Origin of the sequence: Streptomyces sp. NPDC005931, assembly GCF_042871235.1 — a bacterium.
Classification (GTDB): Bacteria; Actinomycetota; Actinomycetes; order Streptomycetales; family Streptomycetaceae; genus Streptomyces.
In genome coordinates this window covers 54,890-164,651 of record NZ_JBIAIG010000008.1, presented here as the reverse complement: position 1 = coordinate 164,651, position 109,762 = coordinate 54,890, and the positions used below count along the sequence as shown (strand labels likewise).

Genomic DNA, 109,762 nt, shown 5'->3' with positions numbered 1-109,762 from the left:
ACTTGCTCCAGACGTACCCCTGGGGTCCGCCGGACGAGGGCCCCGAGTAGGTGCCGGACTCGAAGAGCGTGGCGTCGGCGTTCTTCACGTCCTTGGGATCCAGGTGCATCGACATCAGCCCGCTGAGCTTCTGCCCGCCGCCGAGATGCTGCACGGGGCAGCGGAAACTCTCCTGCACGGTGTCCTTCAACTCCCGCTCGGCGCCCGCCTCGTCCCGGTGCACGGTGACCGTCACCGACCCCTGGACGCGGCCCTTGCCGTCCTCGGCCGGCAGGTCGATGCGGCGGGTGTAGCTGTCCAGCACCCCCTCGGGCAGCTTCGCCCTGGTCCAGACACAGGTATCGGGAAGCACCGGCCAGGTCCCGGCCGTCTCGTACGGGTGGTGCCGGACCATGCCGGGCGTCCAGTCGGCGGGCGCGAGCGAGGCGTTGCGCGTGAGGGTGCGGGCCTGGGCCGCCGTTCGGGGTATCCGCTTCGGATCGGGCGTGAAGTCGTAGGCGTCGGGCAGGGCCCCGACGGTGCTGGGGGCCGAGGGCTCGGCGGAGGCGCTCGGTCTGCCGGAGGGGGCGGGTTCGGCCGAGGCGGTCGGCGAGGACGGTGGGCCGCCCTTCTTGGTTCCGGCCCGTTCCCCCTCGCCGCCGCAGCCGGTGAGCGCCGTGACCGCGACGGCCACGGCGGTGACCGTCGTGCGCGACGGTCGGAAGACAGTGGACATGATCCCCCCGTTGGTCATCCGCGTCCGTTGTCCGAGCACGGTCGATCGTCCGGTGATCGCCCGGCTCACATCCCGAGACGACCATAGAGGGGGGCGGCGGTTCCCTGCGCGCGGGGGCTTGCGCGCGGCGGCGACCCGCTTCCTCCGGGGAGTTGTGGGAGACAGGCTGCGTGTTCCTCGAAGGGGAGTTCAGCCCCCGGACGCGTACGGGACGAAGCGGGCCCAGGTGTACGGGGTGAAGGTGAGCCGGGGTCCGGCGGTGTTCTTGGAGTCGCGGACGTGGACGGTGCCGGGGGTGAGGGCGAGTTCTACACACGACTCACCGTTGTTGCCGCTGCTGTAGCTGCTTTTGAACCACGCCAGCTCGGAGGCGTCCCCGGCAGTGGTCTTGCGGATCATGTTTCTCCCAGCAGTTGCTCGATGAAGGCCAGCGACTCCCGAGGCGAGAGCGCCTGAGCTCGGATCGTCCCATACTGCAGTTCAAGGATGCGCAGCTGTTTGGGGTCCGAAGTCGGCCGTCCGTTGAACTCGCCATCGGCCCGGCCAACCGCCGTCCCGTCCGCGAACTTCAGCAGCTCGATCGTGCCGTCCGTCCCGGAGTGGGTCTCACAGTTCATCGGCATCACCTGAAGCACGACGTTGTGCAACCGCCCCACCTCCAAGAGGCGTTCGAGCTGCTGACGCCACACCATTGTGCCTCCGATAGGCCGACGCATAACCCCTTCCTCCAGGACGAAGCTGAGCGCCGGAGCAGGATCACGCTCGAAAACGGTTCGCCGGGCGATGCGTGCAGCCACCATGCGCTCCACGTCGTCCGGAGAGTAGGGCGGCTGAGCCGCCCCGATCACAGCTCGCGCATGTTCCGGCGTCTGCAACAAGCCATTGATGCTGTTGGACTGGTACACAGCGATCTCGACCGCTTTCGCTTCCAACTTCCCAAGCTCACGGACCTTCTTCGGGTACCGAACCTTCTTCACGTCCTCCCAGGCCGCGGCGATGAGCCCGCCCGCGTTCAGGATCTCGTCCGCCTTGTCCAGGAACTCCTGGCGAGGGATCCGCTTGCCACCCTCGATCTTGTAGATCATGTCCTCGCCGTACCCGACGACCCGGCCGAACTCGGCAGCCCGCATCCCCGCCGCCTCGCGACGCAGCTTCAACTGCCGCCCGACGGTCGTGATGACCGCGACGCCCCACTCGTCGTCCGGGTCCACCTCCCAACCCGGTTCGTCCGCCTCTTCCTTGAGCCGACCCGCCTCCGCCTCGACCGCCGTCATGCCGCACCTCTCCCTCGGAATCGTCCGTGACGCACCCGGCGCCCTACCCGTACCAACCGTCGGCACAGCCACGACAGCACCGGACAACCTCCGGACAGTGACCGTACGTACGCGCCAAGTGACCTCTCACGGTAAGCAGATCCGGCCACGCTGAGTGATGTGAATCAGCAAATCGCCGAACCCGACGCCCCCCTCAAGAACTTCAGCGTGCAGCTCTCCTCCACGCCGCGCGGCGCCCGCCTCGCGCGTCTGCTCGCCGTGGAGCAACTGCGCTCATGGGGGCTGCCGTTGGACCCGGCCCGGCAGATCATCGCGGAGCTGGCCGTCAACGCGGCCACGCACGGTCGCGTACCGGGCCGCGACTTCCGGCTGACGCTCTACGTCGTCGGCGGCACCCTCCGCATCGAGGTGACCGACACCCGGGGCGAACGACCGCCCGAGCGGCGAGCACCCTCCCCGGACGCGGAGTCGGGCAGGGGCCTGCTCCTGGTCGACGCGCTCGCGGACCGCTGGGGTGTGACGGACGGCCGCTTCCCGCGCAAGACGGTCTGGGCCGAACTGCGGCTCACCGCACCGAAACCCGAGATCTGAAGCTCCGGTGCCGACGGCGCCTTACCAAGCAAGAACCCGGGGGAGAGAACCCCACCAAGCCCACCCCTCCCGCCCGAGACCTGCCGTCACTCGGGCGGGTGAACATCACCTGCTCAGCTGGATTTTCGAGCGGCCGACACCTCTACGCTCAGCGCACACAACCGAAAAAGACTTCGGCCCCCGCCGGGATTGCCGTCCCAGTGCGAGGGCCTGACCACCAAGGAAGACAAGCCCCTTCCCGATGGATACCGAAAACCCTAGCGCGCCCCCGCGCGCCCAGTCAGCCGCGCGCCGCAATCCGACCCGTTCGCGTCATGCCGGCGGCGTGATCCATGAGAACACCCGCCACACCACCCGCTTCACGGTGATCGGCAACCACCTCACCCAGCACCGGGAGCTGTCCCTCCTGGCGATCGGACTGGCCTGCCACATCCAGTCCCTCCCCGGGGGCACCCCGGCCGACATCAAGTCCCTCGCCGCCCGCTTCCCCGAGGGGCCGACCCGTATCGCCGCCGCCCTGCGCGAACTGGAGGCCCACGGCTACCTGCGCCGCGAACGCCACCGCACCCCCGCCGGCCGCATCGTCACCCGCACGGTCTCCTGCAACCAGCCGCAGGCGCGCAGGACCGCCCACCACCCCGAGCCGGTACCCGCCACGGCCCCGGCGCCCGATCCGGCCCCGTCCCGGAGTCCGAAGCCCCCGGCGCCCCGCAAGAAGCACCCCCTGCCACCCGTGCCGCGCCCCGCCCATCCCGCCCCCGCCCTCCTCCGGCAGGCCACCGAGCTGCTCGCCGGTCTGCACCGGCACGAACCCCGCCTGCTGCTCAGCGCGTGCGACACGGCCCACCTCGCTCCCGGCGTCGCCGCCTGGCTCGAACGCGAGGCCGCCCCGGCCGCCGTACGCCATGCCCTGACCGCCGACCTCCCGCCCGAGGGCGTACGCCGCCCCGCAGCGCTCCTGGCACACCGCATCACGGCGCACCTCCTGCCCCCGCCTCCGTTCCGCGCCCCGGCCGCGCCTCCCCCTGCCCGATACGAGCTGCGCAACTGCGACGGCTGCGACCGGGCCTTCCGCTCACCCGAGCCCGGAGCCCGCTGCCGCGACTGCCGCACGGCGGCAAGCGGGGCATTACCTGACCGCGTCCTCTCATCCACCCTCTGAACAGGAGAAACGTACGGCGATGTTCGCGCCCCGGTACCCCAACCGTCCCGGACCACTACGCTGGCCAGTGCACTCCCGGGAGGACTCCATGAGCACGCAGGCCGACCACGGACACGAGCTGATTCCCCTCCCCGAGCAGACCCCCGACGCCCTGCGGGCCGCCCTCGCCGTCGTCGACCCGGGGCGTCCTACGAGGAAGCGACGGACCGCGCGTGAGGCGTGCCCCCGTCCGTGGCGTGGCAGTTCCTCAGTCGCCGTCACCGGTCCGTAGCCGGGTCCTCGCCCGGTCCCGGCAGGGTCCGGATCGTCCGGCGCTCCGATCGCGTCCGTCCGCGCGAGCGGCACGGCCGCCGCTGTGACCCTAGGAGTGCCCCAGATCCGCCGACGACGCGTCCTCCGCCGCCGGGACCGAGCCGGAGTCCGCGGACGGGCGCAGGGGGAAGGGGTCGACGCGGGTCTCGTCGATGACCGGCGGGGCGGGCTGCGGCGGCTTGGGCATGACCGCGGCCTCCGAGTGGCCACCGCAGCCGTACGCCAGGGACACCACGCGCCCGTCGGCCGGGGAGAACTCGTTCGCGCACACGCCGAAGGCCTGGCCGAGGGAGCCGCCGATGGGGACGAGGAAGCCACAGCTGACGCAGGAGGCGGGCGCCGCCTGGGCCATGGGCGTCTTCGCGCCGTACGCCTCCTCCCAGCGGTCGGCCGCGGTGTGCAGGCCGTAGCGGGACAGGACGCGGGCGCGGCGCATGCCCAGTTCCTCGGCGACGGCCGCGATGGAGCCGCGCGAGGGGGCGACGGCGAGGTGCGCCGGGGTGCCCTCGGTGACCTCCGCGTCCTCGGCCTCCACCAGCTCGGCCATCTCCCCGGAGACCGCCGAGTTCGGCGGCGGCTGCTCCTCACCGGAGTAACCGGGCTCCAGGCGCAGGTCCTCTGCGTCGGTGGGCAGCAGGTCCCCGGGGCCCATGTCGCCGGGGCGCAGTCGCTCGCTCCACGGCACCCACTCGGGGGCCAGCACGGCGTCGGGGCCGGGCAGCAGCACCGCCTCGTCCACGGTGACGATCTTGGCGCGGGAGGCGCGGGCGACGGTGACGGCCCAGCGCCAGCCGCGGTACCCGAGCTCCTTGCACTCGAAGAAGTGCGTGACGACGCGGTCGCCCTCGGCGACCAGTCCCGCGTGCTCCCCGACGACCCCGGGCGCGGCGGCCTCCTCGGCTGCGGCGCGGGCGAGGTCGACGGCCTCGGCGCACAGGCGGTCGGGGGTGCGGCTTCGCGTTGTCGCTGCGCTCACAGGTATCGCTTCTCTCCTACGCCGTCTCACGAGTGCGCCACTCCCAGCGCGGGGGCGGACGGAGCGGACCGGGGGACCGCGTCGACGTCCGCGCCGAAACGTGCTCGGGCGCGCCTCCATCCATTCTGCGGGATGGCTGAGATACGCACGCTACCTTCTCGCGTGCGCTGGGCCTACACCGACGGTTGTTCTCACCGCCGCGCGCCGGTCCCCGGGCCGGATGCGGGGCTCCCGACAGGAGGCCCGCGGGGCGTGTTCCCGCCGCCGCCGGGCGGGCGTCCCGGCGCGGCGGCCGGCGCACCCCGCCGTTCGGCCGGACAGCCGCACCCCTGGCCCCGTCCACGCCGTTACGGCACTACGCACCGCCAACTCGGGGCACTATGACGTCGTGGCTACCGCGAGGACACCCCAGGGCGCCACCGGGACCGGTGGGTCGAAAGGGGTCAAGGGGAGCGGCCGACGCTTCGGGACGGGCCGGGCGGGCGGCCGTCTCCGCGCGTTCGGCCGGGCACTGCACTTCCCGGTGACCGGGACCGCCCGCGGCATCCGCAGAGCGACGCACGCGCACGGCGCCGGGGAGTCGGGGCTGGGCAAGCTGATCGAGCTGCACGGGGTGAACGGCGCCGGCGACGTCATGATCACCGTCGCGCTCGCCTCCACCGTCTTCTTCTCCGTGCCGACCGACGAGGCCCGGGGCCGGGTCGCGCTGTACCTGGCGATCACCATGGCGCCGTTCACCGTCCTCGCCCCGGTGGTCGGCCCGCTGCTCGACCGCCTCCCGCACGGCCGCCGCGCCGCGATGGCCGGCGCGATGCTCGCCCGCGCGTTGCTCGCCCTGGTCCTGTCCGGCGCCGTGATCACCGGCGGCATCGAGCTGTACCCGGCCGCGCTCGGCGTGCTGGTCGCCTCCAAGGCGTACGGCGTGGTCAGAAGCGCGGTCGTGCCCCGGCTGCTGCCACCCGCCTTCTCCCTGGTGAAGGCCAACTCACGGGTCACCCTCGGCGGGCTGCTGGCCACCGGGATCGCGGCGCCGATCGGCGCGGGGCTCCAGCAGATCGGACCACGCTGGCCGTTGTACGGGGCATTTGTGATCTTCATCGCGGGCACGGTGCTGTCCTTCACGCTGCCGCCGAAGGTGGACTCCGCCAAGGGCGAGGACACCGCCCTGCTCGCGGCGGACGAACGGCACCTGCACGGCCCGCACCTCAAGCCGGTCAAGCGCCCCGGGCTGCGCACGGTCGGCCCGGCCGTCACCCACGCGCTCGGGGCCAACGCCGCGATCCGCTGCCTGACCGGCTTCCTGATCTTCTTCCTGGCGTTCCTGCTGCGCGAGCACCCGATGACCGGCCAGAGCGCCGCGGTGTCCCTGGGCATAGTGGGCGTGGCGGCGGGCGCGGGCAACGCGCTCGGCACCGCGGTCGGGGCCTGGCTCCGGTCCCGGGCCCCGGAGATCATCATCGTGACGGTGGTGGCGTGCGTCCTGGGTGCGGCGATCACGGCCGCGGTGTTCTTCGGCGCCCTCCTGGTGGCCTGCCTGGCCGCCGTCGCCGGCTTCGCGCAGGCGCTGGCCAAGCTGTCCCTGGACGCGCTGATCCAGCGGGACGTGCCGGAACTGGTCCGGACCTCGGCGTTCGCCCGGTCCGAGACGCTGCTGCAGGTGTCGTGGGTGCTGGGCGGCGCGATCGGCATCGCCATGCCGCTGATCGGCACGCTGGGCCTGGCCGTGGGCGCCGGGATCGTCGGCACGGGCTGGCTGCTCACGGTGCGCGGCCTCCTCGGCTCGGCCCGCCGCGGCAGCGCGCGGGCCCGAGTGGCGTAACGCCGCCGGGGGTCCGCGGCACCGTGCAGTCCCGGGCCGCGTCGCCCCGGCGCGGCGGGCCCACGGCCACCCGTGGCGTAACGCTCCGGCCACGCCGCACCCCCACGTGGGAGGAGCTCCGGGCGTGCCCGATAGCCTTCGGTCATGACCACGTTGCAATCCGCTGTGCGACGCCGCCGCGCCGTCGCCGCCGCCGGCGCCGTATCCGCCGGACTGCTCGTCCTGTCTGCCTGCGACAAGCCGACGGCGATGTCCACGATCACCGTGGGCAGCTCCTCGGTGAGCTCCGAGGCCACCTGCGGCGGCGAGGGCGAGGCCCTGAAGTCCGCCGACGTGAACAAGTGCCTGAAGGACAAGGGCATCGACGAGATCACGGTCGACCCGGACGAGACCGTGCGCTTCGGGGTGGACCCCGAGATCGCGGACGAGGGCTGGACGATCCTGATGAACGGCCAGCCGCTCACCGACTCCAGCACGAAGACCTACCGCACCATCCCGGGCAGCGTGTTCTTCAACGCCCAGTACGGCGCCCAGGGCGACTCCACCCTGGTGTCGATCAAGGAGGGCGAGAAGGACGCCACGGGCCTGTGGTCCTTCCGGCTGAAGAAGGACTCCTGATCACGTCGTCCCTCCGCGTGCTCGTGGCCACCGCCGTCCCCGTCGAACGGGACGCGGTGGCCGGGGCGTTCCCGGGGCCCCTGCGTGAGGTGCCCCTGCCCGGGGCGACCCTGCACGAGGTCCCCGGCGGGCCCGATCTGCTGGCCGCCGGGGTCGGACCGGCGCGCGCCGCCGCCTCCACGGCCACCGCGCTCACCGCCGCCGCGCTGGCCGGCCGCCCCTACGGCCTCGTCGTCTGTGCCGGGATCGCCGGCGGCTTCCCGCCGGACGCCCCCGTCGCCTCCCTCGTCGTCGCCGACGAGATCACCGCGGCCGACCTGGGCGCCGAGACGGACGGCGGGTTCCTGCCGGTCACCGAGCTCGGCTTCGGCACCGTCACCCACCGGCCGCCCGCCGGACTGGTCCGGGAGGCGGCCGCCGCGACCGGCGCGCGGGCCGGCACCGTGCTCACCGTGTCGACGGTGACCGGGACCGCCGCCGGCGCCGCACGGCTCCGCTCCCGCCACCCCCGCGCCCTCGCCGAGGCCATGGAGGGCTTCGGGGTCGCCGAGGCCGCCGCCACGCACGGGGTGCCCGCGCTGGAGCTGCGGGCGGTGTCGAACCCCGTCGGCCCGCGCGACCGGGCCGCCTGGCGCATCGGCGACGCCCTGACGGCCCTCACCGAGGGCTTCGGGAAGCTCTCACCCGTCCTGCAGAGTTGGAACCCGGCATGACAGTCGAACCGCTGCGTATCGCCTACTCCCCCTGCCCGAACGACACCTTCGTCTTCGACGCCCTGGCCCACGGCCGCGTCCCCGGCGCCCCCGCGCTCGACGTGACCTTCGCCGACATCGACGTCACCAACGGCATGGCCGAGCGCGGCGAGCACGACGTGCTGAAGGTGTCGTACGCGGTGCTGCCGTACGTCCTCGACGACTACGCCCTGCTGCCCTGCGGGGGCGCGCTGGGGCGGGGCTGCGGGCCGCTGGTGCTGACGCGGGAGGAGGGCGTCGACCTGACGGGGCGCACGGTGGCGGTGCCGAGCGAGCGGTCGACGGCGTATCTGCTGTTCCGGCTGTGGGCGGCGGACGTGGTGCCCGGCGGCGTCGGGGAGATCGTCGTCCTGCCGTTCCACGAGATCATGCCGGCCGTGCGGGACGGGAAGGTCGACGCGGGCCTGGTGATCCACGAGGCGCGCTTCACGTACCGGAACTATGGGCTGCACCGTCTCGCCGACATGGGCGAGCACTGGGAGAGCACCACCGGGCTGCCGATCCCGCTGGGCGCGATCATCGCGAAGCGGTCACTGGGCGCACAGACACTGACGCTGCTGGCCGAGTCGATCCGCACGTCCGTACGGGCCGCCTGGGACGACCCCCGGGTGAGCCGCCCGTACGTCCTGGAGCACGCCCAGGAGATGGACCCGGCCGTCGCCGACCAGCACATCGGGCTGTACGTCAACGAGTTCACCGCGGACCTCGGCGAGGACGGCTACGCGGCGGTGCGGGGCCTGCTGACGCGCGCGGCGGCCGAGGGGCTGGTGCCGCCCCTCGGCCCGGACGCGCTGCGGTTCCCCTGAGCCGGACGGCCCGAGCACCAGCCCGCCTGTCACCAACGTCCCGGGACAGCACACCTAGACGTCGAGCTGGTCGGCGACCGCCCGCAGCAGGCCGGCGATCTTCTTGCCGGAGGCGCGGTCGGGGTAGCGGCCCTTCTCCAGCGACGGCGTGATGTTCTCCAGCAGGGTCGTCAGGTCCTGCACGATGGAGGCGAGTTCGTCCGGCTTCTTGCGCTGGGCCGCGGCCACCGACGGGGTCGGGTCCAGGAGGGTCAGGGAGAGCGCCTGGTCACCGCGCTGCCCGGCGACCACGCCGAACTCCACGCGCTGGCCCGGCTTGAGCGTCTCGACTCCGGCGGGGAGGACCGAGGAATGGACGAAGACGTCACCGCCGTCGTCGCGGGAGAGAAAGCCGAAGCCCTTCTCACTGTTGAACCACTTGACCTTGCCGGTGGGCACCGTCTGTCCTCGTCCTCGTACTCGTCGGAAAACTGCTTCTGAAACGGCTCTTGATAGCACTCGGGCGGGCCGTCGTGACCCGCCGGTACCAAGGCTAATGGTCTTCAGGCCGGTGACAAGACGTCACCCGGTTGTTCCTTTCGCGCCAGGAACTACCCTGGTCCGGTGCGTGACAAAACCCAAGCGAATTCCGCCGCGCCCGGTGACCGTCTGGTCCGTACCGGCGCCGTCGTCTTCTTCATCGGTGCCGTGGCCACACTGGTCACGGTGGCCCCGCTGTTCCTCGGAACGACGCCCTTTCCCACGTACATGTTCGGATTGAGCATGCTCATGGCGGTCGGATTCCTGATGGCCGGTGCGGGAGTGCTGCGGTCGGTCGCCGCCGGACGCCGTCAGGCGCGGGCCGGGCGGTAGCCCGAAAACCACGCCGGGAATTCCGTGATACCGGCGAGGACGACATCCGCACCGGCCGCACTCAGTTCCCCGGCGTCGCACGGCCCGGTGGCCACGGCGACCGAGAGCGCGCCGGCGGCCCGCGCGCCGCGCACGTCGCCCACGTGGTCGCCGACGTACACGTCCGCGCCGTGCTCGCGCAGCGCGAGCGCCTTCCGCTCGGCCCACAGGTCGCCGATCACGGCGTCCGGTTCGATGCCGAGGTGGGCGAGGTGCAGCTTGGCGTTGGGCTCGTACTTGGCCGTGACGACGACGGCCCGCCCGCCGGCCTCCCGCACGGCCGCGATCGCCTCGCGGGCGCCGGGCAGCGCGGGCGTGGCGGTGATCGCGAAGGCCGGGTACATCGCCCGGTACAGGTCCGCCACCTCCTCGACCCGCTCGGCCGGGAACCAGTGGCCCAGCTCGTCCACCAGCGGCGGCCCGAGCCGGGTGACCGCGAGATCGGCGTCCACGAACGTCCCGGTCCGCTCGGCCAGCGCCAGGTAGCAGGCCCGGATACCGGGCCGGGAGTCGATCAGCGTCATGTCGAGATCGAATCCGACGGTCGGTGCGGTACGGGTCGTGGAGGCCATGGTCGCCATTGTGCCGGGGGCGGCCGGGACGCCCGTGGGGCGGCCGGGCGGGGCCGCCGGCCCCGATGTGCCGTGTGCTCCGTCGGTTCGACGGACCGTCGGCGTCGGGGCTAGGCGTGGGGGCGGCGGGCCCGCCAGGTCAGGTACAGGGCGGAGGCCAGCGCAGCGGTGCGCAGGACCCAGGGCCAGGTTTCGGCGACCGCGTCGTTCATGTGGCCCTCGGTGATCGGGTCGCCCCAGCGGCCCTCGGTACGGCCCCACAGCCAGACGACACCGGCCGTGGCGGCCAGTCCCGGGAGGCCCAGGACCGCCCACTTGGCCTGGGCCGGGGTGAGGCGGCGGGACAGGTGGGCGAGGAGCCAGCCGAGGGCCAGCGGCAGCAGGGTGCCGAGCACCGCACCCGCGACCAGCAGGGCGGCGGCGATCAGCAGCAGGGGGTTGCTCCAGCCGCCCGCGGGCCACAGGCGCCGGCGGGCGGGGGCGGCGGCCGGCGCCGGATCGGCCGCGGCGGCGGCCGGCCCGCCCCCCGTGCCGCGCGTCCAGGGCAGGCTCCTGCGGAAGCCCCTACGGGGGCCCGCAACGGCCCCTTCGGCGCCGCCCCCCGCCGCGTCCCGCCCGGTGTCCTTCCCGGTGTCCTTGCCCTCGCCACCGGGCTCCTGCTTCGGCGGCGGCTTCAGCAGTTCCGGGATCTCCACGCCGCCCACGAAGCCGGGCACCTCGTCGCCGACGCCGAAGGGGCTGCTGTCCACCCGCCACCAGTCGGGCTGGCTCGCGCTGTCGCCGAGTTCGTCGGTGCCGGCGCGGTGCGGCGGGGACGGGACGTCGGCGGGCGCGGCGCCCGGCTCCCCGGCGGGGCGGGCCGGGCGGGGGCGGGGCACCACGCGGCGCAGGACGCCCTTCGGGCGCTCCCCGGACGCGTCGTCACCCCGCTGCGGCTCGCGGTCGCGCTGGACGGGGACGGCGGCGGCCGGCGCCGGCCGGGTGGCGCCCGCCTGGGGGTGCTCGTCCGTGGCCGCGTCGACGACCTCGTACGGGGTGCCGAGGCGGGAGATGATGCGGCGCACCGCGGCGGGCGAGTCCACGACCGCCTTCGCGCGGCGCCGGTCGATCTCGTCCCGCAGCTGAGCGACCAGACGCATGCGGGCGGCCGACGGGAGCTGCCGCTGCTGGGCCACGTCCCCGACGCGGCTCAGATACTCGTAGACGACCCGGTCACTCTCGATACCCACGAAGTCCCCTCCGGGGCGGATGCGTTGGGACACCCCGACGCACGACGGTACCGCGAGTCCCGGCGGCCGGCCCAACCGCGGACCACCCCACCGGCGTAGCCACCCGCTAACGTGAGGCGGATGAGCACCGAGGAGAAGCCCGCGGCACCCCGATCCCTCGCTGAGGCGCTCCGGGCCCGGGACGACGTCTCCCTGGCCGTGCTGCTGCGCAGCCGGCCCGATCTCATCACGCCCGTGCCCACCGATCTCACCCAGCTCGCCACCCGGGCCGGGACCCGTGCCTCGGTGGTCCGGGCGCTGGAGCGGCTGGACCGCTTCACCCTGCAGACGGCTCAGGCGCTGGCGGTGGCGGGCGACCCGGCGACGTTCGGGGAACTGCTCGGGCTGCTGGCCGGCGACGCGGGCGACCCGGCGGTCGGCGCAGCGCTTCCGCACGCGCTCGGCACCCTGCGCGAGCAGGCGCTGGTGTGGGGCGACGACGACCGGCTGCGGCTGGTCCGCACGGCCCGCGAGCTCCTCTCGCCGTCCCCGCAGCACCCGTCGCCGACCGGTCTCGGGCCGACCGTGCGGGAGGCCACGGCCGGGATGTCGCCGGGCCGGATCCAGGAGATCGTGACGGCCGCGGGGCTGCCGTCCACGCACGACCCGGTCTCCGCCGTGACGTCCCTGACCGCCCTGTTCACCGACCGGAAGCGGATGGCCGCGCTGCTCGCGCAGGCCCCCGAGGAGTCCCGGGAGGTGCTGGAGCGGCTGGTGTGGGGGCCGCCCTACGGCCAGGTCACCGCCGACCCGGCGCCCCGGCTGCGCTGGCTGCTGGACCGGGGGCTGCTGCTGCCTACCGCGCCGGGCACGGTCGTCCTGCCGCGCGAGGTCGCCCTGCATCTGCGGGGCGGGCGGGCGCACCGTACGCCGGAGCCGCTGCCGCCGCCCGTGGAGGTCGCCGCCGCGCACCGTCCGCAGGTGGTGGACGCGACGGCGGCCGGGCAGGCGTTCACGGCGCTGGCGACCGTCGAGGAACTGCTGAAGGACTGGCACGAGGGCGGTCCGCAGGTGCTGCGGGCCGGCGGGCTGAGCGTGCGGGACCTGAAGCGGACGGCCGTCGCCCTGGACGTGCCCGAGCCCGTCGCCGCGTTCTGGGTCGAACTGGCCTACGCCGCCGGGCTGCTGGCCTCCGACGGCGAGGCCGACGAGCGGTACGCGGCGACCCCGGCCTACGACGAGTGGCGGGAGCGGCCCGCCGCCGAGCGCTGGGCGTCGCTGGTCACGGCGTGGCTCGTGGTGACCCGGACGCCGGGGCTGGTCGGCGGGCGGGACGCGAAGGACCGCGTCCTGTCGGCGCTGGGTCCGGGCCTGGACCGCTCGGCCGCGCCCGAGGTGCGGCACCGGGTGCTGGCCCTGCTGGCGGGTCTGCCGGAGGGCGCCGCGCCGGTCGCGGAGTCGGTGCCGGCCCGGTTGCGGTGGGAGCGGCCGTTGCGCGCGGGGCGGGGTGCCGCGGCGGACGCTGCCCGGGGCGGCAGCCCGGGCGAGGGCGACGGCGACGACCTGCGCTCGCGCCTCGCCCGGTGGACGCTCACCGAGGCGGAGATGCTGGGCGTCACCGGACGCGGTGCCCTGTCCACGCACGGGCGCGCCCTGATCGGGGCGCCGGCGCCGAAGGTCCCGGAGGCGGTTCCGGAGGGACCCGGCGACAAGCTCCCCGTGCACCACCGCCGTGTGCCGCCCCCGGCCCCCCTCTCCCCCGCCGAGCAGGCCACGGCCGCCGGCGTCGCCGCGCGGCTGCTCGCCCCGCTGCTGCCCGAGCCGGTGGACCACGTGCTGCTCCAGGCCGACCTGACGGCGGTGGCGCCGGGGCCCCTGCGACGCCCGCTCGCCGACACGCTGGACGTGCTGGCCGACGTGGAGTCCAAGGGCGGGGCGACCGTGTACCGGTTCACGCCGGGCTCCGTACGCCGTGCCCTGGACGCCGGGCGGACCGCCGCCGACCTGCACGCCTTCCTCGCCGCGCACTCCCGCACGCCGGTACCGCAGCCGCTGGCGTACCTGATCGACGACGTGGCCCGCAGGCACGGGCACCTGCGGGTGGGCGGCGCCTCGGCGTACGTGCGCTGCGACGACGAGGCGGTGCTGGGCGAGATCCTCGCCGACCGGCGGGCGGGCGGTCTCGGGCTGCGCCGGCTCGCGCCGACCGTGCTGGCGGCGCAGGTCGCACCGGCCGCCCTGCTGGAGGGGCTGCGGGCGATGGGCTTCGCACCGGCCGCCGAGTCCGCCGAGGGCGACGTCGTGATCGCCCGTGCCGACGCCCACCGGACTCCGCCGCGCACCGCGCCCGAGCCGGTTCCGGAGGGGCCGCCGGTGCCCGACGACACCCTGCTCACGGCGGCGATCCGCGCCATCCGGGCCGGCGACCTCGCCTCCACCGCCCCGCGCAAGCCGGCCGCCGGCGAACGGTCCGGGCCCGGGGAGCTGCCGCGCACGTCGGCCGCCGAGACCCTCGCCACCGTGCAGGCCGCCGTCCTGACCGGCGAGGCCCTGTGGATCGGCTACGTCAACGCGGAGGGCGCCGCCAGCCAGCGGCTGATCGCACCGATCCGCGTCGAGGGCGGCTTCGTCACGGCGTACGACCACACCGCGGACGAGGTCCGCACGTATCCGCTGCACCGGATCACGGGGGCGGCGGAGCTGGCGGACGGGGACGCCTGAGGGGGCGGCGCCGGGCACGGGGGCAGCGGACGCGGGGGTGCGCGTTCGGGGAGACGGGCCCTGGGTGCGGGCACGGAGGCGCGGGCTCGCCGACGCGGGCCGCCGCGGCGCCGGTGAAGAAGCTCACGCCCTTCCCGCCCGAGCAGCCGGGCCCGCTCCGGTCACCACACGCGGTGGATCAGGCAAACTGGACGTTTGGCCGTGCAGTGCCCGTGCCGAGCCCGTCGCAGAAAGGCAGCCGCGCGTGAATGGTCCGCTCATCGTCCAGTCCGACAAGACCCTGCTCCTCGAGGTCGACCACGAGCAGGCCGACGACTGCCGTCGTGCCATCGCGCCGTTCGCCGAGCTGGAGCGGGCCCCCGAGCACATCCACACCTACCGGGTGACCCCGCTGGGGCTGTGGAACGCGCGGGCGGCGGGACACGACGCCGAGCAGGTCGTGGACGCGCTGGTGCAGTACAGCCGCTATCCGGTGCCGCACGCGCTGCTCGTGGACATCGCCGACACGATGGACCGCTACGGGCGGCTCAGCCTGCTCAAGCACCCGGCGCACGGCCTCGTGCTCGCCAGCACGGACCGGCCCGTGCTGGAGGAGGTGCTGCGGTCCAAGCGGATCGCGCCGCTGGTCGGTGCGCGCATCGACCCGGACACCGTCGCCGTGCACCCCTCGGAGCGCGGGCAGATCAAGCAGGTGCTGCTGAAGCTGGGCTGGCCCGCCGAGGACCTCGCCGGATACGTGGACGGCGAGGCCCACCCCATCGAGCTGCGCGAGAACGGCTGGGCGCTGCGGCCGTACCAGAAGCAGGCCGTGGAGAACTTCTGGCACGGCGGGTCGGGCGTGGTCGTGCTGCCCTGCGGCGCCGGGAAGACGCTGGTCGGCGCCGGGTCGATGGCGCAGGCGAAGTCCACCACGCTGATCCTGGTCACCAACACCGTCTCGGCCCGGCAGTGGAAGCACGAGCTGGTGAGGCGGACGTCGCTGACCGAGGACGAGATCGGCGAGTACAGCGGCACCAGGAAGGAGATCCGCCCCGTCACCATCGCCACCTACCAGGTGCTGACGACCAGGCGGAAGGGCGTCTATCCGCACCTGGAGCTGTTCGACTCCCGGGACTGGGGCCTGATCCTCTACGACGAGGTGCACCTGCTGCCCGCTCCCGTCTTCAAGTTCACCGCCGACCTCCAGGCCCGGCGGCGGCTGGGGCTGACGGCCACGCTGGTGCGCGAGGACGGCCGGGAGTCGGACGTGTTCTCGCTGATCGGGCCGAAGCGGTTCGACGCGCCGTGGAAGGAGATCGAGGCGCAGGGCTACATCGCGCCCGCCGACTGCGTGGAGGTGCGGGTCAATCTGACCGACTCGGAGCGGCTGGCGTACGCCACGGCCGAGACGGAGGAGAAGTACCGCTTCTGCGCGACGACCGCGACCAAGCGGAAGGTCACGGAGGCGATCGTCCGGAAGTTCGCCGGTCAGCAGATCCTCGTCATCGGGCAGTACATCGACCAGCTCGACGAGCTGGGCGAGCACCTGAACGCCCCGGTGATCAAGGGCGAGACGTCCAACGCGCAGCGGGAGAAGCTGTTCGACGCGTTCCGGGAGGGGGAGATCAGCGTCCTGGTCGTGTCCAAGGTCGCCAACTTCTCGATCGACCTGCCGGAGGCGACGGTCGCCATCCAGGTCTCGGGCACCTTCGGGTCACGCCAGGAGGAGGCGCAGCGGCTCGGCAGGGTGCTGCGGCCCAAGGCGGACGGGCACCAGGCGCACTTCTACTCGGTGGTCGCCCGGGACACCATCGACCAGGACTTCGCGGCGCACCGCCAGCGGTTCCTGGCGGAGCAGGGGTACGCGTACCGGATCGTGGACGCGGACGAGCTGCTCGCGGAGAGCTGAGCCGCACGGGGCGTGCGCTCCCCGGTGCGCGGGGCGAGCGGCGGCGGGGCCGTTGGTTGCGGCGTGCGGTCAAGTGCGGGCGGTCGGCTGGACGGGCGATCGCCGGGCCGGGCGGTCGCCTGCTCGGGCGATCGCTTGGACGAGCGGTCCCTCGCACGGGTGCTCACTCGCTCGGGCGTGACTTGCTCGGGCGGTCACTTGCGGCGGACGCCGGCTTCCTCGCCGTACTCGCCGAGGACGATCACGTCGAAGGCGGCGCCGAGGAACACCCTCACGGCGCGCAGGGCGTCGCCGACCGGGTGCCGGTGGTGGCCTTGGAGGGGGGTCGCGCCGGCCGGCCGGACCGGTGGCGGGGCTGGGTGGATGGTCGCTGCACTCATGTGTCCATGGTGACGCTCCGGCCGCGTTGCGGGCATCGGTCCCAGGGCCCGGTTCGCCCGGGCCGTTGGTCCTCCCCAGGGCCTACCGGCACCCCCCACCAGGAGGCCCCCGTCCCCTGGGGGACGGCCCGACGGGAGGCCGGGAAGCGGGGCGGCGGGCCCCGGGGAACGCGCGGCGGGACCCGGGGAACGGGGCGACGGCAAGCCCGGAAGCAGGCGGCACGGAAAATGCGTTGGCCCCCGCACGGCCCCGCGTCCTAGAATCTCCGCTCTTGCCCGCCTCCGCTCTCCCGGAGTGCCGCCGTCCGGACGGAAACCGGACGGCATCCCGCAGCCACCAGCAGCAGGCCCCCCGGAGGCACCCCCTTGTCCGCGTCCACGCCCGTGCGCGAGCCCCTGAACGGCCCCGCAGACGATCCTCTGTCCCGCGAGCGCGCCCATCTCGCCGCGTCCCGTGCCGCCCTGCGCGCCATGCGCGAGGACGTCGAGTCCCTCGACATCAGCGACGTCACCGCGAACTGGGTCAACGCCGCCGTGCTGGAACGCCAGATCGAGGAGCGCGTCAAGGCGCTGGCCGACCTCAGCGGGACCCCGCTGTTCTTCGGCCGGCTCGACTATCTGCACGCCCCCGGCGCCGACCGGGCCGAGGGCGCGCGGGGGGAGAGCTTCTACATCGGACGGCGGCACGTCCACGACGCGCACGGCGATCCGATGGTGATCGACTGGCGTGCGCCGGTCTCGCAACCGTTCTACCGGGCGTCCAGGAAGGACCCGATGGACGTCGCGCTGCGCCGCCGCTTCGGCTACACCGGCGGCGACCTCACCGCGTACGAGGACGAGCACCTCTCCGACCCGGGCGCGGCGGCCACCACCAGCAAGCTGCTCCAGCGGGAGATCGAGCGGCCGCGCGTCGGCCCGATGCGGGACATCGTCGCCACGATCCAGCCCGAGCAGGACGAGATCGTGCGGTCCGGGCTGTCGGGCAGCGTGTGCGTGCAGGGAGGGCCGGGGACCGGGAAGACGGCCGTCGGCCTGCACCGGGTCGCCTATCTGCTCTACGCCCACCGGGAGCGCCTCGCCCGCACCGGCACCCTGGTCGTGGGCCCGAACCGGTCCTTCCTGCACTACATCGAGCAGGTGCTGCCCGCGCTGGGCGAGTTGACGGTCGCCCAGGCCACGGTGGACGACCTGGTCGCGCACGTCGAGGTGCGCGGCACGGACGACGCCGCGGCGGCGGTCGTCAAGGGCGACGCCCGGATGGCCGAGGTGCTGCGCCGGGCCCTCTTCTCGCACGTGACGCCACCCACCGAGCCGGTCGTGGTCGTGCGCGGTTCGCGCCGCTGGCGGGTCCCGGCGTACGAACTGGAGGAGATCGTCCGCCAGTTGCTCGACCGGGACATCCGCTACGGTGCCGCCCGTGAGGCCCTGCCGCAGCGCGTCGCGCACGCCGTGCTGGTGCAGATGGAGCGGGCCGGTGAGGCGCCGGACGACCGGGTGCAGGACGCGGTGGCGCGCAGCGGCGCGGTGAAGGCGGCCGTGAAGGAGATCTGGCCGGCTGTCGACCCGGCGAAGCTGGTGCTGCGGCTGCTGAGCGACGCCGAGTTCCTGGCCGAGCACGCGCGGGGCCTGCTCGACGAGCAGGAGCGGAAGGCGATCCTCTGGAGCAGGCCCGCCCGGTCGGTGAGGTCGGCGAAGTGGTCGGCGGCGGACGCGGTGCTGATCGACGAGGCCGCCGACCTGATCCGGCGCACGCCCTCCCTCGGGCACGTCGTGCTCGACGAGGCGCAGGACCTCTCCCCCATGCAGTACCGGGCGGTGGGCCGGCGCTGCACGACCGGCAGCGCAACCGTCCTCGGCGACCTGGCGCAGGGCACGACGCCGTGGGCGACGCGGAGCTGGGAGGAGGCGCTGGGCCACCTGGGCAAGGAGGACGCGGTGGTCGAGGAGCTGACGGCCGGTTTCCGCGTGCCGACGGACGTCATCGCGTACGCCTCCCGGCTGCTCCCGCACATCGCGCCGGGTCTGACGCCGGTGGTGTCGATCCGCGAGAACCCGGGCTTCTTCGCGGTGCGCCGGGTCGACGCGGCGGTGGACGTGGTGGCCGCCTGCCGCGAGCTGCTGGGACACGAGGGGTCGGTCGGCCTGATCGCGGCGGACGCGCGGGTCCCCGAGCTGGCCGGGGAGCTCGGCAGGGCCGGGCTCGGCTTCGTCGGCCCGGGCGAGGAGACCACGCACGACACCCGCCTCACCCTGGTCCCGGCCTCGCTCGCCAAGGGGCTGGAGTACGACTACGTGGTGCTGGACGAACCCCGGGCGGTGGTCGACGCCGAGCCGGACGAGCGCACGGGCCTGCGGCGCCTGTACGTGGCGCTGACCCGCGCGGTCTCGGGCCTGATCGTGACGCACACGGCCCCGCTGCCGGAGCAGCTGGGCTGAGGGGAGCGGCCGGCCGGGGCGTCAGCCCCCGTCGACCGCCCTGCGCCACTCGGCGACCGCCGACGCCGAGACCGGGCCGGTCCAGCCGGCGGGGCGGGCCGCGCCGCCGATGTGGAAGGCGTCGAGTCCGCAGGCCAGGAGCGTGGGGATGTGGTCCAGGCGCAGGCCGCCGCCGACCAGCACCTGCTGCTCGTAGCCGGGCTCCCCGCGCCGGCCGGCCTCGTCGCGCAGGGTGGCGAGGCCGTCGTCGACGCCGGCCGCCGACCCGGCGGTGAGGAAGGTGTCGAGGCCGGGCAGCCCGTCGAGCTGCGTGCGCAGGGCGTCCCGGTCGGCGGCGCGGTCGATCGCGCGGTGGAAGGTCCAGCGGCAGCCGTCCAGCTCGCCGACGACCCGCTCGACCGCGGCCAGGTCCACGCCGCCGTCCCGGTCCAGGAAGCCGAGCACGAACTCCTCGGCCCCGGCGTCCCGCATCGCGCGTGCCGCGTCCACCAGCCGGTCCACGTCGCCCGCCGCGAAGCCGTCCGCCAGCCGCAGCATCACCCGCAGCGGAATGCCGACGGCTTCGCGGATCCCGGCGACGGTCCCGGCCGACGGGGTGAGACCGTCGGCCGCCATGTCGGTGACCAGCTCGAGGCGGTCCGCGCCTCCCGCCTCGGCGGCGAGCGCGTCCTCGACGTCGAGGGCGATCACCTCCAGGACTGCACGCTTGCTCATGGGACCCCATTCGTCGGCTTCGGAGGACGGGCAGTGGATCTCTACAGGTCTAGTCCAATTTAACCCACGTCCGCCGTCCGAGGTCCCCGGCCCACCCCCGCGGCCGCCGTCCGGTCCCGCGGCTCACTCGTCGAAGATGTTCAGCTCCCCCGCCTCGACCCCCGCCAGCTCGTAGACCGCCCCGTCCAGCGGGCGTCCCGCGTAGAGCCGTACGAGGGTCGCCCCGCTGCCGATGTAGCGGGCCGGCGGGCGTTCGCCCGTGGGGTCGCCCAGGCGCAGGGGCTCGTCGGCGTCGTCGAGGTCGGCGTGCAGGGGGAGGTGGCCGCGCTCGCGGGTGACGTGGGCGAGCAGGGTGAGCGCGTACGGCAGGCCCTCGCCCGTGTAGGCGCCCCGTTCCCCGAGGGCCTCGCGCACGTCGCCGCCGTGCACCCACTCGCCCAGCGCGAGGACGTCCAGCACCCCGCCCGCCCTCGCGATGACCGGCCCGGCACCGGTCATGCCGCGCTCCAGCTCGTCGACGACGCGCTGGTTCTCCCACCCGGCCCGGTCGGCGATGTCCCGGTCGTTGGACTCGGGGGAGAACACCCCCCGCTCGAAACGGTTCTCCAGGACCCGTGTGAACGCGGCCGAGCAGTGGGCCAGCACGTCGCGCACCGTCCAGCCCGGACAGGCGGCGACCGGCAGCGTGAAGTCGGCGTCGTTCCGTGCCCGCAGCAGCGGGATCAGCGCGTCCCGCTCGACGGTCAGCAGACGCCCGGGCAGCTCGGGGTCTCGTACGTGGTGCACATCCGCAGGAGTCGTCATGGACGCCACGCTAGTGCGGCGGGGGGCCCGCCGACGGCCTCTCGGCGTCGGCGGGCCCCCCTCATCACCTGGAGCGCTGTGGCAGCACCCCGTCAGAAGGTCAGGCTCCAGGAGTCGATGTAACCGGTGTCGCCCGAGTAGACGTCGGTCACCCGCAGCTGCCAGGTGCCGGACGCCTGCGAGGAGGAGGCGTTGACCGTGTACGTGGTCAGGACGTTGTCGGCGCTGTCGGAGGCGCTGGCGCTCTTCAGCAGGCGGACGGTGCCGTTCGGCGCGACCAGCTCGATCTTCAGGTCACCGCGGTAGGTGTGCTTGATGTCCACCGAGACCTTGAGGTCGGAGGGGGCGTAGCCGCTGATCCCGGTCACATTGATGTTCGAGTAGACGTAGCGGCCGTCGCCGTCCGGGATGGACCAGTTGTCGGAGTTGGTGAAGACCTGCCCGGTGGGGTCCGGGTCCGGCGTGGTGCCGCCGCCCATCGCGCTCAGGGTGCGCGCGGCGTCCGCGAGGCCGTAGCCGCAGCCGCCGCTGCAGGTGCCGGGCAGGGTGCGGGCGTTGTTCTTGATCAGGGACTCGACCTGGGCCGGGGTGACGGCCGCGTTCTTCTCGTACATCAGCGCGGCGAGGCCGGCGATGTGCGGCGTGGCCATGCTGGTGCCCTGGTAGGCCCGGTAGGTCTCGGAACCGGGCGTGGTGGTGCTGCTGTTCAGGGTGGAGAGGATGCCGTTGGCCGCGCTGACCGCGGTCTCGCCGCCGGGGGCGGTGATGTCGACGATCGAGCCGTAGTTGGAGTAGCTCGCGCGGTTGCCCTCGCGGTCGCTCGCGGCGACGGTGACGACGTTGCCGCAGTTGGCCGGGGTGAAGCCGGAGGTGTTGGTGTTGGAGTTGCCGGCGGCGACGACGACGGTCGTGCCGCGGCCCACGGCGCCGTTGATGGCGTTCTGCGTGACGGTCTGGCAGGTACCGGAGCCGCCGAGGCTGAGGTTGATGACGTCGGCCGGCGTGGGGTTGGCGGGCACGCCGGGGACGGAGCCGCCGGACGCCCACACGATGGCGTCGGCGATGTCGGCGGTGCTGCCGCCGCAGCGGCCGAGGACGCGCACCGGCTGCACCTTCGCGTTGTACGCGACACCGGCGACGCCCTTGCCGTTGTTCGTGACGGCGGAGACGGTGCCGGCGACGTGCGTGCCGTGCCAGGAGGAGTTGCTCGCCCGGGAACCGGAGTAGCACTCGTTCTCGAGCGTCCAGTCGCCCTCGTCCCGGGGGTTGCTGTCCCGGCCGCCGCCGTCCCGTGCGGCCCACGCGTCGGATATGAAGTCGTACCCGGCGACGACGTTGGCGTCGAGGTCGGAGTGGTAGACGTAACCGGTGTCGATGACGGCGACGTTGACGCCCCGTCCGGTGGCGCCGCCCGTCCAGGCGTTCTCCACGTTCATGCCCGCGGTCGCCTCGAACAGGTCCCACTGGCTGGAGTAGGACGTGTCGTTGGGGCCGGCCATCGCGTACATGCGGGTGTCCCGGTCGACGTACGCGACGTCCGGGTCGGCCTCGAAGGCGTCGATGACGTCCTGGAGGGAGCCGCCCTTCAGCTCGTCGCCGAGGTCGACGAGCGCGGCGCCGGTGCCCAGCCGGCGTTCGAAGGAGAGGGTCTCGCCGGCCTTCCTGCCCTTGGCCCTGGCGTCCTCCTTGGCCTCGGCGTCGGACTTCGCCTCGGCGGCCTTCTTCTCGTATCCGACGATGAGGCGCTCGACGGGCGCCTCGGCGGCGGCCTTCGATCCGGCCCCGTCGGCGGCCGGCGCGGGCCGGTCACCCGGCGCCGCGACGACCGGCGTCATTCCCGCGCCGAGGAGCGCGGCCGTCGTCACGGCCAGCAGGGATGTGCGTAGGCGTCTGGAACTCACAGTGGGGTTTGCCTTTCGCGGGCCGGCACCGATCGCACGGTGCCGACAGTTCGTTCTGCTCATGACAATGCGGGTCGTCCGCGTCAGGCCGCACGGAATGCGGAGCAAGGGGAGGTGACGGCCTGGTGGGGGGCGCGGACGGCACGACCGGGTTGCCGAGCGCGGCCCCGGTGGATCCCCGTGGCAAGCGCTCGTCGCGTCGGTGGCAGGAACTTACGGGCGCCCCCCGAGCGCAACCATCCGGGGACCGCCGGCTACGGATACGCAAATAATTCCGGAAGTTGCTCCCCCGACCGGAGCGCGCAGGCGCGAGCGGCCCCAAACACCTGATCGACGCCCTGGAGGCCGCCCTCCGCGCGCTCCGTTCCCTCGCGACGCGGGACTCGCTGCCCGAGAAGCTCCCTCCGCGCCCCGGAACGGGCACGTACCCGGAACAATGGCCGCATGGCCGACACCGAAGCCCTGCGTGCCCGTTTCGCCCGTGCCCTGGAGGGCGCCCGGGGCCCCGGGGGCGGTCCCGACCCCGGGGCGTACGCCGACAACCTGCTCGCCCGCTGGCAGGAGCCGCAGCGGCGGTACCACACGCTCACGCACCTCACCGCCGTCCTCGACCACGTCGACGAGCTGGCCCGGTACGCCGCCGACCCGGACGTCGTCCGGCTCGCCGCCTGGTTCCACGACGCCGTGTACCTGCCCGACCGGTCCGAGAACGAGGAGCGGTCGGCGCGGCTCGCGGAGCGGGCGCTGCACGAGGCCGGCGTCCCGCAGGGCAAGGTCGCGGAGGTGGCGCGGCTGGTGCGGCTGACCGTCGGCCACGACCCCGCCGACGACGACCCCGACGGCCAGGTGCTGTGCGACGCGGACCTGGCGATCCTCGGCTCGCCCCCGTCGACGTACGCCGCGTACGCCGCCGCCGTCCGCGAGGAGTACCACTTCGTGCCCGGCGACGCCTTCCGCGACGGCCGCGCCGCGGTCCTGCACCGGCTCCTCTCCCTGCCCCGCCTGTTCCGGACCCCCTACGGGCAGGAGCACTGGGAGGCCACCGCCCGCTACAACATCCGCGGCGAACTGGAAATGCTGTCGACCCCGGCGGTGCCGCCCTCCTAGCCTTCCCCCATGCATGCCTTGGGAGCGGAACAGGTGGAGGAAGCCGTCGCGGACTGCGTGGGGGTGCTGGGGGCGGTCACCGACCGGGACTGGGCGGGGGTGCGGGCCGGGCGGCTGGAGTGGAGCTGCCGGGAGACGGCCCTGCACATCGCCGAGGCCCTCATCGGGTACGCGGGGCAACTGGCCGGGCGGGAGGCCGACGGCTACGCGCCCTTCGAGATCGCCCTGGAGGAGGGCACCGACAACGCGGGCGCGCTGCGCGTGATCGGCACGACCGCCGCCCTGCTCGCCGCCGCGGTCCGCACCACCCCGCGCGCGGTCCGCGCCTTCCACCCGTACCCCTTCCGGCACGCGAACCGCGAGGGCTTCGCCGCGATGGGCGTGGCCGAGGTGCTGCTGCACACCCACGACATCGCCGAGGGCCTGGGCATCCCCCACGAACCGCCCGCCGAGCTCTGCTCCTTCGTCCTGACCCGGATCTTCCCGCACGTCCGGCCCGGCCCCAGCCCGTGGCGCACGCTGCTGTGGGCCACCGGCCGCGGGGACCTGCCGGACCGCGAGCCGGTCACCGCCTGGCGCTGGAGCAACAACCCGGTGCTCCGCTCCGAACGGCTCAGCCTGGAGGGGGTCACCCCCGCCGTCGCCGCCGATCTGTCGCTGGGCGGGGGCGGCGGGTTCGAGTGGGTCGGGGGCGAACCGGCCGAGGGCACGCGCGAGGGCGCCGGGATCATGCACAAGCAGTACGAGGAGGGCGCCTTCCAACCGGAGTGGACCATGTACGTGCTGGTGCGCGACGAGGACGACCGCGCCGTCGGCGCGATGGGCTTCCACGGCGCCCCGGACGCCGACGGCCGGGTGGAGATCGGCTACGACCTCGTCGAGGGAGCCCGCGGCCTCGGCTACGCCACCGAGGCGCTGCGCACCCTGTCGGCCTGGGCACTGGCGCGGGACGGCGTGAAGACCGTCGCCGCCGTCGTGGCGCGGGAGAACACGCCCTCCCAGCGCGTCGTCACCCGCGCCGGGTTCACGCGGATCCCCTGGGACGGGGACGAGTTCGCCTACGAACTGCGCGGCTGAGCCGACCGCTTGCGCCGCCGCAGCCCCGCCCCGTGCAGCAGCCGCACCACCTCGCGGCTGCTGACCTCCACCGCCCCGGCGCGCACCGCGTCCGCGTACCGCCGGGCGGGGATGTCGTAGTGGTCGCGTTCGAAGGCGCGGCGGGGCACGCCCAAGCGGTCGGCGAAGGCGTGGAGTTCGTCGTAGGACACGTCGCTGACGAGGTGGGACCACAACCGGCCGTGTCCGGGCCAGGTGGGCGGGTCGATGTACACGGTCACGAGGTGGCCGCCCCGCCCGTCGCCCTGCCCAGCGCCCCGACGGCGGCGACCTTCACGCCCGCCTTGTGGCACACCCAGTGCGGATCGGGGCCGAGTTCCGGCTCGACGTCCAGCGCATGCGGGTCACCGGACCCGCACACGGGGCACAGCGGCCAGCGGCCGTACCGGTCGAGGAGGGCGTCCTGGACGTCCTGGGCGATCAGACCGGCCAGGAACTCCGCGCCGTCCGGCCACTGGTGGACCCACCAGCGCCGCTGGGCGACGGACTCCTCGACCAGCGACACCACGTCGGCCTCCGCGACGTCGCGCGCGACCAGATCGGCGAGCACGAGGGCGCGGGCCGCGTGCAGGGCCAGTTCCAGCGGACCGACGGGGGCGGGGGACGAGTGGTGGGGGTCCATGTCCCCATTGTGCGCACTCTTGACCGCACCACCGATCCGAAAATATCTTTCACGAGTGACCCAGGACGTGAAGGAAATTTTCGCGAGCCAGCGCGGCCCCGGCGCCCCGGCCACCGCGCCCGCTCCCGCCGCCCTCGCGGCCAAGGTGCGCACCCTGGCCCCGTCGATGACCCGTTCCATGCAGCGGGTCGCCGAGGCGGTCGCGGCCGACCCGGCCGGCTGCGCGGCCCTCACGGTCACCGGTCTCGCCGAACTCACCGGCACCAGCGAGGCCACCGTCGTACGCACCGCCCGCCTGCTCGGCTACCCCGGCTACCGCGATCTGCGGCTGGCCCTGGCCGGTCTCGCCGCCCAGCAGCAGTCCGGCCGGGCACCCGCCATCACGACCGACATCGCGGTCGACGACCCGATGGCCGACGTGGTGGCGAAGCTGGCCCACGACGAGCAGCAGACCCTCGCCGACACCGCGGCCGGCCTGGACACCGTGCAGCTCGGGGCGGCCGTCGCCGCCCTGGCCGCCGCCCGCCGGACCGACGTCTACGGGGTCGGCGCGTCGGGGCTGGTCGCCCAGGACCTCACCCAGAAGCTGCTGCGCATCGGGCTCGTGGCCCACGCCCACAGCGACCCGCACCTCGCGGTGACCAACGCGGTGCAGCTGCGCGCGGGCGACGTGGCGATCGCCATCACCCACTCCGGATCGACCGGGGACGTCATCGAGCCGCTGCGGGTGGCCTTCGAGCACGGGGCCACCACCGTGGCGGTCACCGGCCGCCCGGACGGCCCCGTCACCCAGTACGCCGACCACGTGCTGACCACGTCCACGGCCCGCGAGAGCGAGCTGCGCCCGGCCGCGATGTCGTCCCGCACCAGCCAACTGCTGGTGGTGGACTGCCTGTTCGTGGGGGTCGCCCAGCGGACCTACGAGTCGGCGGCGCCTGCGCTCGCGGCGTCGTACGAGGCGCTGGCCCACCGGCACCGCAGCGGTTCGCGGTAGGAAAGGACCGGAGAGAACCAGTTCCATGAACCACACGTCCGAACCCCGTGATCTCCGCGCCGAGTTGGAGACCCTGACCACCGAGGCGTTCCGGCCGGAGCTGGCCGACGTCGACCGGCTGCCCACCCTCGACATCGCCCGGCTGATGAACGGCGAGGACGCCACCGTGGCCGGTGCCGTGGCCCAGCGGCTGCCGGAGATCGCCGCCGCCGTCGACGCCGTGGCCGCCCGGATGGCCCGCGGCGGCCGGCTGGTCTACGCGGGCGCGGGCACCGCCGGCCGGCTGGGCGTCCTGGACGCCTCCGAGTGCCCGCCGACCTTCAACACCGCCCCCGGCCAGGTCGTCGGCCTCATCGCGGGCGGGCACGAGGCGCTGGCGGGGTCGGTCGAGGGCGCCGAGGACTCCCGCGAGCTGGCCGAGTCCGACCTGAAGGCACTGGAGCTGACCGCCGACGACACGGTGGTCGGCATCTCCGCCTCCGGCCGCACGCCGTACGCGGTCGGCGCCGTGACCTGTGCCCGGGAGCGCGGCGCCCTCACCGTGGGTCTCGCCTGCAACGCGGGCAGCGCGCTCGCGGCGGCGGCCGACCACGCCATCGAGGTCGTCGTGGGCCCGGAGCTGCTCACCGGCTCCACCCGCCTCAAGGCCGGCACGGCGCAGAAACTCGTCCTCAACATGCTGTCGACGATCACCATGATCCGGCTGGGCAAGACCTACGGGAACCTGATGGTCGACGTCCGCGCCTCCAACGAGAAGCTGCGCGCCCGCTCCCGGCGCATCGTCGCCCTCGCGACCGGAGCCGACGACGACGCCGTGGAACGGGCCCTGACCGCCGCGGGCGGCGAGGTCAAGAACGCGATCCTGGTCCTGCTCGCCGATGTCGACGGCCCCACGGCCGCCCGCCTCCTGGACGACGCGAACGGCCACCTGCGCGCGGCGCTGGGCCGGTAGGGCCTGTCGTCCGGACCGGGACGAGGGGAGGCGACGGCACCCGCACCCACCCCGGGTGCTGGGATACTGCACCTGTCAGCGCACAGACCTCATGGACACCGATGAACCACGCCCAGCTCACCGCCCTAGGCCGCGCCCTCCGACTGCTCGGCGAGCACGGCGAGGCGCTGTCCGCCGACACCCCCGACGCCCGGCTGCACGAGGTGCGGGCCGATCTGCGGCGGGCGCTCGATCTGCTGGAGGCCGGCATCACCACGGCCGCGCCCAGTACCCGGTGTCCCGAGCACCCCACCGGGCCGGTCGACGAGAGCGCGCCGGACCTGTGCCTGCTGTGCGAGACCCGGCGCCGTGCCGCCCGCCGCGCCGAGTTCAACGGTCCCGCGCCCGCGCCCCCGCCGGCCGAACCCGCGCCGTCCCGCTACGGGGTGCGCGGCGACCGGCCGCAGCCCCAGCAGCGCTGGCTGCCGGAGCTGTGGAACGGCCAGTCCTGGCAGCTGTGCGGCACCCCGCGCCGCGACCGCCGCGAGGCGGAGCTGTACATCGCGGCGCAGCGGCGTGGGCCCCGGCCGGCCATGGCCTACCGGATCGTGCACGAGTTCACCGACTACGAGGTGCTGCGGGTGTGGGGCACGCCGGTCAGGGTGGACATCGAGCCCATGGGCAACCTCTAGGCGGGTGCGCCGGCCGGCTCAGCTCAGCGTCTTCACCGCCGCGGCGTCGTAGGGCGCGAGCTCGTCCGTGCGGCCGGACAGGACCTTGGCAGCCCACTGCGGGTCCTGGAGCAGGGCGCGGCCCACCGCCACCATGTCGAACTCGTCACGCTCCATGCGGTCGAGGAGGTTGTCGAGGCTGCCGAGCGGGGCGCCCTCGCCCTGGAACGCCTTGATGAAGTCGCCGTCGAGGCCGACCGAACCGACACCGATGGCGGGCTTGCCGGTGAGCTTCCTGGTCCAGCCGGCCAGGTTCAGGTCGGAGCCGTCGAACTCAGGCTGCCAGTAGCGGCGCGTCGAGGCGTGGAAGGCGTCGACGCCGGCCGCCGCGACGGGGGCCAGGAGGGCCTCCAGCTCCTGCGGGGTCTCGGCCAGGCGGGCGTCATAGGCGTCCTGCTTCCACTGCGAGTAGCGGAAGATCACGGGGAACTCCGGCGAGACCCGCTCGCGCACCGCCGCGACGATCTCCGCGGCGAACCGCGTCCGCGCCACCGGGTCGCCGCCGTACGCGTCCGTGCGGCGGTTGGTGCGGGCCCACAGGAACTGGTCGATGAGGTAGCCGTGCGCCCCGTGCAGCTCCACCCCGTCGAAGCCGATGCGTTCGGCGTCCGCGGCGGCCTGGGCGAACGCGGCGACCACGGCGTCGATGTCGGCCTGCGTCATCGCGCGGCCCGTGCCCTCGGTGCCGTCGGTGCGCACCCCCGACGGGCCGAGGGCGGGGGCCTCGGGGAACGGCGCCTGCCCGTGCTTGCGGACCATGCCGATGTGCCACAGCTGCGGCACGATCCGGCCGCCCGCGGCGTGCACCGCCTCGGCGACCCCCGCCCAGCCGGCGAGCTGCTCCTCGCCGTGGAAACGCGGGACGCGGTCGCTCTGCCCGGCGGACTCGTGCCCCACGTAGGTGCCCTCGGTGACGATCAGTCCGACGCCCGCGGCGGCCCGGCGGGAGTAGTACGAGCGCACGTCCTCACCGGGGACTCCGCCCGGGGAGAACATGCGGGTCATCGGGGCCATGGCGATGCGGTTGGGGACGGTCAGCCCGTTGAGGGTGACGGGCCGGGAGAGGATCTCGGCGGCTCGGGCGGTGGACTCGGAGGCGGTGACGGTCACGGGGGGACTCCTCACATCATGGGAATACCGGTCAGTATGTGCATGCGCATGCAACCTACCAGCGCCAACCCACCCGGGCCACGGGGTCATTCCCCGGCTCCGCCCCGCTCGCGTGTGATCCCGCGCACGCCCCTGGACGGTGCGCGGACACGCCCGAGGGCGGCACCCCCTGTCGTCCAGGGAGTGCCGCCCTCGGTACCGGTAAGGACGGGTCCGATCCGCGGGGGATCAGAAGTCCATGTCACCGCCCGGCATGCCGCCGCCGGCCGGGGCCGCGGTCTTCTCCGGCTTGTCGGCGATGACGGCCTCGGTGGTGAGGAACAGCGCGGCGATGGAGGCGGCGTTCTGCAGCGCGGAACGGGTCACCTTCGCCGGGTCGATGATGCCTTCCTTGACCAGGTCGACGTACTCGCCGGTCGCGGCGTTCAGGCCGTGGCCCGGGGTCAGGTTGCGCACCTTCTCCACCACGACACCGCCCTCGAGGCCGGCGTTCACGGCGATCTGCTTCAGCGGGGCCTCCAGGGCCAGCTTCACCGCGGCGGCACCGGTCGCCTCGTCACCCTCGAGCTCCAGCTTCTCGAACACCTGGGAGGCCTGGAGCAGGGCCACGCCACCACCGGCGACGATGCCCTCCTCGACGGCCGCCTTGGCGTTGCGCACGGCATCCTCGATGCGGTGCTTGCGCTCCTTGAGCTCCACCTCGGTGGCGGCACCGGCCTTGATGACCGCGACGCCGCCGGCGAGCTTCGCCAGGCGCTCCTGGAGCTTCTCGCGGTCGTAGTCCGAGTCGCTGTTCTCGATCTCGGCGCGGATCTGGTTCACACGGCCCGCGACCTGGTCGGCCGAGCCGGCACCGTCGACGATGGTGGTCTCGTCCTTGGTGATGACCACCTTGCGGGCCTTGCCCAGCAGGTCGAGAGTGGCGTTCTCCAGCTTGAGACCGACCTCCTCGGAGATGACCTCGCCGCCCGTGAGGATGGCGATGTCGCCGAGCATGGCCTTGCGGCGGTCGCCGAAGCCCGGGGCCTTGACGGCGACGGACTTGAAGGTGCCGCGGATCTTGTTGACGACCAGGGTCGACAGGGCCTCGCCCTCGACGTCCTCGGCGATGATCAGCAGCGGCTTGCCCGACTGCATGACCTTCTCCAGAAGCGGGAGCAGGTCCTTGACGGAGGAGATCTTGGAGTTCGCGATCAGGATGTACGGGTCGTCGAGGACGGCCTCCATACGCTCCATGTCGGTCGCGAAGTACGCCGAGATGTAGCCCTTGTCGAAGCGCATACCCTCGGTGAGCTCCAGCTCCAGACCGAAGGTCTGGGACTCCTCGACGGTGATGACGCCTTCCTTGCCGACCTTGTCCATGGCCTCGGCGATGAGCTCGCCGATCTGGGTGTCGGCGGCGGAGATGGAGGCCGTGGAAGCGATCTGCTCCTTGGTCTCGACGTCCTTCGCCTGCTCCAGCAGGGCGGCGGAGACGGCCTCGACGGCCTTCTCGATACCGCGCTTCAGGGCCATCGGGTTGGCACCGGCGGCCACGTTGCGCAGACCCTCGCGCACGAGCGCCTGGGCGAGGACGGTCGCGGTGGTCGTACCGTCACCGGCGACGTCGTCCGTCTTCTTGGCGACTTCCTTAACCAGCTCGGCGCCGATCTTCTCGTACGGGTCCTCGAGCTCGATCTCCTTGGCGATGGACACACCGTCGTTGGTGATCGTGGGCGCGCCCCACTTCTTCTCGAGGACGACGTTGCGGCCCTTGGGGCCGAGCGTCACCTTCACGGCGTCCGCGAGCTGGTTCATGCCGCGCTCGAGGCCGCGCCGCGCCTCCTCGTCGAACGCGATGATCTTGGCCATGTGAAGTGGTCCCTCCAGGACTGGGGGTGATTACTTCGGACCGCGCCCGCGCCCGCGACGGACGGCCCCGGCCGGGGGTTCCTTGCCCCACCCGGCCCGTGGCCTCACCGACCCGGTCCTTACGTTGTCACTCTCACCTTCAGAGTGCTAACGCCAATGATTAGCACTCTGCCCATGCGAGTGCAAGCGCCTCCGGGGTTCGGCGGGGGCGCTCAGCCGCGCGCGAACAAGGTGCGCGCCGCGTCGCCGCGCAGGTCCCGGGCACGGCGAAGGGCTCGCACCCCGGGAGGTGCGAGCCCTTCGTCAGCAGAAGATGCGTGCGGCTGGTAGCGCGTTCAGGCGGTGACGCGAACCATGTCGGCCTGCGGGCCCTTCTGGCCCTGCGAGATCTCGAACTCGACCCGCTGGCCCTCTTCCAGGGTGCGGTAGCCGTCCATCTGGATCGCGCTGTAGTGGACGAAAACATCCGCACCACCGTCGACCGCGATGAAGCCGTACCCCTTCTCCGCGTTGAACCACTTGACGGTGCCCTGAGCCATGCCTAACTCCCCTATTACTGGCCCTTGCACAGATCCACACTTCGCGGACCCGGGTCAGACCTCACCCCCCACGGTTGGGGGCGTGCGCCGGAACGCGTCGACCGCGGCTGAATGTATCTGTCCAACTGCCGTCTGCAACAGGTCAATCGGACGAGAATTCTGGACGACACCGGTCCGGAATGTGGCGACAATTCACCTGAATTCAGGGCAAGTCGGGCTACGCAAAGGGCACAAAAGCCGCGAAAGGGGCCCACACTTTGGCTACATCTTGTCGGGTCTGCGGCAGGAATTCAGGGTTCCCGATCAGTGGATCAGGAGCGCGTTCCCCAACTCTACCGCGCTCAATCCAATGGAATTGCCCCCTCCGCTTCTCTTACGGAGGGGGCAATTCGATGAACACTCGGTAATCGTGGTTACCGAAGGTAATGATCAGCCGCCGGCGACGGCCGGGATGATCGACACGCCGGCCCCCTCCGGGGTGGCCGTCTGCAGGCCCTGCTCGAAGCGCACGTCGTCGTCGTTGACGTAGACGTTGACGAACCGGCGCAGCCTGCCCTGGTCGTCGAGGACGCGGGCGGCGATCCCGGTGTGGTTCTTCTCCAGGTCCTCGATGACCTCGGCGAGGGTGGCGCCCTCGGCGCTCACCTCGGCCTGCCCGCCGGTGTAGGTGCGCAGGATGGTGGGGATGCGAACGGTCACGCTCATGCGAGGCCAGCCTCTCGGAAGGAGTCCAGGGTGGGGCGGATGGTGGCGGTCGGACCGGTGCCGGCCACCGCGTCGAGGGTCTTCAGGCCGTCGCCCGTGTTGAGCACGACCGTCGTCAGCGCCGGGTCGAGGACACCGTTCTCGATCAGCTTGCGGGTCACGCCGACCGTCACGCCACCCGCCGTCTCGGCGAAGATGCCCTCCGTACGGGCCAGCAGCTTGATCGCGTCGACGACCTGCTCGTCCGTCACGTCCTCCACGGCGCCGCCGGTGCGGCGGGCGATGTCCAGCACGTACGGCCCGTCCGCCGGGTTGCCGATGGCCAGCGACTTGGCGATGGTGTTCGGCTTCTGCGGCCGGACCACGTCGTGCCCCGCCTTGTACGCGGCGGAGACCGGAGAGCACCCCTCGGCCTGCGCGCCGAAGATCTTGTACGGCCGGTCCTCGACCAGACCCAGCTCGATCAGCTCCCGGAGACCCTTGTCGATCTTGGTCAGCTGCGAGCCGGAGGCGATCGGGACGACGATCTGGTCGGGCAGCCGCCAGCCGAGCTGCTCGCAGATCTCGTACGCGAGGGTCTTGGAGCCCTCCGCGTAGTACGGCCGCAGGTTGACGTTGACGAACCCCCAGCCCTCGCCGGCCGGGTCGCCGATCAGCTCGGAGCAGAAGCGGTTCACGTCGTCGTAGTTGCCCTCGATGCCGACGAGCTCACCGCCGTACACGGCGGCCATGACGACCTTGCCCTGCTCCAGGTCGTGCGGGATGAACACGCAGGAGCGGAAGCCGGCCCGGGCGGCGGCGGCACCGACGGCGCCGGCCAGGTTGCCGGTGGAGGAGCAGGACAGGGTGGTGAAACCGAAGGCGCGGGCGGCCTCGATGGCCTGGGCGACGACGCGGTCCTTGAAGGAGTGCGTCGGGTTGCCGGAGTCGTCCTTGACGAAGAGCCTGCCGGGCTCGACGCCGAGCTCACGGGCGAGGTTGTCGGCCTGCACCAGCTCGGTCCAGCCCGGGTTGAGGTTCGGCTTGGTCGCCACGTCGGCGGGGACGGGCAGCAGGGGCGCGTAGCGCCAGATGTTCGCGGGGCCCGCCTCGATGCGCTTGCGGAGCTCCTCGGTGTCGTGGGCCGAGAAGTCGTAGGCGATCTCCAGCGGGCCGAAACACTCCTCGCACGCGAAGACCGGACCGAGGGGGACGCGGTGGCCGCATTCGCGACAGGAGAGCGCTGCGGCGGGGCCCAGGTCGACGGAGCCGGCGGGGGAATCGGTGGTGCTTGCAACAGTCTGCACAGCCATGTGAGGCGAGGCCCTTTCTCCTCATCTTCCTCACGACGCATCTCGCCGTGAGACGGATTTGGCACCTTCCCTAGCCGGGAGCCTCGCTGGAGCGACCGCCGCTGTCGCGGTGATCGGCTACGAGAACCGGCTGGAGGGTTGCCGGGGCTTCATCGGGCCGTGTCCCTCTGCCCCTCTGGATGAGCTGTATTCGGTTGTGTTTCCGCTGGTGTTTCTGGCGGACGCTGGGTCGCGGCCCCCGACGTGCAATGGTCATCCGCGTTGCTCAAGACTGTAACCGAAGGCCAGGACAGTTGAGATAGTCGTCCGAACCGCGAGATGGATCACACAGGTGAGGAGCAGCGGAAGGTGCTGGAAGAAGTCGAGCGCTGGCTGATCGAACGCTCCTGGTCCGTGGCCGACCGTCCGATGCACCGGATCCTGGCCGCCAAGCGCGCCACCGGGCAGACGGTGAGCGTGGTGCTGCCCGCGCTCAACGAGGAGGAGACGGTCGGCGACATCGTCGCGGTCGTCCGGCACGACCTGGTGCTCCAGGTGCCGCTGGTCGACGAGATCGTGGTCGTGGACTCCGGGTCGACCGACCGCACGGCCGAGGTGGCCGCCGCGGCGGGCGCGACCGTGGTGCACCGGGACGCGATCCTGCCGCGCGTCCCGGCCGTGCCGGGCAAGGGCGAGGTGCTGTGGCGCTCGCTGCTGGTGACCCGGGGCGACATCGTCTGCTTCATAGACGCCGACCTGCGCGAGTTCTCCTCCGACTTCGTCTCCGGCATCGTCGGGCCGCTGCTCACCGAGCCGGACGTGGCCCTGGTGAAGGCCATGTACGACCGTCCCCTCACGGTGACCGGCGGACCCGCCTCCGGCACGGCCGCCGCCGGGCAGGGCGGCCGGGTCACCGAACTGATGGCGCGGCCCCTGCTGAACATGCACTGGCCGCAGCTCGCCGGCTTCGTGCAGCCCCTCGGCGGCGAGTACGCGGCCCGCCGCTCCCTGCTGGAGCGGCTGCCCTTCCCGGTCGGCTACGGCGTGGAGCTGGGCATGCTCGTCGACGCGTTGCACCTGGTGGGCCTCGACGCACTGGCCCAGGTCGACGTGGGCGTGCGCAAGCACCGCCACCAGGACGGCCAGGCCCTCGGCCGCATGGCCGCCGCGATCTACCGCACCGCCCAGCTGCGCCTGGCCCGCGGCCACCTGATCCGCCCGGCGCTGACCCAGTTCGAGCGGTCCGGCGACGGGTTCGAGCCGCGTACGTACTCGGTGGACACCGAGGAGCGGCCGCCCATGGCGGAGATCGCGGAGTACCAGGCCCGCAGGGTGGCCTGAGGAAGCGCCGCGAAGTGGCCGCCGCGGGCCCGGGAACGCGTCCGGCCGTATACGGCCGATCCGTACGTTTGAGCGTTCCGGGGCGGGGCTAGGTTGAGGCGTATGGCTTCCACGCAGGCTGTTCAGGCAGTTCAGGGTGCTCAGGTGCTGGTCGCGTCGAACCGCGGGCCGGTCTCGTACACGGTGGGCGGGGACGGGTCGCTGCGGGCCAAACGCGGGGGCGGCGGGCTGGTCTCCGGGCTGTCGGCGATCGGGCCGGACGCCGGGGCGCTGTGGGTGTGCTCGGCGCTGTCCGACGGCGACCGCGAGGCCGTGCGGCGCGGGGTCGGCGAGGACGGCGTGCGGATGCTGGACATTCCCGCGGACGTGCACGCCGACGCGTACAACGGCATCGCCAACTCGGTGCTGTGGTTCGTGCACCACATGCTCTACCAGACCCCGCTGGAGCCCGTCTTCGACGCGGAGTTCCGGCGGCAGTGGGCGTCGTACGAGAGCTACAACCGGGCCTTCGCCGAGGCGCTGGCCGAGGAGGCGGCCGAGGGCGCCGCGGTGGTGGTGCAGGACTACCACCTGACCCTGGTCCCGGGGATGCTCCGCGCCCTCCGCCCCGACCTGCGCATCGGTCACTTCTCGCACACGCCGTGGGCCCCGCCGGAGTACTTCCGCATGCTGCCCGGCGACATCGCCGCCCAGGTGCTGCGCGGCATGCTGGGCGCCGACCGGCTCGGCTTCCTCACCCGCCGCTGGGCGGACGCGTTCACCGCGTGCTGCGAGCAGTTCGCGGGCGGGCTCGGCGACACGCGGGTGGGCGTGCACGGGCTGGGGGCGGATGCGGACTTCCTGCGCGCCCGGTCCCACGAGGCGGACGTCGAGGAGCGGATCACCGCGCTGCGCCGCGAGATCGGCACGGCACCCGACGGCACGGCGCGCCGGACCGTGGTGCGGGTGGACCGCACCGAGCTGTCCAAGAACATCGTGCGCGGCCTGCTCGCCTTCGGGCAGCTCCTGGAGGACCGCCCCGAGTGGCGCGAACGCGTCGTGCACGTGGCCTTCGCCTACCCCTCGCGGCAGGACCTCGCCGTGTACCGCGACTACACGGCCGAGGTGGAGCGGGTCGCCGGGGAGATCAACGAACGGTACGGAACGCCGGGCTGGCGGCCGGTGCTGCTGCACCTCGAGGACGACTTCGCCCGCTCCCTGGCCGCCTACCGGCTGGCGGACGTGGCCCTGGTCAACCCCGTGCGCGACGGGATGAACCTGGTCGCCAAGGAGGTCCCGGTCGTCTCCGACGCGGGCTGCGCCCTGGTGCTGTCCCGGGAGGCCGGCGCGTACGAGGAGCTCGGCGAGGACGCGATCCCCGTCAACCCCTACGACGTCCTGGAGACGGCGGACGCCCTGCACGAGGGCCTCACCATGGGCCGCGAGGAACGGGTCTCCCGCAGCAAGCGCCTGGCCGAGGCGGCGACCGCGCTGCCCCCGGGCCGGTGGTTCCTGGACCAGCTGAACGCGTTGCGGGACTGAAGCCCGGCCGTCCCCGGACGGCCGGTCACGCCATGCGTGGGAGGGCGCGGGCGTGGATAGGTTGGGCGTATGGGCAGCCACACGGACTCCACGGACCCGAAGGCCACGCACACCCTGCCGGTGCCCGCGACGCGGGCCGGGCGGGAGGGGCTGGAAGCGCTCCTCGCGCGGCCGGGAAGGGCACTGATCGGCCTCGACTTCGACGGGACGCTCGCACCGATCGTGCCCGACCCCGAGCAGGCCCGCGCCCACCCGGACGCGGTCCCGGCGCTCGCCGCGCTCGCGCCGAAGGTGGCCGCCGTGGCGGTGGTCACCGGCCGCCCGCCCGGCGTCGCGGTGCGCTACGGCGGCTTCGCGGGCGTGCCCGGCCTCGAGCACCTGGTCGTCCTCGGCCACTACGGCGCCGAGCGCTGGGACGCGGTCAGCGGCACCGTCACCGCTCCCGCGCCGCATCCCGGGGTCGCCTCCGCCCGCGCGGAGCTGCCGGGGCTGCTGGACCGGGTCGGGGCGTGGCGCGGGACGTGGATCGAGGAGAAGGGCCGGGCGGTGGCCGTCCACACCCGCCGGGCGGAGGATCCCCAGGCCGCCTTCGAGGCGCTGCGCGAACCCCTGACCGACCTCGCCACCCGCCACGGTCTGGTCGTCGAGCCCGGCCGCATGGTCCTGGAACTGCGTCCGCCGGGCATGGACAAGGGCGTCGCCCTCATGGAGTACGCCCGCGAGATCGGCGCCGGCTGCGTCCTGTACGCCGGCGACGACCTGGGTGATCTGCCGGCCTACGCCGCCGTGGACAAGCTCCGCTCCGACGGCGTCCCCGGGCTGCTGGTGTGCAGCGGCAGCGACGAGGTCGGGGAACTGCGCGACCGCGCCGACGTGGTCGTCCCCGGTCCCGAGGGCGTCGTGGGTCTGCTGCACGCGCTGGCGGCGCGCCTGGGCCGGCCGCCGGGTCCGCTCAGCGCTCCGCCCGGCGGGCGTCCCTGACCCTGCGCAGGCGGTTGACCGTGACCGGGTCGTGGGCGAGGGCGCGGGGGTCGTCGAGGAGGGCGTTGAGCAGCTGGTAGTAGCGCACCGGGGCCAGGCCCAGCTCCTCGCGTATCGCCCGTTCCTTCGCGCCGGGGCCGGTGAACCCGCGGCGCTCCAGCGCGAGGACGTCCCGTTCCCTGCGGCCCAGCCCTTCCTCGTCCATGCCCGCACGGTAACCCGGGCCACCGACAACGGCCGCCCCGCGCCCCGGCTACTCCGCGTCCTCCGCGCGCGTCGCCGTCGCCTGGAGGCCGGCCAGCACGTCCGCGGGACTGCCGTCGGCGGTGACCGCCCGGCCGATCTGCTTCTTGACCGCCGCGTTGACGGCCGCCCAGGAGGTCGCACCGACCGGGTAGAGCTCCGAGGTCGGCAGCTGGTCCAGGAAGGGCTCGAGGTCCTTGTCCTTGCCGGACGCCTGCATCGCCTGGGACGCGGACGCGGTGACCGGCAGCAGGTTGTACTCGCGGGAGAACTCCAGCACGTTCTCCTCGCTGTAGACGAAGTCGAGGAAGTCGCCGATCGCGTCGCGGTGACCGTGCTCGTTGAAGGCCATCATCCAGTCGGCGACGCCCAGCGTGGACGAGGTCTCGCCGTCGACCCCCGGCGTCGGCACCATGCCGAAGTCGACGCCCTTCTTCTTCGCCATGCCCATCAGCGAGGGATGCCCGTTGAGCATGCCGACGTCACCGGCGGCGAACGCCGCGAACGCGTCGGCCCGGTCCAGCCTGCCGGGCGCTACCGGACCGGTCAGGCCCTCGTCGACCAGTTCCTCCTTCAGCCAGGTGAAGGTCTCGACGTTCTGCGCGGAGTCGATGGCGTAGCCGCCGAGCGTGTCGGTGTAGCCGCCCTTGCCGCTGAGCAGCCACTGCATGGTCTCGGCCTGCGCCTCCTCCGGGCCGAGCGGCAGCGCGTAGGGGTACTTCACGCCCTTCGCCTTCAGCGCCCGCGCGGCCGTGGCGAGCCCTTCCCAGGTGCGCGGCGGGGTGACGCCGGCCTCGGCGAACAGCGCCTTGTTGTAGAACAGCAGGCGCGTGGAGGACGCGAACGGCATGCCGTACTGCACGCCGTTGACCTGCCCCGCGGTGGCCAGCTGGGAGACCAGGTCGGCCTGCACGGGTATGGAGAGCAGTTCGTCCGCCTTGTACAGCAGGCCCTCGGCCGCGTAGTCGGCGTAGGCGCCGATCTGCGCCAGGTCCGGCGGGTCGCCGGCGTCCACCATCTCCTTGACCTTGCGGTCGACGTCGTTCCAGGAATAGACGCTGACCTCGACCTTCACCCCGGGGTGCGCGGCCTCGTAGTCCTCCACCAGGCCGGCCCAGTACTTCCTGGAGCTGTTGGCCGCGCTGTCGCCGTAGTCGGCGGCGACCAGCCTCAGCGTCACGTCGGACGAACCACCGCCGGTGCCGCAGCCGGCGAGCACGCCCGCCAGTCCCAGCGCGGACACCACCGCGATCACCCTTGCCCCGATCCGCCGCTGCACTGCTGTTCGCCCCAACCCTGGCACTGCTGCCATCCGAAACTTTTCGATAGTCGGAATAAGGTCTACACCACGCGAGTGGACTAGACCTCTCGTGGGTCCCGGGGTCACACTGTCTGCGTGAAACATGTCATCGCCCTGGACGTGGGCGGCACCGGGATGAAGGCCGCACTGGTCGGGGCGGGCGGCGAGCTGCTGTACCGGGCCCGCCGGTCCACCGGACGCGGACGCGGCCCGGACGCGGTCGTGGCGGACGTCCTCGACTTCGCCGCCGACCTGCGCGCCCACGGCATCGCCCACCACGGCGGGCCCGCGGCAGCCGCCGGCGTCGCCGTACCCGGCATCGTCGACGAGGCGGAGGGCGTCGCCGTCTACTCGGCGAACCTCGGCTGGCGCGACGTCCCCCTGCGCGCCCTGCTCGCCGAGCGGCTCGGCGGAGTGCCCGTCGCCCTCGGCCACGACGTGCGGGCCGGCGGGCTCGCCGAGGGGCGGATCGGGGCGGGCCGGGGCGCCGACCGTTTCCTGTTCGTCCCGCTGGGCACCGGCATCGCGGGTGCCATCGGCATCGACGGCCGGGTGGAGGCGGGCGCGCACGGCTTCGCGGGCGAGATCGGCCACATCGTCGTACGGCCCGGGGGCGCCCCCTGCCCGTGCGGTCAGCGCGGCTGCCTGGAGCGGTTCGCCTCCGCCGCGGCGGTCGGCGAGGCCTGGGCCGCTTCCTGCGGCGACCCGGGTGCGGACGCGGCCGACTGCGCCAAGGCCGTCGAGTCGGGCGACGCGCGGGCCCGGAAGGTGTGGCAGGAGGCGGTGGACGCCCTCGCCGACGGGCTGGTCACCGCGCTCACCCTGCTGGACCCGCGCACGCTGATCATCGGTGGCGGGCTGGCCGAAGCGGGGGAAACCTTGTTCACACCGCTCCGGGAGGCCGTCGGGCGACGGGTCACCTTCCAGAGGCTGCCGTCCCTGGTCCCCGCGGCCCTCGGTGACACCGCGGGTTGCCTCGGCGCCGGGCTCCTGGCCTGGGATCTCCTTGACCACACCGACCGTACGGAGGTAAGCGCCTGATGGCCAACGCCCCAGGGGCGCGGGGAACTGCGCGACCCGCCACGGACCACCCGCGGCCCGCGACCGCCGGAGCGCCCACGGTGCTCGCCGGCGCCCGCGTGGTCCTGCCCACCGGGACCGTGGAGGACGGCCGGGTGGTCGTCGACGGCACGCGCATCGGCGCGGCGGCCCCGGAGCACGCCCGGGTGATCGACGTCACCGGACACTGGCTGGTCCCCGGCTTCGTCGACCTCCACAACCACGGTGGCGGCGGGGCGTCCTTCACCTCCGGGACGGTCGACGACGTCCTCAAGGGCATCCACACCCACCGCCTGCACGGCACCACCACGCTGGTCGCCTCGACCGTCACCGGTGACATGGACTTCCTCGCCCGGCGCGCCGGTCTGCTGAGCGAGCTGGCCGAGCAGGGCGAGATCGCCGGCATCCACTTCGAGGGGCCGTTCATCTCCCCGTGCCGCAAGGGCGCGCACTCCGGGGAACTGCTGCGGGACCCGGACCCCACCGAGGTCCGCAAGCTGATCGACGCCGCGCGGGGCCGGGCGAAGATGGTCACCCTCGCCACCGAACTGCCCGGCGGCCTCGACTCCGTGCGCCTGCTGGCCGAGCTCGGCGTGATCGCGGCGGTCGGCCACACCGATGCCACCTACGAGCAGACCGTGCAGGCCGTCGACGCGGGCGCGACGGTCGCCACGCACCTGTTCAACGCGATGCCGGCGCTGGGGCACCGCACCCCCGGCCCGATCGCCGCGCTGCTGGAGGACGAGCGGGTCACCGTCGAGCTGATCAACGACGGCACCCATCTGCACCCGGCCGCGCTCCAGCTGGCGTTCCACCACGCGGGCCCGGGGCGGGTGGCGTTCATCACCGACGCGATGGACGCGGCCGGCTTCGGCGACGGCCACTACATGCTCGGCCCGCTGGAGGTCGAGGTCGCGGACGGCGTGGCCCGCCTGGTGGAGGGCGGCTCCATCGCGGGCTCGACGCTCACCCTCGACCGCGCCTTCCAGCGGGCGGTGACGGTCGACGGCCTGTCGGTCGAGGACACCGTGGCCGCCCTGTCCGCCAACCCGGCCCGGCTGCTGGGCATGGCCGACCGCGTCGGCTCCCTGGAGCCCGGCAAGGACGCCGACCTGGTCCTCCTCGACGCGGACTTCGCCCTCAGGGGTGTGATGCGGCGGGGCGAATGGGTGGTCGCTCCCCCACTGGGCTGATCGTCCCGTGCGTCGTCGGGACGGCGGCCGGTCCCAGGGGTGGGCCGACCGCCGTCTCTTTGGCATGATCAGGCTCCGAACAGGAGAAAGACCTGTTCCGGCGACGCATTGACTGCCTTTTTCTTGATCGCTTCTGCGGGGGAGGTCGGCCCAGGTGATCCTCACGGTCACGCTGAACACCGCTCTCGACATCACGCACCGCGTGCCGTCCCTGCGGCCGGGCGCCTCGCACCGGGTCTCCGAGGTGACGGAACGCCCCGGCGGCAAGGGCGTCAACGTCGCCCGGGTGCTCGCGGCACTCGGGCACGTGGTGACGGTCACCGGCTTCGCGGGCGGCCCGACCGGCCGCCTCCTGCGGGACCGGCTCGCCGAGGTGCCGGGCCTGGTGGACGCGCTGGTCCCGGTGTCCGGCACGACCCGGCGCACCGTCGCCGTGGTCGACGAGCGCTCCGGCGCCACCACCCAGCTCAACGAGCCCGGTCCGACGATCACCCCCGCCGAGTGGTCGGCCTTCCAGACGGCGTACGAGGACCTGCTGGCCTCCGCCTCGGCGGTGGCCCTGTGCGGCAGCCTGCCCCCGGGCGTCCCGGTGGGCGCCTACGCGGGCCTGGTCCGCACGGCGAGGGCGGCCGGGGTGCCGGTCCTGCTGGACACCAGCGGGGCACCGCTGCGCCGCGGGGTGGCCGGCCGCCCCGACATCGTCACACCGAACGCCGACGAGCTGGCCGAACTCACCGGCTCCCACGAGCCGTTGCGCGCCACCCAGGACGCCCGCCGACGGGGCGCCGGCGCGGTCGTCGCGTCCCTCGGCGCAGAGGGCCTGCTGGCGGTGACCCCGGAGGGCCGCTGGCGCGCCACCCCACCGGCCCGCCTCCACGGCAACCCCACGGGCGCCGGCGACTCGGCGGTGGCGGGCCTGCTGTCGGCCCTGGTCGAACGCCTCCCGTGGCCGGACCGCCTGGCCCGGGCGACCGCCCTGTCGGCGGCGACGGTACTGGCCCCCGCGGCGGGCGAGTTCGTTCACGCGGCCTACGAGGAACTGCTGACCCGGGTCACGGTGACGGGGGAGGCCAGCGCGGCCTGAGCCGGGTCAGTTCTCGACCTGCCCCTCCTTCAGCCACAGCTGGTCCAGAAGGACGTTGCACTTGTCGCCGTCCTGGCAGGAGACCGAGATCGTGTTGGCGCCCTTGTTGAGGGTCGGCCAGGCGAAGGTCTTGGTCCAGCCCTTGGAGAAGTCGCCGCCCTTGGTGCCGGTGAAGTTGTCCATGTTCAGCTTGTCGCCGAAGGGCTTGCCGTTGACGGTGAGCGTCATCGACTGGGGGTCGTCGGTGGTGCTGTACCGCACGAAGACGGTGTAGGCGCCGTCCTTCGGGATGCCGTTGAGCGACCAGGTGACCGACGCACCGGGCTGGTTGAGGTTGGTCACATAGATGCCGCCGTCCGACTGCGCACCCTGGACGTCCGACGCCAGGGCCGCACCACCGCCCAGGCGGAGCGCCTTCGCGTCGATCTTCGGCAGCTCGGCCGCATCCTGCACACCCGTGCTCGCCGACGGGCTCGGCTCGCTGCTCTGCGACTGCGTCGGCGTGGCGTCCGCCCGGTTGTCGCCGCCCTTGTCCTCGTCGTCGCCGCCGATCATGGCCACGCCGATGCCGATCACCACCGCGGCGACCACCGCGACCGCGCCGATCAGCAGGCCCTTGGTGTTGGGGCCCCGGCCGCGCCCGCCGCCGTTGCCACCCGCGCCGTGCCCCGGCTGCGGCGACTGGGCCGTGGTGGCGCCGCCCGGAAGCGTCTCGGGCGCCGCGTAGTGCGGGTTCGGCCTGCCGTACGCGCCCTGCTGCTGCGGCACCTGGGCCGCGGGGCTCTGCTGGCCGTACTGGCGTGTGCCGACCGCCCGCACCCGGTTGACCGAGTTCGGGTAGCCGTAACCCCCGGACGGCGGCTGGGCCCCGTTGGCCTGTCCGTCGGCGTAGAGGTAGCCGAAGGGGTCGTCGTCCTCGGGCGTGCTCGCGCCGTTGCTGCCGGGCGTCATCCCTTGGTGCTCCTAGCTGCGGGTCGGGTGCGGTACGAGTGGTGAGGATGGCGAGCCTACCCGTTTCCCATGGCCCGAAAGGGTGACTCCGACCGCACCAAAGCGCTGACCTGGGGCTCAGCCGGCCCGCCTGTGCTGTTTGGGACGAGATCGTTTCTCGACGTACATCCGTTCGTCAGCGGACTTCAGCACTTCGTCCGCCGTCATCCCGCAATGCGCCCATCCGATGCCGAAGCTGGCCCCGACCCGCACGGCCCGCCCCTCGGCCCGGATGGGCTGGATGATCTCGTTGCGCAGCCGTACGGCGAGGTCCTGGGCGTCGGCCCGGCCGAGACCGTCGGCGAGGATCACGAACTCGTCGCCGCCGAGCCGGGCAACGGTGTCGCCGTCGCGGACGCCGTTGCTGAGTCGGCGGGCGACCTCGATGAGGACCGCGTCGCCCGCGTTGTGTCCGAACCGGTCGTTGATGGACTTGAAGCCGTCGAGGTCGCAGAAGAGCACCGCGAGCCCCTTGGTGCCGTCGTCGTGCTCCCCGACGGGGGCGACGGTGTGCACGTGGTGGTCGTAGGCGTCGTACTCGTCGGCGCCGGGCGGGAAGTCGAAGTCGTGGCCCCGGTCGAAGGCGGGGGGGCCGTAGGCCACGTCCAGGGAGTCGAAGGACTCGTAGGGGTCCATCGAGTCCACGGCGGCGGGCAGCGGGTGCTGGCGGCAGAGCCGGGCGGAGAGGCGGGCGCGCAGCTCGGCGGAGTTCGGCAGTCCGGTGAGGGAGTCGTGGGAGGCGCGGTGGGCGAGCTGGAGCTCGCGGCGCTTGCGCTCCTCTATGTCCTCGACGTGGGTGAGCAGGAACCGGGGCCCGTCGGCGGCGTCGGCCACCACGGAGTTGCGCAGGGACACCCAGACGTAGCTGCCGTCCCGGCGGCCGAGGCGCAGCTCCGCCCGTCCGCCCTCGGCGGAGGTGCGCAGCAGGGTGCCTATGTCCTCGGGGTGGACGAGGTCGGAGAAGGAGTACCGGCGCATCGCGGAGGCGGGGCGGCCGAGCAGGCGGCACAGGGCGTCGTTGGTGCGCAGGATGCGGCCGTGCTGGTCGCCGCCCATCTCGGCGATGGCCATGCCGGAGGGCGCGTACTCGAAGGCCTGCCGGAAGCTCTCCTCGCTGGCGCGCAGGGCCTGCTGCTCGCGCTCCAGGCGGACCAGGGCGCGCTGCATGTTGGCGCGCAGCCGGGCGTTGCTGATGGCGATGGCGGCCTGGAAGGCGTACATCTGGAGGGCCTCGCGGCCCCAGGCGCCGGGCCGGCGGCCGTTGCGCGGGCGGTCCACGGACAGGACGCCGACCAGTTCGCCGGAGGTGCCACCGCCCTGGGGCCCGGGGGCGTACATCGGGGCGAAGAGCCGGTCGGCGGGGTGCCACTCGTCCTCGAAGCGGGGAGCGGGTCCGTCGGTGTACCACTGCGGGACGTCGTCGTCGTCGAGGACCCAGCCCTCGGTGTGGGGTATGAAGATCAGGTCGCCCCAGCGCTCGCCCATGGTGAGGCGGCGGTCCCAGGACTCGCGCGAGCCGACCCGGCCGGTGATGAGGGCCTCGGCGGCGGGGTTGCCCGCGAAGGCGGCCACGACCAGGTCGCCGTCGGGGCGCACGAGGTTGACGCAGGCCAGCTCGTACCCGAGGGCGTTCACGACGCCGTTGGCAACGGTCTGCAGGGTGTCCGCCAGGCTGCGGGCCGTGTTCATGTCGGCCATGACCTGGTGCAGTTGTCGCAGGGACGCAAGACGGACGTAGGGTTCCGACTCGGTCTCCATGCTCGCCCTCCCCCCGAGACCTCGCAGCGAATCAAGGGTTCTCTTCGGCGTATCGTCCTGGCAGCTTCCCCGCCACTGAATCACAGCGCGCTGCCCACTCGGTACACAGGGTCAACAATTCCTGCCCCTTGTGACTCAAGTCACAGCGAAACGTGAACAATTGCGGGGTCTTCCCGCGGTTTCCGCGCCTTTACCGAACGCTGAATTCGCGGCCGAGTGCGTGGCACCGCCGCGGGTCGGCCGCTGGACCTGGGTCTCCCCTCGGGCCGGGGCCCGATGCGGTGCCGGTGGAGCGGAGATTAGCGTTTCCGGCGTGCCGAACACTCCCGCCGCCCCGTCCACGATCACCGACCGGCCCGCCACCCGGCATGCTGAGGGGGTGAGCAACGACGAGTTCCGTGCGGCGATGTCCCGCCTGGCCGCGGGCGTGGTCCTGGTGACCGCGCGCGAGCCCGGGCTGGACCCGGACGACCCGCGGGCGCCGGCCGGCGAGGACGTCGGCATGACGGCGACCGCGTTCCTGTCGGTCTCCCTGGACCCGCCGCTGGTGCTGGTCAGCCTGCGCGAGGGGGCCAGGATGGACGAACTGCTCGAGGAACAGCCGCGGTGGGCGGTGTCCGTCCTGACGGAGAGCCAGCGACACATCGCGGGCCGCTTCGCGATGAAGGGCCGCATCAGCGACCGTCTCCTCTTCGAGGACATCCCGTACGTCCGGGGCGAGTACAGCGGCGCCCCGCTGGTGGGCGGCGCCCTCGCGACCCTGGAGTGCCGCACCGAGCAGCGGGTGCCGGCCGGGGACCACACCCTGGTGATCGGCCGCGTCCTGACGGCCCGGGTGCCGAGCGCGGATGGCGGCCCATTGGTGCATTTCCGTGGGCGTTACCGGCAGTTGGGCTGAACGGCGACGGATGAAGCCGGACTTTCGGTTCGGTGAAATTTCTTTCCGCTCCCGGGAATTCCGCGTTTGGGGTGCCGGGATGACGACGACCTCGCCCCGCCTCGAAGAGATCACCGCCGAGAACATCGACGCCGCCCTCGGCATACGGGTGCGCCCCGACCAGGAATTCGCGGTCGCCCCCGTCGTGAAGTCCCTCACCGAGGCGTACGTCCGTCCCCGGGCCGCCTGGCCCCGGCTGATCATGGACGGTGACCGCGCGGTCGGTTTCCTGATGGCCTTCCTGGACATCGACCGGCACGAGGACGGCGGCAGCGTCGCCCGCTCCGGCCTGTGGCGCCTGAACATCGCCGCCGGCGAGCGGGGCAGGGGCTACGGCCGCTTCGCCGTGCGGTCGGTGGCCGCGGAGATCCGCCGCAGGGGCGGCACCGAGTGCTACGTCACCTGGCACCCCGGCGGGGAGGGCCCGGAGGGTTTCTACCTGGCCCTGGAGTTTCGCCCGAACGGGGAGGTCGTGGAGGGGGAGACGGTCGGAGTGCCGGCGCTGGACCGAGCGCGGGCCCGCTCCCGGTCATCCCCAGTCCCGCGCGGAGCGGCCCCGCTTGGTCTCCGAGCGCTGCTTCTTCTCGCGCAGCCGGCGTTCGTTGATGCCGCGCGGGATGCGGGTCGGCTTGCGGGGCTTGGGCGGGGGCGCGGTGGCTTCGGCGAGGAGCGCGGCGAGGCGCACGGCCGCGGTCTCGCGGTTGCGCCACTGGGAGCGGTGCTCGGAGGCCCGGACCGTCACGACACCGTCGGTCAGCCGCCCCGCCAGCCGCTCCAGTGCGCGGCGCTTCCACACCTCGGGCAGGGCCTCGGTGCGAGCCAGGTCGAAACGCAGCTCGACCTGGGAGTCGCTGGTGTTCACGTGCTGCCCACCCGGCCCCGACGACCGCGAGAAACGCCACATGAGCTCCGCCTCGGGCAGACAGACGGAGCCTCGGACGACATAGGGACCGGACATGCCGTCCATGGTCCCGCCCTGACCGGGCCACGTCATCCCAATATCGCCGGTAAAGAAAGTAAAGGACCTGGAACCTCGCGTACCCCTCTCCGCGTTCAAGGGGGTAGCTGTAGCTTCTAGCCTGACGCAAACGAGGGAAGGGACTCCCAACAATGGCTGTAAGCCTGTCCAAGGGTGGCAACGTCTCGCTCACCAAGGAGGCTCCGGGCCTGACCGCTGTCACCGTGGGCCTCGGCTGGGACGTCCGCACCACCACCGGCACGGACTTCGACCTCGACGCCTCCGCGATCGCGGTCAACTCGCAGGGCAAGGTCTACTCCGACGCGCACTTCGTCTTCTTCAACAACAAGCAGACGCCGGACAACACGATCGTCCACACCGGTGACAACCGCACGGGTGAGGGCGCCGGCGACGACGAGGCGATCAACGTCAACCTCGCCGGGCTCCCGGCCGACATCGACAAGATCGTCTTCCCGGTCTCGATCTACGACGCCGAGAACCGCGGCCAGAACTTCGGCCAGGTCCGCAACGCGTACATCCGCATCGTCAACCAGGCCGGCGGCGCGGAGATCGCCCGCTACGACCTGTCCGAGGACGCCGCCACCGAGACCGCCATGGTCTTCGGCGAGCTGTACCGCAACGGCGCGGAGTGGAAGTTCCGCGCGGTCGGCCAGGGCTACGCCTCGGGCCTGGTGGGCATCGCCCAGGACTTCGGCGTCAGCGTCTGATCCGTATTGCGCCCACCTGCTCCACGAGAGGTCCCCGGCCGCGCTCCACGCCGGCCGGGGACTCCCGGCGCACGGTGGCCCGGGGAGCCCGCGCCCGCGATACGTCGCCCGCGTGCTCCCCGACCCCAGCGCCGGTCCGGGGACGACGACCGTGCCCGGTCCGCTGCCGCCCGGGATCACCCCTCTCCACGCGTCCCACCGGGCCTTCCACACCATGAGCGGTGACTTCCCCGGCCCGGACGACGTCCGGCCCGGGCAGGTGTCCGGCGAACCGGCCGTCCCGGGCACCGGGGTCTGCCCGCCCGCAGCGGGGGCGGACCGGCCGGCCTCGCCATCACCCTCGCCCAAAACCGCGATCCGGTTCAGGGCCGCTCCGGCCTGCCCTCGCCGTACAGCCAGTCCGCCCAGATCGTCCCGAAGTCCACGCCCGGGTGCCGCCGCTCCACGGCGTGGACACCCGCGCGGGCGCGGTGGCGGCCGCGAAGGAAAGCCGCCTGGTGCCGTGACGCACGTCCCGCCGCACCGCGGGCGGGTGCCGGCCGTCCCCGGGGCCGGGCGCCGCGCACCCGTGCCGGGGCACCGCTGTCGCCGTGACACCATCACACCCGTGCTCGACATCGGCTACGCCCTCTCCAACCGCTTCCCCGACCCCCCGCAGACCGACTACCGCCGGGCGGACGTCCACGCCCTGCGCCACGACCTGTTCTGCGGCGACGTCTATCTCGCCGACACCGAGTCGGACCGCGAGATCTCCACCGCCTGGGGATGGGTGCCGGTGCTCGACTTCGCCTGGGCGCTGTGCGACATCGTGGAGCGCGTCGACCGGGACCCGGCCGGTTCCCGCGCCTCCCGGCCGCAGCGGGCGGAGCTGGACTTCACCGAGTCCACCGACCGCCTGCTGTTCGAGCGCCGCTTCGGATGGGTGGACATCGAGGCGGAGTGGCTGCCGGCCGGTGAGCCGCCGCTGAGCTTCTCGCACGCCGCACTGCGCCGCGAGGCCCGCGACTTCCTGCACGACCTGCTCGCCGATCTGATCGACCTGCACGAGGACCTCGGCGAGAACCCGGCGATCTGGACCCTCCAGGCCCGCTACCCCCGCCTGGTCTGATACCACCGGGCCCCGGCCCTCACCCGGCCCGTTCCCGCTGGTCCTCCACCCGGATCCCCATCTCCGCAGCCAGCACCGGCGCCAGGTCCAGCAGCTGGCCCGTGCCGATCACCGCCCCCGCCAGCCGGTCCACGCCCCGGGCGATGTCCAGCGGGGCGGCACCGCGCAGGTCGACGTCCGTGAGGCCGGCGCCGGTGAGGTCCGCGCCCTTCAGCACGCAGTCCACGAACTCCACCCGCTCCAGCCGGGCCCCGCCGAAGTCGAGCTCCACCAGGACGCAGCTCTCGAAGACGACGTCCCTGAGCCGGGCCGACCGCAGGTTCAGAAAGTCGATCTTGCCGCCCCGGACCAGCACCCGCTCCAGCACGGCCCCGTGCAGCTGCGTCCCCCCGAGACGCGCGTCGGTGATCTCGACGTCCCGCAGGTTCGCCTCGACGAGGTTCGTGCCCACGCCCCGGATGCCGGCCAGGACCGAGTCCAGCACCCGCGCCCTGGACAACCGCGTCCCGTCCAGCACGCACCCCGTCAGCCGGCAGTCCATGAACCGCGCGCCGCCCGCGTCCTGGCCGGAGAGGTCCGCGTCCCGGAACTCCAGCCCGTCGTAGTCCCCGTCGGGCTCCAGCCCACCCCCGTCGTGCCGCTTCAGCGCGGGCAGCCGCACCTCCGGGCGCCGCGCCCCCCTCGCCCCCGTACCGCCCACCGCTCTCCTCGCCATGCCCCCATGCTGCACCGCACCACTGACAATCCACCGCTCCCCGCTGCGACGTGCGCAAACGGCCCGCATGTCACATTCCGCGGCCCCGCGCCGTCGTAAGGGCAGCAGAAGAAGTCACCGGGCGGCCGAGGAACACGACCGACGAAGACCACCGACGAACACGACCGACAGCAAGGAGACTCCCAGCCATGCACCGCATCACCGTCATCGGCGGCGGCTTCGCCGGACTCACCGCGGCCATCACCGCCGCCGAGGCGGGCGCCAAGGTCACGATCCACGAGGCCCACCACACGCTCGGCGGCCGGGCCCGCACCGCCGAGGGCCCGTACCGGACGAACGAGGGGCCGCACGCCCTCTACAACGGCGGCCCGCACTGGGCCTGGCTGCGGCAGCGGGGCCTCATCGGACCGCTCGCCCCCCTCCCGCCCCTGGAGGCCGCCCGGCTCCGGCTGCGCCACCGGGGCGCGCTGCGCCGCACGCCGCCCTTCGCGATGCTGAAGCTGCTGCGCCGCAGCGGGGCGCAGGCGCCGGTCGACACCGACTTCCTCACCTGGGCCACCGAGGTCGCCGGTGAGGAGGGCGCGCGGGCCGCCGCCCACTACTCGGCGGTCGCGCTCTTCCACCACGACCCCGGTTCGCTGTCCGCCGCGTTCGTCCAGGAGCGGCTGCGCCGCGCCACCAAGCTGCCGCCGGAGGCGCACTACCCGCGCGGCGGCTGGGGAGCGCTCATCGACCGGATGGCGGCCCGCGCGTGGAACCTGGGCGTGCGGATGGAGACGCTGTCCCGGGTCGACACGCTCCCCACCGACACCCCGGTCGTCGTGGCCACCTCGCTGGACTCCGCCCGGCGTCTCCTCGGCGACCCGTCGCTGACCTGGCCGAGCGGCCGCACCGTCCTCGTCGACCTCGCCGTGCGCACCCGCCGCGGGGACGCGTTCGCCGTGTCCGACCTGGACGCGCCGGGCTGGCTGGAGCGCTTCACCGCCCAGGACCGCACCCTCGCCCCGGCCGGCGAACAGCTGATCCAGGGCCAGATCCCGATCGCCCCGCACGAGACCAGGCCCGACGGCGTGGCCCGCGCGGAGGAACTGCTCGACCTGGGCTACGAGGGCTGGCGGGACCGCGTCACCTGGCGGCGCGAGGCGGTGGCGAACGGCCGTACCGGCGCCGTCGACCAGCCGGGCACGAACTGGCGCGACCGTCCCGCCGTGGACCGCGGCGACGGGGTGTACCTGGCCGGCGACCAGGTCGCCGCACCCGGTGTGCTGTCGGAGGTCTCCTTCAACAGTGCCCTCACCGCGGTCTCCCTCGCCCTCGGCCGGCGCGAGCTTGACCTCAAGCACGCTTGAGGCCGAAGAGTGGGGTGCACGACGCAGCCGCACCCGTAGGGGGGAGCCCGCCATGCACGCCGTCCGTCTGCACGCCTTCGGCCCGGCCGAGAACCTCGTCCTCGAGGAGGTCGAGGACCCGCGGCCCGGACCGGGACAGGTCCGCATCGCCGTCCGGGCCGCCGGAGTCCACCTGCTGGACACGGCCCTGAGGAACGGCCGGCAGGGCCCGGCCCCGGCCCCGACCGTCCTGCCGACGATCCCGGGGCGCGAGGTCGCCGGTGTCGTCGACGCGCTCGGCGAGGGTGCCCCCGGGCACTGGCTCGGCCGGCGCGTGGTCGCCCATCTCGGTTTCGTCCCCGGCGGCTACGCGGAGCTGGCCGTCACCGACGCCGGGCGCCTGCACGAGATCCCGCAGCGGCTGGACTTCGCCGAGGCGGTCGCCATGATCGGCACGGGCCGCACGGCGATGGGCATCGTGCAGTTCGCGGAGCCCGGCCCCGGTGACGTGGTCGTCGTTCCCGCGGCGGCCGGTGGCATCGGCACCCTCCTCGTGCAGTACGCCCGGAACGCCGGCGCGACCGTGATCGGTCTGGCCGGTGGCCCTCACAAGACGGCCCGGGTGGCAGCGAACGGCGCCGATCTCGCGGTCGACTACACGGACCCGGCCTGGCCCGAGCGGCTCGAGCCGTACCGAGGCAAGGTCACGGTCGTCTACGACGGCGTCGGCGGCGAGGCCGCCCGCACGGCCGTCGCCCTCCTCGCCCCCGGAGGCCGGCACCTGGTCTTCGGCTGGTCGGCCGAGGGGCTCGACAGCGACCGCCCGTACCTGGTCGACGGTGTCTCCCAGAACATCCTCGGCCCCGAGATGATGCGCCGGGCCGGCGGCCCCGACCCCCTGCGCACGCTGGAACTCCGCGCCCTCACCGAGGCCGCCGAGGGCAGGCTCACCCCGGCGGTCCAGCGCTTCCCCCTCGCCGGGGCGGCTGCCGCGCACCGGGCCCTGGAGAACCGGGGCACGACCGGCAAGGTCGTCCTGGAACCCTGACCGACCGGCGGGCCGCGGGGGTCGGCGACCGCCGGCCCCACGGGTTCCGCGCTCCCGCGCTCCGACCCGGCCTCACGTACCGTCACCGCCTCGGTCCGGAACCGCCTCGGTCCGTCACCGCCTTGTGCACATGCCCGGTGTCCCGCACCCCGCTACCGTGCGCGAGGTGGTCCACATTCCCCGGGAGCTCGCCGCGGCACAGGAGAAGTTCAACGGAGCGGCGGGCAGCGCCTTCATCGCCGAACTGCCGGAGCTGACCGCCGCATCCCTGCACCGCCGGCAGTTGCGCGGTCGCCGACGCGCCGATGCACGGCGTCAGCGCCCTGGTCGTCCCGGTCGTCCCCTCGGACGGCACACCCGCGGTACTGAAGCCCCGGCTGGGCGACGAGGAGACCGCGGGCGAGCCGGACGCCCTGCGGATCCGGGACGGTGAGGGCGCGGTGCGCCTGCTGGACCACGACGCCACCGGCACCCTTCTGCTGGAGCGCCTCGCCCCCTCCCGCACGCTCTCCCACCACCCGGACGACGACGAGGCCGTCGCGGTGATCGCCCGCCTGCCGGCCCACCTCAACGCCGGCCCCGCCCCCGCGGGCATGCGCCGCCTCGGGGGCATGGCCCGCGCCATGTCCCCGAGGCGGCGCATGCCCTGGACCGCATCCCGGACCCGGCGGTCCGCCGCATCGTCGCCGACTGCGCGGCGGCCGTGCGGGAGGTCGTGGACGAGCCCGGCGACCGCCCTCTGCACTGGGACCCGCACCACGGAGACGTCCTGGGCTCCGACCGCGCCCACTGGCTCGCCATCGACCCCCATCCCCTGGCCGGCGACCCCGGCTTCGAGCTCTGGCCCGCGCTGTACAACCACTTCGACGCCGACGTCGTCCGCCGCCGCTTCGACGCCCTGACCGGGACCAAGGACCTTCGACCGGGAACGCGCCCGCGCCTGGACCTACGGCCGCCTCCTCCAGCACGTCCCGTGGGACGTCGAGGACGGCCGCCCGCCGGACGGCCGCCCGCTCTGAACGGCCCGCCGCCTGCGCCCACCGCGCCCGGCATGACGAAGCCCGGACCGAGGAGAGTCCCAGTCCGGGCTGCTGGCCGAGCCCCCTGTCGGATTCGAACCGACGACCTGCTGTTTACAAGACAGCTGCTCTGACCATCTGAGCTAAGGAGGCACCGCGCGGCGTGCGCGAAGGCTGGTCCACTGTACACAGAGCGGGTTTCGCCGGGCCACGCACTTACAGGGGTGCCCCCGGTCCGCTCACTCCAGTTCGTACGCGAAGGCGTACGCCACCTTCTCCTCCCCGTGCCGGTAGGTGAACCCGCCGCTCCCGCGCAGCCCCGTCAGCTCCCCGGTGCCCGATCCCTCGACGACCTCGAGGGTGCAGCGGACCGTGCCGTCGGCGGCGAAGACGCCGCGCTCCTCGGCGACGAAGGTGCCCGCGCGCCCGTCGACCCGGCCGGTGACGCGTTCCATCCCCGCGAAGGTTCCGGTCTCCTTCGTCAGGTAGGCGATCGCGTAGTCGCAGACCGTGGCCTCGGCCTCGATGCCTCCGGAGAAGGCGTTGGTGACCGTGGCGTGCGCGAGCCGGGGATACGCGGCCTCGGCGCCCGCCGCGTCCCCGGGGCTCCCGGGGTTCTCGGGGCCCTCCGGGCCGACTGGGGTCTCCTTCCAGTCGGCGAAGGTGAAGTGGCCGGTGACGGTGGTCCGGCTGCTGGTCATGGGTGTCCTCCCGCGTCCTGGGTCGATGGCCGACGGTCCGGGGACGCGCCCGCGGACCGCCTGTGTCGACGGCCGCCGGTGCGGGGACGCGCCCCCGGACCGGCCGTGCCCGACCAGCCTCCCGGCCGTACCTGACACCTCCTGTCAGGTACGCGCGACGGCCGCGACAATGGACCGCATGCGTGCCGACCGGCTCCTCTCCGTGCTCCTGCTGCTCCAGAACCGTGGCCGGATGACCGCGCCCGAACTCGCGGCGGAGCTGGAGGTGTCGGTACGCACGGTGTACCGGGACATCGAGGCGCTGAGCGCGTCCGGGGTGCCGGTGCGGGCCGAGCGGGGGCCCGACGGCGGCTACCGCCTGATGGAGGGCTACCGCACCCGGCTGACCGGCCTGACGGACGCCGAGGCCGGCTCGCTGTTCCTGGCCGGGCTGCCGGGGCCGGCCAGGGACCTGGGGCTGGGCGCGGTGCTGGCGAGCGCGCGGCTGAAGGTGGAGGCGGCCCTGCCCGGCGAACTGGCCGAGCAGGCCCGGCGGGTTCGGGAACGGTTCCACCTGGACGCCCCCGCCTGGTTCCGGGACGCCGACCCGGTGCCGCACCTGGAGCGGATCGCGCGGGCGGTGTGGGAGCGGCGGGTGCTGCGGGCCCACTACCGGCGCTGGCGGGGCGAGGTGCGCCGGGAGCTGGGCCCGCTGGGTCTCGTCCTGAAGGGCGGCATCTGGTACCTGGTGGCCCAAGCGGAGGACGCCGTCCGCACCTACCGCGTCTCGCGCTTCCTGGCCGTGGAGGAGACCGGCGAGGACTTCGCCCCTCCCGCCGGTTTCGACCTGGCCGCGTACTGGACGCAGTCGTCCCGGCGGCTGGAGGCGGCGCTGCGGCACGGGACGGCCCGGCTACGGCTGTCGCCGCGCGGTCAGCTGCTGCTGCCGATGCAGTTCGGCGCGGCCGGTGCCCGGGCGCTCGAGGACGCGGGGCCGGCGGACGAGGCGGGCTGGCGGGAGGTGGAGCTGTCCGTGGAGGCGGAGGCGGTCGCCGTCGGCGATCTGCTGCGGCTCGGTGCGGAGGCCGAGGTGCTCGGCCCGGAGAGCCTGCGGCGGGCCGTAGCCGGGACCGTCGCCGTCCTGGCCGGGCGGTACGCGGACGGGCGCGACCGCGACGTGACCGGAGCGTGACCGGGTCGGCCGGGAACCTCCCCGCGAAGTTCACAGCCCCTCAGGTGCTGACAGACCAGGTGAACGCCAGGTACCGTCCTGTGCCAGTTCACTCTCGTGGACTACACCACAACGGAACACCCGTCGTGGCACCGCCTTCCTACTCGGATCGTCCGGCACGTTCCTGCCGGTAGAAGGGGTCCATTCACCATGGCCACAGTTACGTTCGACAAGGCGACCCGGATCTACCCGGGTTCCACCAAGCCCGCCGTCGACGCGCTCGACATCGAGATCGCGGACGGGGAGTTCCTCGTCCTGGTCGGCCCGTCCGGCTGCGGCAAGTCCACCTCGCTCCGCATGCTGGCGGGGCTCGAGGACGTCAACGGCGGCGCCATCCGCATCGGCGACCGCGACGTCACGCACCTGCCGCCGAAGGACCGGGACATCGCCATGGTGTTCCAGAACTACGCCCTGTACCCGCACATGACGGTCGCCGACAACATGGGCTTCGCGCTCAAGATCGCCGGCGTCAACAAGGCGGAGATCCGGCAGAAGGTCGAGGAGGCCGCGAAGATCCTCGACCTGACCGAGTACCTGGACCGCAAGCCGAAGGCGCTCTCCGGCGGTCAGCGCCAGCGTGTCGCCATGGGCCGCGCCATCGTGCGTGAGCCGCAGGTGTTCCTCATGGACGAGCCGCTGTCCAACCTGGACGCCAAGCTCCGTGTGTCCACCCGTACGCAGATCGCCTCCCTCCAGCGCCGCCTGGGCATCACGACGGTCTACGTCACGCACGACCAGGTCGAGGCCCTCACCATGGGCGACCGGGTCGCGGTCCTCAAGGACGGCCTGCTCCAGCAGGTCGACACCCCGCGCAACATGTACGACAAGCCCGCGAACCTCTTCGTCGCCGGCTTCATCGGCTCCCCGGCCATGAACCTGGTCGAGGTGCCGATCACCGACGGCGGCGTGAAGTTCGGCAACTCGGTGGTGCAGGTGCAGCGTGACGCGCTCGCCGCAGCCTCCGACAAGACCGTCACGGTCGGCGTCCGCCCCGAGCACTTCGACGTCGCCGGCGCCGACTCCGACCTGGGCGTCGCGGTCACCGTCAACGTCGTGGAGGAACTGGGCTCCGACGCGTTCGTCTACGGCACCGCCAAGGTCGGCGGGGAGTCGAAGGACATCGTCGTGCGCGTCGGCGGCCGCGAGGTCCCGGAGAAGGGCAGCACGCTGCACGTCGTCCCCCGGGCCGGCGAGACGCACGTGTTCTCCACCTCGACCGGCGCCCGCCTGTCCGACTGAGGCACCGGCGAAACCACCGGCCCAGGTGATTCACCCGAGCTGACGAAAAGGGGCCCCGCAGGCTGCTGCGGGGCCCTTCTCGTTGTCGACAAATACCCCGGCACTTCGGGCATTTTCGAGCAGTGTGCGTCAACATGCCCACCGAAAGCCGCGCCCCAACCATCCCCCGAACCGGTGACTCAATGTCTCCACATCATCACTGGACGCTACCCTCACTCGCGTGAAGCACTCCACGAACCCTCAGACGCGACGCGGCCGGGGCCCCGCCCGCCGGATCGGCCGCACCCTCGCCCTCGTCCTGCCCGTCGTCCTGGTGCTGTCCGGGACCCTCGCGGTCGCCCGGGTCGACTGGTCGGGGCACTCCTCGAGCCCGGTGCTCACCGCCGCCGACTCCGCCGCGTCCGGCGCCTCGTCGCGTGCCGCCGAGCGGGCCCCGCAGGACGTCCTGCGCGACACGCTGCTGGCCGAGCTCCAGGAGGAGAACCCGGGCGTCGCGCTCACCCACCTCCAGGAGGCGGTCAACGACCGGCCGTCGCTGGCGAAGCACTGCACGTCGATCGCCCGCGCCCTCGGCCGGGCCGCGGTCCGGGTCTACGGCCCCACCCGCGCCCAGTCCTACGCGCGCCCGGTCTGCGACACCTCCTTCGCCTCGGGGGTCGTAGCCGCGCACCGCTGAGCGCAGGTCCCGGCACCCACGGGCGGGGCGCCACGTAAAGTGCGCTCATGACCGATCCGAGCGCCGCGTCCCGCCCCGTTCAAGCCGTCGTCCTGGCCGGCGGCCAAGGCTCCCGGCTGCGTCCGTACACCGACGACCGGCCCAAGCCGATGGTCGAGATCCCCGGCACGGGGACGCCGATCATCGGCCATCAGCTCTCCTGGCTCGCCGAGGAGGGCGTGACGGATGTGGTGGTCTCCTGCGGCCACCTCGCCGACGTCCTCCAGAAATGGCTGGAGACCGCCGATCTGCCCGTCTCCGTCACCTGCGTCGTCGAGACGGAACCCCTCGGCCGCGGCGGCGGCCTCAAGTACGCCGCTTCCCATCTCCCGCACCCCGACCGGCCCTGGTACGCCACCAACGGCGACATCTGGACGCGCTTCTCCCTGCGCGACATGGCCGACTTCCACACCGAGCGGGACGCCCTCGCCACCCTCGCCCTGGCCAGGCCGCGCCTGCCGTGGGGCGCGGTCAAGACCGACGGGTTCGGCCGCATCACCGACTTCATCGAGGCCCCGCCGTCCACCGTCGAGATCAACGCCGGTGTGTACGTCTTCGCCCCCGGGTTCGCCGAACTGCTCCCCGAGCGCGGTGACCACGAGCGCACCACCTTCCCCCACCTGGCCCGCGAACGCCGCCTGGCCGGCTTCCCGATCCCCCAGGGCTCCTACTGGCGGGCCATCGACACGGCGAAGGACCTCACGGAGGCGGCCAAGGAACTGGCCACACAGCCCCGTTGACCCCGAGTGAACACCACCGGGGTCCCGCACCTGACGCGTGCGGGACCCCGGAGTGGTGCGTGGGCGGCCGGACTACCCCAGCAGGCCGCCCACGAGACCCGGACGGCCCGTGGAGGAACCGTCGGTGCCGCCGGTGCCGTCGCCGGACGGCGTGCCGTCGCTGCCCGTCGTACCGCCGCCCGACGTGGGTCCGGAACTGGTGCTCGGGGCCTGTTCGACCGGCGACGACTGCTGCGGCGGGGCCTGGCCCGCGCTGCCCTGCGTCTGGCTGGGGGCCCCGGTGACGGCACCGGTGTCCTGGGTCGCCCCGGGCGTGGTGGTCCCGGCGGACGGGGTCGCCGAGCCGGAGGTGGCGCCCTCGGTGGGCGGGGTGGAGGCGGACGGCGTCCGCTTCTCCGGCGACCGGCCGGGCTCCTCCGGCAGGGGGGAGCCGGGAAGTTCGTTGCGCGGGGCCTCGCCCGGGCCGGGGACGACCACGCGGTCGGTGTCGCGGACCGCACCGCCGAGCACCGCGCCGACCAGCAGGGTCAGCCCGCAGACGACCGCGGTGACGAGTGCCCCGCGGCGCAGCACGTAGCGGCGCAGGTCCCAGATGTCGGCCCGGGGGCCCAGGCGCCGCCAGGCACCGCCGGCGAGCCGGCCGTCGACCGAGTAGACCGGCGCACCGGCGATGATCAGCGGTGACCAGGCGGCGAGTTGGAGGAGGTCGGGCGTCTCGTAGGCCGGGGTGCTCTTCCAGCTGACGGCGATCAGCAGCGCGGCCGACAGCATCGCCCCGACCGCGGCGGCGACCCGCTGCCAGCAACCGAGGACGGTCAGGACCCCGACGGCGACCTGGAGGAAGGCGATGACCAGCCCGGCGCCCACCGGGTGCTGGAGGGCGAACTGCCGCAGCGGCTCGGCGACTTCCCAGGGGTGCAGGGAGGTGAGGTACGTGACCATGGAGCCGCGGCTGCTGCCGTCGAAGAAGACGGGGTCGCACAGCTTGCCCATGCCGGCGTAGACGGAGACGCCGCCGAGGATGAGGCGCAGCGGGAGCAGGACGACGCCGAGGTTCATCCGGCGGCCGGGGAAGTAGGCGTGCCGCGACGGATCCGCGTGCCGTTTGCCGCGCCGCTCGCCGTCGCCGTCCAGGACGACCGGGTGGGCGCCGGAGTCCTCGAACTCGTCACCTGCGTCGTCCGCTTCGCCGTAGCCCGGGACCGCGTAACCGGAGTCCGCGTAGCCGGGGTCCGCGTAGCCCGGCTCCTCGTACGCACTGCCCACGGTGCGCATGGGAGGCAGCAGGGGCCGGTCGTGGTGGGTGCGCTGGGGGCCGACGACGGGCGTTTCCAGGGTTTCGGTGAGGGCGGGGTCGCCGTAGCCCGGGTCCGCGCCGTGACCACCGTGTCCGACGCGGGGAACGACCCGGGTGGCCCCGGTGTCGGCGAGCGGCTCGTCGCCGTGGCGCACGCCTTCGTGCCGCACGGCCTGGAGCAGGCGGTGCGCGCCGGTGTCGTCGGGGGCGGACCGGCCGCTCCAGACGACGGGGCGGCGCCGGGCGGCGGCCGGGCCCGCGGTGCCCATGGTGGTGACGACGGGGATGCGGGCGGTGTCCTGGGCGGCGCTCAGGTGCCGCGCGATCCGCGGGGACCGCACGCGCCGCGCCGAGGCGCCCAGTTCCACGCGGAAGCTGGCGTGATTGACGATGACCTGCGCCGGATCGCTCGGCACCTTCACCATGCTCAGCGCGGGAGCGTCGTCGTGTCCCGACGAGCGGTCCCCCGTGGGAGTGCGGGGTGTTCTGGTGTCCACACTCATCTAACCGAGTGACGCCGTGTTAGGACACTGCCTTGACCCGCCGGATGTGTCCGGACCGCGTCAAGCTTGTCCCGACCGTCCGGAACACTCCTTGTGAGTGATGACGCCGAACGCCCGTTCAGGCGCGACGGCGGGCCGCCTCGTACAGGACGACGCCCGCGGCCACACCGGCGTTGAGCGACTCGGCGCCGCCCGGCATCGGGATCCGCACCCGGAAGTCACAGGTCTCGCCCACCAGCCGGGACAGTCCCTTGCCCTCGCTGCCGACCACGATCACCACCGGGCCCTCCAGCGCCTCCAGCTCGCCGATCTCGGCCTCCCCGTCGGCCGCCAGCCCGACGACCACGATCCCGGCCTTCTTGTACGCCTCCAGGGCGCGCGTCAGGTTGGTGGCGCGGGCGACGGGCGTACGGGCGGCCGTACCGGCGGACGTCTTCCAGGCACCGGCGGTCATGCCGGCCGCGCGCCGCTCGGGAACGACGACGCCGTGGCCGCCGAAGGCGGAGACGGAGCGGACGACGGCGCCCAGATTGCGCGGGTCGGTGACGCCGTCGAGGGCGACGATCAGCGGGTCCTCGCCCTCGTCGTGGGCGGCGGCGACGAGGTCCTCGGGGTGGGCGTACTCGTACGGCGGGACCTGGAGGACCAGGCCCTGGTGGTTCAGGCCGTTGGTCATGCGGTCGAGCTCGGGGCGCGGGGCCTCCATGAGGTTGATCCCGCCGCGCTCGGCCGCGAGCTGGAGCGCCTCGCGCACCCGCTCGTCGTTGTCGATGAACTGCTGGACGTACAGCGTGGAGGCGGGCACGCCCTCGCGCAGTGCCTCGACGACGGGGTTGCGCCCGACGACGAGTTCGGAGGTCGAGCGGCCCGCGCCGCGCCGCGGGGTGCGGCCCTGGGCGCGGCGCGCCTTGGCCTGCGCGGCGCGCTGCTTGGCGTGCCCCTTGCGCATCTCGGCGGGAGGCGTGGGGCCCTTGCCTTCCAGGCCCCGGCGCCGCTGGCCGCCACTGCCGACCTGCGCGCCCTTCTTGCCGGACATGCGGCGGTTGTTCGCGGCCATGAGGTATCCGTCTCCGTGAAGTGGTGTCGCGTGCGGTGGTGTGTCTGTGTCTGTGTCTGCGAGTGTGCCGCCCGGAGGCCCGGACGGCACACTCGATCTTGGTCGGCCGCGGGGCCGCCCGTCGTTGTTCAGCGCGGGCCGAGGCTCCAGCGCGGCCCCTGCGGGCTGTCCTCGATGATCAGGCCGGACTGGTTGAGCTGGTCGCGGATGGCGTCCGCGGTGGGCCAGTCCTTGCGGGCGCGGGCGGCCTCGCGCTGGTCGAGCACCATCCGGACGAGGCTGTCGACCACGCCGTGCAGGTCCTCGCCGCGGTCGCCGTCGCCGGCCCAGTGCGGGTCGAGCGGGTCGAGTCCGAGGACGCCGAGCATCGCGCGCAGCTCGGCGAGGCGGGCGACGGCCGCTTCCTTGTCGTCGGCGGCCAGTGCGCTGTTGCCCTGGCGGACGGTGGTGTGCACCACGGCGAGTGCCTGGGGCACGCCCAGGTCGTCGTCCATGGCCTCGGCGAAGGCGGGGGGCACCTCGGCGGACGGCTCGACGGGTCCCCCGGCGAGTTCGACCACGCGCTGTACGAAGCCCTCGATCCGCGCGAACGCGGACTCCGCCTCGCGCAGGGCCTCCTCGCTGTACTCGATCATCGACCGGTAGTGCGGGGTGCCGAGGTAGTAGCGCAGCACGATGGGCCGCCACCGCTTGGCCATCTCGCTGACCAGCACCGAGTTGCCGAGCGACTTCGACATCTTCTCGCCGCTCATGGTGACCCAGGCGTTGTGCACCCAGTACCGGGCGAACTCGTCGCCGTAGGCCACGGCCTGGGCGATCTCGTTCTCGTGGTGCGGGAAGATCAGGTCGAGCCCGCCGCCGTGGATGTCGAAGGCGGAGCCCAGGTACTTGTGGGCCATCGCCGAGCACTCCAGGTGCCAGCCCGGGCGTCCGCGCCCCCAGGGCGTCTCCCAGCTGGGCTCGCCCGGCTTGGCGGCCTTCCACATGGCGAAGTCGCGCGGGTCGCGCTTACCGGTCTCGCCCTCGCCGGAGGGCTGGAGGAGGTTGTCGAGCTCCTGGTTGGACAGCCTCAGGTACTCGGGGAAGGAGGTGACGGCGAAGTACACGTTGCCGTCGGCCTCGTACGCGTGGCCCCGCTCGATGAGGCCGCGCATCATCTCGACCATCTCGGTGATGTGGCCGGTGGCGCGCGGTTCGTAGGTCGGCGGCAGGCAGCCGAGGGTCCGGTAGCCGTCGGTGAAGGCGCGCTCGTTCTCGTACCCGATGGCCCACCAGGGGCGGCCCTGTTCCGCGGACTTGGCGATGATCTTGTCGTCGATGTCGGTGACGTTGCGGATGAACGTCACCTCCAGGCCGCGGTACGCGAACCAGCGGCGCATGATGTCGAAGTTCAGCCCCGAGCGGATGTGGCCGATGTGGGGTGCCGCCTGCACGGTGGCACCACACAGGTAGATCGAGACGCAACCCGGCCGCAGCGGGGTGAAGTCACGGATCTGCCGGGCGCTGGTGTCGTACAGGCGAATAGTCACCACTCCAGGGTAGTGGGCCCCGGCCGGTGCCCGGTCCCCTTCCGGCCGCCCGGCACCGTCACGACCGCCCGCCCGATACCCACGCGACCGCCATCCCGGCACCGTCACGCCCGCCCGCCGTGCGGCCCTTCGGTCACGTCCTCACCGCCGCCCCGCGGCCCCGGCTCGCGCTCCGCGCGTTCGCCCGGGGGCGGGGTGAGGGCCCGGCCCGCCGCTCAGGCCGTGGGCACGACCAGGGCCGTCGCCACCGCCATCAGGCCCTCGTCCCGGCCGGGGAAACCCAGGCCGTCCGTCGTGGCGCCGGAGACCGACACCGGGGCGCCGGCGGCCTCCGTGAGGATCTTCTGAGCCTCCTCGCGGCGCTTGCCGATCTTGGGTCGGGGGCCGACGACCTGCACCGCGATGTTGCCGATCCGGAAGCCCGCGTCCCGCACGATCCGCGCCGCCTCGGTCAGCAGCGTCACGCCGGACGCGCCGGACCACTCGGGCCGCCCGGTGCCGAAGTGCTGCCCCAGGTCGCCCAGACCGGCGGCGGAGAACAGGGCGTTGCAGGCGGCGTGCGCCACGACGTCGGCGTCGGAGTGCCCGGCCAGGCCCGGCCCCTCGCCCTCCCACTTCAGGCCGGCGCACCACAGCTCCCGGCCCTCCTCGAAGGCGTGGATGTCGGTGCCGATGCCGACCTGCGGCAGCGGGTACGCCTCAGAAGCCATCGTTGAGCCTCCTGCGGGCCAGGACCGCCTCCGCGAGGACCAGGTCGAGGGGACGGGTGACCTTGAAGGCCTCCTCGTGGCCCGGGACGGTCACCACGGTGAGCCCGAGCTGCTCGACCATGCTCGCGTCGTCGGTGACGTCGTCGGTCACCGACGCGTGCGCCCGGACCAGGGCGTCCCGGTCGAACCCCTGCGGCGTCTGCACCGCACGCAGCAGCGACCGGTCCGGCGTGGCGACCACCGGCTCCGGCTCGCCCGGCCGCGCGGCCGGCTCGACCTGCTTGACCGTGTCGGCCAGCGGCAGGGCGGGCACCACGGCGGGCGCCCCGTCGCGGACGGCCTCGATCACGGCATCGACGGTGTCCACCGGGACCAGCGGGCGGGCCGCGTCGTGGACGAGGACGATGTCGAAGCCGGGCGGCAGCGCGTCCAGGCCGAGCCGTACGGATGCCTGGCGCGTCGGGCCGCCGGGCACGACGAGGAAGTCCGTCCGCTCGGGCAGCGCGTGCGCGTCGAGGAGGTTCCTGACCTCGGCGGCGCCCTCGGGCGGGGCCACGACGACGACCAGGGAGACCGCGCGGGAGGCGGCCATGGCCCGGACGGCGTGGATCAGCATGGGCGTGCCGCCCAGCACGCGGAGCGCCTTGGGGGCGCCCGGTCCCAGGCGCACACCCCGGCCCGCGGCCGGGATCACGGCCGCCGTACGGGCGGTCGTACGGGTCGGCGACGGCGGGGGAAGCGGATCGTCAGACATCGGTTCCTGTCAGGTTTGTGTGCTCGGCGTACGTGGGTATGGCCTGGGCGTACCCCCTGCTCCGGCAGCGGGGGGAATGCCGGGCGCGACGCCTCGACCAGCCCCTTCCGTGACACTGGTCGGGCCGGCCGCCCGGGGCCGGCACGCCAGGGATGGGGACGTGAGTGATGACACATTCCCCGGCACGGCGCAAGTGCAGCGTACGGACGGCGTCCGGGTACGAGCATGCCGCAGCGCCCGGCGACGGCTTGTCGTCATCGGGCACCGCGGCAGTTCGATGTGCAGAGTGCTGAGCGAACGGGCTCCGCCTCGGCTCAGGAGGCGAGAACCTCGTCGAGCAGGGCCTCGGCCTTGTCCTCGTTGGTGTTCTCCGCGAGGGCGAGCTCGCTGACCAGAATCTGGCGCGCCTTGGCGAGCATGCGCTTCTCACCGGCGGAGAGTCCGCGCTCGCGCTCACGACGCCACAGGTCACGCACGACTTCCGCGACCTTGATGACATCGCCGGAGGCGAGCTTCTCCAGGTTTGCCTTGTAACGACGGGACCAGTTCGTGGGCTCCTCGGCGTACGGCGCGCGCAGCACCTCGAAGACCCGGTCCAGCCCGTCCTGACCGACCACATCACGCACGCCGACGAACTCCGCATTGTCCGCTGGCACACGCACCGTCAGGTCACCCTGGGCGACCTTCAGCACCAAGTAGGTCTTGTCCACGCCTTTGATCTGGCGAGTTTCGATGGCCTCGATCAGCGCGGCCCCGTGATGGGGATAGACCACGGTGTCGCCAACCTTGAACGTCATGTGACAGGTACCCCTTCCGTGGCTATCCAGAGTAACACGGATACGGCGTCTTCTGAATGGCGTTTTCGCAGGTCAGGGCCATTCTCGGGGCTTGACAAGTGCGCCAGGAACGTGCTTCGCCCGCCGAGCGGAACGAGGTATTCGCAGGTCGGAGCGGCTGTCCGGGGCGAGCGAAACGCGTACGGTACACGCATCCGGCGACCCCCATGAGTGTCCGAACATCCCCATATGTCCGGTTTCAGGTGCTCGAGTTCCGCTACTCCGTTCGGTGACCCGAGCCGGGTTCCGGCCGATTCCGGAATTGATCACACGGCACCCGCGACGGCCGCCCGGTGATCAATTCGCGGCGCCGCCCGCGCATTCCTCCACGGAAAATGCACGCGGTTATGTGAATGCCGGTGAAGCGCCTCGGGACACCGAAGTGACCGGTGGGTCACAGGTGACCGCGAGCCTGCGGCGACGCTCGACGGGGCAACCGCGAGGGCACCTGCTCGTCGGACGCCGGACACCTCCACGACAGCGGCCACGCCGCGGGGAGGGTCGGGTGCAGCCGCGCGGGAACGGCTCGGTAACCTAAGGCCGCTGACAGTCCCTGCATACGGCTTCACCGGCCGTCTCGCTCGAGTCAAGGAGTTGCCGCCGCCGTGAGCAGCAGCCTTCGACGCGGCGCCCTCGCCGCCGCCGCCCTCGCCTTCTCCATCGCCTCGCTCTCCGCGTGCGCGGCCGGCAACAACGCCCAGACCCTGCAGATCAAGCCGGACAACGCGGCGACGACCGTCGGCGACATCGAGATCCAGAACGCCGCTGTCATCACCCAGCCCGACCGCGAGTCCACGGGCCCCGCCGCCGTCACCGCCACCCTGTTCAACGAGGGCAGCACCGACCAGACGCTGGAGTCGGTCACCGTCGAGGGCGGCGAGAGCGTCAAGCTCACCCCCGCCAAGGGCGGCAGCCTGACCGTCCCGGCCGGCGGCTCGCTGGTCCTCGGCGGCAAGGACAACGCCTCCGCGGTGCTGCCCAGCACCGGCGAGGCCATTCAGGACGGCAACGCGCAGAAGGTCACCTTCACCTTCAGCAGGACCGGCGACGTGAGCCTGCGCGCGTTCGTGTACCCGGCCGAGCACTTCTTCAGCGAGTGGGGCCCGCAGGAGGTGCCGGCCGCGCCGGGCGCCTCCGCCGAGCCGTCCGCGGAGACCTCCGGGGAGCCGACCGAGGGCGCCACGGGCACGCCGGGCGCCGAGGAGTCCGCGGAGGCGTCCGGGACCCCGTCCGACGCGGCCTCCGCGAGCCCCTCGGCCGGCCACTGAGCGCTCGTACGCTTCGACGGCCCGCGAGCAGCGGCAAGCGGACTGCGCGCCCCCTTGCGAGCGGGCCGCGATGAGCGGCAGCAGACATGCAGACGGTGAAGGGCGGGACCCCGTGCGGGGTCCCGCCCTTCACCGTTGCCCGGGGCCTGTCCCCCGGTGTGCCGCCTACGGTTCGAACTTGTAGCCCAGTCCGCGCACCGTCACCAGGTAGCGCGGCGCACCCGGATCCGGCTCGATCTTGGCCCGCAGCCGCTTGACGTGGACGTCGAGGGTCTTGGTGTCACCGACGTAGTCGGCGCCCCACACCCGGTCGATGAGCTGCATCCGGGTCAGCACCCGGCCGGCGTTGCGCAGCAGCATCTCCAGCAGGTCGAACTCCTTCAGCGGCAGGTCGACCTTGGTGCCGCCGACGGTGACCACGTGCCGGTCGACGTCCATGCGGACCGGGCCGGCCTCCAGGGCCGCCGGGGTGACCTCCTCCGGCTCGCCGCGGCGGCGCAGCACCGCGCGGATGCGGGCGACCAGTTCCCGCGAGGAGAACGGCTTGGTGACGTAGTCGTCGGCGCCTATCTCCAGGCCGACCACCTTGTCGATCTCGCTGTCCTTGGCGGTCACCATGATGACGGGGACGTTGGAGCGACCGCGCAGCTGACGGCACACCTCGGTGCCCGGCAGCCCGGGCAGCATCAGGTCGAGGAGGACCAGGTCGGCGCCGTTGCGCTCGAACTCGTCGAGACCGTCGGGCCCGGTGGCCGCGACGGCGACCTCGAAGCCCTCCTTGCGGAGCATGTACGACAGGGCGTCGGAGAAGGACTCCTCGTCCTCGACGACGAGCACTCTGGTCACGGAAGGACCTCCGGGGAGGGAAGCGTTTCGTACGCGGATGAGTCGGAAGAGTGGGGGGAAGCGGGGGTCGACCGGCCGGCCTCGCCGTGGAGGCCCGCGGGTCCGTCCCGACGGGACGTCTCAAGGGCGCGGTCGCGGGCCGCACCGGCCTCGGGCAACCGCAGGGTGAAGGTGGAGCCCTGGCCCTCGGCGCTCCACACCGTGACCTCCCCGCCGTGCGAGGCGGCCACGTGCTTGACGATCGCGAGGCCCAGACCGGTACCGCCGGTGGCGCGGGAACGGGCCGGATCGACACGGTAGAAGCGCTCGAAGATGCGCTCCTTGTCCCTGTCGGAGATGCCGATGCCCTGGTCGGTCACGGCTATCTCGATCATGTCACCGCCGGGCTGGGGGACCTTGCGGGCCGCGATGCCGACGCGGGTGCGGGCGGGCGAGTAGTTGACGGCGTTCTCGACCAGGTTGCCGAGCGCGGCGGCGAGCTGGCCGCGGTGTCCCCAGACCGCCAGGTCGGCGGTGCCTCCGGCGGCCATGGTGATCTGCTTGGTGCCGGCGGCGTGCCGGCAGCGGTCGACGGCCTCGGCGACCAGTTCGTCGACGCGGACGGGCTCGGCGTCTTCGAGGGGGTCGTCGTTCTGCACCCGGGACAGGTCGATGAGTTCCTGGACGAGGTTGGTGAGCCGGGTGGCCTCGATCTGCATGCGCCCGGCGAACCGCTCCACGGCCTCGGGGTCGTCGGAGGCGTCCATGACGGCCTCGGAGAGCAGGGAGAGGGCGCCGACGGGAGTCTTGAGCTCATGGCTGACGTTGGCGACGAAGTCGCGCCGCACCGCCTCGATGCGGCGGGCCTCGGTGAGGTCCTCGACCAGCAGGAGGACGAGCCGGGAACCCAGCGGCGCCACCCGCGCGGAGACGGCGAGGGCCTCGCCGCGGCCGGTGCCGCGGCGGGCCAGGTCCAGTTCGACCTGCCGTATCTCGCCGTCGCGCCGGGTGTCGCGGGCCATCTGGAGCATGGGCTCGACGGCCAGCTTGCCGCCGCGGACCAGCCCCAGGGCGTACGCGGCCGAGCTGGCCTTGACCACACCGTCGGCCTCGTCCAGCACGACCGCGGAGGAGCGGAGCACGGACAGGACGGTGTCCACGCCCGGGGGAAGCACCGGGTCGGTGTGCAGGGAGGTACGTGTGGGGCGCCTCTGCTCGCGCTCGCTCCAACGGAACGCCAGCATGGCGATCACGCCGGTGAGCACACCGGCGATCGCTGCCGCTGCGGCGACCGCCGCGTTCACGTCCATGCCTCCAGGTTAGGCATGGCGCGGGCGGTGGCCACAGCCGTCGAAGGACGACCTCGAACACTCGTCGCCCAGAGTTCACCTTGGAGCCAGGGATGGTTCATTTGGGGTGACGGAATCAGACGCGTAAGGGTCGGAACGTGGGAGCGTGGGGTTCGCACCTCGACTGTGTGGCGGGGCACCCGGTCCCTGAACCCCGTGCGGCGCCGGACCTCCGCAACCCTGGGAGCCGGCCCCTGAACCCCCGACGAGACGTACGAGAGGAACCCTGATGCGGGACGCGTACCACGAGGAACTGGATTCGATCGGCGACGGTCTGGTGGAGATGGCCCGGCTGGTCGGGTCGGCGATCGGGCGCGCCACGACCGCCATCCTCGACACCGACCTGAAGCTGGCCGAGAGCGTGATCGAGGCCGACCAGAAGGTCGACGAGCTCCAGCACGACCTGGAGGCCCGGGCCATAGCCCTGCTGGCGCGCCAGCAGCCGGTGGCGACCGACCTGCGCATCGTCGTGACGTCGCTGCGCATGTCGGCGGACCTGGAGCGCTCCGGCGACCTGGCCCAGCACGTGGCGAAGCTGGCCCGGCTGCGCTACCCGCAGACCGCGGTACCGCGCGACCTGCACGCGACCATCCTGGAGATGGGTCAGCTCGCCCAGCGCCTGATGGCCAAGGCCGCCGAGGTGATCATCACCAAGGACGTCGACCTGGCGCTGCAGCTGGAGCAGGACGACGACGCGATGGACCTGCTGCACCGCGCCCTCTTCCAGCACCTGATGGACGACCGCTGGAAGCACGGCATCGAGACGGCCGTCGACGTGACCCTGCTGGGCCGCTACTACGAGCGTTTCGCCGACCACGCGGTCTCGGTGGCGAAGCGGGTGGTGTACCTGGTGACGGGCGAGTACGCGGACGAGATCCAGGCGGAGCTCCAGTCGGAGATCCAGGCGGTGGAGGGGGCGTAGGCGCTCCGGGCTCCCGGGCGGTCGGGGCGTGCGAGGCGCCGGTACCGGGCGTGCGAGGGTCGGTCGGGGCGCGCCCTCGCCCCAGTGCGCCGTTGATGCGCCCGGCGGGGCGGACGTCCAATGGCCTCAGGCACCAGTCTCGAGGAGGGACCCATGGCCGAATCCCCCGGCACGACCCCGGACCCCACGCAGGAGCGAGAGACCGAGCAGCCCGCCGAGATCAGGAACCTCACGCTGATCGCCGCCTGCGGCTGCGGCTCGGGCTGCGGCTGCGGGTGCCAGTCGGGCAGTCCCTGCCAGTGCGGCTGACCACCCGGTAACCGGTACGCACCGCGAGGCCCCGGCGCCGTATCGACGGCCGCCGGGGCCTTCCGCATGCCAAGAGCCCCTCCGGGGCGGAGCATGGAGGGAGGCAGGGCGAACGTCGAAGGGGGTGCGAGACCATGACGCAGTTCATGGACGTCCACCACGGCATGCAGGGCATCACGGAGGACCAGCTGAGGCAGGCGCACGCGGCCGACCTCGCGATTCAGGAGGAGGAGGGCGTCCACTTCCAGCAGGCGTGGGCGGATCCGGAGACCGGCACGATCTACTGCCTCTCCGACGCGCCGTCCGCGGAAGCGGTCCAGCGCATTCACGAACGCACCGGCCACAAGGCCGACGAGATCCACGCGGTGCCGCTGTCGGTCACGTGAGCGGTTCCCCCGGCGCGGCGGCCGGACGTACGGGGGACGGTTGCCCGCGGGGCGGCCGGTAGCGGCCGGTTTCCGCCGAGGGTCGGCCGTGGGCGGTTTCCCACCCGCACGCCAGGCGGAGGCCGGTGTTCCACCGACGGCCGGTCGGGGGGCGGTTTCCCCCCGACCGCCAGGCGGAGGCCGGTTTCCCGTGCGGCGGCCGGGCAAGGTCCCGGGCGCCGACGGGGTCCCCGCGCAATTGGCCGGCCGGGGCGGGCGCCCCTCGGTTTCAGGAGGCGCCGACCTCCGGCCTGCCCTCACCCACGCCGGCCTTCTCGGCCACCGTCACCTTCCGGACGTCGGCCGGCTTCTCGTCCGGCAGCCGCCGCATCAGTGCGCCGTACCCGAGCCCGGCCACCGTGCCGATGACGGCGCAGGCGCCCCACAGCCACTCGGCCCCGAAGCGGTCGATGACGACGCCGGACATCAGCGGGGCGACGAGCGCCGCGACGGCCCACGACATGGTGTACATGCCCTGGTAGCGCCCGCGGCCGTGCACCGGGGAGAGCCGTACGACGAGACCGGTCTGGGTCGGCGCGTTGACGATCTCGGCGAGGGTCCACACACACACGGTGAGCGCGAAGACGCCGACCGACCCGGCGAAGGCGGTGAGCCCGAAGCCGTACCCGGCGAGCAGTGAGGAGATCACCAGCAGCCGCCCCGGATCGCGGTGCTCGATGAACCGGGTGACCGGAATCTGGAGCGCCACGATGAGGACACCGTTGACGGCGACGGCGAGCCCGTAGTCGGCGGGGCTGAACCCGGCCGCGCCCATGGCGACGGGCAGTCCCACGGACCCCTGCTGGAAGACGAGGGCGACGAGGAAGGACAGCCCGACGACCGCCATGAACCGCCCGTCCCGCAGCACCGCACCGAGCGAGACGGAGTCCTGCCGCGCCTCCTCGGCCGTGCGCACGGGCTTGGACTCGGGCAGCTTCACGAAGACGACGATCGCGCAGGCCATCGTCATCACGGCCTCGATCAGGAAGCCCGCGAGGTAGCTGTACTCGGCGATGAAGCCGGCGGCCATGGAGGACACGGCGAACCCGAGGTTGATCGCCCAGTAGTTGAGCGAGAAGGCCCGGATGCGGTCCTCGGGCCGCACGATGTCGGCCATCATCGCCTGGACGGCGGGCCGGGAGGCGTTGGACGCCATCCCCACGAGGAAGGCGACGGCGGCGATGGCGACGGGGTCGTGCACGAACCCGAGAAGGGCGACGGTCACGGCGGTGGACGCCTGGGCGACGAGCAGAGTGGGACGCCGCCCGAGCCGGTCGGTCATCACCCCGGCGCCCAGGGAGGAGATCACCCCGCCGAGCCCGTGCAACGCGGCGACGAGACCGGCGTAGGTGGCGGAGTAGCCGCGGTCGAGGGTGAGGTACAGCGCCATGAACGTGGCGACGAAGGCACCGAGCCGGTTGACGAGGGTGCTGGTCCACAGCCACCAGAACGCCGGGGGCAGCCCGGAGACGGTCTCGCGGACCGCACGTCTGGCACGGACGACGGACGACATGGCAGCGACCCCCGATGTAAGCGGCTAAAACGGCAGGCACAACTTACAAAGGCGAGCCGGTGTCGGGCCACCGGATTAACAGATCCCGTCAACCGTCCGACCCGCGGGCGGGCGCGCAACCCGTGCGGGGATTCGATTACGCTCGGGCCCATGGCCGACGCACCGTACAAGCTGATCCTCCTCCGCCACGGCGAGAGCGAGTGGAACGAGAAGAACCTGTTCACCGGCTGGGTGGACGTGAACCTCACCCCGAAGGGCGAGAAGGAGGCGACGCGCGGCGGCGAGCTGCTCAAGGACGCCGGCCTGCTGCCCGACGTGGTCCACACCTCCCTGCAGAAGCGCGCCATCCGCACCGCGCAGCTCGCTCTGGAGTCCGCCGACCGCCTGTGGATCCCGGTGAACCGCAGCTGGCGTCTGAACGAGCGTCACTACGGTGCCCTCCAGGGCAAGGACAAGGCGCAGACGCTCGCGGAGTTCGGTGAGGACCAGTTCATGCTGTGGCGCCGCTCCTACGACACCCCGCCGCCCCCGCTGGACCGCGACGCCGAGTACTCCCAGTTCTCCGACCCGCGCTACGCGACCCTCCCGCCGGAGCTGCGCCCGCAGACGGAGTGCCTGAAGGACGTCGTCGTCCGCATGCTCCCGTACTGGTTCGACGCGATCGTCCCCGACCTGCTGACCGGCCGCACGGTCCTCGTCGCCGCCCACGGCAACAGCCTGCGCGCCCTGGTCAAGCACCTCGACGGCATCTCGGACGCCGACATCGCGGGCCTGAACATCCCGACGGGCATCCCCCTGTACTACGAGCTCGACGCCGACTTCAAGCCGGTCACCCCCGGCGGCAAGTACCTCGACCCGGAGGCGGCCGCGGCGGCGATCGAGGCGGTCAAGAACCAGGGCAAGAAGAAGTAACCGCCCACGAACAAGCCCCCTGCCTGCGGATATTCCGCCGAGAGGGGGCTTTTCGCTGCCTGTGGGCCGTCTCCGGGCCGTCAGGGCGAGGGGGCCGTGCGCTCACCGGGCTCCGGTTCCTGTCTCCACTTCCGCTCTGGCTCCGGCGCTCCCGCAGAGTCGGGCCGGGGTCGGAATGGCCCAGGTACTCGGCGAGGGCCTTGATGTTCTCGCGCGGGTCCAGGAGCACCGAGGCGGAGAAGTGGCATATCTCAGTAGTCGTCCGCTCGCACAGGAGCCCTTAGCCCTGCCGCGGGACTAGGCGGGTCTCTGCCTCAAGAGCGCCCTCACAGGCAGCCACGTGAGCACCTGTGTGGGCGAGCAGATAAATAGTCCGCAGTTCTGAGTCTCGGTGGTTGAGCAGGTAGTCGACACAAGATTTGATCATAACAAGTGCAGTGCGAGACAAGTCGCTATTGCCGCCACCGGTGCCGAATAGCGGAATCACCACCGATCGCAGTTCTTCCCCACTTCGATTCAGACGGTCAATCTCGGACAGGACGCTTCTTACACAGTTACCGATATCTCGGACCGGCCTGTACCCCTGTCCTGCCTCACCCTCCACAGTAGCTACGTGAAGCACACGCTTTGCGCCATTCGAGTACTCAATGCATCCCGCCGTAGTTGTAAAGACATGGCCAGCAGGCACGTGCGTTGCATCGCGCATGAGGTCGTTGAGCTCATCTGCGACCAGGTCTCTGACCACTTGGCCGACCTCGTCTTTCACCGAACCCAAGTAACGAATCGTGGCAGAAACTGTTGGTTCAGTGATCCGAGACATTTCCATGCGGGTGTTCTCAGAGTTCACCCACACGTCGATGCCATTCACGTCAGAAAGGCCACCGGCCATGAAGCCGACCCTGAATTTTTTCGCTTCGCACAATTGACGAAGAACGCGCTCATGGGCAACTGGTTGCACATCCTCGGTTTCCCCCTTGCTGGCGACAACGAGTCGCCTGGACATGTCTTTACTTTCTTTTTCGAGCTCAGCCACCTTCTTGGCCAGCGCGTCAATCCTTCGCGTCTTGGCCAGCCACACAAACGAGCAGACAACAAAAAACCCAACAAAGCCAGCAGCTCCACCGAGCCTGAAACCAATTGCGCGCCCTTCAGAAACCGAATCCGGAAAGAGCGTAAAAAGCAGTGAGGCACCTGACAGGGCATACAGCAACACAACTGGGAGTTGTAGCGCATATTGCGACCCGGCCCGGGCGGGACGCAAAGTCCACACTTGCAGGACCACCCCCGCAATCAGCATGATTGCTGCGCCAACCAGTAGATAAGTGGTCAACGTACCCCCCGTGACTTTGACTTCAGAAGTCGGCCAGCCCCAGTGCTCGGTGGTCGACTGATCGGGGCGACCATCTGCGCCTCCGCCGGATGTCGATGACGGATGCCTCACATGGACCGGTCGCCCCTACGCCGACAGCTTCAAGAGCTCATGCCGAGTAGTCGCCTTTCACGCCTTCCGAAGATTCCTTGATTGTTCCACCAGAATAGACCCTTCCATGTTCCGCAAGGTATTCCTGGTGTTCGGGAGGTAGTCGATCGTACGCGGCAAGTCGGTCAAGCCACTGTTGGAATGCGGGGTCATCCTGCCCGCGCGTCTCCTTGTACGCCAAAAGCAAGTTGTAGACGTATGCCGGCTCTCCGTCGAATTTACTGAAGGCTCGCGACGTGTATTCGATAACAGTATCGAAATCACTGCAAACCCATGCCAGCATGCCAACGATGTTATACATTCTTGCGAGTTCTTCAGAATGCTCATCATCGTCAGGGAGTCGCGAGATTACTCTCCTGACATAGGTGACACCTTCTCGCGCGCGACCATAATTCGCGAAGAAACCCCTAAGACCCGCCAATGCGGCAGCGAGAGCAGCCCAGTCCTGGCCATCGAGCTCACCCGCATTGATGCGATCCACTAACGTGTTGATCTCGCTTTCCATGCGGGGAAAGGCCTCTTCGTGGCCAGCGGCAAGAAGAAGGCCGACGGCCGCTAGATATTCTTTCGGGTCACCCGCCCGCTTGAGTCGGTCCAGCTGTGCCGTCGCACCGACGAGGTCGCCCGCTCGCATACAGGTATACCAAGCTTCCCGGGGCGGCATGACCAGCAGGTCCAAATTATCCAGGGAGTGTCCTGAGGAAGCGTTTCGACTACGAGCCGACGTCAGCGTATCGAGTTTCCGCTCGATCCTCTGAAGGCTCTGCGCGACCGTGGACATGGACGCCCCCGTAGACCTCTGATCAACCTCCCCGCTCGCGATAGCGTCAATGAATGCACGAAGCGCATTCTGAGATATCAGAACGGCTCGCGGGCTGCTGAGGTCGTAGGTCAGCGTGCGAATTCCGGCGACATCGAAAGGGAGTCGCTCTTCCCAGCTCTTGGACACCATTTGAATGAACGGCCGACCAGTCTCATGCCTGCGACCGCACTCGTAGAATACATTCGCATTATGCCCAGTCAGATCGATGATGCAGAGCTCCGCCTCCTGGACAAGGCGAACAATGTCCGTCGTAATGGCGGTAGGTGTCGCCATCCGATCAGCGCGTACCACTTTGAAGCGATAGCTGGACAATACCGGTTCGAGAAGCAACTCCAAGAAGTCATCCGCAGCCACCCGCACGTCGGACTCTTCGGCCCCAATGGGGGAAATCACGAAACATGTCGGCATCTCTTGAGACTGCTGAGTCATGTGATTAACTTTACCGAGGGTGCGTTACCCTGGCCGCACTTTTCGCTATCTGATCGACTTGTATCAATCTGAAACGATAACTGACCGATACTGGGTCAGCACACCGCTCTTCCCTGGCCGGACAGCGACGAAGCCAGCGGACCGATCCGAGGGGAAGGCGGAGCCCGGAGCCGGCGGCGTCCTGCCCGCGCGCAGGACGTTCGAAGGGCTGCGGCTGTAGAGAGACGTGCCCCTTCCGCGCCCGATCGAGCGGAGACACCGGAGAACAGCAAGTCACCCACGGACAGCCCGCACCTGGGTACGGGGGCGAAACGGCATCGGCAGATGTGGCCCGCCGTGCAACCTCGCCGTGCAACCTCGCCGTGCAACCTTCCTCACCCGTCGTGGGTCTTCTCGCTGATCATTTTGTCTTACAGCGCGAAAGGTCCCCGTGCTCCCCAAGAGACTCGTCGCCGTCCGGACCGGTGCCGGTGCCGCCCTGTCCGCCGTGGTCGTCGGCAGCCTGCTGGTCGCCGCGCCGCAGGCGGCCGCCGCCGGCGTCACCTGTTCGGCCAACGTCTACAAGCGGACGTTCTACAAGACCACCTCGTTCTCCAGCACCCCGGTGAAGACCGACTGCGACAGTGCCGTCAGCCAGAGCTGGTCCGGCAGTCCGCTGACCGGCGTGCCGTCGAACAACTTCGCGGTCCGCTGGTCGGTGACCCGGGACTTCGGCTCCGGAGGCCCCTTCACGTTCACCGTCGCCGCCACCGACGGCGTCCGTGTCCTCCTGGACGGTGTCCGCAAAATCGACCTGTGGACCAGCACCGGCGACACTCCCCGCTCCAAGAGCGTCAACCTCACCATCCCCTCCGGCAAGCACACCATCCGCGTCGACTACGTGAACTGGAGCGGCGCCGCGAAAGTCGACTTCACCTACGCTCCGCGAACGTCGGCGACGTACGACAGGACGAAGCCGCTCGCGCCCACCGGAGTGAAGACCGCCTACAACACCACCACCCGCAGGACGACCGTCTCCTGGTCCGCCAACAAGGAGATGGACCTGGCGGGTTACTCCCTCTACCGGCGGCCCGTCGGCTCCGGCACCTGGACGAGGGTCACCACGACCACCGCCCGCAGTCACACCGACCCGCTGGTGAACCCGGACGACCGCACGCCCTACTACTACGAGGTCCGCGCCAAGGACAAGGCGGGCAACACCTCGTCGGGCAGCACGGACACCATCGTGCGCCCGCTGCCCGTCGTCACGTCCCTCACCGGCACCTACGACAAGGTGACCGGCAAGGTCACCCTGAAGTGGCCGCTCAACACCGAGCCGCACTTCGACCACTACACGGTCCTGAGCAACGACAAGGTGGACGGCTCCTACGTCTGGGTCCCGCTCGGCACCACCACGGGCAACACCTGGACCACCGGCCCCGTCACCGCCGACGGCGAGACCCGCCACTACCGCGTCCTCGTCACCAACGACGGCGGCACCACCACCTACAACCCGGACTGGCTCGACGCCACCGCCACGAACGAGCTCTGGCTCGACATTCCGGACGGCATCGCCCCCGCCTACGCCCCCGACCTGGCCCTGAGCTCCTGCGCCGGTGGCATCCGGGCGACCGCCACCGATGACACCCCGGCCCCGATCCGGGACTTCACCGGCTTCGAGATCGAGCGCCGCGAGGCCGGCACGGGCACCTGGTCGGTCGTCCTGCATCAGGGCTACGACCCGCGCCTGGCCACCGCCACGGCCAGTGTCTGCGACGCGCTCGCCTTCGACGGGCGTACGTACGAGTACCGGGCGCGCACCTACGACGCGGCCGGGAACTACTCGCCGTACAGCGAGACCCGTGCCGTCACCCTGCCGGTGCCGGTGAGCTGACGCCGAACGGCGGAGGGTGCGGCTCGTCCCGGCCGACGGGCCGCACCCGTGCCGGGCCGGAGTGTGAGACGGATTCGGGTCACACGGTGGCACCGGCAGGGGCAGCGGCGCGTCAGTGGGTGAAGGGACCTCCGAGCCTGGTGTACGGCAGGCCCAGGGAGGTCACCGAGTACGTCTTCGAGCCGGTGGCGGTCGTGCCGGACGTCGAGCCCTTGAGCAGGTGGACCAGGCCCCAGCGGGTGTTGTCCAGCTGCTCGTTCGTGTCGATCGCCAGGTCGGCGCGGCCGTCGCGGGTGTAGTCGGTGAGCTTGAGGTTCTGGGCGAAGCGGTCGTCGTTCTCCACGGCGCCCGCGATGCCGGACGTGTTCTGGTGGTACGTCCTGGCCCCGGTGCCGGACAGGCCGCCCGCACGGCCGAGCAGCACGGTGACGCTGCCGCCGTCGCGCCGGCCCTCCAGGTCCTCGCCGGGGGCGCCGACGGCGAGGTCGGCGTACCCGTCGCCGTTGACGTCACCGGCGGCGACCGCGGCGCCGAAGTAGTCCTCGTTCTCGGAGGAGCCGGGAACGCCGGTCGTGTTCTGCGTGAACTTCACGCGCGGCCGCGCCGTGTCGGGGCCGCCGGAACCGCCGTACTGGACGGTGACGTAGCCCCGCTCCGCGTCCGGCGCCTCGTAGGCACGGCCGAGCGCGAGGTCGCCGTAGCCGTCCTTGTCGAAGTCGCCGACGGTCATGACCGGGCCGCCGCCGATCTGGTGACCGCCGTCGTCGGGTACGCGCAGCTCGGCCGCGCGGCGGGTGAAGTCGGCGCCGCCCCGGTGGAAGTAGGCGCGCAGGTCCCCGTCGGAGTAACCGGCCTGGAGCTCGCGGCCGAGGATGTACAGGTCGGTGGCGGCATCGGCGGTGACCCGGCCCGCCTCCAGCTGGGTGGCGTTCAGGTAGCCGTAGCCGCCGCCGAGGAGTTCCGTGCCGCCGTGCCCGCCGGTCCGGGTGAAGGGGCCCTTGACCAGGACGGCACCGGCCCGGCTGTCGCTGATCGCGGTGAGGTCGGTGTCTCCGTCGCCGTCGAAGTCACCGGCCACGACGTCCACCCCGAACTGGTCGCCCCACCCCGCGTACTCCGGCGCCACGGGCGAGTGGAAGACGGTCCCGGACCCGAGGCCCTTCGCGCTGCCCCACACGACGGTCAGCCCGCCTCGGCCCGCGATCTCGCCGACGTCCTCCCCCGGGGAGGCGACCACCAGATCGGCGTAGCCGTCGCGGTCGAGGTCGGCGGTGGTCGCCGCGAATCCCCACTCGTCGCCCAGCTCCACGGCGCCGGGTATGCCGGGGGAGTCCTGGTGAATGGTCTGGACGCGCGTACCGGGACCGGTCGAGGTGCCGTAGACGACCGTCACCCGGTTGTCCTTGCCGTACGCCCCGCCGAGCAGGACGAAGTCGCGATAGCCGTCGCCGTTGAAGTCGTCGGCGAGCCCGGCGGGGGCCGCGGACGCCGTGGGGGCGGCGAGCAGCGGGGTGCAGAGCGCTGCCGCGAGGGCCGCCGCGGCGGCCAGGGAGGTACGGGTGGCGCGCATGGGTCTCCGTCGTCCGAGAGGTGGGTGGCTTGCAGGCCCGGGTTGCGATCTTGGACACGTGCCGGGGTTCGATGGTTGTACGTCACCGGCAGCGGGACGTGGCCGGCCCCGTGTGCGCCTGCGCACCGGGCCGCTCACTTCCCCGGGACGCGGTGAGTCGCAGACCGGCCGACACCGGCTCCGAGCCGGCCGGCCACCGGTCGCCGTCCGGCTTCCGGGCCCGCCGGATCCTTGTCCGCGAAGGGCGCAGCCATGACCGTCGGCGACTTCGACAAGGACGGCTACGGCGACCTCGCGCTCGGCCGTGCCATCGAGATGGTCGAACGGCTCGTCGCCCACCGGGACGCATGCACCGGGCCTTCGAGATGGGCGGACCGGCGGCGTACACCGTTCGGCACGACCGCGTCGAACCGCACGTGGCCCTGACACGCGCCTGAGTCGGTCATGCAACGGTCACTACGATTCCGGGCATGAACTGGGTCCAGCGGGCTGCCGCGTTGCGGCAGTGGAGCAAGGGAGCGGCGCGTGCCCCGCACAAACCGTTGCTGTTGCTGTATGCCCTGGGGCGGTTTCAGCGCGACGGTGCGGATGAGCTGCGGTACAGCTCGGTGGAGGAGGACCTGAAGCGACTTTTGCTCGAGTACGGGCCGCCCCACAGGACCTCGCCCGCTTACCCGTTCCACCATCTCGTCAGCGACGGCGTGTGGGAGGTGAGCAGCGATCGCGGGGCCGGCAGTCCGGGGACCGGTGTGCGGGAGCTGCGGACGACGAACGCGGCCGGCCGGCTCTCGGGCGACTTGCGGGCGGCGTTGCGGCGGGAGCCCTCCCTGCTCGGGCACATGGCACGCGTGTTGCTCGACGCCAACTTCCCGCCGTCGCTGCACGGTGAGCTGTGCGAAGCCGTCGGCCTGGAGCTGGAGTCGGCCCCGGGGGAGACCACGGAGCCGCTCTGGGCCGCCCGGCGGCAGCGGGACCGGCGGATGCGGGAGATCGTGCTGACGGCCTACGAGTACCGGTGCGCGTTCTGCGGGTACGACGGCCGGATCGGACCCGTGCCGGTCGGGCTGGAGGCGGCGCACGTGCGGTGGTGGGCGTTCGGCGGGCCGGACGACGTCGACAACGGGCTGTGCCTCTGCTCGCTGCACCACAGGCTGTTCGACAAGGGCGTCCTCGGCGTCGGCGCAGGCCACCGCATACTGGTCTCGCAGCGCTTCGTGGGGCACAGTTCGTCCGCCCGGACGCAGGTCACCGAGTTGTCCGGGCGGCCGCTCATCGGGCCTCAGCCGGGCGCGCGTCCCATAGCGGCGGCACACCGGGCCTGGCACGCCCGGCAGGTCTTCCACGGCGAGCCGCGCCCGGCGACCGGTGCCGCGCCCTCACCGACGTAGGCGCAGCAGCCAGTCCTCCAGCGCGTCGGACTACGCCTCCGTCAGCCACTTCGCCAGGTCCACCCGATGCAGCAGGGCCGGGGACGGAGGGGCCGCCGTCCACCAGGGGCGGTCGATCTCACGGGTGCATCCTCGCCCCCTTCAGCGCCTTGTCCACCGCGTTCCGCGGGCCGTACAGCGCCAGCCCGACCAGATCCAGGTCCGCCGTCGCCACCGTCCGTACCGCCGCGCGGTTGGCGTCGTCGTGGCCCGTCGTGAACAGGTCGCTCGTGAAGACGGCGCGGGGCAGGGCACGGGACAGCACGCGCGCGTGGGCCGCGGTCAGCGTCTCCTTGGTGCCCTCGAAGACGAGGACCGGCTGGCGGAACATCGGCAGGTAGGGGACGCCGTCCGCGTCCTCGTACGGTGCCCCGATCACCTCGGGGAGCTGGGTGCCCAGGCCGCTGACCAGGAACGCGGTGACGTTGAGGCGCTGCCAGGTCTCCAGGTCCTCGCGCAGCAGGACGGCGATCTTCGTGTCGAAGCGGGTGCTTGTGCTCATGGAGTGAGACTGCCGATCCGCCCTCGCCGGCGTCTTGTACGTTGTTTGCATGCCCTCCCAGGCGACCTCAGGGGCGTCGGTTTCCGCCTGGCGGCCCCGGGTGCCGGGCGTCGTCGAGGTGTTCCACGCCCGCTTCACCGAGTACGCCTACCCGATGCACGTCCACGACGCCTGGACGCTGCTCATCGTGGACGACGGCGCCGTACGGTACGACCTGGACCGGCACGAGCACGGCACCCCGGACGACACGGTGTCCCTGCTGCCGCCGCACGTCCCCCACAACGGCGCCCCCGCCACCGCCGGCGGCTTCCGCAAGAGGGTGCTGTACCTCGACACCAGCCGGCTCGGCGACGACCTCATCGGGGCCGCCGTCGATCGGCCCGATCTGCGCGACCCCCTGCTGCGGCGGCGCGTCGGACAGGTGCACGCCGCTCTGGTGCGGCCCGGGGACGAGCTGGAGGCGGAGAGCAGGCTGGCGCTGGTCGGGGAGCGGTTGCGGGAGCATCTGCGATCGCGGGGCGCCGCTCGGTCACCCCGGCGGGATCCGGTACTCGCCCGCCGACTACGGGAGTTGCTCGACGAGCGGGTGGTCGACGGCCTCACGCTGGAGGAGGCGGGCACGCTGCTGTCCGCCCATCCGGCTCATCTCGTACGGGCCTTCAGCGGGGCGTACGGCATCGCGCCGCACCAGTACCTGACGTCCCGCCGGGTCGGGCGGGCCCGGCGGCTGCTGCTGGAGGGGCAGTCACCGGGCGGCGTCGCGGTCGCCACCGGTTTCTACGACCAGGCGCATCTGACCCGGCACTTCCGGAAGCTGGTGGGGGTCACTCCGGGTCGTTACCGGGCGACGGGCGCTGGAGCAGGTGCGTGAACGCGTCCAGGTTGCGCGTGGATTCGCCGCGCGACACCCGCCAGGCGTACTCCTTGCGGATCGCCGAGGCGAAACCCAGCTCCAGCAGGGTGTTGAAGCTGCCGTCCGCGGCCTCGAGGACCTGGCCGAGGATGCGGTCGAGCTCGTCGGGGGTGACCGCGGAGAGCGGGAGGCGGCCGGTGACGTAGATGTCGCCGAGCGGGTCGACGGCGTAACTCACGCCGTACAGCTTGAGGTTGCGTTCCAGGAGCCAGCGGTGGACGGCGGGCTCGTTCTCGTCGGGGTGGCGGACGACGAAGGCGTTGAGGGAGAGGGTGTGCCGGCCGACGATGAGGGACACCGTCGTGGACAGCTTGCGCGTGCCGGGGAGCTTCATGACGTACGTGCCGGGCGCGGGGCTCTCCCATTCCAGCTCGGCGTCCTTCAGCACACCCTCGACGACCTCTGCCGCCCGCTGCTCTGCTTCAGCCCGTTCAGCCATGGTGGGAGCGTACGTGACGGCGGTGGGCGTGTGTCGCGGCCGTGTAGACGTCCGCCGTGGCGGCGGCCGCGGCGTCCCAGCCGAAGGACCGTGCGTGCCGGGCGGCGGCCTCGCCCATGCGGTCGGTGAGGTGGGGGTCGTCGGCGAAGGCCCGCAGCACGCGTGCGTAGGCGGCCGGGTCGTGGCCCCGGACGAGGACGCCGGTGCGGCCGTCGCGCACGGCGACGGGGAGACCGCCGACCGCGGCGGCGAGGACCGGGGTGCCGGCCGCCTGGGCCTCGATGGCGACCAGGCCGAAGGACTCGCTGTAGGACGGCATGACGAGCACGGACGCCGCGCGGAACCAGTCCGCGAGCTGGTCCTGGTCCACCGGCGGGCGGAACCGCACCACATCGGCGATGCCGAGGCGGGCGGCGAGCTTCTGCAGGCCCTCGGGCTTGGCGAGGCCGCTTCCGCTCGGGCCGCCGACCACGGGCACGCAGAGCCGCGGGCGCAGGTCGGGGCGCTGCTCCAGCAGGACGGCCACGGCGCGCAGCAGCACGTCCGGTGCCTTCAGCGGCTGGATGCGGCCGGCGAAGAGGGGGATGAGGGCGTCCTGGGGCAGCCCGAGGCGGGCACGGGCGGCGGCGCGGCCGTCGGCGGGGCGGAAGCGGTCGAGGTTGACGCCGGGGTGGACGACGGCGACCTTGCCCGGGTCGGCGGCGTAGTGCCGTACGAGTGCGTCCCGCTCCTCGGCGGTGTTGGCGACGAGCCGGTCGGCGGCGGCGACGATCTGGGTCTCGCCGATGACGCGGGCGGCGGGCTCGGGGGTGTCGCCGTCGGCGAGGTGGGCGTTCTTGACCTTGGCCATGGTGTGCATGGCGTGCACCAGGGGCACGCCCCAGCGCTGGGCGGCGAGCCAGCCGACGTGGCCGGAGAGCCAGTAGTGGGAGTGGACCAGGTCGTAGTGGCCGGGGCGGTGGCCGGCCCACGCCTGCATCACGCCGTGGGTGAAGGCGCACAGCTGGGCCGGCAGGTCCTCCTTGGCCAGACCCTCGTAGGGGCCGGCGTCGACGTGCCGGACCAGGACCCCGGGCGCCACTTCCACGCTGGGCGGGAGGGCGGCGGCGGTCGCCCGCGTGAAGATCTCCACCTCGATGTTGATCGCGGCCAGGCGCTGCGCGAGTTCCACGATGTAGACGTTCATGCCGCCCGCGTCGCCCGTGCCCGGCTGGTGGAGCGGCGAGGTGTGCACGGAGAGCATGGCCACGCGGCGGGGCCTGCGGTGCAGTCTCAGGCGGGGGGAGGCCGCCGGGGAGCGCCGTCCGAGCCTGGAGATGTACTGGCTCACGTGGCGTTCCTCCTTGGTGCGGGCATGGCTCGGGCGGGGCGCACGCGCCCTTCTGGACTGGGAACGCCGGAAGGGCCCCTTCCCATTGCCGCGTGACCTCTTGAGTCCGGGATTTTGCCGAAGCATTACCGATGCTCGCTCAACCGTTCGATGGCGGGGGGCGTGGCGTAGCGGGCAGCGGCCTCCGGAACCGGCCGGGCAGGAAGGGGGGCGGCCGACCGGGCAGGAGGGTGGGGGCCGACCGGGCAGGAAGGGGGGCGGCCGACCGGGCAGCGGTGTGCGCAGCGGTCCGGGTACCCGCATACCCTCGTACGCATGACGGCCCGCCCCCCTTCCCTCCCCCGGCCTCGGCTGCGCCCGAGTGCGGGGACCCCCGTGGGAACGGTGACGCGCGGGACCACCAACCCCAACCGCCTGCGCCGCATGGACCGCTGGATCGCGGCCACGCACGGCGCGGAACTGCGCCGCGCCGGTGATCCGGTCGCCGTGGACCTCGGCTACGGGGCGGCCCCCTGGACCGCGGTCGAGCTGCTGCACCGGCTGCGCGCGGCGGCCCCCGGCACACGGGTGGTGGGCGTCGAGATCGAGCCCGCCCGGGTCGCGGCGGCCCGGCCCTACGAGCGCGAGGGTCTGGTCTTCCGCCACGGCGGCTTCGAGATCCCCGTCCCGGGCCGCCCCCTCCTCGTGCGCGCGGCGAACGTGCTGCGTCAGTACGACGAGGAGGAGGTCGCCGGAGTGTGGCGGCGACTGTGCGCGCGGCTCGCGCCCGCCGATCCGGCGCGGGGCTCGCGCGGCGGGCTGCTGGTGGAGGGCACCTGCGACGAGATCGGGCGCCGGCACGTGTGGGTCGCCCTCGGGCCGGAGGGGCCGCGCACGGTCACCCTCGCGACCCGGCTGGGCTCCCTGGACCGCCCCTCGGACCTGGCCGAACGCCTGCCCAAGGCGCTCATCCACCGCAATGTCCCCGGCGAACCGGTGCACGCCTTCCTGCGCGACTTCGACCGCGCCTGGGCGGCCGCCGCGCCCTACGCCTCGTACGGGGCCCGGCAGCGCTGGATCCGGGCGGTGCGGGACCTCCGGGCCGACTGGCCGGTGACCGACGGGCCGGCGCGGTGGCGGCAGGGTGAAGTGACCGTGCGCTGGGAGGCGTTGGCCCCGCGGGGCTGACAACCGCCCCGGGGGCTGCGGAAACGGCCGGGAACGATCTCCGCGAGCCGTGCGTCACACCGACGGGGCGATCGTCGTGCCGGGGCGGCGGGAGCGGAGCACACTCCCTCTGTCGTTTCGGGCGCCGGCATGGCAACATCCCCCCGACGACCGGATGTTACTGATGGTTAATCAGCTGGGGGACGGCTATGGGTACGCGCAGGCGTGGACTTCTCGCGGCGGCCGTGACCGTGGTCTGCGCGGTCACCGTCCTGGCGGCACCGGGCACGGCGTTCGCGAACCCCACTCCCCCGCCCGCCCCGAGCACCGCCCCGAGCGCGAGCGCGAGCCCCGCCACCGGGTCGGCTTCGTCCGCGGAACTGGAAGCCGTGCGCAAGAAGCTCGACGAGCTCTACCGCGCGGCGGCCGTCGCCACCGAGGAGTACAACGACGCCGAGGAGAAGGCGAAGCTGCAGTCCGCGCAGATGGTCCGGTTGGCGCAGAAGATCCTCAAGGGCCAGGAGAAACTGGACCGGTTGAAGGACCGGGCGGGCGCCGCGGCCGCCGCCCAGTACCGCGGCGGCGGACTGCCTCCCGAGGCCCGCCTGATGCTGAGCGACGATCCGCAGGAGTTCCTCGACGGCGCCGGCCGGGTGCGCCAGGGACACCACGCCGCCCAGGGCCTGCTCGGCGAAATGACCCGCACCCAGGAGGACTTGCGGCAGTACGCGAAGGACGCCGACGCGCAGTGGCGCAAGCTCGAAGCGGGCCGCAAGGCCAAGGCCAAGGCACAGAAGAAGATCGAGAAGCGGATCGCGGCGGCCGAGAAGCTGGAGTCGGCACTCGAGAAGGAGGAGCGCGAACGCCTGGCCCGGCTCCAGGAGCGCGCCGCGCAGCGGGCCCAGTCCGACTGGCTGAGCTCCGGCATCCTCGAGGAGATCAAGGGCGAGGCGACGGCACAGGGCCGCGAGGCCGTCGCGTACGCGACCGCACAGATCGGCAAGCCCTACCAGTGGGGCGCCGAAGGCCCGAAGGCGTACGACTGCTCCGGACTGACCTCCCAGGCCTGGGCGTCGGCCGGCCGGGGCATCCCGCGCACCTCCCAGGCGCAGTGGAAGCAGCTCCGGCGCGTGGACATCAGGGACATGCGGCCCGGGGACCTCGTCATCTACTTCGACGACGCCAGCCACGTCGGCATGTACGTGGGCGACGGCACGATCGTCCACGCCCCGCGCCCGGGACGGTCGGTGACCACGGCGGGAGCGGGCTCGATGCCGATCCTCGGCGTCGTGCGCCCGGACGCGGACACGCGGACGGAGAGGGGCGCACCCGCCGGCGCGGGCCCGCGCACGGACGCCGGCTGAGCGGTGGCCCACCTCGCCCGGGCGACACGGCGGCCGCGGGGCGCGCACCCGCCCAACGGGCCGGTGACCTGGGCCACGTGACCCATTCCACTCGGATCGGGCCACCGCGCGCGGGGGGACGTGACGTTCGTCATCCCCGCGGCGCCGTCGGCCTGTCCAAGTGCGTTGGCAAACGCGGCATATGACAGGGGCCGATGGTCGAGCAGCGTGCCTCACACCATTCCGCTGCGGCGCCGACACCCGCTATGGTCCCGGATCGAAGGGGCACCCGCGCTCGCATGGAACCGAGCTCGGGGAAGGGCCGAGAACCCTCGCCCCCACCATGCCCTCGGGGGGAGGGAAGGAATCCGGAAACCATGCCCGTACCCGTACCGCGGCAGAGAGCGATCCCGGCCGCGGAAAGTGGTCAGGCGCAGGCCGCGTCACTGAACGGCGGCTCCACCAGGGACTCCGCGAAGGTCCTGGCGGCAGGCCGGCCCACGGCAGAACAGGCCGAGAACCCCGCCATCCTCGACGACAAGGACAGGAAGACGCCGGACAGGGCCGACACCGCCCACACCAACCTGACCCTGCTGCTGATCGAGGACGATCCGGCCGGGTCACCGATCGTGCCGGACCTGCTCGACCAGGCCGGCAAGCCGATCCGCGTCCGCACCGCCCGCAACCTCACCGAGGCCGAGCGGCTGCTGACCGACGACGTCCACTGCATCCTGCTGGACCTGGCGCTGCCCGCGCCGGGCCGGGTCGGCGACGGCGACGACGAGCTCGCCGTGCTCAAACACGTACTGGAGCTGGCGCCCCGGCACGCCGTCCTCGCGCTCACCGCGTCGGGCGACGCCGAGCGCGGCGCGGAGGCGGTGCGCGTGGGGGCGCAGGACTACCTCTTCCGCGACGAGCTGGACGGCCGGCTGCTGAGCCGGGCGATCCGCTACGCGGTGGAACGGAAGCGTTCCGACACCGCGGAGCGGCGGCTCGCCGAGGGCAGGCTGCGGGCCCAGGAGAACGCCCGTCTGGAGCGCGGACTGCTCCCGACCCCGCTCCTGGAGGGCTCCTCGCTGCACTTCGCCGCGCGCTACCGCCCCGGCCGCTCGCGCGCCCTGCTCGGCGGCGACTTCTACGACGTGGTCCGTACGCCCGACGGCACCGTGCACGCGATGATCGGCGACGTCTGCGGCCACGGCCCTGACGAGGCCGCGCTCGGCGTGGAGCTGCGCATCGCCTGGCGCGCCCTGACCCTGGCGGGCCTGTGCGGCGACCAGCTGCTGGGCACGCTTCAGCAGGTGCTCGAGCACGAGCGCGCGGACGACGAGATCTTCGCGACGCTGTGCACGGTCGACATCGCCCCCGACGGCCGCCGGGCGGGCCTGTGCCTGGCCGGACACCCCTCACCGCTGCTCGCCCGCCCGGGTCTGCCCGCGCGGTTGCTGCCGTACGACAACAACGGCCCGGCGCTCGGGCTGCTGCCCGGGGCCCGCTGGCCGCGGATGCAGGTGGAGCTGGGCGCCGAGTGGAGCCTGATGCTCTACACCGACGGCCTGATCGAGGGCCGGGTCGGCGAGGGCGGGGAACGGCTGGGCCAGGACGGCATGGTCCACATGGTCCGCCGCCAGCTCTCCGAGGGCCTGCGCGGCGAGGAACTGCTGCGGGCCGCCGTCAACGAGGTCCAGGACCTCAACGGGGGCGAGCTGACGGACGACGTGGCCGTGCTGCTGCTGGACCGGGCACCGCAGCGGTAGGGCACGGCCACGGTTACCGGCGCCCGGTGCGGCGCGCGGAACGCCCCGGCATGCGATGCGGGGCACGCGCACGGTGCGGCGCGCCGATGGCACAGGCATGCACGAGGCACGCGCGGGGCGCGGCGCCCCGCTCTCCGGGTGGCCCCGCGCCGCCGCTGGGGCTACCGCCCGCCGTTGTACGGGCCGTACGGGCCGTCGCTGCTGGAGCCCCTGCGGCTGCGGCCGCCCCCGGACAGGCCGCGCAGGGCGGGACGGACGTCGACCATGTAGACGATGGTCGCGATCAGCCCGATGATCGGCAGGAACGACAGGATGTTGAAGATCAGGTTCACCACGAAGGCGATCCCGAGGATGATCAGCCAGAAGGGCTTGGTCTGCTTGTCGGCCGCGCGGTAGGCGTCCTCGCGCCGCGTGGCGGCGTCGATCAGCGCGAAACCGCTGAACACGATCAGGGCCATGGTCAGCAGCGACATGAACCCCGTGAAGCCCTGCATCAGCACAACGCCCACCACCAGACTCGGATCGTCCTTACGCGGTCACCGTACCCGCAACCGCCGGCCGGCTACCCGTGGAACGGGCCGGACACCGCGAGAGTGCCCGGCCCGCCCCTTTCGACCGTTTCGTCCGCCGTCTACTTGGCGGGCGGGGTGGTCTTCCTGGCCGCAGGCTTGCGCGCCGGGGCCTTCTTGGCGGCGACGGGCCTGTCCTCCACGTCGGTCCCGTTCGCGGCGGGCTTGTCGTCCTTGACCTCGACCGGCTTGGGCTCGGCCTTCGGCTCGACCGCCACGGCGATGTCCTCGATGCCCTCGGCGGCCTCGCCGCGCCAGGTCTTCACGGCCTGCTCGCCGTGCTCGGCGACCTTCTCGTAGGTCTCCCGGGCCTTGACCGCGTACTCGGCGGCCACGCCGACCCCGCGCAGCGCGAAGTGCTGAGCGGTCTCGCCGAGCTTCTTGAGGTCGGTGTCGAGCGAGCCGATGAACTCGCCGACCTTCGTCTGGATGGTCTCCTGCGTCTCCCTGACCCGCGTGGTCGCCTTCTCCTGGACCGCCTTGGGGTCGGTGTTGCGCACGGCCTCGATCTTCGCCGGGGCCTCGGTCCGCAGCTGCTCCACCAGGGCCGGCACCTTCTTGGCCTGCTGCAGGGCGAGGTCGGCGGTGCCGGCTGCGAAGTAGAGCGGGGTCGGGTCGCTGAGGGTCTTGCGCAGGTCGTCGGTGATGGCCATGGTGTTGGCTCCTCCCGGTTCGTTTCGGCTGAGGGTTCAGTGATCCGCGGCGGGCGGCCGTGCCCTGGTCCGGCTCAGCCGGCCGTCCGACGCGGATCGGTGTCACTGCCGCCGGCCGTGCGGGGACGGCGCTCGGCGGACGTACCGCCCTTGTTCGTGGAGCCACGGCGCCCGGCGGACGCGGGACCGTCGCCCTCACGGGTACGGCGTATGGAGCCGCCGTCGTCCGGGAGCTTCCGGACCCGTGAGGCGGCACCGCCGGCGTCCCCGGCAGGCCCGTCCGGCGCGGCGGACCCGCCGTCGCCGAAGGACCCGGCCGGCCCGGCGGCCTGGTCGGACCCCGCGTCCGTCACCCGGGCGTCCTCGGCGCCCCCGAACCCGTTCTCCTTGCGGAACGACTCGTAGATCTGGAGCAGCACCTGTTTCTGGCGCTCGGTCAGGGTCGGGTCGGCGAGGATGACGGCGCGCGTCTCCACCTCGTCCCGGTCCCGCTCGGCGTCGAGGATGCCGGCCCGGACGTACAGCGTCTCGGCGGAGATCCGCAGGGCCTTGGCGACCTGCTGGAGCACCTCCGCGCTCGGCTTGCGCAGCCCGCGCTCGATCTGGCTCAGATACGGATTGGACACCCCGGCGGCATCGGCGAGCTGCCGCAGCGACAACTGCGCGTTGCGCCGCTGCTCGCGCAGGTACTCACCGAGGTTGCCGACGTTGAGCGATGCCATGCCTCCACCATGCCCCGCCTCGCTAACTATTGCAAGCACCCGCTTGCAAAAGTGCGCCACGCCACGGTGCGGTCCGGCACCAGGGGCCTGTGGGCCGCGGCGTCTTAAGGAGTGGCTGTCCTCGGAGGGTGCCCCGTAGGGTGCCGGCCATGGCTTGCCGAATTTCCGAACTGATCGTCCCCGCCCGGGATCCGCAGCGGCTCGCGGCGTTCTGGTGCGAGGTGCTGGACTTCGTCGTCCTCGACCCCGACGACGGCGGCGCGGTGGAGATCGGGCCGCCGGAAGGGTTCGGCGGACTCCGGCCGACCCTGGTCTTCGTCCCGACGACCGAGCCCAAGGCGGGCCCGCTGCGGATGCACTTCGACGTCAACGCCACCGACCGGGACCAGGACGCCGAGCTCGAACGCCTCCTGCAGCTCGGGGCGCGACCGGCCGACGTCGGACAGACCGGCGAGGAGTCCTGGCACGTCCTGGTCGACCCCGAGGGCAACGAGTTCTGCCTCCTGCGCGCCCGCCTGAGCTGAGCACGGCCCGCACCGGGCACCGCACGACCTCGGCAGTTCACGAGACGGGACACCCCCCCCCCATGACCGCACGGGGCACCAAGGCCGACCTCCGCTTCTACCTCCAGTCCGCCCGGGACGCCCTCCTCTGGAAGCTCGAAGGGCTCTCCGAGTACGACGCCCGCCGCCCGATGACCCCGACCGGCACCAACCTCCTGGGCATGGTGAAGCACGCGGCCGGGGTGGAGCTGGGCTACCTCGGCGACACCTTCGGACGGCCCTCCGGAGAGCCGCTGCCCTGGCTGGAGGAGGGCGCCGAGCCCAACGCGGACATGTGGGCCACCGCCGACGAGTCCCGGGAGCGGATCACGGACCTCTACCGTCGGGCGTGGGCGCACGCGGACGCGACCCTCGACGCGCTGCCCCTGGACACCGTCGGCAGGGTGCCGTGGTGGCCCGACGGCAGGGACGAGGTGACGCTGCACCATGCCGTGGTGCGGGTGATCGCCGACACGCACCGCCATGCCGGGCACGCCGACATCCTCCGGGAGCTCATGGACGGCACCGTCGGGATGAACAGGGGCAACACCAGCCTCGCGTCCGACGATCCGGCCTGGTGGGAGCAGCACCGGAAGCGGCTGGAGCAGGTGGCCCGGGAGGCGTGAGCCCCCAACCGCCGCACGGGGGAAAATCGTTCGTCCCGTTCCCCGGCCGGCGGCGAGACTTCCGGGCATGGTTCTTCACGAGGACGAGATCGCGGTCGACGAGACGCTGGTCCGGGCGCTGCTCCAGGAGCAGTGCCCGCCATGGGCGGACCTGCCGCTGTCACCGGCGGGCGCGGGCACCGACAACGTCATGTACCGGCTCGGTGACGACCTGCTCGTCCGCGTGCCCCGGACCCCCGGCGCGGCCGGTTCCCTGCGCAAGGAGCAGCGCTGGCTGCCCCGCCTCGCGCCCCTGCTCTCCCGTGCCGTCCCCGAGCCCGTCCACGCCGGCACACCCGGCACCGCCCTCGCGCATCCCTGGTCGGTCCACCGCTGGATCGACGGCGCCGAGGCCGGTCCGGACACCGTCGGTGACTGGGCCGCCTTCGGATCCGACCTGGCGTCGTTCGTACGGGAGTTGCACGGCCTCGACCTGATGGGGGCGACCCGGGGCGGCGACCTGGGCTGGTACCGCGGGGGCAGCCTGCGGGACTGCGGCCCGTGGGTCGGCGAGTCCTTCGAGGACTGCCGGGCCACGCCCGACCCGGAGCTCGGCGTCGAGGGCGTGGACACCCTGGAGGAGCTGTGGCGGGCCGCGCTCGCCCTGCCGGAACCGTCCGCGCCGCACGTGTGGCTGCACGGCGACCTCAGGCCCGCCAACCTCCTGGCCAGGGACGGCGCCCTCCACGCGGTCATCGACTTCGGCGGCCTCTCGATCGGTCACCCCGACGCCGAGCACGCCCCGGTCTGGGACCTGCCTCCCCGGGCGCGCGAGGCCTACTGGAACACCCTCGGCCTCGACGACCCGACCTGGACCCGGGCCCGGGCCTGGGCCGTCGCGGTGGGCGTCAGCGGCCTGTCGTACTACCGGGACACCTACCCGGCCTTCGTCACGGAGTGCCGGGCCCGGCTGAGCGCGATCCTCGCGGACGCCGCGACGCGGTGAGCGGCCGGCCCGAGCGGCCCGTACACCCACTTATTTGTGCGTACTTGGCACCGCGGCACCGGGCGGCGAACCTGGATGCGGGCGGGCGGTCACGGCGCCGGACAGGAGGGAGAACGGGAAGCGGCCGTCAGGAGACCGGAAGCGCGGTCGGCTCCTCCCCCGCCAGCACGTCCAGGCGGCGGTGACCCCACTCGGACAGGGGGGCCAGGGCCTCGGACAGGTCGCGGCCGAAGTCGGTCAGGGAGTAGACCGTCTTCGGGGGCAGTACGTCGTACGCCTCGCGGTGCACCAGGCCGTCCGCCTCCATCTCGCGCAGCGCCTCGGTGAGCACCTTCTCGCTGAGGCCCGGCAGCCGGCGGCGCAGTTCCGCGGGCCGGTGCGGGCCGGCCTCCAGCAGCCAGAGCAGGGCGGTCTTCCACTTGCCGTCGATCACGGCGATCGCGGCGGTCACTCCACAGACGTTCGGGTCCTGGCGGCGCCGGGTCATCGTCGTCCCCTTCGTAGGCATTTGTCAGTCACGGGAGTCAAGCGTGTCCGCTTCGTACAGCACCTCTCACTCGTCCGGGCATTCCGGCCGGCCGTCCGTCACCGTCCTCGGCCTCGGCCCGATGGGCCGCGCGCTCGCCGGCGCGTTCCTGGCCGCGGGTCTGCGCACCACCGTCTGGAACCGCACGCCCGGGCGGGACCGGGACCTGCTGGAGCGCGGCGCGGTCGGCGCGCCCGGCGCGGCGCAGGCGGTGGCGGCCAGTGCGGTGACCGTGGTGTGCGTGGTGGACTACGACGCCGTCGACGCGGTGCTGCGGCAGGACGACGTCACCGGCGCCCTCGACGGCCGTACGGTGGTCAACCTCACCGCCGACACCCCGGACCGCGCCCGCGCCACCGCCGACTGGGCGGTGGCGCACGGCATCCGCTACCTGGACGGCGCGATCATGACGCCGACGAACACCATCGGCACCCCCGACGCCGTGTTCCTGCACAGCGGTCCGGAGTCCCTGTACCACGAACTCCGCCCGGTGCTGGAGACGTTGGGCGGCAGCCACACCCACCTCGGCGAGGACACGGGCCGGGCCGCGGCGTACGACATCGCCCTGCTCGACATCTTCTGGACGGCGATGGCCGGCTACGCGCACGCCCTTGCGGTGGCCCGCGCGGAGGGCATCACCGCCCGCGAACTGGCCCCGTTCGCCCAGGGCATCGGCGCGATCCTGCCGCCGGTCTTCGAGGAGACCGCGGCCGACGTGGACAGCGGCACCTACTCGGGCGAGGGCAACCCGATCACCTCGGCGGCCTCGTCCATGGCCCACGTCGTCCACGTCTCCGAGTCCCACGGCATCGACGCGTCCGTCATACGCACGGCCGAGGGCCTGGCCCGCCGCGCCATCGGGCTGGGCCACGGCACGGACGGCTTCATCAGGGTGGCCGAGGTCATCGGACGGCACTGACGGGCCGGTCCCCCGCCTCGCACCGGCGCCCCGCACAACCGCCGGTACGGGGCGGCCCGTTCAGAACGGCAGGGGTTTCGCCGCCACCACGTCCAGCCGCGACACCGCCCGGGTCAGCACGACGTACAGGCGGTGCAGACCACGCTCCTCCGCTTCCGCCACGGCCGCCGGCTCGACGGCCACCACGTGGTCGTACTCCAGTCCCTTGACCGCCCGCGCCGGTACCACCGCGACACGTGAGCCCAGTTTCTCCGGCCCGGCGACCCGCACACCCGCCGCGGCCAAAGCCTCGCGCACCCGGGTCACGTCCGCGTCCGCCGCGACCACCCCGACGGAGCCCTCCCGGACCAGCGCGTCCCGCACGGCCGCCACCACCTCGGCGGGCACCGCGTCCGGGTCGTCGACCCGCCGGACGCGCAACTCGCCGTCGCCGCGCAGGGAACGGGCCGCCGGGACGTCGACGTCGAGCCGTTCGAGCAGCCGGTTGGCCAGGGCCACGACGGCCCGCGGCACCCGGAAGCCGGTGGTCAGCGGAACCACCGTCGCATCCGGTTTGCCCAGGTTGCGCAGCACCGGCCGCCACGAGCGTGCCGCCCACGGCGTGGTCCCCTGCGCCAGGTCGCCCAGCACGGTGAGCGAGCCGTAGCGGGCCCGGCGGGCGACGGCCCGGCACTCCATCGGGGAGAGGTCCTGGGCCTCGTCGACCACGACGTGCCCGTAGCCCTCGGGCTGTTCGACGAGCCCGGCGACCTCGTCCAGCAGCACCAGGTCGGCGGCCGACCAGCGCGCCGACCGCCACGACCGCGGCGGCCTCCGCCACAGCAGGGCCCGCTGCTCGGCGGCGTCCAGGACGCCTTCGGCAGCCTGCGCCAAGCTCTCCGGGTCGCCGAGGAGTCCGGCGACCACCTCCTCGGCCCGCACCCGTGGCCAGGCGGCGTCGACGTAGGCGGACAGGGGCCGGGACCGTTCGATCCGCCGCAGCCAGGCGGCACCGCGCGGCCCGCTCCGCCGCTCGGCCTGCTCGCGCACGCACCGCACGATCCGTGCCCGCACCCGCTCCCGCCCCACGGCGTACGGCGGCTCCTCGGCCCGTACGTCCGTGACGATCCGCACCAGTTCCGCCGCCCCGACCCGCCAGCGGTACGCACCGTCGGGCACCGCGAGCGCGTCGCTCCCGTCCGCGCCCACCCGCGCGTACAGCGCCCGGCGCAGCACCTCGGCCATCCTGGCGTCGTGCTTGACGACGGCCGTCCGCTCCTCGTCCGTTCCGGTGACCGGATGCCGGGCGATCTCCTCGGTGAGTGTGGCCTGCCGCACGCCGGTCTCGCCGAGCGCCGGGAGGACCTCGGCGATGTAGGAGAGGAAGGTGCGGCTGGGGCCGAGGACGAGCAGTCCGCCGCGCCGGATCCGCTCCGGGTGGGTGTAGAGCAGATACGCCGCCCGGTGCAGGCCGACGGCGGTCTTGCCGGTGCCGGGAGCCCCCTGCACACAGACCGAGGTCGCGAGGTCGGCGCGTACGAGGTCGTCCTGTTCGGGCTGGATGGTGGCCGCGATGTCCCGCATGGGCCCGACCCGGGGGCGCTCCAGCTCGCGGGCGACGATGCCGCCGGCGGCGGGGCGGCCGGTGGCGGGGCGGCCGGTCGCTCGGCCGCCGGTGCCGGCAGCGTCGGCGCCGCTGCCGGCGGGGCCGTCGAGGTACTCGTCCTCCAGGCCGGTCAGGTCGGCCGAGTCGCCCCGGCTCCCGGGCGCCCAGCCGAACCGGCGGCGCACGGCGACACCCCGGGGGTCGCGGACGGACGCCTGGTAGAACGCCCGGGCGACGGGTGCCCGCCAGTCGACGACGAGGGGCGGGGCGGCCGGGTGCTCGGTGATCCGCAGCCGCCCGATGTGGTACCGCTGCCCGGCATGCCCGGTGGCCTGCCCGCCGAAGTCCAGCCGCCCGAAGAACAGCGGCCCCCGGGGCAGTTCCCGCAGTTCCCGGGCCTGGCCGCGCAGACGGCGGCCGAGCACCTCGGCGTCGGCACCGGAGGCGGAGACGTCCTCGCCGGTGACGACCTGTTCGCCGGCTCCGGCGGCCATGGCGGCGAGCGCGGAGCGGCAGCGGGCGTGGTGGGCGCGTTCCTGGTCGAGGGCCTGGTCGAGGGCGCGCCGGAACGCGCGGTCGGGTGAGCTCATTCCGACGAGCGTAGCGCAATAACTTAACCAAGTTACATTTTTTACTGGGTCACATCGGGGCGTGGCGGCCGGGCGAGGTGCGGCAACCCCGCCGCCAGCTGGTCGAACGCGCGCTCCGCCGCCCGCACCGCGTCCGGGCGCACGTCCGCCACCCGCTCCCCCGCCGCGATCCGCCGCCAGTTCTCCCGCGCGAGGATCCGCCGCACGGCGATGATCTGCCCGGCGGCCAGCCGTGCCTCCAGTCCGCTCCCGAGCGCCTCGGCGAGCGCCGCCTCGGACCGCTCCAGGTACCCGTGCAGCCGCGCCACCAGGGCCGGCGTCCCGTACAGCAGGGTGTGGAAGGCGAGCACCTCCGGCCCGTCGTTGAGCCCGGTGACCGGGTCGCACCGCTCCAGCCCCGTCAGGAAGTGCCGCCGCAGCGCGTCCAGGGGCGCAGGGCCCTGACCGGCCACCCTGGCGGCCTCGTCCTCGTGATCGGCGATCCGGTACAGGACGAGGTCCTCCTTGGCCGGGAAGTACCGGAACAGCGTCGGCTTCGACACCTCGGCCGCGGCGGCCACCTCGGCGACGGACACGGCGTCGAATCCCCGCTCCAGGAAGAGCCGGACGGCGGTGTCCGACAGCACCTGGTACATCCGCCGCTTCTTGCGCTCCCGCAGGCCGGTCTCACTCATGCCGTCGAGCCTACGCAGGCCGCTCCCCGGGACCCGCTGCGCCGGGGCCCGGCCCAGACACGGGTCGGCGGCCTCCGACAGCCCCTACCGGGACAGCACCGTCATCGGCTCACATGTGCGCGGTGCCAGCGGTCCAGGGCCGAGACGACCTGTTGCGGACTCGGCACGGATTCCAGCCCCAGTGGCACGGCGGCCGCCTCCACGATCCCCCGTAGTCTTGATCCGGCACTGACCAATCGCCGCCTGGTGACGTCCTCGCCGGACACCAACGACAGGGCCAGGCGAATGGCGTCGGTGAAGACGGACTGGGCTCTCTTGTAGTCGACCAGCAGGCAAAGGTCGTCCTCGAAGCCGCGCGAGCTGCCGGGGCGCTCACTCTCCACGGCATCTCGCCAGCGTGCGATGACGCGTTCTTCCTGCCGCTTCGGGTACCTCATGAGGTGCAGATGAGTGGCCAGGTCGTACAACGGGTCCCCGATCATCGCCAACTCCCAGTCGATGACCCAGAGCCGGCCATCCGGATCGACGATGAAGTTTTCACGGTGCAGATCCGCGTGCAGCAGGCTGAAGGGACGGCTCTCGAGGCCGAGAATGTTCTTCCGCAGCCATGTGAAGGAATCCCCCGCGACACCGAGAGCGGAGAAGAGGCCTCCGAAGGAGTCGAGATTCGCTTTGTACACGCGTTCCTCGGTGAACTGGACGAGGCGTTCCAGGAACCCGTTGGTGTCACCGTCCGCCGGCCGGTCGGCGGGATCACAGCGTCGCTCGATCTCGAGCGTCGTGGTCTCCACCCGCGCCAATTGCCGGAACACGTCGACGATCTGCCGGACAAGGGGAAGGGGAACCGCCTTCCCCGAGCCGCACAGGGTCCCGAGTGTCTGTCCCTCGATGAACCGTTGCAGCCCGATACGGTCCACCTCGATGACGTCAGGAATGCGCGAGATCCGCCCGGACAGTGCCCGCAGCAGCTCTTCCTCGGAGGCGAAACACCGCCGGTCGAACCACAGCAGGTTTTCGCGTGGCTCCCGGCATTTCCATCGGACCTGAGGCCCGGGCACCGGCTTCCCGAGCAGCGGAAAGACGTACGTTTCATGGTGGTAGCCCTGGAGTGGGCCTTCGACCGCACTCACGTCTCCACTCATCTCGACGGCGTTCAGTCGAGCGATGGATGCGGATTCGGGTGACATTTCCCCGTTTCTCTCGCCTTGGACCCTTTTGCAGGGTGCAGAAGTGACAGAAGGCTACTCCTTTGCTGTCGGGTGGTGCGCCACAACCCACCTCTCTTCGGGCCAGGCCGATCCTTTCCCCGGTGAATGAGCGTGCGCGTGTGCGAGGACAACTGCCCCCGGACGGCTTGACGGATCTTTTCGGCGGCGGTTCGACCACTCCCGTGGCGGAGGCGCCGCGTTCCTTCAACCAGCCCCGGTCACGACTGAGTTGGCCGGAGCGTCATGGTGTGCCTCATGGAACGACGAGGGTCGCCATCGCGTCGTGTCCGCGGCGCACAGGGGGGAAGGGTGTCTCCTCGCAGTCCGAGGGGCGGCAGCCCGAGCGGGCCGGAACGCGTCCGGCATTCGCTCGTTCGCCGCACTGATCGCCCTCGTACTTTTCAAGCTCGACCTGGCCCCCGAAAACGCCGGCCTGCCCGCGGAACTGTGTACTTCCGCGACTCCCCGGAAAACCGTGAGCGCATGCGCGAAGTGTCACGAAACGTAACTGGCACGAACTGAAGATCCTGCTGAATCGAGTGCAGGAAAAACCCGCACATCACGATCACTTGCGAGATACGGGAATCACCGCGGGTCCCGGGCGCACACTCCGGATGCGCTACGACGTGACCACCCGCGAGCCGCCGCCCTGCCGCGACTCGATCCAGCCCTCGCCGGCCGGCTCCCGCATGGCCCGCTGGACGGTGTCGCGGGAGACGCCGAACTCCTCGGCCAGGTCCCGCCGTGAGGGCAGGAAGGACCGCAGCGGGTAGGTCCCGTCGGCCGTCCGGCCCCGCAACTCGTCGGCGACCCACTGGAACTCCCGGCCGCCGCTGCCCTTGCCGGCCTGGTGTCCGTCCGCGTGTGGACCGTACCGCTTGCCGTCCAGTGGCGAACCAATGTCCCTCGGCTGAACGCCGCCGCAGGCCGATTGACCGGATCACACGGGCTGGGCAGACCGGTCCTGCGACAACCAGGCCGGTTGCCGCCCAGTTGGGCGCCTGAATGGTTGTCCCCGGCCCACGGGCTCACGGGACTCGGCGAGCTGTGCCCGGGTCTGCGCGCGCAGACGAGACGCGGCGCCGTCGGTGCGGTGCTCCTGTTGCTGATCGGCGTGTGGACGCGCGCCCGGCGGGACGGTCCGGCCGTCGGCACGGCCGTGCTGCCCACCCTGCCGCTGCTTCAGGCCCGACCCGACCCCCGCACCACCTCGAGCACCGGCTCCAGGGACGTCACCACGGCCGTGGCCCCGGCGTTCCGCAGCAGCCGGCCCTTGTGCTCGTTGCGGGCGTAGCCCAGGAAGGGCACCCCGGCCGCGCGGGCGGCGTGCAGGTCGGACGGGGTGTCGCCGATCATCAGGGCCGTCTCGGGGGCGGCGCCCATGGCGCTGAGGGAGCGGTTGATGCAGTGGGGATCCGGTTTGAGGTGGTTGAGTTCCTGGGTGCGGCCGTAGATGTGGGGGACGAAGCAGTCGACGAGCTGCCGGGTGGACAGGTACCTGCGGACCACGCGCGGAGAGTTGTTGGTGGCGATGGCCAGGCGGGAGCCCACCGCGGTCCAGGTGCGGATCAGCGGATCCGCGTACGGCGTGGGCATGGCCGAGTCGGTGGCGCGCAGTTCCTGCTGGGTGAGGCGTTCCTCCAGCTCCTCCACCAGGTCGCTGCCCGGGTGCCGGCGGTCCACGGCGCGCAGGACGACGTGCGGGTCCAGGGACCCGCGTTCGGTCTCGGTCAGCAGGCCGTGCAGGCCCCGCCCCTCGAGCCAGGACACCAGGTCGTCCGCGACCCGATCGGCCGAGTGGCCCGCGAAGAGACGGCAGATGGGCCCGTCGAAGTCCCACAGCACGACACGGGCACGGGTGATCAGGTTCCGGAGTTCCTTCGGATCGGTTTCGGTCTCGACCGCCACCGGATGGGTCTGTGTGGTCTCAGAAGTCACTAGAAGAGTGTCAGGTCCGTCGTGATGGTTTCCCAGAGGGCGTCGAACCACTTCTGGGATTCCTCCACGAACGCCTGGTCGCGCTGCCCGGCCTGCTTGGCGAAGGAGAACAGCAGGGACTGGGAGCCGAGCACGTCGTACATGTCCAGCGTCTGGTCGCCCCACTCCTCCTCGCGCCGCACGAGCATGTAGTAGCCGAGCAGTGCCTCCTCGCCGTTGAGCAGGTAGAGCTTCATGGGCGGGGTGAAGGGCAGCGCCCGGAACCTCACATGGACGTCGATGCCGTGGGTGGCGCGCACGGCGTGCAGGTTGTGCCGCAGCACCTGGGCCTGGGCGTTGCGCATGGACAGCCAGCGGTCGTGCACCGAGCCGTTGCCGTCGGTGCCCTCGACCAGGACGGGGAAGGCCAGGTTGATGTCACGGGACGGCAGCAGGACGCGGAAGTCGATCGACTTCGGCCGGATGCGTCCCTCGTGGATCAGGCGGACCGGCTCGCCGAGGGCGACCATCAGCGTCTCGGAGGTGTGGCACACCACGTCGATGCGCACGTGGGGGGCGGAGAACGCCTCGGTCAGGCGCGGGGCCAGGGCGACCATGGTCGGCTGCGGCTCCTCGCGCGCCGGGGTCGGCTCGGCGATCCTCGGCGGGCTGCCCTTGCTGACGTTGCTGAGCAGGCCGTCCTCCTGGAGAGCGCGCAGGGCCTGGCGGACGGTGCCCCGCTCCACGCCGAACTCCTCGGCGAGCTCGGCCTGGGTGGGCAGGCGGTCACCCGCCTTGAGCTCACCGGCGCGGATGCGTTCGCGCAGGATGTCGGCGATCTCCTGGGGTGTGAGTCTCTTGCTGCCGTTCACCGCAACGTTCTCCTGAGTCACGACCAAACGCTACAAGCCTGCCCCATCTAAGGGGAGTTGTTTGGAAGTTGTTTATGGGTCTTAGCCAAGTGGGGACAACATAGTCAGAGTTGGTTGCCAACTTGGTCGAGTTGGCGGAGGCCCTGCTTCCCATACCCGCTCATGCGTTCGTACCACATACGTTCGCTCTTCTGCCCCGAATGTGCCCGAACTCGTCCGAACCGCTCCTGAGCCACCCGAGCCGCCCGAAGGGGGAAAACCGTGCCGGTCCTCGCTCTCGTCTCCGCAGTCCTGGTCATCACGCTCGAGCAGCTGGTCCAGTGGAAGTACGGCATCGCCGGCATCCTCGGCCTGCTGATGCTCACCGTCGGCATCAAGGCAGGGCGCCCCGGGGTCAGCTCCGCCGGGGCGGTCCTGCTCGCGCTGCTGGTCGCCAAGCCGGCCCTGTAGACCTGCACGCCCGCCCCGGGCAGGACACCGGCCCACGACCGGGACGTCAGCCCGTGAGCACCAAGTCCGAGCTGATCGTCCCCCACAGCGCGTCGAACCACTGGTGGGACTGCTCCACGAACGTGGTGTCCCGCAGCCCGGAGTCCTGGGAGAAGGCGAACAGCATGGATCGGATGCCCTGCGCGTCGTACGCCTCCAGGTGTTCGTGGTCGATCTCCAGCTCTCGGCGAGCCAGCGTGTAGTAGGCGAACAGCGCCTCCTCGCCGTTGAGCAGGTACAGCTTCACCGGCGGTGTGAACGGCAGGGCCCGGAAGGTGACCCGCACGTCGATCCCGTGGGTCGCACGCAGGGCGAGCAGATTGTGCCGGAGCACCAGGCCCTGGGCGTTGCGCTGGGCCAGCCACCGCTCGTGCACCGGGTCGTCGGTGCCGTCCCGGCCTCCGACCGGGACCGGGAAGGCCAGCTCGATGTCCCGGCTGGGCAGCAGGACGCGGACGTCGACCTTGGCCGGTTTCAGCCGCCCGGCGTGGATCCGGCGCAGCGGTTCCCCGATGGCGAGGGTGAGCGACACCGCGGTCAGGCAGACGGCGTCGATCTCCACGTGCTCGGCCGCGAAGGCGGCGGCGATGCGGGGCGCAAGGGCCACCGTGGTGGGCAAGGGCGGTGCGGCCGGGCCGGTCAGCGCAGTGTCGGGGTCGGCGGCGACGGTGGCCGGGGCCCCCTTGGACACATGGGTGAGCAGCTGCTCGGACTGGAGGATGCGCAGTGCCTGGCGCACGGCACCGCGATCGACGCCGAACTCGTGGGCGAGCTGGGCCTGGGTGGGCATGCGCTGGCCCACGCGCAGCGCTCCGGACCTGATCCGGGCCCGCAATTCGTCGGCCACCTCGCGATGTGTCCGCTGTGGCCGTTGTGCCCTCGACCGCCCACTGGCCGCACCGTGTTCCGGGTCCACGTGGTGAACCCTACAACTTCCCGCCATCTTCGGGCAGTTCAGGTGCAGGTGGTTATGAGCCGCTTCCAAGTGGAGATAACCATAAGCAAGTTGGTCGCCAACTTGAGCAACATGGTCCGACCTTGTGAAGGCTGGCCATCACGACGACGGCTGGTGACCACCGACACCAAGGGGGACCGCCATGCCGCTCGTCGCGATCGTCGTCGCCGCCCTGGCCATTGGATTCGAGCAACTCGTCCAGTGGCGGTACGGGCCGATGGGGATCATCGCCTTCGTCGCCCTCACCGTGGGCATCAAGGCGCGGAACACCATGATCAGCGGCATCGGCGCGGTCATCCTCGTGATGCTGCTCGCCCCGTCCGGCTGACAGCACACCGCCACGGACCGCCGGTCGGGCTCCCTTCCGGAGGGGAGCCGGGAGCCCGTCGGCACGCACCACCGAGGCACCACCCGCACCACAACCACAACCACAACTGAACAGCTCGCTACGGATGAGCGCCCATCAGCCGTCGACGGAAGGGGACACACCCGCCAGGAGCGCACGAGTGCCGCGCTCGGCCACCTCAGAACATGTCCGGGCACCAAGGTCGCCTGGACGTACGCAGCAGGGCGTCGGCCTGACGGGCGGCGCCCGCTCGTCCTTCCCGGACCCGGCCCAGCGCCGCCAGCCGCACCGCCGACTCGTCGCCCAGCCACAGGCTCGCCAACTCGCCCACGCCGAGCGCGAGATCGGCGCCGTCCTCGCTCGGCGCGCAGGTCCCCGCCCCACCCTCGGACGCCTCCAGCCGGTACCGCCCACCGGTCAGCCCGTCGCCGTCGGCGACCTCCAGCACCAGCGACCCCACGGCCTCATAGGTCCGCGCCTCCAGGGCCCGTACGACGTCCAGGATCCGCACCCACAGCCAGTCCGCCTGTGTGGCGATGCGGGCGGCGCGCGGGTCCGGCAGGAAGTGCGGAAGCAGGTCGTCGGGGGCCCGCCAGCCGCTGCGCACCTTCACGATCCAGTCGATCGAGCACAGATAGCGCCACAACGCCCGCTCGGCAGCCGGGGTCGCCCCGATCAACCCCCTCACCGTCGCGGTGCACATCGGCTGCTTGGTGTCGCCCCACGTGTCGTCGGCCGTGTACGCGACCAGACCCTCGACCTCGCCGGCCGCCGAGCGGTAGCAGGCGAAGAAGGGCTCGGTCCAGGACGGCTCCAGACGCAGGGCGCCGGTGTTGACCTTCCACCACCGCTCGTCGCGGCTGACGGCACCCGGCTGGGCGCGGCGCAGCCGCTCGTACAGCTCGGGGCCGAGCTTGCGGACCTCCGGGGCGTCCACCAGGTCGACGCGGCCGCCGTCCTCCGGGACCGCCCGGCGCGGGTCCAGGCCGGCCCGCGGGACGTCGACGGTCCACTCGGACGCCGAGGTGGCGGGCCCGAACCCGTAGCGGCCGTAGATCGGGTACTCGGCGGCGATCAGCGTGGCGACGACGTCACCGCGCTCCTTCGCCGCGGCGAGGTCCTGGGCCATCATGCGGGTGAGCAGGCCGCGGCGGCGGTGGGTGGCGGTGACGGTGACGCCGGTGACCGCGTTCGCGGGCACGGGCGCACCACCGACGGCCGTGAGCTCCTGCGTGAAGGACGCCAACGTCGCCACGCAGCGGTCGCCGTCGAAGGCGCCGAGCACGCGGCCGGGGTCGAACCGGCCGCGGCGCGCCTCGATCTCCTCCTCGGAGACGGACGGCTCCCGCAGGAACCCGGCGTGCACGGCACGCAGCCACCCGGGGAACTCGGCTTCCGTGATCGGGCGTACGTCGATGTCGGCGCGGGAGCTCATGGCCTCACCGTAGGTCGCGTCGGCGAGGGGTGTCCCCCGGTTTTCGGGCAGGGCGGCGGCACCCCGCCCCGCGCCACCCCACCCCGGCCCGGCCCGGCCTGGCTCAGGCGAGCAGGTCGTCGACCTGCGCTTCGCCCTCCCGGTACCGGCGGGCGATCTCCGCACTGCAGTCGTCGGCCGTGCGCTGCAGCCGCTGGCGCCGGCGGGAGACCCGCTGCTCGTGGCGCACCAGCCGTCCCATCGCGGCGTTCAGCTCGCCGTCGGTGCGCGCCCCGAGGTCGGACAGCTCGACGTCGGCGAGCATCTCGGCCGCGAGCCGCCGGTACTCCTCGCTCTGCGGGGTCCCGAGGGTCACGTGGCGGGCGGAGGAACGGTGCCGGGTCGGGGCGTCGCGCAGGATCTCCGGGAGCCGCTCGACCACGGATGCCTTCGCCGGTGCGGCGACCGAGGCCGTGCCCACCGGAGCGCGCCGGGCCAGTTCCGCGCGCAGGATGTCGATCCGCCCCTGGAGCAGCCGCCGTACGTAACTCAGGTCGGCCTCGTCGCGCTGTGCCTCCCGGCGCAGGGTGCGCAGCTCCGGCAGGCTGAGCCCGGTCAGATCGTGCTCCGGCCGGTCCTCGGGCAGCACGGGGCTGTCCGTGCGCTGTGCGGGCGGGCGGTGGAACTCCCGCTCCCCGACGCCCGCGCGGTGCGCGTGGGTCGACGAGACAGCCCCAGGCGGCTGCCCGGTACCTGATGTGCTCATGTGCCTCTACCGTCCCCTCGACCGGCTGTGCAAAGCATCGTGCCACCCCAAGTGGCCGCTATGTGACCGAGTGCCCCCGATCGGCCCCAGATGGGGGTTAAGGAGTAAAAATAGCCCGACCGGGGGGCCCTGCGGACCGCCCTCGGGCGTCCGTTCGCCGCCCGGCATGATGGTCGTATGCGTGCAGTGGTGCAGAGGGTGGACGGCGCGAGCGTCGTCGTGGACGGCGAGACGGTGGGGGCGATCGAGGGCGAGGGGCTGTGTGTCCTCGTCGGCGTCACCCACGAGGACACCAAGGAGAAGGCGGCCCAGCTGGCCCGCAAGCTCTGGTCGATCCGGATGCTGCAGGACGAGAGGTCGTGCAGCGACACCGGCGCCCCGCTGCTGGTGATCAGCCAGTTCACCCTTTATGGCGATGCCCGCAAGGGCCGGCGCCCCACCTGGAACGCCGCCGCCCCGGGCGATGTGGCCGAGCCGCTGGTCGACGAGGTGGTCGCGCAGCTGCGTGCGCTGGGCGCGACGGTGGCGACGGGCCGCTTCGGCGCGCGGATGCGGGTGTCCCTGACGAACGACGGCCCGTTCACGGTGCTGCTGGGGATCTGAGCGCCCCGGGTGGCCGCGTGGAGATCCGGGGCGGCCGCCCGGACCTCAGGGCTCGACCACGACCTCCTGCGCCGCCGCGGTCTGCCCGGCCAGCAGGCGCGCGTCCACGGGGACGTTCCGCTTGACCAGGGCGAGGGCGACCGGGCCGAGCTCGTGGTGACGGGCCGAGGTGGTGACGAAACCGATCTTCCGCCCGTCGGGTCCGTCGTCCGCGACCCGCAGCTCGGTGCCGGGCGCCGGCAGGTGGACCTCGCTGCCGTCCAGGTGCAGGAAGACCAGCCGGCGTGGCGGCTTGCCGAGGTTGTGGACCCGGGCGACGGTCTCCTGGCCCCGGTAGCAGCCCTTCTGCAGGTGCACCGCGGTGCCGATCCAGCCCAGCTCGTGCGGGATGGTGCGGTGGTCGGTCTCGAAGCCGACCCGGGGCCGGTGCTGCTCGACGCGCAGCGCCTCGTGGGCCAGGATCCCGGCGGGCGGCCCCGCCTTCCCGGCGTACGACTCCAGGTCGGCGCGGGGCAGGAACAGGTCGCGGCCGTACGGCGTCTCACGGGTGAGGACGCCCTCGGGGACCTCGGCGATGGAGCCGGCCGGGAGGTGCACCACGGCGATGTCGGCGGTGCGGTCGGCGACCTCGACGCGGTAGAAGAACTTCATCGACTCCAGGTACGCGATCAGCGCCTCCCGGGTGCCGGGCTCGACGTGCGCCCAGACCGTCTCGCCGTCGTCGACCAGGTAGAGCGCGTGCTCGATGTGGCCGTGCGCGGAGAGGATCAGCGCCTCGGTGGCCTGGTGCGGGGGGAGCTCGCTGACGTGCTGGGTGAGCAGCAGGTGCAGCCAGCTCAGCCGGTCCTCACCGGAGACGGTGACGACGCCGCGGTGGGACAGGTCGACGAAGCCGGTGCCGTCGGAGAGGGCGCGCTGCTCGAGGAACAGGTCGCCGTAGTGGGCGGCCACGCCTTCGTCCACGCCCTCGGCGGGGACGGCGCCGGGCAGCATCAGCAGGGGGCTCTTCATACGCCTAGCCTACGACTCGGTAGTTGAACGCTTCAGCGAGCAGTCCTCGCAGCGGCCGAAGATCGCGAAGTGCTTCATGTCCGTGTCGAAGCCGAACGCCTCCCGCAGCTTCGCGGTGAAGTCGGCGGCCACCTCCAGGTCCGCCTCGATGACGTTGGTGCAGTCGCGGCAGACCAGGTGGAGATGGTGGTGCCGGTCGGCTAGGTGGTAGGTGGGGGCGCCGTGCCCGAGGTGGGCGTGGCTGACCAGGCCCAGCTCCTCGAGCAGTTCCAGCGTGCGGTACACGGTGGAGATGTTGACCCCCGACGCCGTCTTCCTCACTTCCACGAGGATGTCGTCGGGGGTCGCGTGCTCGAGGGTGTCGACGGCTTCGAGGACGAGCTGGCGCTGCGGCGTCAGCCGGTAGCCGCGCTGCCTGAGGTCGCTCTTCCAGTCGGTGCTCACCACACCACGAGTCTAGGGCCGCCGGAGGGTGTTCCGGGGGGCGAGACCTGGAGACCTACTTGAAGAAGGCGATGCCGTCGTCCGGCATGTCGTCGGGCAGGGCCTTGGCCCAGCGCTCGACCTCCTCCGGGGTGACGACCTTCTTCAGGTGGGCCGACATGTAGGGGCGCAGCTCGACCTCGGGGGTCTGCTTCTCGCCGACCCACATCAGGTCGCTCTTGACGTAGCCGTACAGCCGCTTGCCGCCGCTGTAGGGGCGGGCGGCGGCCGTGCGGGCCACGGCGTCGGTGACCAGGTCGATCTGCGGCTTCTTGTCGGCCAGCTCGCCGTACCAGATCTCGATGACGCCGTCGTCGCGGGTCATCGTCACCTCGACCTTGCGCTCGGCGTCGATCCGCCAGAAGCCGTGCTCGGACTCCAGCGGCCGGACCTTGTTGCCGTCCCCGTCCAGCACCCAGGTGTGGGAGCGGTACTCGAGGAAGTCCCGGCCGTCATGGGTGAAGGCGACCTCCTGGCCGAAGTTGCACTTCTCGGCACCGGGGAAGTCGTGCACGCCCGCGCCCGCCCAGGTGCCGAGCAGGAAGGCGAGCGGGACGAGGTCCTTGTGGAGGTCGGACGGGATCTCGATCATCAGCAGCTTTTCGGTCGTTACGGAGGATGCGGGTCAGCGCTGGCCCTGGAACAGCTTCTTCACGGTCAGCCCGGCGAAGGCGAGGACGCCGACGGCGACCAGGACCAGCAGGATTTCGAAGAAGAGTTCCACGAGGTGCTCCTTGAGCGGGTGCGGTAGGTGTGCCACAGGGCCGGGGCCCAGCTTACGCGGCCGGGGCCCGGTACTCCTTGTGAGGTACGCCCTCCCCGGCGGGCAGCCACCGCGGACCCACCACCGACCGCGGAGCCCGTGCGCGCCGGGACTACGCTTCCGGTCATGGCGAAGAAGCTTGTGATCAAGGTGACCGCGGGGGCCGACGCCCCCGAACGCTGCTCGCAGGCGTTCACGGTGGCGGCCGTGGCCGTGGCCAGCGGTGTGGACGTCTCCCTGTGGCTCACCGGGGAGTCCTCGTGGTTCGCGCTGCCGGGCCGTGCCGCCGAGTTCGAGCTGCCGCACGCCGCCCCGCTGCCCGACCTGCTCGACTCGCTCCTCGCGGGCGGCCGCGTCACGCTGTGCACGCAGTGCGCCGCCCGCCGGGAGATCACGGAGAAGGACGTCATCGAGGGCGTACGGATCGCGGGCGCGCAGGTCTTCGTGCAGGAGGCCCTGGGGGACGACACCCAGGCCCTCGTCTACTGAGGCTCACCGGGGCCGCTTCCTGCCGTCCAGCTCGTCCCACCACTCGTCGGACTGGGGGTCGCCGGAGGGGTCGTCCCACCAGCGGTCCTCCGGGCCCCGCCGGTTCGCGACCATCGCGGCGACCGGCGGGATGACCATGGCCACCAGGCACATGCCCACGGCCACCGGCGTCGACCAGAGCCGCACGACTCCCCAGGCCAGGACGAACAGCGCGATGCAGGTGCCCATCATGGCGAAGTACACGTGCCGCCTCCGCGCGTACATACCCCCAGCGTAGGTCCGGACACGCGGAAGGACCGCACCCCAGGCGTCCAACCCGCGGGATGCGGTCCTCCTCCGGTCGCGGTCAGACCGCGATCGCGACCTCGGCCAGTCCGCCCTGCTGGGCGACGACCGTGCGGTCGGCGGAACCACCGGGCACCAGGGCGCGCACCGTCCACGTGCCCTCGGCCGCGTAGAAGCGGAACTGTCCGGTGGCGGAGGTCGGGACCTCCGCGGTGAACTCGCCGGTCGAGTCCAGCAGCCGGACGTAGCCCGTCACCGGCTCGCCGTTGCGGGTCACCTGACCCTGGATGGTGGTCTCACCGGGCTTGATCGTCGAGGCGTCCGGGCCGCCGGCCTTCGCACCGCACATGCTTACTCCTGAAGGTCTGGAAAGGTCGGTGGGTGGATTACTTCGCGGCGCCGAGCTCGATCGGCACGCCGACGAGGGAGCCGTACTCGGTCCAGGAGCCGTCGTAGTTCTTGACGTTCTCCACGCCCAGCAGCTCGTGCAGCACGAACCAGGTCAGCGCGGAGCGCTCACCGATACGGCAGTAGGCGATGGTGTCCTTGGCCAGGTCGACGTTCTCCGCGGCGTAGAGCTCCTTGAGCTCCTCGTCCGACTTGAAGGTGCCGTCGTCGTTGGCGTTCTTCGACCAGGGGATGTTGCGGGCGGTCGGGACGTGGCCCGGGCGCTGCGACTGCTCCTGCGGCAGGTGCGCCGGGGCGAGCAGCTTGCCGGAGAACTCGTCGGGCGACCGCACGTCGACCAGGTTCTGGTTGCCGATGGCGGCCACGACGTCGTCGCGGAAGGCACGGATGGCCGCGTTCTGCGCCTTGGCCTTGTAGTCGGTCCGGGGCCGCTCCGGCACCTCGTCACCGGCGACCAGCTCGCGGGCGTCCAGCTCCCACTTCTTGCGGCCGCCGTCGAGCAGCTTGACGTTCTCGTGGCCGTAGAGCTTGAAGTACCAGTAGGCGTAGGACGCGAACCAGTTGTTGTTGCCGCCGTAGAGGATCACCGTGTGGTCGTTGGCGATGCCCTTCTCCGACAGGAGCTTCTCGAAGCCCTCCTGGTCGACGAAGTCGCGGCGGACCGGGTCCTGCAGGTCCTGGGTCCAGTCGATCCGGATCGCGTTCTTGATGTGGTTCTTCTCGTAGGCGGACGTGTCCTCGTCCACCTCGACGATGGCGATGCTCGGGTCGTCCAGGTGCTCCTGGAGCCAATCGGCGTCGACCAGGACGTCGCTGCGGCTCATGCTCTTTCTCCTCCGGGGCAGTTGCGGCGGGGCGTGCGAGTGAGGGGTGCGCGCCCATGGCGGGGCAGCACACGAAATGCCCTGAGCAGGGCGGGGTGGGAACGCGGAAGTCGGAGCTTCCGCTCAGAAGGTGCGACAGAGCATGGCGGCGACACGGCACAGGTCTACTGCCCGCCGCTTCGTGAGATCCGCCTGTCGCTTCATGCCGTCGATCGTAGGGACGGCAGGGCAGGCGTGTCACCGTTGTGTCGCATTTTGAGACGCGATCGTCCGGGATACGGGATGCACACCCCCCGACGTGCCTCCCCGCACCACCCGCGCACCCGGGCCCCCGGCGCCCCATCTGCCCTGCGGACGCCGCCGTCTCGCTTTCCGGACGCTATCCGTCCAGCCGCACGTCGGAGCCCTTCACGGAGATGTCGACCCCGTCCTTCGCGGCCTCCACCCTGTCCAGCCCGATACCGCCGGGCAGTCCCTCGATCTTCTGCTGGAAGTCGGTGATGCCGCGCACCCGGTTCTCGGCGAGCTTCACCCCGCCGAAGCTGGGCAGCGCGTCGGCCTGCACCCGCACGGTGTCACCGTCCACCACCGTCACCGAACTGAGCACGGACACCGGCTCCGGCAGCCTGGCCCCGAGCACGGTGGCCTCCACCTCGACCTTGATCTTCCCGTTGCCCCCGTCGGACAGACCCACGACCTCGGCGGTGACACCGGGGGCGACCTGCGTCGGCTCGGACTTGGCCGTCTTCAGCAGCTCGTCGTAGGACACGGTGGCGATCCCGGTGGCCGTCGCGGCACTCACGGAGCTGTAGTCCCCGGAGAACTCGACGCCTTCCAGGTCGGCCCTCAGCTCCTCGACGCGGATCCTGCCGTCGCCGGTGGTGGCGTCGTAGTCCTCGATGCCGACCTGCACCTCGTCGAGCGTGCCGTCGGCGACCTGGGTGAGGAAGGGAAACCCCTTGATGGACACGTCGGGCGTGGTCGCCAGATTCTCGTTCGCCTTCAGCCGTTCCGCGGCCTCCCCCTCGGCGAAACTGACCGCTACACGGTCCACGATCACGAAGATCCCGCCCAGTATCACGGCGATGACGAGCAGTATTCGCAGTGCGCGCATGCGGTGCTTCCCCCACCTTGGCATTCCGACGGCGTTCACCGACGACCCGGGTGGCCGTCCAGCGCGAGGGTAACCCCGCACAAGAGGGGACCCGCGAGTTTGTCGATCACCTGTGACAGGTGCCGCCGCGCCCTGCGCTCGGGCGACGAGACACAACGGACGAGGGCGAAGCCGCACTCGGCGCACCACACACGGACGGAGTGGGCGTCGGAGAAGGCCGCCCACGGCGGGAAGGGGACGGGGCGGGGGTGCCCGCCCGCAGCGGCCGGCGCGTCAACGCCCCCGCTTCCCGGCCGACCGATTCCGCGCCGGACCGAGGACGGACACCCCCGACCCGGCCCCGCCCCACCACCGAACCGAGGGCGCTGCACCCGCCCCCACCGAACCCGCACAGGCGCCGCAGGCACCAGGACGCGCACCCCCACGCCCGGTCAGCCGACCACGCGCCCGAGCACGTACACCACCGGCGCCGCGGCAGCCAGCGGCAACGCCACACCCGCGGTGAAGTGCACGAACCGCGACGGGTAGTCGTAGCTCGCGACCCGGTGCCCGATCAGCGCGCACACCGCCGCCCCGGCCCCGAGCAAGGCCCCCGACCCGCCGACGCCGGTCATCGCACCGACCGCGCCCCCCGCACCGGCCGCCGCGAGCAGCCCCGCCACCGGCGCCGCCACCGCCGGCACGGGCAGTGCCCGCGCCAGCACCGCCGCGGCCACCGCGACCGCCCCGACGGTCACCGCGTCCGCGTCC

General features: G+C 72.4%; 113 protein-coding genes, 1 tRNA gene, 3 pseudogenes and 1 riboswitch (2 of these 118 cut by a window edge). Of the genes and pseudogenes, 53 read left to right on the top strand and 64 right to left on the bottom strand.

Features of this window, described 5'->3' with window-relative positions; genetic code table 11:
* The 3 genes from ACFYOV_RS20290 to ACFYOV_RS20280 form a co-directional block, all read right to left on the bottom strand.
* Positions 1–715, bottom strand: the 5' portion of a protein-coding gene (locus tag ACFYOV_RS20290) for a hypothetical protein (RefSeq protein WP_389089464.1). It extends 131 nt beyond the left edge of the window; the window shows 715 of its 846 coding nt (coding positions 1–715); its start codon is at positions 713–715; its stop codon lies beyond the left edge, outside the window.
* 189 nt (positions 716–904) lie between these two features.
* Positions 905–1,114, bottom strand: coding sequence for a DUF397 domain-containing protein (locus tag ACFYOV_RS20285; RefSeq protein ID WP_389089462.1), 210 nt, complete (start codon positions 1,112–1,114; stop codon positions 905–907).
* Positions 1,111–1,989, bottom strand: coding sequence for a helix-turn-helix domain-containing protein (locus tag ACFYOV_RS20280; RefSeq protein ID WP_389089461.1), 879 nt, complete (start codon positions 1,987–1,989; stop codon positions 1,111–1,113). The genes ACFYOV_RS20285 and ACFYOV_RS20280 overlap by 4 nt, the downstream gene beginning before the upstream one ends.
* Before the next feature lie 159 nt (positions 1,990–2,148).
* Between ACFYOV_RS20280 and ACFYOV_RS20275 the strand changes: the two genes are divergently transcribed.
* From ACFYOV_RS20275 to ACFYOV_RS20265, 3 genes are all read left to right on the top strand, one after another.
* Positions 2,149–2,580 (top strand): ATP-binding protein, encoded by a 432-nt coding sequence (locus ACFYOV_RS20275; RefSeq protein WP_389089459.1) that lies wholly within the window; start codon positions 2,149–2,151, stop codon positions 2,578–2,580.
* 241 nt (positions 2,581–2,821) lie between these two features.
* Complete coding sequence (locus ACFYOV_RS20270) at positions 2,822–3,742, top strand: helix-turn-helix domain-containing protein (RefSeq protein WP_389089458.1); 921 nt, start codon at positions 2,822–2,824, stop codon at positions 3,740–3,742.
* Positions 3,743–3,830: 88 nt separating this feature from the next.
* The gene (locus ACFYOV_RS20265) at positions 3,831–4,013 is read left to right on the top strand and encodes a hypothetical protein (RefSeq protein ID WP_389089456.1); all 183 of its coding nucleotides are present in this window, start codon (positions 3,831–3,833) and stop codon (positions 4,011–4,013) included.
* A gap of 90 nt (positions 4,014–4,103) precedes the next feature.
* Here ACFYOV_RS20265 and ACFYOV_RS20260 read toward each other — a convergent pair whose 3' ends face one another.
* Positions 4,104–5,030, bottom strand: coding sequence for a DUF3027 domain-containing protein (locus tag ACFYOV_RS20260; RefSeq protein ID WP_389089455.1), 927 nt, complete (start codon positions 5,028–5,030; stop codon positions 4,104–4,106).
* Positions 5,031–5,418: 388 nt separating this feature from the next.
* On the opposite strand from ACFYOV_RS20260, the gene ACFYOV_RS20255 reads away from it, so the two are divergent.
* The 4 genes from ACFYOV_RS20255 to ACFYOV_RS20240 all read left to right on the top strand — a co-directional run bounded on the left by ACFYOV_RS20255 (position 5,419) and on the right by ACFYOV_RS20240 (position 9,025).
* Complete coding sequence (locus ACFYOV_RS20255) at positions 5,419–6,849, top strand: MFS transporter (RefSeq protein WP_389089453.1); 1,431 nt, start codon at positions 5,419–5,421, stop codon at positions 6,847–6,849.
* 165 nt (positions 6,850–7,014) lie between these two features.
* Positions 7,015–7,467: a DUF2771 domain-containing protein gene (locus ACFYOV_RS20250; protein WP_389089661.1), complete on the top strand. Its 453-nt coding sequence runs from the start codon at positions 7,015–7,017 to the stop codon at positions 7,465–7,467.
* Positions 7,437–8,180, top strand: coding sequence for a futalosine hydrolase (locus ACFYOV_RS20245; protein ID WP_389089452.1), 744 nt, complete (start codon positions 7,437–7,439; stop codon positions 8,178–8,180). Before ACFYOV_RS20250 ends, ACFYOV_RS20245 begins: the two co-directional genes overlap by 31 nt.
* Positions 8,177–9,025: a 1,4-dihydroxy-6-naphthoate synthase gene (locus ACFYOV_RS20240; protein WP_389089451.1), complete on the top strand. Its 849-nt coding sequence runs from the start codon at positions 8,177–8,179 to the stop codon at positions 9,023–9,025. The genes ACFYOV_RS20245 and ACFYOV_RS20240 overlap by 4 nt, the downstream gene beginning before the upstream one ends.
* A 54-nt stretch (positions 9,026–9,079) precedes the next feature.
* On the opposite strand, the gene ACFYOV_RS20235 is transcribed toward ACFYOV_RS20240, so the two are convergent.
* Entirely contained in the window at positions 9,080–9,463 is a 384-nt protein-coding gene (locus tag ACFYOV_RS20235; protein ID WP_389089449.1) for a cold-shock protein, read from the bottom strand.
* 165 nt (positions 9,464–9,628) lie between these two features.
* Here ACFYOV_RS20235 and ACFYOV_RS20230 point away from each other — a divergent pair, with 165 nt between their 5' ends.
* Positions 9,629–9,877 (top strand): hypothetical protein, encoded by a 249-nt coding sequence (locus tag ACFYOV_RS20230; protein WP_389089448.1) that lies wholly within the window; start codon positions 9,629–9,631, stop codon positions 9,875–9,877.
* On the opposite strand, the gene ACFYOV_RS20225 is transcribed toward ACFYOV_RS20230, so the two are convergent.
* Together ACFYOV_RS20225 and ACFYOV_RS20220 are read right to left on the bottom strand one after the other, a co-directional pair.
* On the bottom strand, positions 9,856–10,488 hold the full coding sequence (locus ACFYOV_RS20225) for an HAD family hydrolase (protein WP_389089446.1): 633 nt from the start codon (positions 10,486–10,488) through the stop codon (positions 9,856–9,858). The two genes, ACFYOV_RS20230 and ACFYOV_RS20225, sit on opposite strands and share 22 nt — an antisense overlap.
* 110 nt (positions 10,489–10,598) lie before the next feature.
* Entirely contained in the window at positions 10,599–11,717 is a 1,119-nt protein-coding gene (locus ACFYOV_RS20220) for a hypothetical protein (protein ID WP_389089445.1), read from the bottom strand.
* Positions 11,718–11,837: 120 nt separating this feature from the next.
* Here ACFYOV_RS20220 and ACFYOV_RS20215 point away from each other — a divergent pair, with 120 nt between their 5' ends.
* A complete protein-coding gene (locus ACFYOV_RS20215) occupies positions 11,838–14,417 on the top strand; it encodes a helicase-associated domain-containing protein (protein WP_389089443.1) in 2,580 nt (859 codons plus the stop codon).
* A 244-nt stretch (positions 14,418–14,661) separates the two neighbouring features.
* Positions 14,662–16,305, top strand: a complete 1,644-nt coding sequence (locus ACFYOV_RS20210; RefSeq protein ID WP_389089442.1) for a DNA repair helicase XPB — start codon at positions 14,662–14,664, stop codon at positions 16,303–16,305.
* Between the two features lie 194 nt (positions 16,306–16,499).
* Here ACFYOV_RS20210 and ACFYOV_RS20205 read toward each other — a convergent pair whose 3' ends face one another.
* A complete protein-coding gene (locus ACFYOV_RS20205; RefSeq protein ID WP_389089440.1) occupies positions 16,500–16,685 on the bottom strand; it encodes a hypothetical protein in 186 nt (61 codons plus the stop codon).
* A 366-nt stretch (positions 16,686–17,051) separates the two neighbouring features.
* Between ACFYOV_RS20205 and ACFYOV_RS20200 the strand changes: the two genes are divergently transcribed.
* Positions 17,052–19,121 (top strand): HelD family protein, encoded by a 2,070-nt coding sequence (locus ACFYOV_RS20200; protein ID WP_389089439.1) that lies wholly within the window; start codon positions 17,052–17,054, stop codon positions 19,119–19,121.
* Between the two features lie 21 nt (positions 19,122–19,142).
* Here the strand turns inward: ACFYOV_RS20200 and ACFYOV_RS20195 are convergent, their stop codons facing one another.
* From ACFYOV_RS20195 to ACFYOV_RS20185, 3 genes are all read right to left on the bottom strand, one after another.
* Positions 19,143–19,835 carry a copper homeostasis protein CutC gene (locus tag ACFYOV_RS20195; RefSeq protein ID WP_389089437.1) on the bottom strand — a complete coding sequence of 231 codons (693 nt, stop codon included), beginning with the start codon at positions 19,833–19,835 and terminating at the stop codon, positions 19,143–19,145.
* A 123-nt stretch (positions 19,836–19,958) separates the two neighbouring features.
* Positions 19,959–20,639 carry a maleylpyruvate isomerase family mycothiol-dependent enzyme gene (locus ACFYOV_RS20190; RefSeq protein WP_389089436.1) on the bottom strand — a complete coding sequence of 227 codons (681 nt, stop codon included), beginning with the start codon at positions 20,637–20,639 and terminating at the stop codon, positions 19,959–19,961.
* 92 nt (positions 20,640–20,731) lie between these two features.
* Entirely contained in the window at positions 20,732–22,474 is a 1,743-nt protein-coding gene (locus ACFYOV_RS20185) for a S8 family serine peptidase (RefSeq protein WP_389089660.1), read from the bottom strand.
* A 510-nt stretch (positions 22,475–22,984) separates the two neighbouring features.
* Here ACFYOV_RS20185 and ACFYOV_RS20180 point away from each other — a divergent pair.
* Positions 22,985–23,647 (top strand): HD domain-containing protein, encoded by a 663-nt coding sequence (locus ACFYOV_RS20180; RefSeq protein ID WP_389089434.1) that lies wholly within the window; start codon positions 22,985–22,987, stop codon positions 23,645–23,647.
* Between the two features lie 33 nt (positions 23,648–23,680).
* A complete protein-coding gene (locus tag ACFYOV_RS20175) occupies positions 23,681–24,724 on the top strand; it encodes a GNAT family N-acetyltransferase (protein ID WP_389089658.1) in 1,044 nt (347 codons plus the stop codon).
* On the opposite strand, the gene ACFYOV_RS20170 is transcribed toward ACFYOV_RS20175, so the two are convergent.
* Positions 24,706–24,984: a DUF4031 domain-containing protein gene (locus ACFYOV_RS20170; protein ID WP_389089433.1), complete on the bottom strand. Its 279-nt coding sequence runs from the start codon at positions 24,982–24,984 to the stop codon at positions 24,706–24,708. The two genes, ACFYOV_RS20175 and ACFYOV_RS20170, sit on opposite strands and share 19 nt — an antisense overlap.
* Positions 24,981–25,385: a hypothetical protein gene (locus ACFYOV_RS20165; protein WP_389089432.1), complete on the bottom strand. Its 405-nt coding sequence runs from the start codon at positions 25,383–25,385 to the stop codon at positions 24,981–24,983. The genes ACFYOV_RS20170 and ACFYOV_RS20165 overlap by 4 nt, the downstream gene beginning before the upstream one ends.
* A gap of 55 nt (positions 25,386–25,440) precedes the next feature.
* Here ACFYOV_RS20165 and ACFYOV_RS20160 point away from each other — a divergent pair, with 55 nt between their 5' ends.
* The 3 genes from ACFYOV_RS20160 to ACFYOV_RS20150 all read left to right on the top strand — a co-directional run bounded on the left by ACFYOV_RS20160 (position 25,441) and on the right by ACFYOV_RS20150 (position 28,002).
* Complete coding sequence (locus ACFYOV_RS20160; RefSeq protein WP_389089430.1) at positions 25,441–26,379, top strand: MurR/RpiR family transcriptional regulator; 939 nt, start codon at positions 25,441–25,443, stop codon at positions 26,377–26,379.
* 25 nt (positions 26,380–26,404) lie between these two features.
* Positions 26,405–27,331 (top strand): N-acetylmuramic acid 6-phosphate etherase, encoded by a 927-nt coding sequence (murQ, locus tag ACFYOV_RS20155; RefSeq protein WP_389089429.1) that lies wholly within the window; start codon positions 26,405–26,407, stop codon positions 27,329–27,331.
* Positions 27,332–27,432: 101 nt separating this feature from the next.
* Positions 27,433–28,002, top strand: a complete 570-nt coding sequence (locus ACFYOV_RS20150) for a hypothetical protein (RefSeq protein ID WP_389089427.1) — start codon at positions 27,433–27,435, stop codon at positions 28,000–28,002.
* 18 nt (positions 28,003–28,020) lie between these two features.
* Here the strand turns inward: ACFYOV_RS20150 and ACFYOV_RS20145 are convergent, their stop codons facing one another.
* The 5 genes from ACFYOV_RS20145 to thrC form a co-directional block, all read right to left on the bottom strand.
* Positions 28,021–29,151: an NADH:flavin oxidoreductase gene (locus ACFYOV_RS20145; RefSeq protein ID WP_389089426.1), complete on the bottom strand. Its 1,131-nt coding sequence runs from the start codon at positions 29,149–29,151 to the stop codon at positions 28,021–28,023.
* A gap of 228 nt (positions 29,152–29,379) precedes the next feature.
* Positions 29,380–31,002 (bottom strand): chaperonin GroEL, encoded by a 1,623-nt coding sequence (gene groL / locus ACFYOV_RS20140; protein ID WP_389089424.1) that lies wholly within the window; start codon positions 31,000–31,002, stop codon positions 29,380–29,382.
* A gap of 335 nt (positions 31,003–31,337) precedes the next feature.
* Positions 31,338–31,541 carry a cold-shock protein gene (locus tag ACFYOV_RS20135; RefSeq protein WP_004986573.1) on the bottom strand — a complete coding sequence of 68 codons (204 nt, stop codon included), beginning with the start codon at positions 31,539–31,541 and terminating at the stop codon, positions 31,338–31,340.
* 429 nt (positions 31,542–31,970) lie between these two features.
* Positions 31,971–32,246, bottom strand: a complete 276-nt coding sequence (locus ACFYOV_RS20130; protein WP_389089423.1) for a MoaD/ThiS family protein — start codon at positions 32,244–32,246, stop codon at positions 31,971–31,973.
* The gene (gene thrC / locus ACFYOV_RS20125; protein ID WP_389089421.1) at positions 32,243–33,538 is read right to left on the bottom strand and encodes a threonine synthase; all 1,296 of its coding nucleotides are present in this window, start codon (positions 33,536–33,538) and stop codon (positions 32,243–32,245) included. Before thrC ends, ACFYOV_RS20130 begins: the two co-directional genes overlap by 4 nt.
* An 18-nt stretch (positions 33,539–33,556) precedes the next feature.
* Positions 33,557–33,724: riboswitch (SAM riboswitch) on the bottom strand.
* A gap of 162 nt (positions 33,725–33,886) precedes the next feature.
* Here thrC and ACFYOV_RS20120 point away from each other — a divergent pair.
* From ACFYOV_RS20120 to otsB, 3 genes are all read left to right on the top strand, one after another.
* Positions 33,887–34,858: a glucosyl-3-phosphoglycerate synthase gene (locus tag ACFYOV_RS20120; RefSeq protein ID WP_389089657.1), complete on the top strand. Its 972-nt coding sequence runs from the start codon at positions 33,887–33,889 to the stop codon at positions 34,856–34,858.
* A gap of 102 nt (positions 34,859–34,960) precedes the next feature.
* Positions 34,961–36,379, top strand: coding sequence for a trehalose-6-phosphate synthase (locus ACFYOV_RS20115; protein WP_389089420.1), 1,419 nt, complete (start codon positions 34,961–34,963; stop codon positions 36,377–36,379).
* 69 nt (positions 36,380–36,448) lie between these two features.
* A complete protein-coding gene (otsB, locus tag ACFYOV_RS20110; RefSeq protein WP_389089418.1) occupies positions 36,449–37,360 on the top strand; it encodes a trehalose-phosphatase in 912 nt (303 codons plus the stop codon).
* On the opposite strand, the gene ACFYOV_RS20105 is transcribed toward otsB, so the two are convergent.
* A complete protein-coding gene (locus tag ACFYOV_RS20105; RefSeq protein ID WP_389089417.1) occupies positions 37,332–37,565 on the bottom strand; it encodes a DUF3263 domain-containing protein in 234 nt (77 codons plus the stop codon). The two genes, otsB and ACFYOV_RS20105, sit on opposite strands and share 29 nt — an antisense overlap.
* Positions 37,566–37,613: 48 nt before the next feature.
* Positions 37,614–38,882: an extracellular solute-binding protein gene (locus ACFYOV_RS20100; protein WP_389089655.1), complete on the bottom strand. Its 1,269-nt coding sequence runs from the start codon at positions 38,880–38,882 to the stop codon at positions 37,614–37,616.
* 117 nt (positions 38,883–38,999) lie between these two features.
* Between ACFYOV_RS20100 and ACFYOV_RS20095 the strand changes: the two genes are divergently transcribed.
* From ACFYOV_RS20095 to ACFYOV_RS20085, 3 genes are all read left to right on the top strand, one after another.
* Entirely contained in the window at positions 39,000–39,944 is a 945-nt protein-coding gene (locus ACFYOV_RS20095) for an ROK family protein (RefSeq protein WP_389089415.1), read from the top strand.
* Positions 39,944–41,155, top strand: coding sequence for an N-acetylglucosamine-6-phosphate deacetylase (gene nagA / locus ACFYOV_RS20090; RefSeq protein WP_389089414.1), 1,212 nt, complete (start codon positions 39,944–39,946; stop codon positions 41,153–41,155). Before ACFYOV_RS20095 ends, nagA begins: the two co-directional genes overlap by 1 nt.
* A gap of 154 nt (positions 41,156–41,309) precedes the next feature.
* Complete coding sequence (locus ACFYOV_RS20085; protein ID WP_389089412.1) at positions 41,310–42,239, top strand: 1-phosphofructokinase family hexose kinase; 930 nt, start codon at positions 41,310–41,312, stop codon at positions 42,237–42,239.
* A gap of 6 nt (positions 42,240–42,245) precedes the next feature.
* Here ACFYOV_RS20085 and ACFYOV_RS20080 read toward each other — a convergent pair whose 3' ends face one another.
* Together ACFYOV_RS20080 and cdgB are read right to left on the bottom strand one after the other, a co-directional pair.
* On the bottom strand, positions 42,246–43,190 hold the full coding sequence (locus ACFYOV_RS20080; protein ID WP_389089411.1) for a carbohydrate-binding protein: 945 nt from the start codon (positions 43,188–43,190) through the stop codon (positions 42,246–42,248).
* Positions 43,191–43,307: 117 nt separating this feature from the next.
* Complete coding sequence (cdgB, locus tag ACFYOV_RS20075; protein ID WP_389089409.1) at positions 43,308–44,987, bottom strand: diguanylate cyclase CdgB; 1,680 nt, start codon at positions 44,985–44,987, stop codon at positions 43,308–43,310.
* A 313-nt stretch (positions 44,988–45,300) separates the two neighbouring features.
* Between cdgB and ACFYOV_RS20070 the strand changes: the two genes are divergently transcribed.
* Complete coding sequence (locus ACFYOV_RS20070; protein WP_389089408.1) at positions 45,301–45,885, top strand: flavin reductase family protein; 585 nt, start codon at positions 45,301–45,303, stop codon at positions 45,883–45,885.
* Between the two features lie 79 nt (positions 45,886–45,964).
* Positions 45,965–46,420 (top strand): annotated as a pseudogene (locus tag ACFYOV_RS20065) (GNAT family N-acetyltransferase); the annotation flags it as partial.
* A gap of 33 nt (positions 46,421–46,453) precedes the next feature.
* Here the strand turns inward: ACFYOV_RS20065 and arfB are convergent.
* The gene (gene arfB, locus ACFYOV_RS20060) at positions 46,454–46,891 is read right to left on the bottom strand and encodes an alternative ribosome rescue aminoacyl-tRNA hydrolase ArfB (protein ID WP_389089654.1); all 438 of its coding nucleotides are present in this window, start codon (positions 46,889–46,891) and stop codon (positions 46,454–46,456) included.
* A 143-nt stretch (positions 46,892–47,034) separates the two neighbouring features.
* On the opposite strand from arfB, the gene ACFYOV_RS20055 reads away from it, so the two are divergent.
* Both ACFYOV_RS20055 and ACFYOV_RS20050 read left to right on the top strand, forming a co-directional pair.
* On the top strand, positions 47,035–47,610 hold the full coding sequence (locus ACFYOV_RS20055) for a TerD family protein (protein ID WP_389089406.1): 576 nt from the start codon (positions 47,035–47,037) through the stop codon (positions 47,608–47,610).
* Positions 47,611–48,217: 607 nt separating this feature from the next.
* A complete protein-coding gene (locus ACFYOV_RS20050; RefSeq protein ID WP_389089405.1) occupies positions 48,218–48,718 on the top strand; it encodes a hypothetical protein in 501 nt (166 codons plus the stop codon).
* 19 nt (positions 48,719–48,737) lie between these two features.
* Here ACFYOV_RS20050 and ACFYOV_RS20045 read toward each other — a convergent pair whose 3' ends face one another.
* The gene (locus ACFYOV_RS20045; protein ID WP_389089404.1) at positions 48,738–49,433 is read right to left on the bottom strand and encodes a pentapeptide repeat-containing protein; all 696 of its coding nucleotides are present in this window, start codon (positions 49,431–49,433) and stop codon (positions 48,738–48,740) included.
* 188 nt (positions 49,434–49,621) lie between these two features.
* Between ACFYOV_RS20045 and ACFYOV_RS20040 the strand changes: the two genes are divergently transcribed.
* The 3 genes and pseudogenes from ACFYOV_RS20040 (at position 49,622) to ACFYOV_RS20030 (ending at position 52,828) form a co-directional block, all read left to right on the top strand.
* Entirely contained in the window at positions 49,622–50,782 is a 1,161-nt protein-coding gene (locus ACFYOV_RS20040) for an FAD-dependent oxidoreductase (protein ID WP_389089402.1), read from the top strand.
* Positions 50,783–50,834: 52 nt separating this feature from the next.
* Complete coding sequence (locus ACFYOV_RS20035) at positions 50,835–51,809, top strand: zinc-binding dehydrogenase (RefSeq protein WP_389089401.1); 975 nt, start codon at positions 50,835–50,837, stop codon at positions 51,807–51,809.
* Positions 51,810–51,939: 130 nt separating this feature from the next.
* Positions 51,940–52,828: pseudogene (locus tag ACFYOV_RS20030) on the top strand (aminoglycoside phosphotransferase family protein).
* A gap of 79 nt (positions 52,829–52,907) precedes the next feature.
* Here ACFYOV_RS20030 and ACFYOV_RS20025 read toward each other — a convergent pair.
* Both ACFYOV_RS20025 and ACFYOV_RS20020 read right to left on the bottom strand, forming a co-directional pair.
* Positions 52,908–52,981 (bottom strand) — tRNA-Thr (locus tag ACFYOV_RS20025).
* Positions 52,982–53,067: 86 nt separating this feature from the next.
* A complete protein-coding gene (locus ACFYOV_RS20020; protein WP_389089399.1) occupies positions 53,068–53,529 on the bottom strand; it encodes a DUF3224 domain-containing protein in 462 nt (153 codons plus the stop codon).
* 178 nt (positions 53,530–53,707) lie between these two features.
* On the opposite strand from ACFYOV_RS20020, the gene ACFYOV_RS20015 reads away from it, so the two are divergent.
* The 4 genes from ACFYOV_RS20015 (at position 53,708) to ACFYOV_RS20000 (ending at position 57,433) form a co-directional block, all read left to right on the top strand.
* Positions 53,708–54,700, top strand: a complete 993-nt coding sequence (locus tag ACFYOV_RS20015; RefSeq protein ID WP_389089398.1) for a helix-turn-helix transcriptional regulator — start codon at positions 53,708–53,710, stop codon at positions 54,698–54,700.
* Positions 54,701–54,889: 189 nt separating this feature from the next.
* Complete coding sequence (locus ACFYOV_RS20010) at positions 54,890–55,978, top strand: ABC transporter ATP-binding protein (protein WP_389089397.1); 1,089 nt, start codon at positions 54,890–54,892, stop codon at positions 55,976–55,978.
* A 220-nt stretch (positions 55,979–56,198) separates the two neighbouring features.
* Positions 56,199–56,654 carry a hypothetical protein gene (locus ACFYOV_RS20005; RefSeq protein WP_389089395.1) on the top strand — a complete coding sequence of 152 codons (456 nt, stop codon included), beginning with the start codon at positions 56,199–56,201 and terminating at the stop codon, positions 56,652–56,654.
* 47 nt (positions 56,655–56,701) lie between these two features.
* Positions 56,702–57,433, top strand: coding sequence for an NDP-sugar synthase (locus tag ACFYOV_RS20000; protein WP_389089394.1), 732 nt, complete (start codon positions 56,702–56,704; stop codon positions 57,431–57,433).
* A gap of 72 nt (positions 57,434–57,505) precedes the next feature.
* Here ACFYOV_RS20000 and ACFYOV_RS19995 read toward each other — a convergent pair whose 3' ends face one another.
* The 6 genes from ACFYOV_RS19995 to ACFYOV_RS19970 form a co-directional block, all read right to left on the bottom strand.
* Positions 57,506–59,233 carry a DoxX family membrane protein gene (locus ACFYOV_RS19995; protein ID WP_389089392.1) on the bottom strand — a complete coding sequence of 576 codons (1,728 nt, stop codon included), beginning with the start codon at positions 59,231–59,233 and terminating at the stop codon, positions 57,506–57,508.
* 118 nt (positions 59,234–59,351) lie between these two features.
* The gene (rlmB, locus tag ACFYOV_RS19990) at positions 59,352–60,290 is read right to left on the bottom strand and encodes a 23S rRNA (guanosine(2251)-2'-O)-methyltransferase RlmB (RefSeq protein ID WP_389089391.1); all 939 of its coding nucleotides are present in this window, start codon (positions 60,288–60,290) and stop codon (positions 59,352–59,354) included.
* A 128-nt stretch (positions 60,291–60,418) separates the two neighbouring features.
* Positions 60,419–61,819, bottom strand: a complete 1,401-nt coding sequence (gene cysS / locus ACFYOV_RS19985; RefSeq protein ID WP_389089390.1) for a cysteine--tRNA ligase — start codon at positions 61,817–61,819, stop codon at positions 60,419–60,421.
* 215 nt (positions 61,820–62,034) lie between these two features.
* Positions 62,035–62,529 (bottom strand): 2-C-methyl-D-erythritol 2,4-cyclodiphosphate synthase, encoded by a 495-nt coding sequence (gene ispF / locus ACFYOV_RS19980; protein WP_389089389.1) that lies wholly within the window; start codon positions 62,527–62,529, stop codon positions 62,035–62,037.
* Complete coding sequence (gene ispD, locus ACFYOV_RS19975) at positions 62,519–63,283, bottom strand: 2-C-methyl-D-erythritol 4-phosphate cytidylyltransferase (protein ID WP_389089388.1); 765 nt, start codon at positions 63,281–63,283, stop codon at positions 62,519–62,521. Before ispD ends, ispF begins: the two co-directional genes overlap by 11 nt.
* A 314-nt stretch (positions 63,284–63,597) precedes the next feature.
* Positions 63,598–64,080 (bottom strand): CarD family transcriptional regulator, encoded by a 483-nt coding sequence (locus ACFYOV_RS19970; protein WP_003953493.1) that lies wholly within the window; start codon positions 64,078–64,080, stop codon positions 63,598–63,600.
* A gap of 644 nt (positions 64,081–64,724) precedes the next feature.
* Between ACFYOV_RS19970 and ACFYOV_RS19965 the strand changes: the two genes are divergently transcribed.
* A complete protein-coding gene (locus tag ACFYOV_RS19965) occupies positions 64,725–65,387 on the top strand; it encodes a DUF461 domain-containing protein (RefSeq protein ID WP_389089387.1) in 663 nt (220 codons plus the stop codon).
* 165 nt (positions 65,388–65,552) lie between these two features.
* Here ACFYOV_RS19965 and ACFYOV_RS19960 read toward each other — a convergent pair whose 3' ends face one another.
* Positions 65,553–66,233, bottom strand: a complete 681-nt coding sequence (locus ACFYOV_RS19960) for a response regulator transcription factor (RefSeq protein ID WP_365709836.1) — start codon at positions 66,231–66,233, stop codon at positions 65,553–65,555.
* Positions 66,230–67,522, bottom strand: a complete 1,293-nt coding sequence (locus tag ACFYOV_RS19955; RefSeq protein ID WP_389089385.1) for a sensor histidine kinase — start codon at positions 67,520–67,522, stop codon at positions 66,230–66,232. Before ACFYOV_RS19955 ends, ACFYOV_RS19960 begins: the two co-directional genes overlap by 4 nt.
* A gap of 268 nt (positions 67,523–67,790) precedes the next feature.
* Between ACFYOV_RS19955 and phoU the strand changes: the two genes are divergently transcribed.
* The 3 genes from phoU (at position 67,791) to ACFYOV_RS19940 (ending at position 69,178) form a co-directional block, all read left to right on the top strand.
* Positions 67,791–68,483 carry a phosphate signaling complex protein PhoU gene (phoU, locus tag ACFYOV_RS19950; RefSeq protein WP_389089384.1) on the top strand — a complete coding sequence of 231 codons (693 nt, stop codon included), beginning with the start codon at positions 67,791–67,793 and terminating at the stop codon, positions 68,481–68,483.
* A 153-nt stretch (positions 68,484–68,636) separates the two neighbouring features.
* Positions 68,637–68,792, top strand: coding sequence for a hypothetical protein (locus tag ACFYOV_RS19945; RefSeq protein ID WP_389089382.1), 156 nt, complete (start codon positions 68,637–68,639; stop codon positions 68,790–68,792).
* A gap of 134 nt (positions 68,793–68,926) precedes the next feature.
* Positions 68,927–69,178, top strand: coding sequence for an SCO4226 family nickel-binding protein (locus tag ACFYOV_RS19940; RefSeq protein ID WP_389089381.1), 252 nt, complete (start codon positions 68,927–68,929; stop codon positions 69,176–69,178).
* Positions 69,179–69,446: 268 nt separating this feature from the next.
* On the opposite strand, the gene ACFYOV_RS19935 is transcribed toward ACFYOV_RS19940, so the two are convergent.
* Positions 69,447–70,730, bottom strand: a complete 1,284-nt coding sequence (locus ACFYOV_RS19935; RefSeq protein WP_389089379.1) for an MDR family MFS transporter — start codon at positions 70,728–70,730, stop codon at positions 69,447–69,449.
* 150 nt (positions 70,731–70,880) lie between these two features.
* On the opposite strand from ACFYOV_RS19935, the gene ACFYOV_RS19930 reads away from it, so the two are divergent.
* The gene (locus ACFYOV_RS19930; protein ID WP_389089378.1) at positions 70,881–71,642 is read left to right on the top strand and encodes a phosphoglyceromutase; all 762 of its coding nucleotides are present in this window, start codon (positions 70,881–70,883) and stop codon (positions 71,640–71,642) included.
* A gap of 148 nt (positions 71,643–71,790) precedes the next feature.
* Here ACFYOV_RS19930 and ACFYOV_RS19925 read toward each other — a convergent pair.
* From ACFYOV_RS19925 to ACFYOV_RS19915, 3 genes and pseudogenes are all read right to left on the bottom strand, one after another.
* Positions 71,791–71,886, bottom strand: a pseudogene (locus ACFYOV_RS19925) (integrase); the annotation flags it as partial.
* Positions 71,887–71,922: 36 nt separating this feature from the next.
* Positions 71,923–72,972, bottom strand: a complete 1,050-nt coding sequence (locus tag ACFYOV_RS19920; RefSeq protein ID WP_389089376.1) for a macro domain-containing protein — start codon at positions 72,970–72,972, stop codon at positions 71,923–71,925.
* A 148-nt stretch (positions 72,973–73,120) separates the two neighbouring features.
* Positions 73,121–74,374: a hypothetical protein gene (locus ACFYOV_RS19915; protein WP_389089375.1), complete on the bottom strand. Its 1,254-nt coding sequence runs from the start codon at positions 74,372–74,374 to the stop codon at positions 73,121–73,123.
* Positions 74,375–74,804: 430 nt separating this feature from the next.
* Here ACFYOV_RS19915 and ACFYOV_RS19910 point away from each other — a divergent pair, with 430 nt between their 5' ends.
* A complete protein-coding gene (locus ACFYOV_RS19910) occupies positions 74,805–76,247 on the top strand; it encodes a PA14 domain-containing protein (protein ID WP_389089373.1) in 1,443 nt (480 codons plus the stop codon).
* A gap of 112 nt (positions 76,248–76,359) precedes the next feature.
* On the opposite strand, the gene ACFYOV_RS19905 is transcribed toward ACFYOV_RS19910, so the two are convergent.
* The gene (locus ACFYOV_RS19905) at positions 76,360–77,817 is read right to left on the bottom strand and encodes an FG-GAP and VCBS repeat-containing protein (protein WP_389089372.1); all 1,458 of its coding nucleotides are present in this window, start codon (positions 77,815–77,817) and stop codon (positions 76,360–76,362) included.
* A 231-nt stretch (positions 77,818–78,048) separates the two neighbouring features.
* Between ACFYOV_RS19905 and ACFYOV_RS19900 the strand changes: the two genes are divergently transcribed.
* On the top strand, positions 78,049–78,243 hold the full coding sequence (locus ACFYOV_RS19900; RefSeq protein WP_389089371.1) for an FG-GAP repeat protein: 195 nt from the start codon (positions 78,049–78,051) through the stop codon (positions 78,241–78,243).
* 44 nt (positions 78,244–78,287) lie between these two features.
* Positions 78,288–79,205 carry a phosphorothioated DNA-binding restriction endonuclease gene (locus ACFYOV_RS19895; protein ID WP_389089370.1) on the top strand — a complete coding sequence of 306 codons (918 nt, stop codon included), beginning with the start codon at positions 78,288–78,290 and terminating at the stop codon, positions 79,203–79,205.
* A 118-nt stretch (positions 79,206–79,323) separates the two neighbouring features.
* On the opposite strand, the gene ACFYOV_RS19890 is transcribed toward ACFYOV_RS19895, so the two are convergent.
* Positions 79,324–79,797: a DUF2000 family protein gene (locus ACFYOV_RS19890; RefSeq protein WP_389089368.1), complete on the bottom strand. Its 474-nt coding sequence runs from the start codon at positions 79,795–79,797 to the stop codon at positions 79,324–79,326.
* Between ACFYOV_RS19890 and ACFYOV_RS19885 the strand changes: the two genes are divergently transcribed.
* A complete protein-coding gene (locus ACFYOV_RS19885) occupies positions 79,796–80,617 on the top strand; it encodes an AraC family transcriptional regulator (RefSeq protein ID WP_389089367.1) in 822 nt (273 codons plus the stop codon). The two genes, ACFYOV_RS19890 and ACFYOV_RS19885, sit on opposite strands and share 2 nt — an antisense overlap.
* On the opposite strand, the gene ACFYOV_RS19880 is transcribed toward ACFYOV_RS19885, so the two are convergent.
* Together ACFYOV_RS19880 and mshA are read right to left on the bottom strand one after the other, a co-directional pair.
* Entirely contained in the window at positions 80,571–81,098 is a 528-nt protein-coding gene (locus tag ACFYOV_RS19880; protein WP_389089365.1) for a YbjN domain-containing protein, read from the bottom strand. The two genes, ACFYOV_RS19885 and ACFYOV_RS19880, sit on opposite strands and share 47 nt — an antisense overlap.
* A complete protein-coding gene (mshA, locus tag ACFYOV_RS19875; protein WP_389089364.1) occupies positions 81,091–82,428 on the bottom strand; it encodes a D-inositol-3-phosphate glycosyltransferase in 1,338 nt (445 codons plus the stop codon). Before mshA ends, ACFYOV_RS19880 begins: the two co-directional genes overlap by 8 nt.
* A gap of 375 nt (positions 82,429–82,803) precedes the next feature.
* Between mshA and ACFYOV_RS19870 the strand changes: the two genes are divergently transcribed.
* The 3 genes from ACFYOV_RS19870 (at position 82,804) to ACFYOV_RS19860 (ending at position 86,674) form a co-directional block, all read left to right on the top strand.
* Entirely contained in the window at positions 82,804–83,595 is a 792-nt protein-coding gene (locus tag ACFYOV_RS19870; protein WP_389089362.1) for a class I SAM-dependent methyltransferase, read from the top strand.
* A gap of 188 nt (positions 83,596–83,783) precedes the next feature.
* Positions 83,784–84,938, top strand: coding sequence for a C40 family peptidase (locus ACFYOV_RS19865; RefSeq protein WP_389089361.1), 1,155 nt, complete (start codon positions 83,784–83,786; stop codon positions 84,936–84,938).
* A gap of 356 nt (positions 84,939–85,294) precedes the next feature.
* Positions 85,295–86,674, top strand: coding sequence for a PP2C family protein-serine/threonine phosphatase (locus tag ACFYOV_RS19860; RefSeq protein ID WP_389089359.1), 1,380 nt, complete (start codon positions 85,295–85,297; stop codon positions 86,672–86,674).
* Positions 86,675–86,835: 161 nt separating this feature from the next.
* On the opposite strand, the gene ACFYOV_RS19855 is transcribed toward ACFYOV_RS19860, so the two are convergent.
* The 3 genes from ACFYOV_RS19855 to ACFYOV_RS19845 form a co-directional block, all read right to left on the bottom strand.
* The gene (locus ACFYOV_RS19855) at positions 86,836–87,168 is read right to left on the bottom strand and encodes a DUF2516 family protein (RefSeq protein ID WP_389089652.1); all 333 of its coding nucleotides are present in this window, start codon (positions 87,166–87,168) and stop codon (positions 86,836–86,838) included.
* A gap of 137 nt (positions 87,169–87,305) precedes the next feature.
* The gene (locus tag ACFYOV_RS19850; protein ID WP_389089358.1) at positions 87,306–87,896 is read right to left on the bottom strand and encodes a hypothetical protein; all 591 of its coding nucleotides are present in this window, start codon (positions 87,894–87,896) and stop codon (positions 87,306–87,308) included.
* 74 nt (positions 87,897–87,970) lie between these two features.
* Entirely contained in the window at positions 87,971–88,618 is a 648-nt protein-coding gene (locus ACFYOV_RS19845; protein WP_389089356.1) for a helix-turn-helix domain-containing protein, read from the bottom strand.
* A gap of 149 nt (positions 88,619–88,767) precedes the next feature.
* Between ACFYOV_RS19845 and ACFYOV_RS19840 the strand changes: the two genes are divergently transcribed.
* The 3 genes from ACFYOV_RS19840 (at position 88,768) to ACFYOV_RS19830 (ending at position 90,771) form a co-directional block, all read left to right on the top strand.
* On the top strand, positions 88,768–89,142 hold the full coding sequence (locus tag ACFYOV_RS19840; RefSeq protein ID WP_389089354.1) for a VOC family protein: 375 nt from the start codon (positions 88,768–88,770) through the stop codon (positions 89,140–89,142).
* A 62-nt stretch (positions 89,143–89,204) separates the two neighbouring features.
* On the top strand, positions 89,205–89,786 hold the full coding sequence (locus ACFYOV_RS19835) for a DinB family protein (RefSeq protein ID WP_389089353.1): 582 nt from the start codon (positions 89,205–89,207) through the stop codon (positions 89,784–89,786).
* 67 nt (positions 89,787–89,853) lie between these two features.
* A complete protein-coding gene (locus tag ACFYOV_RS19830) occupies positions 89,854–90,771 on the top strand; it encodes an aminoglycoside phosphotransferase family protein (protein WP_389089351.1) in 918 nt (305 codons plus the stop codon).
* A gap of 127 nt (positions 90,772–90,898) precedes the next feature.
* On the opposite strand, the gene ACFYOV_RS19825 is transcribed toward ACFYOV_RS19830, so the two are convergent.
* Entirely contained in the window at positions 90,899–91,258 is a 360-nt protein-coding gene (locus ACFYOV_RS19825) for a winged helix-turn-helix transcriptional regulator (RefSeq protein ID WP_389089350.1), read from the bottom strand.
* A 43-nt stretch (positions 91,259–91,301) separates the two neighbouring features.
* On the opposite strand from ACFYOV_RS19825, the gene ACFYOV_RS19820 reads away from it, so the two are divergent.
* The gene (locus ACFYOV_RS19820) at positions 91,302–92,216 is read left to right on the top strand and encodes an NAD(P)-dependent oxidoreductase (protein ID WP_389089348.1); all 915 of its coding nucleotides are present in this window, start codon (positions 91,302–91,304) and stop codon (positions 92,214–92,216) included.
* A gap of 60 nt (positions 92,217–92,276) precedes the next feature.
* Here the strand turns inward: ACFYOV_RS19820 and ACFYOV_RS19815 are convergent, their stop codons facing one another.
* The 6 genes from ACFYOV_RS19815 to ACFYOV_RS19790 form a co-directional block, all read right to left on the bottom strand.
* Positions 92,277–94,391: a HelD family protein gene (locus ACFYOV_RS19815; RefSeq protein WP_389089347.1), complete on the bottom strand. Its 2,115-nt coding sequence runs from the start codon at positions 94,389–94,391 to the stop codon at positions 92,277–92,279.
* Between the two features lie 41 nt (positions 94,392–94,432).
* On the bottom strand, positions 94,433–95,065 hold the full coding sequence (locus ACFYOV_RS19810; RefSeq protein WP_389089346.1) for a TetR family transcriptional regulator: 633 nt from the start codon (positions 95,063–95,065) through the stop codon (positions 94,433–94,435).
* Positions 95,066–95,166: 101 nt separating this feature from the next.
* The gene (locus tag ACFYOV_RS19805) at positions 95,167–96,252 is read right to left on the bottom strand and encodes a phosphotransferase (protein WP_389089345.1); all 1,086 of its coding nucleotides are present in this window, start codon (positions 96,250–96,252) and stop codon (positions 95,167–95,169) included.
* Between the two features lie 640 nt (positions 96,253–96,892).
* Positions 96,893–97,072: a winged helix-turn-helix domain-containing protein gene (locus tag ACFYOV_RS19800; RefSeq protein WP_389089343.1), complete on the bottom strand. Its 180-nt coding sequence runs from the start codon at positions 97,070–97,072 to the stop codon at positions 96,893–96,895.
* Between the two features lie 383 nt (positions 97,073–97,455).
* Positions 97,456–98,211, bottom strand: coding sequence for an HAD family hydrolase (locus ACFYOV_RS19795; RefSeq protein ID WP_389089341.1), 756 nt, complete (start codon positions 98,209–98,211; stop codon positions 97,456–97,458).
* A complete protein-coding gene (locus tag ACFYOV_RS19790) occupies positions 98,211–99,089 on the bottom strand; it encodes a GntR family transcriptional regulator (protein WP_389089340.1) in 879 nt (292 codons plus the stop codon). The genes ACFYOV_RS19795 and ACFYOV_RS19790 overlap by 1 nt, the downstream gene beginning before the upstream one ends.
* Before the next feature lie 234 nt (positions 99,090–99,323).
* On the opposite strand from ACFYOV_RS19790, the gene ACFYOV_RS19785 reads away from it, so the two are divergent.
* A complete protein-coding gene (locus ACFYOV_RS19785) occupies positions 99,324–99,512 on the top strand; it encodes a hypothetical protein (RefSeq protein ID WP_389089338.1) in 189 nt (62 codons plus the stop codon).
* Positions 99,513–99,558: 46 nt separating this feature from the next.
* Here the strand turns inward: ACFYOV_RS19785 and ACFYOV_RS19780 are convergent, their stop codons facing one another.
* Complete coding sequence (locus ACFYOV_RS19780; RefSeq protein WP_389089337.1) at positions 99,559–100,398, bottom strand: winged helix-turn-helix domain-containing protein; 840 nt, start codon at positions 100,396–100,398, stop codon at positions 99,559–99,561.
* Positions 100,399–100,648: 250 nt separating this feature from the next.
* On the opposite strand from ACFYOV_RS19780, the gene ACFYOV_RS19775 reads away from it, so the two are divergent.
* Positions 100,649–100,834: a hypothetical protein gene (locus ACFYOV_RS19775; protein WP_389089335.1), complete on the top strand. Its 186-nt coding sequence runs from the start codon at positions 100,649–100,651 to the stop codon at positions 100,832–100,834.
* A gap of 196 nt (positions 100,835–101,030) precedes the next feature.
* Here ACFYOV_RS19775 and ACFYOV_RS19770 read toward each other — a convergent pair whose 3' ends face one another.
* Complete coding sequence (locus ACFYOV_RS19770; protein ID WP_389089334.1) at positions 101,031–102,287, bottom strand: GNAT family N-acetyltransferase; 1,257 nt, start codon at positions 102,285–102,287, stop codon at positions 101,031–101,033.
* Positions 102,288–102,390: 103 nt separating this feature from the next.
* Positions 102,391–103,032 carry an aerial mycelium formation protein gene (locus ACFYOV_RS19765; RefSeq protein WP_389089332.1) on the bottom strand — a complete coding sequence of 214 codons (642 nt, stop codon included), beginning with the start codon at positions 103,030–103,032 and terminating at the stop codon, positions 102,391–102,393.
* Positions 103,033–103,209: 177 nt separating this feature from the next.
* Between ACFYOV_RS19765 and dtd the strand changes: the two genes are divergently transcribed.
* On the top strand, positions 103,210–103,635 hold the full coding sequence (gene dtd / locus ACFYOV_RS19760; protein ID WP_389089331.1) for a D-aminoacyl-tRNA deacylase: 426 nt from the start codon (positions 103,210–103,212) through the stop codon (positions 103,633–103,635).
* A 45-nt stretch (positions 103,636–103,680) separates the two neighbouring features.
* Here dtd and ACFYOV_RS19755 read toward each other — a convergent pair whose 3' ends face one another.
* From ACFYOV_RS19755 to ACFYOV_RS19745, 3 genes are read right to left on the bottom strand one after another with little or no spacing between them, the layout of a single operon-like run.
* Complete coding sequence (locus tag ACFYOV_RS19755; protein ID WP_389089329.1) at positions 103,681–104,646, bottom strand: YgfZ/GcvT domain-containing protein; 966 nt, start codon at positions 104,644–104,646, stop codon at positions 103,681–103,683.
* Positions 104,647–104,655: 9 nt separating this feature from the next.
* Entirely contained in the window at positions 104,656–105,093 is a 438-nt protein-coding gene (locus tag ACFYOV_RS19750; protein WP_389089328.1) for a Fur family transcriptional regulator, read from the bottom strand.
* A 52-nt stretch (positions 105,094–105,145) separates the two neighbouring features.
* Entirely contained in the window at positions 105,146–105,721 is a 576-nt protein-coding gene (locus ACFYOV_RS19745) for an FABP family protein (RefSeq protein ID WP_389089326.1), read from the bottom strand.
* Between the two features lie 297 nt (positions 105,722–106,018).
* On the opposite strand from ACFYOV_RS19745, the gene ACFYOV_RS19740 reads away from it, so the two are divergent.
* Positions 106,019–106,381 (top strand): DsrE family protein, encoded by a 363-nt coding sequence (locus tag ACFYOV_RS19740; protein WP_389089325.1) that lies wholly within the window; start codon positions 106,019–106,021, stop codon positions 106,379–106,381.
* Positions 106,382–106,384: 3 nt separating this feature from the next.
* Here the strand turns inward: ACFYOV_RS19740 and ACFYOV_RS19735 are convergent, their stop codons facing one another.
* From ACFYOV_RS19735 to ACFYOV_RS19710, 6 genes are all read right to left on the bottom strand, one after another.
* On the bottom strand, positions 106,385–106,645 hold the full coding sequence (locus ACFYOV_RS19735; RefSeq protein WP_389089324.1) for a DUF3099 domain-containing protein: 261 nt from the start codon (positions 106,643–106,645) through the stop codon (positions 106,385–106,387).
* Positions 106,646–106,727: 82 nt separating this feature from the next.
* Positions 106,728–107,015 (bottom strand): DUF1416 domain-containing protein, encoded by a 288-nt coding sequence (locus ACFYOV_RS19730; protein ID WP_389089323.1) that lies wholly within the window; start codon positions 107,013–107,015, stop codon positions 106,728–106,730.
* 37 nt (positions 107,016–107,052) lie between these two features.
* Positions 107,053–107,898: a sulfurtransferase gene (locus ACFYOV_RS19725; RefSeq protein WP_389089321.1), complete on the bottom strand. Its 846-nt coding sequence runs from the start codon at positions 107,896–107,898 to the stop codon at positions 107,053–107,055.
* Between the two features lie 123 nt (positions 107,899–108,021).
* Positions 108,022–108,102, bottom strand: coding sequence for a putative leader peptide (locus tag ACFYOV_RS19720; protein ID WP_350310325.1), 81 nt, complete (start codon positions 108,100–108,102; stop codon positions 108,022–108,024).
* A 175-nt stretch (positions 108,103–108,277) separates the two neighbouring features.
* A complete protein-coding gene (locus ACFYOV_RS19715) occupies positions 108,278–109,012 on the bottom strand; it encodes a DUF2993 domain-containing protein (RefSeq protein WP_389089320.1) in 735 nt (244 codons plus the stop codon).
* A gap of 431 nt (positions 109,013–109,443) precedes the next feature.
* Positions 109,444–109,762: the final stretch of a hypothetical protein gene (locus tag ACFYOV_RS19710; protein ID WP_389089318.1), read on the bottom strand. It continues 1,052 nt past the right edge of the window; 319 of the gene's 1,371 nt are visible here — the last part of the coding sequence; its start codon lies beyond the right edge, outside the window; the stop codon is at positions 109,444–109,446.

Bases quoted from the DNA above. Each gene is read 5' to 3' on its own strand.
- ACFYOV_RS20285 (WP_389089462.1), bottom strand. From the start codon at position 1,114: ATGATCCGCAAGACCACTGCCGGGGACGCCTCCGAGCTGGCGTGGTTC.
- ACFYOV_RS20280 (WP_389089461.1), bottom strand. From the start codon at position 1,989: ATGACGGCGGTCGAGGCGGAGGCGGGTCGGCTCAAGGAAGAGGCGGAC.
- ACFYOV_RS20270 (WP_389089458.1), top strand. From the start codon at position 2,822: ATGGATACCGAAAACCCTAGCGCGCCCCCGCGCGCCCAGTCAGCCGCG.
- ACFYOV_RS20265 (WP_389089456.1), top strand. From the start codon at position 3,831: ATGAGCACGCAGGCCGACCACGGACACGAGCTGATTCCCCTCCCCGAG.
- ACFYOV_RS20240 (WP_389089451.1), top strand. From the start codon at position 8,177: ATGACAGTCGAACCGCTGCGTATCGCCTACTCCCCCTGCCCGAACGAC.
- ACFYOV_RS20225 (WP_389089446.1), bottom strand. From the start codon at position 10,488: ATGGCCTCCACGACCCGTACCGCACCGACCGTCGGATTCGATCTCGAC.
- ACFYOV_RS20215 (WP_389089443.1), top strand. From the start codon at position 11,838: ATGAGCACCGAGGAGAAGCCCGCGGCACCCCGATCCCTCGCTGAGGCG.
- ACFYOV_RS20205 (WP_389089440.1), bottom strand. From the start codon at position 16,685: ATGAGTGCAGCGACCATCCACCCAGCCCCGCCACCGGTCCGGCCGGCC.
- ACFYOV_RS20195 (WP_389089437.1), bottom strand. From the start codon at position 19,835: ATGAGCAAGCGTGCAGTCCTGGAGGTGATCGCCCTCGACGTCGAGGAC.
- ACFYOV_RS20190 (WP_389089436.1), bottom strand. From the start codon at position 20,639: ATGACGACTCCTGCGGATGTGCACCACGTACGAGACCCCGAGCTGCCC.
- ACFYOV_RS20185 (WP_389089660.1), bottom strand. From the start codon at position 22,474: ATGACGCCGGTCGTCGCGGCGCCGGGTGACCGGCCCGCGCCGGCCGCC.
- ACFYOV_RS20180 (WP_389089434.1), top strand. From the start codon at position 22,985: ATGGCCGACACCGAAGCCCTGCGTGCCCGTTTCGCCCGTGCCCTGGAG.
- ACFYOV_RS20165 (WP_389089432.1), bottom strand. From the start codon at position 25,385: ATGGACCCCCACCACTCGTCCCCCGCCCCCGTCGGTCCGCTGGAACTG.
- murQ (WP_389089429.1), top strand. From the start codon at position 26,405: ATGAACCACACGTCCGAACCCCGTGATCTCCGCGCCGAGTTGGAGACC.
- ACFYOV_RS20150 (WP_389089427.1), top strand. From the start codon at position 27,433: ATGAACCACGCCCAGCTCACCGCCCTAGGCCGCGCCCTCCGACTGCTC.
- groL (WP_389089424.1), bottom strand. From the start codon at position 31,002: ATGGCCAAGATCATCGCGTTCGACGAGGAGGCGCGGCGCGGCCTCGAG.
- ACFYOV_RS20135 (WP_004986573.1), bottom strand. From the start codon at position 31,541: ATGGCTCAGGGCACCGTCAAGTGGTTCAACGCGGAGAAGGGGTACGGC.
- ACFYOV_RS20130 (WP_389089423.1), bottom strand. From the start codon at position 32,246: ATGAGCGTGACCGTTCGCATCCCCACCATCCTGCGCACCTACACCGGC.
- thrC (WP_389089421.1), bottom strand. From the start codon at position 33,538: ATGGCTGTGCAGACTGTTGCAAGCACCACCGATTCCCCCGCCGGCTCC.
- ACFYOV_RS20115 (WP_389089420.1), top strand. From the start codon at position 34,961: ATGGCTTCCACGCAGGCTGTTCAGGCAGTTCAGGGTGCTCAGGTGCTG.
- otsB (WP_389089418.1), top strand. From the start codon at position 36,449: ATGGGCAGCCACACGGACTCCACGGACCCGAAGGCCACGCACACCCTG.
- ACFYOV_RS20105 (WP_389089417.1), bottom strand. From the start codon at position 37,565: ATGGACGAGGAAGGGCTGGGCCGCAGGGAACGGGACGTCCTCGCGCTG.
- nagA (WP_389089414.1), top strand. From the start codon at position 39,944: ATGGCCAACGCCCCAGGGGCGCGGGGAACTGCGCGACCCGCCACGGAC.
- ACFYOV_RS20080 (WP_389089411.1), bottom strand. From the start codon at position 43,190: ATGACGCCCGGCAGCAACGGCGCGAGCACGCCCGAGGACGACGACCCC.
- cdgB (WP_389089409.1), bottom strand. From the start codon at position 44,987: ATGGAGACCGAGTCGGAACCCTACGTCCGTCTTGCGTCCCTGCGACAA.
- arfB (WP_389089654.1), bottom strand. From the start codon at position 46,891: ATGGACGGCATGTCCGGTCCCTATGTCGTCCGAGGCTCCGTCTGTCTG.
- ACFYOV_RS20055 (WP_389089406.1), top strand. From the start codon at position 47,035: ATGGCTGTAAGCCTGTCCAAGGGTGGCAACGTCTCGCTCACCAAGGAG.
- ACFYOV_RS20045 (WP_389089404.1), bottom strand. From the start codon at position 49,433: ATGGCGAGGAGAGCGGTGGGCGGTACGGGGGCGAGGGGGGCGCGGCGC.
- ACFYOV_RS20040 (WP_389089402.1), top strand. From the start codon at position 49,622: ATGCACCGCATCACCGTCATCGGCGGCGGCTTCGCCGGACTCACCGCG.
- ACFYOV_RS20035 (WP_389089401.1), top strand. From the start codon at position 50,835: ATGCACGCCGTCCGTCTGCACGCCTTCGGCCCGGCCGAGAACCTCGTC.
- ACFYOV_RS20020 (WP_389089399.1), bottom strand. From the start codon at position 53,529: ATGACCAGCAGCCGGACCACCGTCACCGGCCACTTCACCTTCGCCGAC.
- ACFYOV_RS20015 (WP_389089398.1), top strand. From the start codon at position 53,708: ATGCGTGCCGACCGGCTCCTCTCCGTGCTCCTGCTGCTCCAGAACCGT.
- ACFYOV_RS20010 (WP_389089397.1), top strand. From the start codon at position 54,890: ATGGCCACAGTTACGTTCGACAAGGCGACCCGGATCTACCCGGGTTCC.
- ACFYOV_RS20000 (WP_389089394.1), top strand. From the start codon at position 56,702: ATGACCGATCCGAGCGCCGCGTCCCGCCCCGTTCAAGCCGTCGTCCTG.
- ACFYOV_RS19995 (WP_389089392.1), bottom strand. From the start codon at position 59,233: ATGAGTGTGGACACCAGAACACCCCGCACTCCCACGGGGGACCGCTCG.
- rlmB (WP_389089391.1), bottom strand. From the start codon at position 60,290: ATGGCCGCGAACAACCGCCGCATGTCCGGCAAGAAGGGCGCGCAGGTC.
- ispF (WP_389089389.1), bottom strand. From the start codon at position 62,529: ATGGCTTCTGAGGCGTACCCGCTGCCGCAGGTCGGCATCGGCACCGAC.
- ispD (WP_389089388.1), bottom strand. From the start codon at position 63,283: ATGTCTGACGATCCGCTTCCCCCGCCGTCGCCGACCCGTACGACCGCC.
- ACFYOV_RS19970 (WP_003953493.1), bottom strand. From the start codon at position 64,080: ATGACGTTCAAGGTTGGCGACACCGTGGTCTATCCCCATCACGGGGCC.
- ACFYOV_RS19955 (WP_389089385.1), bottom strand. From the start codon at position 67,522: ATGGACGTGAACGCGGCGGTCGCCGCAGCGGCAGCGATCGCCGGTGTG.
- phoU (WP_389089384.1), top strand. From the start codon at position 67,791: ATGCGGGACGCGTACCACGAGGAACTGGATTCGATCGGCGACGGTCTG.
- ACFYOV_RS19945 (WP_389089382.1), top strand. From the start codon at position 68,637: ATGGCCGAATCCCCCGGCACGACCCCGGACCCCACGCAGGAGCGAGAG.
- ACFYOV_RS19940 (WP_389089381.1), top strand. From the start codon at position 68,927: ATGACGCAGTTCATGGACGTCCACCACGGCATGCAGGGCATCACGGAG.
- ACFYOV_RS19935 (WP_389089379.1), bottom strand. From the start codon at position 70,730: ATGTCGTCCGTCGTCCGTGCCAGACGTGCGGTCCGCGAGACCGTCTCC.
- ACFYOV_RS19930 (WP_389089378.1), top strand. From the start codon at position 70,881: ATGGCCGACGCACCGTACAAGCTGATCCTCCTCCGCCACGGCGAGAGC.
- ACFYOV_RS19915 (WP_389089375.1), bottom strand. From the start codon at position 74,374: ATGACTCAGCAGTCTCAAGAGATGCCGACATGTTTCGTGATTTCCCCC.
- ACFYOV_RS19905 (WP_389089372.1), bottom strand. From the start codon at position 77,817: ATGCGCGCCACCCGTACCTCCCTGGCCGCCGCGGCGGCCCTCGCGGCA.
- ACFYOV_RS19895 (WP_389089370.1), top strand. From the start codon at position 78,288: ATGAACTGGGTCCAGCGGGCTGCCGCGTTGCGGCAGTGGAGCAAGGGA.
- ACFYOV_RS19885 (WP_389089367.1), top strand. From the start codon at position 79,796: ATGCCCTCCCAGGCGACCTCAGGGGCGTCGGTTTCCGCCTGGCGGCCC.
- ACFYOV_RS19890 (WP_389089368.1), bottom strand. From the start codon at position 79,797: ATGCAAACAACGTACAAGACGCCGGCGAGGGCGGATCGGCAGTCTCAC.
- ACFYOV_RS19880 (WP_389089365.1), bottom strand. From the start codon at position 81,098: ATGGCTGAACGGGCTGAAGCAGAGCAGCGGGCGGCAGAGGTCGTCGAG.
- ACFYOV_RS19865 (WP_389089361.1), top strand. From the start codon at position 83,784: ATGGGTACGCGCAGGCGTGGACTTCTCGCGGCGGCCGTGACCGTGGTC.
- ACFYOV_RS19860 (WP_389089359.1), top strand. From the start codon at position 85,295: ATGCCCGTACCCGTACCGCGGCAGAGAGCGATCCCGGCCGCGGAAAGT.
- ACFYOV_RS19855 (WP_389089652.1), bottom strand. From the start codon at position 87,168: ATGCAGGGCTTCACGGGGTTCATGTCGCTGCTGACCATGGCCCTGATC.
- ACFYOV_RS19850 (WP_389089358.1), bottom strand. From the start codon at position 87,896: ATGGCCATCACCGACGACCTGCGCAAGACCCTCAGCGACCCGACCCCG.
- ACFYOV_RS19845 (WP_389089356.1), bottom strand. From the start codon at position 88,618: ATGGCATCGCTCAACGTCGGCAACCTCGGTGAGTACCTGCGCGAGCAG.
- ACFYOV_RS19840 (WP_389089354.1), top strand. From the start codon at position 88,768: ATGGCTTGCCGAATTTCCGAACTGATCGTCCCCGCCCGGGATCCGCAG.
- ACFYOV_RS19835 (WP_389089353.1), top strand. From the start codon at position 89,205: ATGACCGCACGGGGCACCAAGGCCGACCTCCGCTTCTACCTCCAGTCC.
- ACFYOV_RS19830 (WP_389089351.1), top strand. From the start codon at position 89,854: ATGGTTCTTCACGAGGACGAGATCGCGGTCGACGAGACGCTGGTCCGG.
- ACFYOV_RS19825 (WP_389089350.1), bottom strand. From the start codon at position 91,258: ATGACCCGGCGCCGCCAGGACCCGAACGTCTGTGGAGTGACCGCCGCG.
- ACFYOV_RS19815 (WP_389089347.1), bottom strand. From the start codon at position 94,391: ATGAGCTCACCCGACCGCGCGTTCCGGCGCGCCCTCGACCAGGCCCTC.
- ACFYOV_RS19810 (WP_389089346.1), bottom strand. From the start codon at position 95,065: ATGAGTGAGACCGGCCTGCGGGAGCGCAAGAAGCGGCGGATGTACCAG.
- ACFYOV_RS19805 (WP_389089345.1), bottom strand. From the start codon at position 96,252: ATGTCACCCGAATCCGCATCCATCGCTCGACTGAACGCCGTCGAGATG.
- ACFYOV_RS19775 (WP_389089335.1), top strand. From the start codon at position 100,649: ATGCCGCTCGTCGCGATCGTCGTCGCCGCCCTGGCCATTGGATTCGAG.
- ACFYOV_RS19770 (WP_389089334.1), bottom strand. From the start codon at position 102,287: ATGAGCTCCCGCGCCGACATCGACGTACGCCCGATCACGGAAGCCGAG.
- ACFYOV_RS19765 (WP_389089332.1), bottom strand. From the start codon at position 103,032: ATGAGCACATCAGGTACCGGGCAGCCGCCTGGGGCTGTCTCGTCGACC.
- dtd (WP_389089331.1), top strand. From the start codon at position 103,210: ATGCGTGCAGTGGTGCAGAGGGTGGACGGCGCGAGCGTCGTCGTGGAC.
- ACFYOV_RS19755 (WP_389089329.1), bottom strand. From the start codon at position 104,646: ATGAAGAGCCCCCTGCTGATGCTGCCCGGCGCCGTCCCCGCCGAGGGC.
- ACFYOV_RS19745 (WP_389089326.1), bottom strand. From the start codon at position 105,721: ATGATCGAGATCCCGTCCGACCTCCACAAGGACCTCGTCCCGCTCGCC.
- ACFYOV_RS19740 (WP_389089325.1), top strand. From the start codon at position 106,019: ATGGCGAAGAAGCTTGTGATCAAGGTGACCGCGGGGGCCGACGCCCCC.
- ACFYOV_RS19735 (WP_389089324.1), bottom strand. From the start codon at position 106,645: ATGTACGCGCGGAGGCGGCACGTGTACTTCGCCATGATGGGCACCTGC.
- ACFYOV_RS19730 (WP_389089323.1), bottom strand. From the start codon at position 107,015: ATGTGCGGTGCGAAGGCCGGCGGCCCGGACGCCTCGACGATCAAGCCC.
- ACFYOV_RS19725 (WP_389089321.1), bottom strand. From the start codon at position 107,898: ATGAGCCGCAGCGACGTCCTGGTCGACGCCGATTGGCTCCAGGAGCAC.
- ACFYOV_RS19720 (WP_350310325.1), bottom strand. From the start codon at position 108,102: ATGAAGCGACAGGCGGATCTCACGAAGCGGCGGGCAGTAGACCTGTGC.
- ACFYOV_RS19715 (WP_389089320.1), bottom strand. From the start codon at position 109,012: ATGCGCGCACTGCGAATACTGCTCGTCATCGCCGTGATACTGGGCGGG.